The organism is Brasilonema sennae CENA114, from assembly GCF_006968745.1.
Taxonomy (GTDB): domain Bacteria; phylum Cyanobacteriota; class Cyanobacteriia; order Cyanobacteriales; family Nostocaceae; genus Brasilonema; species Brasilonema sennae.
In genome coordinates this window covers 6,619,654-6,734,996 of the sequence record NZ_CP030118.1, presented here as the reverse complement: position 1 = coordinate 6,734,996, position 115,343 = coordinate 6,619,654, and the positions used below count along the sequence as shown (strand labels likewise).

The following is a 115,343-nucleotide window of genomic DNA, read 5'->3' as shown; positions in this document are numbered from 1 at the left end:
CGCCTTGTATCAACTCCAGCTTTAGCAAACACTTGTTTAGTTACCTTTGGAGGACTACCCCCAGAAATCCAAATACTTAAAGTGGGGTGTTTTTGTGCAAAATTTGCTGTAAACTTTTCTCTCTCTAATTTAGATGTGGAACCACCTAAGACTAAAATTGCTTGAGGCTGCATAAATTGGCTTTGAACTTCCTTGTAACCCCACAACATCATCAGTGGTAGTGCTAGGAGCATAAACCGAGAAGAAATACCTTTAGATTGTTGCTTGTTCAAGGACTTAGCACCTCGGTTGCTGAAACAGAATTTATTGCAAGAATCATAACGTAGATTATCAAAGCGCCAAAAAATCAACTCAAATTTGTGTTTCAATCATATTTCTGTTCCACAAGTTTTGTACACCAAATGTAGTGTAAATATCTTCCTTTTGTATAGTCCATATCAGGATATTTTTTGACAAACCACGACTCGCAATTATCAGTCTTTCATTGAAGTTATAGACCCAGATGTGGTGTTATCTGTGCCTAAAAATAAGAGACATCTCTAGATTCAATGGATGATTATAACCTCCATCTAAGCAAATCCAAAGATTTCCCAAGTAGTTTATCAAATGTATTAGAGGACGGGACTGGCCAGATTCGAACCGGCGACCTAGCGCTTCAGATTTGTGTGAGTTTCCCCACTCTCTGGACTATACCTTCACCGTAGGCTTTAAGCCCTTAGGTGGTAGCTTTCTAGTCTCTACACCTTCCTGAGCCGAACTTTATCAAAAATCACAAGTTTTAGCTCAGGCTTGGCTCGGTATTCCCATGAAGTGTCAGCATTGTGGTCGAAAGACAACCAATTTTACTTTTTCGTTTCTTTTTAGGGTTCACCGAATTTAACTACATTCACTCATAGAGTTTCCTCTATAGTGCCCGATAGTTCAGGAGGCGCTCGCTCTATCCTGCTGAGCTACAGCCCCTAACAGACATCATTCAACATGATACCATTTTTAGCGAGACTGCCAAGAATTATCCCAAGATCGGCCGCCTATTTCTAATCCACACAAGAAACTACGTGCTTTCAGGATAGTTTTTCTTTTTCCAATACCGAATTCTCGCAGCTCTAAATTTAACTCTCCCTTCATAGTGTCACTACAGCAAAATCTCAAACCATTTGCTGTTGGCGCACGTAAAGGAGTTCCAGGTAAATTGGTCGTTCCTGTGATTTCAACTTCATACTGGAAATTCCGTGCTTGCATTTGCCATCTACCCCAAGGCTGAATATCCCACTGTACTTGTGAATTCCAGGGTACGAATTCATAAAACTTGCCTTGATGGTGTATGCCAATCATAGCTACAGATTCCATCCACCATAAAACACCGCGTCGTCCACCGCCAGCAGTCAGAGCAAGGTCGGGTTCATCTTCAAAGCTATTGCAGTTGAGCCAAAACCATTTTTCGGGAAAAGCGCCTCCCCAATTTTTCTCACCGTAAGCTGGGGCGTTGGTAAATTCGTAGCGTTTACCATTCCAGTCAATCCAACCGGAAGCTAAGCCATGCGCCATGAGAATTTGCCATCCGGGTTCAAAAATCTGCAAGAATGACAACCAACCAGCGGTTGATTGTTGAATACTTCCTTTATCACCCCATCCATAAATGGGTTGAATTTCATACTCCCAACGACAATAGTTACCAGTAGCAGGATCGTGAATTGCTCCTTGGTTCAGGGTGGCGGTTGCTTGGTAGCCTTCTTGAATATGGTGTTCAAACTCAGGTGGAAGGAGGTACACAGGTTTTGTATGTAGGAGGTTTGTTTTGCCCCAATGACCTAAGCCCAAAACGTCACGGCTTGCCCAAAATTTGCTCACATCCGGAAACGTACGCCATAAATACTCGTCATTGGGACCTAGGATTTGTGCTGCACCACCAGTGTGGTGTTTACCGCCGATTGGGTCTTCAATAGAATACATAAAGGCAAAAGTTTCACCTTCTGCTGGTAAGGTGACGCGGTAATACCAACCTTCAAAAAAGCGACGAGTAGTACCGTCCCAGTGATAACCGCTGTGGGGTGTTTGGATTAAATGATGAGAATTTGTCGAAATAGTTAACATAGATTTACCATGCTGCCTATTTTCCAGTATGAGCGATCGCCTTAACATAAATGATGCCTACTCTATCCTCGAACTCAAACCCGGTGCATCACCAACACAAGTCAAGCAAGCCTATCGTAAGCTAGTTAAGATTTGGCATCCTGATCGGTTTTCTCACCCGCACCAAAAACAGGAAGCAGAAGAAAAAATTAAACAAATCAACGAAGCTTACGACAAGCTTAAATCTCATCTGCCAAGTTCTGCTGACCCCCCCACTCAGACAACACACACAACACAGACAAACATTTATACAAGTCGCTCCAATGCCGAACTTTTCTACAACTGGGGAGCAGAGAATGCAAAACAAGGAAGATACCAGGAAGCACTTGCGGACTTTACTCATGCAATTCGCCTCAATCCCAACTACATCGATGCTTACAAATACCGTGGGTTTATTTGCTCCCAACTTGGATATGAGTATCGAGCCAGTTCTGATTTAAATAAAGCCGCACAAATCGAAGCGAGGTTGAAAAATAAACAGACTCATTCTGCATCCCCATCATCAAGATCCTCCAAAACCTCTCGAAGAAAATCAAAGCTCAAATCCCTTCTAGAAAGGTTTTTACACTGGATCAAGCGTTTGGCTGGGTTTTAAGAGGTCACCCGGATGCATTTGTGTTTGTCATGTCTTGTTGACATGAGTACTTCTGGGCATCGATTCTTTGAAATTTATTAGAAGAAGATGAGGATAGGGTAGTGAAACCGCGTTACGCGCTCAAGTTATTTTCTGATTTAGGCACCAACCACAGCACTCACCTGAATTATGACCAAACTCCACTGGTTAGAAGTTAGCGAATACGCCTCCGTCTCTTTTTCTGCACTGGGATTAGTCACAGCCGCACTCACGCAACAGATGATTTATGTAGCTGCTCCTTTGACTGTAACAGTATGCTTGAACGTTGCTAATCGAGAAAGGTTAAAGTATTTGATCCAGCAGCATCAACAAACAACAATTGCCAAACAGGATCTACTCATAGATCCACTGCGACAACGACTGACAAACTTTGATACTTTCACTCAAAAACTCAGCGCAACAACTGAACAGCAGCTTGAGGAGTTACGAAAGAACCAGCAGCAAGAGGTCAATGTTTTCACCCAACGTCTTGAAGAATTTGATGCCTCTTTCCAGCAAGTCAGTACAAACATTCAACAACAGATACAGGCATTACTGCAAAATAACCAACAACAAAATACCGATGATCTCAGACAGCGCTTAACTCAACTTGACACCTTAACGCAAGAGTTAAATACAAACACTCACAAACAGATAGACCCTATTTATCAGCGCCTTGCACAACTTGATGCATTGACACAACAGTTAAGTACAACGACACAACAGCAGATACAGACATTACTGCAAAGCCAGCAGGAACAAAATATTGATGTTGTGAGTCAACGACTCACTCAACTCGACACCCTTGTACAACAGTTGAGTACAACGACACAACAGCAAATTAATCCGCTTTCTGTGCGCCTTTCTCAACTGGACTCTTTTGCACAGCAATTAAATCGATACACTCAGCACCAGGTACAAGCATTACAGCAAACCCAGAAGGAACAAAATGTGAATGATCTTAGACAACACCTGATTGAACTTGATACCCTGACACAACATTTCAGTGCAAATACTCAAAAACAGTTTCAAGAAATTCAGTATGCCATCGCCATAATACAAACTGAACTACAGGAATTGTCTTTGGGAAAGCAGCAATATCAAAACCTGGTCGAAAAAAAACAAAAACCAGAAGGTTTCAAGCCACCTCAAGTAACGACTGAATCACCCGCACCACCACCACCCCTCCAGGTAAAGAAGCAACAGACAACAAATTTTTCTCCAAATCTATCTCCAGTGACGGTGACACAAAGCCCGAGTCCTCCGGTCAATCATAAAACACCGGAAGTTTCTACACCTGTTGTCACCATAACAACATCACCCCCAAAACCGGAAGTTTCTACACCTGTTGTCAGCACAACAACATCACCTCCAACACCGGAAGTTTCTACACCTGTTGTCAGCACAACAACATCACCTCCAACACCAGAAATTTCTACACCTGTTGTCAGTGCACCAACATCACCCACAACACCAGAAGTTTCTACACCTGTTGTCAGCACAACAACATCACCTCCAACACCAGAAGGTTTGACAACAGAAAGTCCTGTTTCATATAAAGTGACGTCCGTCGCATTTAGTCCGAATGGACAAACATTAGTTAGTGGTTGTGATGACAAAACTATAAAAATTTGGCATTTTCCTGATAAGGAACCTCGCATGCTTAGGGAAACCGGAGGATTTTCCTGTTCTGGCGCAGTGAATTCTGTAGCATTGAGTCCTGATGGAAAACTTTTGGCAAGTGGAAATGATGACAAAACAATTCAGTTGTGGGATATTTCCACTGGAAAGGAAATCTCCACCTTCAAAGGGCATAAAGATAAGGTTTATACTGTAGCATTTAGCCCAGATGGAAAAACTTTAGCTAGTGGTAGTAAAGATAAGAGTATCAAGCTTTGGTCTATAGATACAAATAAAGAAACATCTACACTCCACGGGCATTGTGACGAGATTTTCTGCATTGCTTTCAGCCCAGATGGAAATATTTTAGCTAGTGGTGGTGGTAAAAAGGATAAAACTATCAAAGTGTGGTATTTGGCTGAAAATAAATTTTTGACTCTTAAAGGTCATTCCGAAGAACTGGGAGGAATTTATTCTGTTGCTTTTAGTCCAGATGGAAATACTCTTGCAAGTGGCGGTACAGACAAGACAATTAAAATTTGGCAACTCTCAAATGGTCTAGAACTCCGCACTCTTGGAGAACATTCTGATGATATTTGTTCTGTAACATTCAGTCCAGATGGTAAGCAGATCGCAAGCAGTAGTAAAGACAAGACGGTAAGGCTTTGGCAAGTGGAGACAGGGAAGGAACTGCGTGCTTTCACTCTTGGTGAAGATCCAATTTATTGTGTTGTCTTTAGTCCAGATGGTAAGACTTTGGCAGCGGGTGGCTATCGTGATAACACTGTCATGCTATTGCCTTGTGATTAAGCGTTGCAAAGCACTTCCAGACTGCAAATGAAATCAGTATCTCAAGAAATGCAAATCAACTTTTCCGCTAAGACAGTAAAAAAAGACTATGTTTATAACAAATTTTATAAAATGTTAAGACGGATGAATCGTTATAAAATTTGGTAAATATATAAACCTTTCTCAGTAGGGGATGCTAACTTAAGAGTAGGCGCATGGAAGTTAGAAATTTATCCAAATCTTCACTTGTTAGAGCCTGTGCCTCCTGCTCTAATATATTCGCGACCATTTCTCAGTTGTTGTGTTTTGTTGTGATGTGTTTTCGCCTAAGGTTTAGTAAAGTCGTTTTGGAGGTTTTTTAACTGACAGCAAAAATGCCTGCTTATCTGGATCGAGAACACACAATGGCAAAGATATTGGTTGTGAACCTTGTCCACCTTAGTTGAGTGACTTTCTTCTAATTTTTTACTCTTCTCAATCATTTACACCTAACAAACCGCCGCAAGCTGCTGATACGCATCCATCGTAGCTTTCGGCGGTTCATACGTTATCAGTTCATTAAAGTTATCACAGTCACTTCTGGTGGGCAAAACAAACGTCCTGGTGGATAAGTGCCTAACCCACGATTAACGTAAAGTTGATTTGTTCCTACTTTGTGAAAACCCTGCGCCCATTCCCAGTGTTTCATCACTGTGGAACAATCTCCTCGCAAAAATGGCACCGCTCGCCGTAGTTTTCTGGGAAGTTTCCGAACAAATGGCTTATAGTAAATCACAGCAGGACCTAGTCCTGGAATTACAATTTGACTGCCGTGGGTATGACCAGACAGCTGCAAATCGACTCGCCATTTTTGTAATTTTTCAGCACTATCTGGATTGTGGGATAGTACAATGCAAGGTTTAGTACTGTCTAGCTGATTCATCACAACTTCAGGCTTAAATTCTCGTGACCAATAATCAGCTAACCCAACCAGAGGTAGTTCTTTGCCAAAAGGATATGCAATTTCATTCCAAAGAACTTTAATATCTATACTTTCAAATGCCGCTGTTACTTCTGCTTTGGAATGAGTGTAATATATATCATGGTTACCAAGTACGGCATACACCCCAGCGCTACTTTGCAGATGTTTGAGTCGTAACACTAACCTGTGAATTGGTGACGGATCGTCAGTGACATAATCACCTGTTAAAACAACTAAATCGGGTTCAGCTTCGTTGCTAACAGCGATCGCTTGTTCCAACATTTTTTCCGATAGCCGTTTCCCGTCATAATGCAGGTCTGACATATGAACCAGCTTCGTACCTTGTAACGATGCTGGCAACCCTGCAATATTAACCGTTAACTTCTCGACGCTTAGAGGTCCAGATAACAACCAGTGCATTGCGCTGACATGGCTCCGCTTACCAGCGCTTACAGCTTAACAAATCATTGCCGAGCGAGTATAGAGTTTGGAACAACTTTTTGAAAAATTTATCAAAGTTCTTGTGGATGTTAAACTAGATTTCGTCTTCACAACAAAGTGAGTCAAAAGTTACGCCAAATTATGGAAAAAGAAACCGGCTAAATGCTGCGTGACTGCAGGGCATAGGTCATCCCCGCAGGGCTTCGGTGCAGGGTAGGACACCAAGGACACCAATAAATAAGACTTTAAAATAGTTCTTGCGTAAATCCTATTATTAACAAAGTTATTTCAGCTACTATCAGCTTACAGTATCGAGAAATCGAATCTATGGAGCCTGCTTATATAAAGAACTATAGCCACTTTGAACAGCACGTAGCGACACTTCTCCATAGGGCGGGTTGGACCGTGATAGGTGCCAAATCAGACCAATCTGGTTATGATTTTGTTGTCAGAAAAGGAAACTTAGTAGGTGCTGTTTGCATCAAGTGGCTGAGAAATAATGTAGCAGCACCGCAGCTTTTAAAATTTGCGAATTTTTTAGATTCTGATGAAGGCGATAAGTTTAATTTTGGCTTATTCATAACAACAAGAGGTTTCAGCGGGCCAGCACTGGCTCTAATCAGATCCTGGGGGAAAGATGCTAAAATCCGCTGTGGAATTGCTCAGGAAAAGAAGCTGGTTGGGATTGATGGTGCTGAATATGAAGATAGAATTTATGACGATTCCACAACCTCAGAAAAGATTTATTTTGGCATTTTTACTTGTAAAGGGGGGGTTGGAAAAACAACTATAGCAGCGCATTTAGCAGGAGCATTTGCACTACAAGGATTCAATGTGGCGCTTGTAGATTTAGATCCAGAACAAAATTTGCAAAAGCTAGTAGGAGATGGGGTTTTTGTTCCTAATTCTAGAGGTAGGGGTACGACGATAGAAGTATTTGATGGCAGGGATTGGCATGAAGATTCCGCCCGTGATTGTAGAATAGTTATTTGCGATTGCTCTCCTGCACTTGAGCGGAACCCCACAAACTTACTCGAAAAATTGCACTATTGCATTATACCAACCACCTTAAATCCACTCGGCTTAAATAAGCATGGTCAAGTGATTCGAGATACTGTAACAGAAATACGTCAGATCAACAAAAAAGCTCACTTATTTGTCTTAGTTAATAATTTCAAAAATCCTGGTGCTCAAAAATTAAGTCTTCTCAGAAAAGTTTATTTCGAGACATATAAAGATATTCTCACAACAGATGATAAGTTTCATTGTATAGACCCAGAAGAAGTTTGTATTCGAGCCAGTGAACAACTTTATTACTGGGGAATACATATTCTAGAAAATCCAGAAAACCCATCTAGCAAATTGGCATTTGACTTGATTGGAGGAAGGTGCTATCCACGTGATGACTTTATCAGCTTGGCAGATTATATAGAGACAAAAGCGGGTGTTGGAATTCTACGAGGTGAGTAAGTAGATTTGAAGAACCCTACCCTGCGAAAGGTGGGCTTAGGCTTTCCTCGTTGCAAGACTAAGGTGTACATAGAAGTCATTGAACTAACCAAAGGAAACCTCACCCTGCCCTATCGGGCATCCCTCTCCTTATAAAGGAGAGGGAAAGGTTTTAGCTACCATAGAAGTCATCTAACTGCCAAAACTCGCTGGAAACCTCACCCTGCCCTATCGGGCATCCCTCTCCTTATAAAGGAGAGGGAAAGGTTTTAGCTACGAAGGGTTAAAGATTCAAGTATTTTATTTAACAAATTCTATATATAGGACTCCTATTTGATTTTTGAAAAAAACTCCGTACACCTTTATTGTTTCTTCCCTGTTCCCTGTTAAGCGTTCCCTGTTCCCTGCCCTAACGAGTTAGTTCAGAAGTCAAACCGGATTCCTATATACTGAAAATACTACTATAACGGTTGTGCAAACCCAACAAACATAAATATCACCCTGTGAGAGCGCAACGATAGTATAGAAATAGGATGCCTTAAATTTTATTTTTATTATGAAAACACTTATATCTTATTACAAAGAAATACAAGAAAAGCTAAAGTCTCAATTAGAACGAACAGAAACAACTGAGCAAGTCGTCAAGATAGTTCAAGACGAGATTAACAAGCTTGCAGACTTGAGTGGTGATTACATTAGAGGATTAACCCCACCACAGGCACGCCTTGCTACAGCCATGTTAAAGGCGCTTAATCAATACACGAGCATTTTGATATTAGTCAAACTGCAAGATTCAATCCTAAACACTCCGGAAAAATCTCACAGTAGTGCTAACTCACAATCCGAAAACCAGCTAGGCTTGACTGAGTTAACCTCTAACACTTTAGCGCCATTTAACACAATGATTCAGATAGAAAAAAATCTGAAATCATTGACATCGCTTGACTATTACAAGCAGGGATTATCACAACAAGTACAACAAAACCGCGAGGTTATGAGTAGCTTACTTGCTGGCGGTATAACGGGAACCTTGGCAGGGGGTTATATATGGGGGTTAATAGGAGCAATTACCGGAGGAGTGATTGGAAAAATAGTTCAGCAAACGCAGTCGTCTGAAAACACAGGTGTTGTCTCGCAGCCAGAACCACCTAAAAACACGTTGAAAACAAGTACTGTAAAAATAGATATTGATAAATTACTTGACCATCTCTATCAAGCTTTTCAATCAATTGATCTAACTGTTGCTGCGTACGCGGGAAGCGAAGAGAAATCACCCAAACCTGGTCTGGAAAATCATCTAGACTTGTTAGAGTACCTACAAGATTTGATGGCAGACGGACTCGATGAACAAACTCAACTGCCAACTACGGTGCGTAGGCGCATTGAACAAGCTGCGACGATTTTGAGACGCTACGGAATTGAGACACGAGTTTATCAATCAATAGAGGAACAGGACTCGGGAATGGAAGCTTGGTCGATGTTTTACTTTGAGCCAAGTCTCGATCCACAAATTACAGATTACATCACCTTGAAACAAGCCTTGGTTAAAGATAACCAAGTACTCTTACCAGGTAGCGTAATTGAGCCTGCATCACCAGTATAGTAAGGTGGGCAATATTCATTATTTTACTCTCGTTCCCATGCTCTGCGTGAGAACGAATCAATAGTATTAATTGTATGGAGCAAACAGAATTACTCATGCGCGATTATCATAATATCAAAATCATTGGATTTGATTTAGGGCATGGAGAAACGGCTCTTAGCTGGGTACGAGCAGATAATGCAGAAACGACTCCTCAAAGTTTACTCATTAATAATAGGAAAAGCCAAATCACTGCCATTGCCCATCATCCAAAAAAAGGAATTGTCATTGGTGAAATGGCATGTCAAATGCCCGATGCCACCATCTTTGAAATCGCCTTTAAATCTAGGCGTTTTAATGAAACGGCATATCAAAAAAACATTAAAGAATTTGTGAATGCTATCTATCAGCATTTGATTGATACCCAACAAATTCAGTCCGGAGATAACAACTACTTTTTCATCGGTTGTCCATCAGGATGGTGGCAAGAAGAAATTGAGACTTACAAACAACTCCTCTCTAAAGATTGCTTGCCAAATGCAACCGTAGTCAAAGAGTCACGCGCTGCTTTGATGCACGCCAAAGAAAGTGGCATATTCACCATAGAAGAATTACAAAAGTCGGTGCTGGTTATCGACATTGGTTCTTCCACCACAGATTACACCCTTGTCAAGGGTATGTCTGACACTCCGATAGATTTTGGACACGACTTGGGTGCATCCTTAATTGAAAAAGAAATTCTTAAGAAAACCCTGGAATGTCAAACACAATATAGGGAGGGACGCGAAGAAATTTTACGACTTGGAGAAATTCTTAAAGATGAAGAAATTTTGCAACTAGAAGAAATTTCACAGCTTGAAAAAATTTTTGAGCAAAACCCAATATACAAAAATCGCTGTGAACTTCGATGCCGTAAAGCAAAAGAAGAGTATTTTAATTATCAAGATTCTTACGAAGAAACTATTGTTAATGTAGGTATTGAAGATATTCAAAGAAAATTTAAGTTTTTGCCTCTTGTCAATGGCAAAATAATCAACACAATTCTCAGTCAACCTTTACGAGAACTTGACAACAAAAGTTGGCGTGATGCTTTCCGTGACCAGTTGCAAGGAGTCAAAGAAAAGTTGCAACACATAGGCATTCAACCAAGTGCCATTCTCCTCACAGGTAGTGCTTCCAAGATGTCGTTTGTTCAGGAAATTTGCCAAGAAGTCTTTGCCGATTTGCCTTGCAAGCGAGATGGAGAACCCGAACTTAGTATTGCCAGAGGACTGGCACGTTGGGGACGTGTGTACATTCGCACAGGGGGATTTCTGGAAGAAATTAATCAATTTCTTGACCGAGAACTGACAGGTATTGTAGGAAATTATATACCCGTGTTCTTGGAAAAATTAGCCGAAGAACTGGCAAATGGTTTGGTAGACGACGTGATAAAACCAAGCGTGCAATCTTGGCGGAACAGAAAGATCATAACGCTCTCATCTCTTGAATCGGAAATAGAGCAGAAAGCCAAAGCTTGGCTAACAGGAAGTGATGCCAATAATAAAGTGACGACCTGTTTAGTTGAGTGGTTGTCAAAAGTTCAAAACGAGGTGAGGGAAAAAACAGATTCAATCTGTAGAAAATATAATTTACCACTGGAAACATTTAGCAGCAAAACAATTGACTTGGGGGATCACACAGACAAAGTTCCTACATCTATATCTTTGGATGATTTAACCGGGCTTTCTATATTTGTTGGGCACCTTGTTGCTTTAATCGTAGGCGTTGTCCTAGCAGGATTATTCCATATTCTACTTTTTACGGGAATCATTGCACCGATTGTTGGAATAATAGCTTACTTTATAGGTGAGTCCTTAGTTAAGGAAACAGATATACCCGGCTGGATACGCAAATTAGTGCCTGATCAGAAAATTGACGAACTAGCGTTTCAGAAGAAACCAGAGTTGCAGCAAAAAATTCAACAGACTTTAATCCAAGATCCAACAATAGGTGTCAAATTGGGTAAATCTATCAGTGAGTGGCTCAAGGAAAGTGTGCAGGAGCAAGCGGATAAGGCTAGGTTGTTGATTGCTTAAGGGAGTACGTCAGTTTTGCAAATATACGCCCACACCCTAGAAGGGCTAGGCTAAACAAACAAAGCCCGCCTATGCGCTTCGCTAACGCGGGCTTGATTTTTGTTTAGGTGTACTTCAGAATTTGGGCTACCTTTAAAATATTGAATAATAGCTCAGTAGATTGCTGATGACTCAGGAAGAATTGCTGCGGGTAATTGAGATGGCGGCGAGTGAGGGAGCGATGGAACTCGATCTCTCTGGCAAGGATTTGACAGTTTTACCGCCTGAGATTGGCAAGTTGACTCATCTCAAAAAACTGATTCTCGGCAAATATGAGTATGATGACGAAAGCGGTATCGTTGATACTATCGGGAATAACCTGAGTGCTTTACCTCCAGAAATCGGACAGCTTGATCATCTTGAAGAACTTCAGGTTGTTGGTAATCGCTTAAGCAGTTTGCCTGCGGAAATTGGAAAAATCACCAACCTGCAAACGCTCCACCTCAGCAGCAATCAACTCAGCGTACTGCCAGCGGAAATTGGAAAAATCACCAACCTGCAAACGCTCCACCTCAGCAGCAATCAACTCAGCGTACTGCCAGCGGAAATTGGAAAACTCACCAACCTGCAAACGCTCGACCTCAGCTTCAATCAACTCAGCACACTGCCAGCGGAAATTGGACAACTCACCAACCTGCAAACGTTCAACCCCAGCAGTAATCAACTCAGCGCACTGCCAGCGGAAATTGGAAAACTCACCAACCTGCAAACGCTCAAACTCAACAACAATCAACTGAGCGCACTGCCAGCGGAAATTGGACAACTCACTAACTTGCAATTGCTCCACCTCATGAGCAATAAACTGAGCGCACTGCCAGCGGAAATTGTCCAACTCACCAACCTGGAATCGCTCTACCTCTGCTGGAATCAACTGAGCGCACTGCCAGCGGAAATTGTCCAACTCACTAACCTGCAATTGCTCGACCTCCGCTTCAATCAACTGAGCGCACTGCCAGCGGAAATTGTCCAACTCACCAACCTGCAATCGCTCTCCTTCAGCGAGAATCGACTCAGCGCACTGCCAGCAGAAATTTTCCAACTCACCAACCTGCAAAGGCTCGACCTCAGCGAGAATCGACTCAGCGCACTGCCAGCGGAAATTATCCAACTCACCAACCTGCAAACGCTCTCCCTCTGCGACAATCGACTCAGCACACTGCCAGCGGAAATTGTCCAACTTACCAACCTGCAATCGCTCTACCTCCACAGCAATCAACTCAGCACACTGCCAGCAAAATTTGGACAACTCACCAACCTGCAAACGCTCGACCTCAGATGGAATCAACTCAGCGCACTGCCAGCGGAAATTGGAAAACTCACCAACCTCCTAACGCTCAAGCTGAGCAGTAATCAACTCAGCGCACTGCCAGCGGAAATTGGAAAACTCACCAACCTGCAAACGCTCGAGCTGAGCAGTAATCAACTCAGCGCACTGCCAGCGGAAATTGGAAAACTCACCAACCTGCAATCGCTCCACCTCGACAGGAATCAATTCAGTACACTGCCAGCGGAATTTGGACAACTCACCAACCTGCAATCGCTCTACCTCAGCAGCAATCAATTCAGTACACTGCCAGCGGAATTTGGACAACTCACCAACCTGCAAACGCTCTACCTCGACAGGAATCAACTCAGCAACAATCAACTCAGCGCACTGGCAGCGGAATTTGGACAACTCACCAACCTGCAAACGCTCTACCTCAGCGACAATCAACTCAGCGCACTGCCACAGGAAATTGTCCAACTCACCAACCTGCAATCGCTCTACCTCTGGAACAATCAACTCAGTACACTGCCAGCGGAAATTGGACAACTCACCAACCTCCAATCGCTCTCCCTGGGCAGGAATCAACTCAGCGCACTGCCAGCGGAATTTGGACAACTCACTAAGCTGCAAATGCTCGATCTCCGCTACAATCAACTCAGCGCACTGCCAGCGGAATTTGGACAACTCACCAACCTGCAAACGCTCTCCCTCAACAGGAATCAACTCAGCGCACTGCCACAGGAATTTCGACAACTGACAAAACTTGAACTATTGGATCTTCGTGGAAATCCAGTCCCCATTCTACCTGAGATTTTGGGATCGAAAGACTTGTCAAAAAATCCAGGTGATGTGAATGAAATTCTCGATTTCTATTTCCGCGTACAAGACCCAAATGAAACCGAACCCCTTTATGAAGCGAAATTCTTGATTGTTGGCGAAGGGGGGGCGGGGAAAACTTCCTTAGCCAAGAAAATTGCAGACGAAACTTACAAACTCCAGTCAGATGAAGAATCCACCCAAGGCATTGATGTCATTCAGTGGAACTTCACACAACCCAATGGACAACTTTTTCGCGTCAATATTTGGGACTTTGGCGGACAGGTAATCTATCATCAAACTCACCAATTTTTCCTGACAAAGCGTTCTCTTTATGTATTAGTTGCCGATACTCGTAAGGAAAACACAGATTTTGACTGGTGGCTCAAGGTTGTTGAACTTTTAAGCGACAATAGCCCAGTTCTGATCATCAAAAATGAAAAACAAGACCGTCAGTGCGAAGTCAATGAGCGCCGATTGCGAGGAGAGTTTACCAACTTAAAAGAAATTCTCGCAACCAACTTAGCCACCAATCGCGGTTTACCGGAAATTAAAAACGCCATTGAGAATTACATCAGCAGGCTTCCCCACGTCGGCACACCTTTGCCAAAACTCTGGGTGAGAGTCCGTTCAGCCTTAGAAAACTATTCCCGCAACTACATCAGCCTTGAAGAATACTGCACCCTTTGCCGAGAGAATAAACTAACTGACGATAAAGATATGTTGCGCCTTATCCACTATCTGCATGACCTAGGTGTTTGCCTTCACTTCCAAGACGACTCTACACTCAAACACTATGTCATTCTCAAACCGGAATGGGGCACCACTGCTGTCTACAAAGTGTTGGACAATGATACCGTCAAGAAAAAGCTCGGATGTTTTACCCAGGACAATCTTGCCGATATTTGGAAAGATGGCGAATATGCGCAGATGCGAGATGAACTGCTGCAGTTGATGATGCGGTTCAAACTGTGCTACCAAATACCAAGTCGTCCTGGCACTTATATTGCACCTCAACTGCTTTCGGTTAACCAACCCGATTACACTTGGGACGACAGCAATAATCTAATTTTGCGCTACGAGTATGATTTCATGCCCAAAGGTATCCTCACCCGCTTCATCGTTGAGACACACTTTTGGATTGAACAACAAAAACTTGTCTGGAGAAGTGGGGTTGTTCTTGATAAAGACCAAACGCGTGCTGAAGTTATTGAAAACTATAATCAAAAGCAAATTAAAATCCGTGTTGCCGGAAACCGCAAGAAAGAACTACTAGCAGTTGTCACCCACGAACTCGAAAAAATTCATAAGTCTTTCGAGCGTTTGCAGTATCAAACTCTTGTTCCCTGCAATTGCTCTAGCTGTCAAGGAAGTCAGACGCCTTATTCCTACCTTTTGGACGTGCTGCACAGGTTCCTAGATGCTCGTCAGAACCAAATCCAATGTCAGAAAAGCTTTCAAATGGTTGATGTCCGAAAATTGATTGACGATGTTATGCAGCAAACCTCGGGAGCAGAGTTGCAACGGGAATTAGAACAGAAGAAAAATGAATCTCAGCAATCATTTATGCCAGAACCCATAATCAGAAATCAAGTCTTCATAAGCTATAGCCATCAAGACCAACAATGGTTTACCATACTCCAGAAACACCTAAAACCCATAATTCGCAACAAAAAGCTAACTGTGTGGGATGATACCAAAATCCAAGCCGGTGCTGAGTGGCGACAAGAAATCGAAGAAGCGATCGCAGCAGCAAAAGTAGCTGTGTTGATGGTTAGTCCTGACTTTTTAGCATCAGATTTCATTGCTGATAATGAGTTACCTCCACTCCTAAATACAGCTCAAGCCAAAGGACTTACGATTATTTGGATACCGTTGCGTTTTAGCAGTTACAAAGAAACAGCAATTGAAAAGTATCAAGCAGCGCACGATCCCAAGAATCCTCTAAGTAGGTTGAGTGAGGCAGAGCAAGATGGAGCTTGGGTGGACATCTGTAGTAAAATCAAAGAAGCAGCATTCAAGATTAATCAAGTGTAACAAAAGTGATATTTACTACAAAAATTTAGTTACTCCTATCACTATTAAATAATTTATCGAATCAGCCCTTCATTTGCTATAAAGATTAGGCAATTTTGTCCAGGTAGATAGAATACATTACGCCATGATTGAAAATCAGAGGTTTGCAAGCTGAGATTGTTGCTCATTAAAAAATTAGAAACCCGGTTTTTTAAAAAACCGGGTTTCTATATTTTTAAGGAAATTTAAATTCCCCCTTTTCGGGGGATTGACAAATTTTATAAAGTCTGGATTAAAGAGGCGTAATACTGGCAATCTTGCCATTTTGGCGTTGAACCCTTTGAAAGTAATCTGATAGCTGTTCGTAGGGGATAACGACTGCTTGGTTGACGCGGCGAACCTTGGGATATCCTGGTTTGGAAATACTTGCCACTTCAACTCGATAGAGTCGTCCTGTGCCAAAAGCTTGTGAGCCTCCAAATGTGCTGCTGGGAGTTTCTCCTCTTAGGGGAGGACGATAGGCAAAGCCATTATTGCTAGGGGCAGGAGCAACTACGGTTGATGCACTATTTTTCGCCAGTTCACTAGCTAGACGAGGAGAATTGCCTGGGATTTGGGAGCGATCGCTCGTCGCATACCCACGATACAGCTGAAAAATCCGGGTAAAGCCCACGGTTTTCTGTCCCGGTTGAGTCGTAAATCCCCGATAGTAGGGTACGATATTTTCCCCAAAGTTAACTTCGTACTCGGTTGAGTCAATATAGGAATCAATGTCAGCGTCGTATCCTTTGGTTTGGTACAAATCCAGGTGATAGGCTATCTCAGATTCATCATAAGGAGCACGACCCAAAAAATGTTTGTAGTTCAATTCCGTGAAACGGCTGTGGAAGCTACTGGAGAAAAACTTAGCTTTATACAGTTGGGATTTTGCCACCTGACGGACAAATTCTCGCACGCTGATCGAGCCATTCAACAGCAGAGATTCTGCGCCAGTCAGGCGTTCGGATTTTAATAAATAATCATTGCCTAAGACTTGACGATAAACAGCCGCGATCACAGCAGAAATATCTGTCTGGCTGGCTTTAGACCATAATTCAATAGGTGCAGCATTACTAAAAGCAGAGGTTCCGAGTCGAGAGGCGGCTGTTGTAATAGCCATCTAAAAGAGTCTCCTTGATTAAAAACTTTTATGAAAGAGTGATGCTAATAATCTTGCGTCCTTGGCGATTGAGTTGTTGCAATCGATCCGACAACTGCTCAAAAGGGACAACCACTTCACTAATACTTTGGCGGATAACTGTAGAGTTAGGAGAAGCCGCCTGCGTGAGGCGAATTCGATAAGTGTTACCACCGCGACGACCTGTTGAAGTGCCAGTTAAGGTGCCAGCAGAAGCTGGGTAGATAGGGGATACCAGGTTTTTTGCTAGATCCCAAGTTAATTGTCCTTTGGGTTTATTTTGAGCGCGATCGCTATTCGCATAGCCTCGATACAACTGGAAAAAATGCGGAAATCCGACTGTTTTTTGTCCTACGACAGTTTGGAAGCCCCGATAGTAAGGCACAATGGAATCCCCAAAGCTTTGTTGATACTCAACAGAATCAATGTAGGAATTAATATCAGCTTCGTAACCTTGAGAATTGTAGAGATCGACGTGGTAGGCAATTTCTGACTCGTCGTAAGGAGCACGACCCAAAAGATGTTTATAATTCAATTCAATGAAGCGAACTTGAGAGTTGGAATAGAAGAACTTTTGTCGATACAGTTTCGATTGAGCGATCGCACGCACAAAATCCCGTAGTGTAATCTGTCCCTGACGCAAGAGTGATTCTGCACTCAAAAGACGCTCACTTTGCATCAGATGTTCATTGCCCAAAACTTGTCTATAGGTCGCCCAAATAACCGCTTGGACATCAGCTTCTGTCCTCACAGGACGCAGTTCAACCTTTTCAGCATCTGCAAATGGACGAATCCCTAATCGGCTTGCTTCTCCTAACGCTGGCATAATTCCACCTCTTAAATCTCGATTACACAACTGCGAATCTGGTTAAAAAGACATTTAAAAAAAGCCTTTGCGTAGTCATTGAAAAGCTAGAAAACTCCAACAGCATAAGTATCTCAGTCAGTTTGAATTGAGAGAACAGATAATGATGCCAGTGTTTGAAGCCTTTCAGGCTGACTACACAAAGGCTCGACGCATTTGCAAACTTGAGGTCAGTTTTGTGGAACTATGAAACGAAGTTTGGTGAAAATAATCTCGTAATAACATTACTTTGCATGGACAATTACCAAATTATTTTCTTGCTGCATCACACAAAACTGAAAGACTTCCGCTAGGTCAAAGAATTGATCACATAATCAATGTAGGAGTTCGCTTCAACAGCGGGGTCACCTGATAAACCATGATTCGCCTTAATGTGTTTGAGGGCTTCGATGTACCAGCTTGGAGATAACTCAAAGGTGCGGTTGATTTCAGCTAAGCCAGCAATCAAATAATCGTCGATTGGACCTGTGCCACCTACAACCAAAGCGTAAGTAATAATCCTGAGATAGTAGCCGACATCGCGTACACATTTTGCCTTGCCAGTAGAACTAGAAGCGTAGTTAGGTCCATCCAACTGGGTGGTATAAGGAAACTTTTGATACACCGCGTTTGCAGCGGCTTCAGCCAGACTTGACGCTTTTTTAGATAACGTCTTTGCCGCTTCTAAGCTGACAGCTGCCTGGCGGTAACGACCGAATGCAACCTGGATTTCAGTGCTACTCAAAAAGCGACCTTGGGAATCCGCAGAAACAATAGCTTCCGTTAAAGGCGTCTTACTCATTGACTTAATATCTCCAAGTTTGTTCTATAAAGGATTGATTTGATGTAGTTGTGATGACTTAGGCAACAGCCGCCGCCGCGCGATCAAAATAGGTTGCAACTTCCGCAATCAGCGCGCTGCAATCACCACGGGTAATATTGTTGGGGTCATTGGCAATGGCGATCGAGGCATCCTTCAGCTTCTGAATACCAACAGCAACAGAAGCCCCAGGGGTGCCTAGTGCCAGATAGGTTTCCCGCAAACCATTGAGGGCACGATCATCCAGGACACTGGCATCTCCCGCAAAAATCGCATAAGTCACATAGCGTAGGATGATTTCCAAATCCCGTACACAAGCAGCAGCACGACGGCTTGTGTAAGCATTTCCACCAGGCGCAATCAGCTGAGGTTGTTCAGCGAACAACTGTCGAACTGCATTGGCAACAATAATAGACGCATTGCTAGAAATTCGGTTGATGACATCAACGCGCTTGTTACCGTCTCTAACTAAACCGAGTAGAGCATCCAGCTGAGAGTCGTTGAGGTATTCTCCTCGTGAGTCAGCTTGAGCAACAACTTTAGAAAAAGCATCCTGCACCATAGTTGAAATCTCCTAAATTTTGATGAGTTGAGAATGAATGATGTGATTTTAAAACAGGAAGTGAAGGATTAAGCTTTGCACTTCTTCTCAGACGGATAATTGCACAAGAACTTGAAGCCAAGATTATAAAAATCTTAACCATTTGCTTTCTTATAGCAAGAACATCCTCTTCCAAAAGACTAAATTATCTTTTAGTATCTGAGAAAAATTCACAATCGTGAGAAAAGCAATGAACCTCAATAAAACAGAAGCTTCACTACTTTCTTTCGCCTATTCACTCGTAATTTCTTTTATACAATAATTGCCATCCACATTTTTGTTACAAAACATTTCGTGTTGTTCAGAAAGGCATAGCATCAATGAGCAAGTCTGTTATTTGCAGTAGTTATTACAAATTACATTCAATTAAATCTAGTATTTAAGTTAAAAATGAAGTCTGTAACCTTTGTCTGGAATAATTTTCGGAAAAAAAATGATTTTAAGCATAAATTATTTATCTTTAGTAATATCTATTTTTTCTCGTATATTTAAGATGTCTTTATGATATTTTTCACAATAAACAGTCATTGATAACTAAGAAAATAGTAATTATTTTTACTAAATTTTTGTAGCTTTAATTACAATAATTAATAAAGTGTAACAAAAGTGATATTGACTACAAAAATTTAGTTACTCCTATCACTATTAAATAATTTATCGAATCAGCCCTTCATTTGCTATAAAGATTAGGCAATTTTGTCCAGGTAGATAGAAGACATTACCCCCAAGGTTCGCAAACGAAAGAGGAAGCTGTTTGATGAATTTAAGAAAGTCGCTTCAAATTGTGTCCAGCCTTCAGGAGTCATGGGTTGTGCTGGATTATTATCTGCAATGCACAGACACTAATCATTTTCAGACTATTTTGCAAAAAATTCGCTATATATTTCCATAAAGAAATGCGCGGGGGACTTGATAAGGACGCTAGTACCGCAAGGCGGAAGTCAAAAGTCAAAAGTATTATGGAATGGGCTTTTTAGCTCTTTCAAATGGTCTGTTTATTTCCGCCACGTTATACAAGAGCAAATTTACTAACTTTTTACATAGATTTTACAAAAAATTCACTTTATTAGCTGGCAATATATGTGTATTCTTTTACTGTTAAGTTTAAAAAAAGAATTAATTTTGATCAAACGTAAATAAACAAAAATATGGTGAGTCAAAATTTTGGATTCAATGGCTTTTCATTTTAATTGAAACAAAGAAAAATTAATTTGGAGGGCTAATTGGCTCCAAGATACGAATTTGAGCGAAAAACAGGGAATTTGCTTATCTATTGTCATTTTTATTTTTGGCTATTTAACCTAATTGTTGCCTTCATTTAGATTGATTTTAGAAATAGATTTTTAGATTTTCATTTATAACGCTTATCAGTGTGCTTTCTGGAGTTTTGGTTGTCAAAATAGCTTTTTACTCTTGAAAAACGACTTTTGCAACCAAATTAGACGTAAACTCTCATAAAAGAAAACCTTTGAGAAAAAGTTTGCGATTTACTAAATCTTTTTGCAGAACGATGCCATTACTCTTCGTAACAGATAGTAGTAGAGTTTATCGTCTGCTTAGTGACACTGCTAGAACTATGTCATAAGTTTATGGACGAGCTAAACCTCTACCTGCAATCGCTTATTCAAGAAGCTTGCAGTCACCCACCAACCAGCCCACAGCGTAGTAAAGCCATCAACTCTTTGCTCCGAGTTCTCCTGAAATCAAGGCGTACTGGGAGTGAAGGGAATGATCTCTACGAAGAAGCTCTATATAAAACCATGTTTAATTTGAGCAAAACACTTTGCGACAAATATGATCCAAGTCGAGGTTCATTTTTGGCTTGGTTTAACACCTGTCTTCGCAATCAGTACAGGGATGAAATTCGCGCGGCTAAACGCGATCGCTCTCACAGACAATCTGTATGGCAAAGTGATGAGGTTGAACTCGACCCCTTAGATCTAGTTCCTTCTGGGATAGATGCTAACTTACTGCTTGATACTTGGGAATCATTTGTCCAATGGATCAAAGACGATCCTGAGAATCTTCTTCAGGCTTGCCACATAGCAACTAACCCAAAAGCAAACTGTCAATTGCTTGCCCATTTGAGACTCGTCGTTGGTAAAGAATGGCAGGAAATTGCTGCGGAAGTTGGCTCGACACGTGGTGTAATCTCTTCTCATTGGTGCAGAAAATGTGAACCCTTACTCCAAGAGTGGTTAGATATAAATCAGAGGCTGTTTGGAGAAGATAATTATGAGCGATAAGCTAAATGTCTTACGAGAACTAGCCATTCCCTTCCCAGTGACTGCATCGTTTCGCCGACAAGCCAGAGCTTATGCGTCGCAGTATTTCACGCAAGATGCCCAAGAAAGAGTCTATTTTAAGACTCTAGCTGTACTCGTTGCTGATGCGTATTTTCGTTTGCTCGGTTTTGAGACTAATATTATTCAACCAGAAAGATGGAATGCAGCGCGTCGTTTATGGAGTGAAGTAAGCGATCTAGAACTTCCTGGATTAGGCAATTTGGAGTGTTGTGTACTTGCTACAGGACAGGATACTGTGATTCTACCACCGGCAAGTTTGAGCAATCACATCGGCTATTTATTTGTAGAAATTGCTAGTTCAGAAAAAGAAGCGACACTATTTGGGTTTTTACCTGCTTTTCATCCAGAAACCACAGATACAGAAGTGGCGATGGCGCAGAGCGCCCGCTTCGCGATTGCTGATTTACAGTCTATGGATGATCTAATCGATTACTTGGCGCAACAAGAAACATCTTCATTTACTGATTCACTGACTGAAATAGTCAAGACAAATGACCTGACGCGAGAATTTGCAGAAAAAAAAATTACTTACTTAAGAAACTGGTTGAATAACATTTATGAGGCGGACTGGGAACCCTCAATGCGCGATCTCAGGAGTGCAACCTGCAAGAAAAAGCTCCAGTTGGCAGGGCAAGTATTTGAAATGCAACTTTCTGTTTCCCAGAACAACGACAAATTGATTTTTGTCAGAGTTAATGTCCAATGTAAAAATGGTTCTCTGCCTAGAGGAATGCAGGTCAGTGTGCCAGACGAATCTGATATTTATACCGAAACAGTCAATGAGGCGGCTGATTTGATTTCTATCCCTCTGGAATTATCTTCAGGTGAGGAGTTCTGGGTAGAGTTGCGGATAGGAGAAATTTTCATGAGAGAATACTTTATCGCCTAAAAAAGAGTTGCAATGGCATTTAAAATCTCCTTTAAAATTGGCGGACGAGTACAACTTAACCATTCTGAAGTTCTGCCTGTCACCCTTGCCATCTACGATCAAGAAGGACAAATTGAAGAACTCGTTTCCTTTCTCTCTCCTTTACCAAAACCTCTCGAAGATAAGTTCAAAGAATGGCAGTATTATATTGGTCTTCAAGGTAATCGTAAGGTAGCAAAAAATCGTGACAAGCTGATTTCAGGAGTAGTCAATCTCACAGAACTAGCAAATTCCTTGAAAACCGAATTAAACAAATGGTTGGGTAGGGATGGCTGGATCGATGAGAATGGACAATCAGATCAGCGTGTCAGTCGGGTTTTAGAAAAATTTAGGAAGAAAATTACACAAAAGGATGAAATCCAAATTATTGTACAGACAGAAGACCGACAACTGCGGGGACTGCCTTGGCAAGAGTGGGATACCTTGGCAGCGTATACTAGCAGAGGTGTAGAAGTGGCAATTAGTGCCACAAATTTTAAGCGGCTGACTCAGAAGCAAACACCACAACTGAAAGCAACTGCACGCATACTTGTAGTGTTTGGTGACGAAAAGCTTGGTTTTGCAGAAGAAGAGGATTTTATCAAAAGCCTGAGACAGCATGGTGGAGAACCTCATATCCTCAGACAACCTACGCGCCAAGAGTTAGAACAAAAGTTAAAAGACTCTCAAGGCTGGCAGATTTTCTTTTTTGCCGGACATAGTGAAAGCGATCGCGACGGACGAATTGGGCGCATTCAAATTAACTCAGCCGATGGCGCACAAGGAATTATCGAAATCACTGAACTAACAGACTTGCTCCAAGATGCGATCCAGAAAAAATTGCAACTGGCAATCTTTAATTCTTGTGATGGTTTAGGACTGGCAAACCAATTAACCGAGCTATCTCTACCCTACTGTATTGTGATGCGCGAAATGGTTGAGTCCTCTGTCGCTAGAGAATTATTGAGGCATTTTCTGGAAGCTTTTGTCAAAGATCGCTCTTTATTTGCATCGATGAATGCAGCACGACAGCAGTTACAAAAGAAATTTGAACCGGGCAAAAGTTGGCTTCCTGTAATTGTTGCTAATCCTCTGGCGAAAGAACTGACATGGAACCGTTTGTTTTCCGAGAGGAGGTTATCTTGGCGCTGGGAGATGGTATTGGGCATGATTGCGATCGCTGTGCTAGTTTGCCTACCCATAGGGATATTCAGCGAGTTTCAGGGTTGGGAAACCTTGACACTTTACGCAGGACTCTACCCTCACCTGGTAGTCTATCCTTCCCTATTTCTCTGGATGCCTCTGTTTGCGGCTTACAGAGCACATTGCATGATTCGCGTCAAGACACGCCCGTTTGTATTTTTGACACTCTTAACTATTTTTCTCGTATCGGGGGGGCTGTTCTTTGAGCTTACTGGCGATCGCATCATGTTAATGGAGTTCAAATCCGATGCGACGACGACAATTTATGCACAGCAACTTCCCCAACTCTACTTAAAGTGGCAAACTTCAGCAGCAGATATTCAGAACATTCCCCAAGAAATTTTTAATACCCGTCAGATTTTCGATGTTGACGGGAATTTGACACTGAAAAAATCAGAGTTAGAGCCAGTCATTAAACGTCTTCATACATTCGATAACATCGCAGGATTTCAAGGACTTTTGCGGATTGCTACCGCTTATGATGTTTGGCGACAAAATACTCAACCCTTTTCAATTAGTCGATGGTTTTACGCCTTCACCTTTATTGCCATTATTTCTTGTGGTGTCCAGATTTTGGCGCTTGTGGCGACGATTTGGTTTGTACCAGATTCCATATTTAATAAGAATAAATACTTGACATATGTCATCATCTGTGAACTAGGTATTCTGTTGTGGGTGCCCTTTCAAAGCTACAGCATAGAGCATACCAAAAGCCTGTTATTTTCACCTGAGTTGAAAGGTACTTTAGCTGGACTCAATGTTCTTCTTTATGCAATTATTGCCATCATATTTTCAGCAACTGTTAGCAGCATCTACAGAAGTGCCACCAAAAAATATCAGCCTATTTTATTGTCATTCTTGTTAGGTAGTTTCATTTTGACGCTTCTAGGTAGCTGGTTTGGAGTTTATCTCATTGATCACCTATTTGGAATGAATAGTACCAATCCGCTGACTCCTTGGTTTGCAAGTAGCCTTTTCTTTGCTGTTTTATTTTTCTTCCTGTTCGTGCGGTTGATTGATCATGGCGTTGGAGACGAGTGAATATGGAAGGTAAATTAGTCAGCAAAGAACAGCAGAAAGTAATGCTGATTGTAGGCTTGGCATACATTTTGCCGATTATACTGATTGATTTGGGATTAGTTCCTTTTCGGGCGCGATTTTATGTCCTCATCTTGGCTGCTATAGCTATTTTTGCGATCGCGCAACTGTACCGATTCTCTGCTTTAGAACTGGGATTTACGAAACGACACCTGGGAAGTTCTCTCAAAGCGATCGCCCTACCAACATTGGCTTCTGCTTTGCTCATGTTCATTTACTATATTATGCAAGGGCCACGCATCGACAACTCTGCATACAAATGGACTTTCTATCTTTTCTTTGTTGGTGTATCTTCTCCTGTACAAGAGTTTTTATATCGCGGCTTTTTATTCGGGATTTTTTCTAGAGCAAAGTTGGCGATTTGGGTACAGATTCTGCTCTCGACATTACTCTACAGTTTTGTTCATCTCATCTATCGAGATGTACCTACGCTGCTGTCCACATTTATCCTTGGTCTGTTCTGGGGCTGTCACTACGCAAAGTATCGCAATTTATATAGTATTATCGTCAGTCACTCAGTACTGGGTGCGATCGCTATCCTGGTTGGATTGGTGTAATTCTTGCCGATAGCAGCCCTCTCATCTCCTTAATGCAGTGCTACAGGATGTTCAAGAAATAGACTAATTACAGTTCAGATAATTTACAGTTAGTCTGGTAAAATAAAGCTCATGCAAAATTGGTTGAGTGTTTTGCAGTACAGGGTGACTATAGTACGTATCTAGATTAAGCCAGTAGTGCGTTAAGCGAAGCTCTGCCGTTTGCGCAGCGCCCCTTTTAGGGGCTAGGCAATCGCCGAAGGCGAGGCGAAAGCCCATCGCTATTTTAGTGAGTCTGGTATCAGGCTCAAGCAAAATTTTTTAAGTGTTGTGCAGCACGGGGTGACTATCGTCGTACGTATCTAGATTGAAGCTGTAGTGCGTTAAGCGAAGCTCTGCCGAAGGCGGGACGAAAGCCCATCGTCATTTTAGTGAGTCTGGTATCAGGCTCAAGCAAAGTTTTTTGAGTATTGTGCAGCACGGGGTGACTATCGTACGTATCTAGATTGAAGCTGTAGTGCGATCCTCCTTGGCGTTGGCGTTCGCGGAGCGTCTCGAAGAGAAGCCATTGCTATTTTAGTTGTTCTGGTATAAAGCTCAAGCAGAATTTTTTGAGTATTGTGCAGCACGGGGTGACTATCGTACGTATCTATATTGCGAGGGATACGAAATTGCAAAGGTAAGTCAGAATGCCTGCTGCTGTAAGCTTCCATTCTGGAATTCTATCTACAAACATCGATTATCTCAGTTACCAAAAGCTACCACTATAAAGAATACAGTCCTATGAAATTCATTGTTGGATTATCAAGTCTTGCTTTATTTTCACTCTCTAGCATTTCTCCGTGTTTAGCCGCAAGTCAATCGATCAATCCCTCAACAGATCAATCCCTATCGAGTCAATCTTTACCCAATGTAGCAAAAACAATCCAGGTGGCTCAGACCTTCCGCTCTATCACCCAAGAAATCAATACAGTAGACCGCGAGATACGCAACACACAAAGAGCTAGGCAAAGACAGGAACGTTTAAATTTTTATAGACAACGAAAACAAGAACGTGCAGCAGCAGCAGCAGCTAGACGTGAGCAAGAACGAAGATACTTTGAAAGTCTTACTCCAGAACAACAAAAGCAATATATTGCTCAAAAACGCGCTAGACAGGAACAACAAGCGAAACAGATGTTACTAATGCTTGGAGTATTGGGGGCAGCAATGGGGGGAAACTCAGGAGCGTCATCACAACAAACACAAGAATATTACTATATACAAAACCCCTCAACACCAAGCTATAACTCCGCTCCCCCATCTACTGCACCAATTGGGCCCATATACGGATCTGGTCCTGGAGGATCATTCTATGGCAATTAGACCAGAACAATAATTAGAACGGCGCTATGGGAGTGAGACTAATAACTTTTCCATCTCACTCTTTCCCTATACCTGATATTTCTCCAGCGCAACATGAGTATCTTTAAACAAAAAAGGATTATGAACTTAAATAGAATCGGCTTAGTTTTAGCTCCGATTTTAGTGACCTCTGCCACTTTTTTTCCTTCTCAGGTAAGAGCAAAATCGCGAATTACTTCAGTCGGTGATGCTGCTCTTAATGCGGCTGATCATTGTCAGAAGAATGCTCCAGCATTTGTGCGCAATAATCCCACATATATTAAGATTGTGGGTATTCGCTGCTCAGAAATTGTTCACAAAGTTGTTGCAGCTCTTAGGGCAGCTAAATATAGTCCGACAGGTTTAAATTTACAATCAGATAGAGATCTGACGGTTTTCATCAACAGAACTTCTCCTATTCTTGTAAGGGATGCTTCTGTTACTCAAAGTATTAGAAGTGCGCGAGTGGTATTTAGCGATGATGTGATAGAGACAATTCTCTTGGGATCAATTGGTGCGTATGCGTATCTGGATTTTGGCATTGACATTACTCACAATTCGCGTAATCGAACAATTGGAGGATGGCAAGCAGCAATTGGCGGTAACTCAAGAGCGTCATCAAGATCCAACTCCTCACCAGTGGCTTTACCTTCTCCTAATTCGCCTCCTCCTTATTTACCTTCTCCGAATTTGTCTCCTATGAATGCACAAAAAAAGATTTCGGAGCCGCGAGTTTTAGCCCAAATTTCCAATAGCGTTTGCAAAAAGTACGTTACAGTTAAACCAAAAAATGATAATTGTAACCGATTAACAGTTAACGGAATGTTGACTTTAAACGGCTCTAAACTTGATACCACTGGAGTGGATTTCGAAAATGACTCACAACGTGAAGCTTATATCGACAGAGGGGTAAGTGTGTTGCTGGAAGACACATCCTTTATGAATCTTCTGATATCTCCTTCGAGTCATTTGACTAGAGAGGAACAAGTAAATATTTTACGTAACGTCACTGTTATTTATGGAATGCTAAAAAAAGCAGGATACTAAAAATATCATAATCTAGTTCTTAGTAAGGAATTTCTTTCTGCTTTTAGGACTAAAGTTTTTACTACTAATCTTTAACTATTTACCCTGAGGATAATCTTTTCTATAATTTTTTAAATTTTTCAATGCTGAAATTTATGTCTGAGCTACCAAAGAAGCTAACAAATCTTTCCTTTGTAGGTGGTGCGATGCTCCAGCAGGGAGCCAAGCCCTTGCGGGCGATCGCACTGTTACTTCTTTCAACCACCCCTTCCTATGCTACAAGCCTCAATAGTATTTTCTTCATTACCAAGAGCGACAACGGTAACCAGGTGCATTATGGTGTGCAGACTAATGCAGACTGCTCTCTGAAAACTTCTAAACCTGTGTACCCCTATTGGAAGCTCGAAAGTGGTCGGTTAGAGCGTTTGCTTGCTATGGAAGTTCCAGCTTTTGGTATTGCTAGCCAATCAGTCTCAGGTAACGAAATAGTCATGGAAGTGAACGGCTTCAAAGCACGAGGAATTTCCAAACCCATTACAATTCGGTCTACCCGATTAAAAAGTCAAGAGTGTCAAATATCGGCTTTTACAAAAATCAACGGCGAAGCTACTCAGCTACTCCAAGTCCATATTGATTTGACTAGACAGGGTTTATTTGGGCTTGGTGGTACCGTTCACAGCATCACATTTTACGGTGCTGGTCAAAAGCAGGAAGAGATTGTCTGTAGATCTAATTGCAGTTTCTAAGGAGTCGGGTTGAGCAATGCGAAACCCAATCTACACTTAATGCACTATTTTATTAGAGAAGATGGTGATTTGAAGATTTATGATAATATTTTTTATCTTAACAAAAGAATCAATACGAATTATCATATCCTTGCCAAAGAGCGACTTGTTGCCTCAGTTCCAACATATCTAAATGATTGCTGGCAAACGCTTTTCGTAAAAGTGGATAAGGAATAAACTCATCATACTTTTGAATTTGTGGAGCATCCATTTCACTCACTAAATCCTGATTATTTATTCTTTGCTCACATAAGGAAACAATTTCAGAATAAAGAGATTCGATTTTTTTATGAGCTAATTTAAGTGTCAAAAAATAAGGATTGTCGCCACTTATACTGCTAATTTCCAACGACTCGCGGCAAAAACAGTTCAGCAATTTTTCCAAAGTACGGTAAGCGACAGTACCCATCCAAGGAAAAATACAACACTTTCCCTTTTCTAACTGCAAAATATTGTGTTTATCTAGTCCCGCATCTCTTGCTAATTCACGAGCTGAATGCAAACGTTTCAAAGCATTCTCTTGTAAGTAGCTGTACTCGATATCCTCAAACAACACTTGTCGCATTCGTTGCAAAATTCTTGTATGAATCGTACCACTACCACCCCGCCAAAAAATACTAGCTTTACCATCTACCTGCTTAACTAAAATAATCTTTCTTTTAAAATCAACATCTGTAACTTCCCAAGTTTTCCCTGCCAAAGCAAATAGATGTCCAACCGGAGACGGCATTGTGATACTACCAATTTCTGTTGTTCCTTGCTTAACCACATATTCTTGATTATCAGGAAAAACAGCGTAAAACTGAAACTTTCCTACCACCTTCTCCCCAGCTAAACCAACGATGAGTTTACCTTGTTCAGTTAAGTGAAGATGGTCAATATCAATGAGATAGCGCAATAATAACTTAAAATCTTCTTGAGAAATAGCAGCAAAACTTGGTAGACTTAAAACCTCTTTAGCAAGAGCAGCAGGAGAAACTTCTCCCATTGCTACTAAAACACTCATTGTCTGATGGTATAACAAACTCAACGGATATCTAAGAGGCTTAATTGGTTCAATCCACCGTTCCTCTAAATAAAGTTGAATAATTGCAATACATTGCAAAATTTGCCAAGGAACTTGTTCCGGTAAAGATGCTTCTGCATGTACTTTCTCCTCAGCACAAACAAACCGCATATCAGCAGCTTCACCTCTTCTTCCAGTACGTCCCAACCGCTGTAAAAAACTAGCAACAGAAAGAGGCGATTCCAACTGAATAACTCTCTCCAAATAACCAATATCAATACCCAACTCTAAAGTCAACGTCGCAGCAGTCACCGCAGGATAATTTGGTTCACGCATAGCAGCTTCAGCCGCTTGACGCAAACTCGCAGAAATACTACCATGATGCACATGATAAATATCTGGATACCCATCTTCAGCAGCAATTTGACGCAAAGATGAAATCACAGATTCCGTTTGAGATTTGTTATTAGCAAAAATCAGACACTTCCGAGACTTACTCAAATTAAAAAGATATCTATCATATACACTTACGTCTTCTTCTCTCTTCTCTTTTCTTCTCTCTGCGTCCTTGGCGACTTGGCGGTTCGTTTCAGACAGAACAAAATGCTCAACAGCAAGTTTAATTTGACGCTTTCCTCCCTCAATCTTCGGAGTAACCACCAACTTATCAGTCCCAGAACATAACCACTCCTCAGCCATCGAGTAATCACCCAAAGTCGCCGACAAACCAATTCTTCGAGGTTCTCTTTGCGTCAATCTTGCCAACCGTGCCAATTGACAAAGAATCTGACAACCGCGTTCTGAACCCATAAATGCATGAATTTCATCAATGATCACAAACCGCAAATCACCAAACAAACGCGTCAACTCATGATATTTATTAATTAATAAACTTTCTAAAGATTCTGGCGTAATTTGCAGAATACCTTTAGGATTCTTAAGAAGTTTAGTTTTATGACTTTGACTAACATCACCATGCCAATACCAAACGGGGATATCCGCCTCTTTCAACAAATCATTTAAACGTTCAAATTGATCATTAATTAAAGCCTTAATAGGACCAATATACAGTGCACCAATTGTAGCAGAAGGGTTTTCATATAATAAAGTCAAAACAGGTAAAAATGCCGCTTCTGTTTTCCCCGAAGCAGTACCAGCAGCAACGAGCAAATGAGCATCAGTGTTAAAGATAACTTTACAAGCTTCAATTTGAACTGGTCTTAATTCAGTCCAGTTATGACTGTAAATATATTCTTGGATAAAAGGGGCGAGTCGGGAAAATATAGCATCGCTCATTTTGTACTTACACCTTAACAGGATTGCTATACTCAGATCTTGTACCTCAGGCTGAGTACGCCCAGAACTTAAGTTCTGGGCTAATAAACCAAGTCCGTTAAAACGGACTGAGTAAGTTTTTCAGTCCGTTTTAACGGACTTGGACTTTGAGCCAAGAAATTTATTTCTTGGCGGACGAAAAGTATGGTACAAGATATGAGTATACGCATCCTGTCACTCTACTTTATATCTTGTGTTTTACAGTTACTTTTACAAACTAAATTCTGCTGCATTATCATCCAAATCTGCATCTTTACCCTTAACAGTCGGTTTAAAGTTAGCACCATGAATGAGTTGAGCAAAAGAAAGATTTGAATTTTGATAAAGAAGATTCAATACACTCAGGAAATCCCGTACAATTTCCCCTGGTGTCAGCAAAGCTTCTGCACCCAAACGCTTAACAATTTCTTGTACAAAATCCTTCAAATCACTATTTTTGAAATTCTTCTCATAACCAAAGTTGATAGCATGGATTTCTGTTAATCTTTGCAAAAGCGTCAGGATTTCTGCTTCTGTTAGCGGGTTAAGCCGCATGACTGGTCCCATATATTCCTGGACACCGGCTTGAGTGACAAAACGGCTTTCTTTTGTCCGTCTTCGCCAAGCAGCATCTGCAAAAAGACCTCGATTTGGGTCTTCTAAAAATCTTGTCGTACCACCAATAAAAATGCCAAGATGTTCTGCTTTACACTGCATAATATCATTAAACATCCCTAGCAATCTGTTATAGTTTTTTTCCCGTGTTACTGTCGGAGATATCTGGTATAAAAGTGCAGCTTCATCCAGCAGAATTAAAAGGCCTTTATAGCCAATCTCCGCAACAAATTTAGCAATGAGTTTAATGTAATCATACCAACTTTCATCGTCAATAATAACACGTACTCCCAAGGCGGCTTTTGCTTCAGTTTTGGTGGAAAATTCTCCCCGCAACCATCGCAGTGCTGCATTTTTCAAATCATCATCATCCAAGCGATAGCCGCGCCAGTAAGCAACAATAACACTACCAAAATCAAATCCGTGAACTAAGTCTTCTATATATTGAACGACTTCCCTGATTTTTGCTTCAACTTGGTCATCAAAACCTTCATCATTGGGACGCATCCCAGTTTCTTTGGCAACTTCTTGTTGAATTTTATTAATCCATCCTTCTAAAATGGAAACCAATGCACCACCATCAGGACGAGTTTTTGTTGTAAGATGCCTCATTAGTTCTCGATACGTTGCCAACCCTTCGTTGTTGCTTCCTGCTAATCGGCGTTCCCAGCATAAGTCAGCATCAGCTACGACAAAACCTTGCTCCATACCACGGTTGCGAAGCAATTGTAGCATGAAGCTTTTGCCGGAACCGTAATTACCAATGACGAAGCGAAATGCTGCTACCCCTTCTGCTATGTCATCAAGATTTTGTGATAGGGTTTTAAATTCTTGTTCCCGCCCTACTGCTATGTGTTCTAATCCGACTCTAGGTACGACTCCCGCACCTAGAGAATTTATCAACGCAGTGGATACTTTTTTTGAGATTTTGAGCTTTGTCATGTAAATTAATGCACCTCACTTTTCTTGTTCCTAGGAAGCAGGTGGAAAAGCATTGAGTGGGCGTCTCCTCTGTTGCAATTTACCAAATATGTAACCTAGGTGAAAGTCTTTATAGCTGAAATATGGAAGAATATTGTACTGAATTTTAGTTGAGTGAGGTTTCTTCAGTCATTTTATATTCATACATGGCAAGTATGTTTTTGACGTTTGTTTTATATTCCTCATAAATTTCTGGCGTTTCTGAACTCGAATCTATTATCAATTCACCAATAGTATCATTAGCAAGTTCATTTATTGAATCAATTAGTAGATTTGGCATTGTAATATTTTCTTCAGCTATCTTTTTAATGACAGGATAAGGGTTGTCTTGCTCTAGGATAGCTTTTAATACCCGAATTTCATAACCCTGTAGCTGTTCGCTAAATTTCCTCCATTCTTCGGGAACATTTTCTGATACAGTGGTAGTATTTTTTGGCTCTAAGGATTCTAGTAATTCAGAAAAAGGAAATAAATCTTCGTCCTCTTCCTGTTCGTTTTCATTAAATTTTTCTTGAGTTGTCAGGGTTTCAATTTGGTGGAGAAGTTCCCAAACTTGGCTTTGCAATTGGTCACGTTCTTCCTGCAACAATGTAACTTGCCCGAGTAAGTGTTGTAGTTGAGTTTGTTGTTCTGTTAATTCGGTTTGCAAAGCATTCAGGCTTACTTCTATATGTTCTTTCTCAGTTTTTCTCTCTAACATGAGTTGCTTTTGCTGGTTTTCTTGGATTTCAACCTCTTGTATTTGGACTCGCAACTCGTATAATTTTTCTTCTAGTTGAGGCTTAAGCCGATTCAGCAGAATTAAGCTGTTTTCTGATTCTTGCTTTTGCTGCTGAAGTTCGCTGATTTGAGCTTGCAGTTGAATAATTTCAGAACGTGAAATATTAGAGTTTAATTCTAAACGCCGTTTTTCAGCGGTTAATGTCGAAAAGGTATTATTAAGTTCTACTTTTGATTCCTCAATTGCGCTAAGTTCATTTTGTAAATAGTTTATTTTTGCTTGTAACTGTTTTTTTTCTATTATATAAACGCCTATATCTCTATTAAGAGTATCTCTCTGGTTACGTCGTTCTATAACTTGATTTTGTAAATTGCTTGACTCTGCATGCAGTAAAGCGTTATGCGCTTCAAGTTGGTTAACTTCTGTGACAATGCGAGACTTTAGTCCCTCAAGATCTCTAATTCGCCTCTGTAGAGAATCTAAAATCAGCATTTCATAATTTCTTTTGCGCTTGTCTACAAATAAAGCTGATAGATACGTAGCAGGTACAGTCACTAGACCTGTGAGAAAGGCTTTATTAAAATCCCAGCTAAGGACGAGACTCAGACCAAAACTAACGCCAAAGGCAACTATACCTATAATAAGTCGATTACTCACGATCGCTGATTGCATATTGCTTGTTTTTAACATAGCCAAATCATTCTAAATATTTTTTCAGTTAAGGAGTCTCACATTGTCGCCTTTCAAGCTATAGGTGTTATTATTTTTAACATTAGAGTCGAGAAAACGGAAAAATTAAAAACGAAATGTCTTTCTTTTATGATTCTGTGTTTGCTGCATGATGGGTTGAACTAGACACAGTCAAATCTGCTTTTAAGAAATCAACAAATTGTCTTGCTGTTCTTCCAGAACGACCATTATGCCGAGTTGCCCATTGTAAAGCTTGATGTTCCAAATCTTCTTGACTCATATCAATTTCAGCTTGTGCCGCAAGATGCCGGATAATTTGTAAGTAAGTTTTCTGATCAGCACCTTCAAAGGTCAAGGTTAAACCAAAGCGATCGCTAAAAGATAGCTTCTCTTGCATGGTATCCCATGCATGAACTTCGTCGTTGTCTCTGGGAGATGGTCTATCTGCAAAAAACTCTCGAATTAAGTGGCGGCGGTTAGATGTTGCATAGACTACAATGTTTTGAGAACGTGCGGTTAAATTGCCTTCCAAAACCACTTTGAGTGCTTTGAAAGCATCATCGTCTTCTTCAAAAGACAGGTCATCAACAAAGATGATAAACTTTTGTGGCACACTTCGTAACTGTTCCACAATTTTTGGTAAGTCTTTCAAGTCAGATTTGGCTACTTCCAGTAAGCGTAAATTGGAATTGCCATACTCATTCAGTAAAGCTTTCACCAAAGAAGATTTTCCCGAACCGCGACTACCGTAAAGCAAGACGTGCAGCGCCACCTGTCCAGATAATAAAAACTCTGTGTTTTTCAACAATGCTTCTTTTTGCGACTCGTAACCCACAAGTTGATTTAACTCAATTGGATCACAATAGCGTATTGGGATAAACTCCCCACCTTGCCAACGCGCAGCTTTATACTCTGCAAATAAACCTGTACCAAACTGGCGATAATACGCTGCCAATTCTTTCACAGCATCAGCCCAATTTTCCAGCTGTTGTAACTTCTCTATAAGTGGAAATTCGTGAACTCTTGCGACTCGATTTTGCTCTACATACCATACGACTGGTGAAACGCTTAAATGAGCTACTTCTTGCACCCACTGACTCAAAATAGCGCTGCCACACTCATCAAGACTTTGCAACGCTCGTAAATCATGCTCAGCTGCTGCGACTAAAGCTGGAGGGAGATTTTCAAATTCTTGTTGTTGAGCAAGTTGAGTAAAAGGATTATCTGCTCTGAGAATTTGAGTAATCAGATATTCCTCCCAGTTTTGATGTTTAGCAGCCAAGCACCTGAAGTAATTGCCGTATGCTTGGAGACAACCTTGTCCATCGGCATCAGTGTAGCGTATTGCTTGCAATAGGTCAAGATATGCCCTCCCGACTTCACTTTGGAGGACCGATTGGTAGAGTAAGAGGGATGCAGCTTCGCGCTGGAGGAATTGAACTTTTGTGTTCGCTTGATTATCCATTTATCAAAAGAGTGATATAGCTTAATAGCTATGGTAAATTGTCTGCTGATGGTTGCAGCAAAATCAAAATCTACATAGGTTTTTAATAATGACTTTAGGTATTGTTACAGCTCTTGCCTACGGCGTTGTGGCTCTGGTTGGTGGCATCATCGGCTACCGTAAAGCGAATAGCAAAGTTTCTCTTATCAGTGGTGGTATCAGTGGCTTACTACTGATTATTGCTGCTTTTGTCCAGTTCCAAGGACAAACTTGGGGTTTGACGTTAGCAGCTGCGATCACCGCTGTTTTAGTCATAACTTTTGGAATTAGACTAGTGAAAACACGCAAGTTTATGCCTGCGGGAGTCATGGCTATTTTGGGTTTGGTAGCATTAGCGATGATGGTCAATCAGATGGTAGCGTAAGCGTCTAAGTTATAACCAGTATTGGTTTTTGACGTTGTGCACTATATTTCTAGATCAAAAAAGAGCGATATCGCTATTCAGGCAGGGGAGCATTTTTAGGATGCTCTCCTGCATAGTAAACAACTACTTTCTGCTGTTGAGCGTCAGGGACATAAAATCCCCTATCTCCCTTGGTGACTTCGTATTCCCATGCACCCTTATAGCGTTTGCCTTTCAATGGAAAAACGCGCCCAGGTTTCCTAGTCATAGGGGCGGTAGATAAATCCTCATAACAACGAGTAGCATTTTCCGGCGCACGCGACAGTAATAATTCCCAGTCTCGATTCACCCGTCGATTCTTTGCCACCACTAGCCAGTGTGGCACTGTTGCTATTTCAGCGGCTTTAGACGGCTCTGCATGTGGGTTTTCTTCAATTTCTTTAGCAGATGTAGATGTAGATATATCTGTTTGCGGTTTGGAGAGTGGTTCTTCTGGCGGCACTACATTAGAAGAAAAAGTAGTAAATGTCACACATAGTTGGGTCATCTGGCTCACTACCCAATCACGCTAGTAGTCGGTGGAGTCAATGACACCTCGTCGTCATCGTCACTGAAAGCTTTCTCCAGTTCTGGACTACTAATTGCAATAGCACTTTCGTGCCACTCATGTATCACGATATCGAGCGAGTTCCAATTACCAGTATCAGAACCTACACTACATGCATTAATTATCTCTGCGACCAGTTCATTTAACTCTTCGGCCTCAAACGCTTTCATCCATCTATATTCGTGGTCGGAAGCAATCTCTTTTCCCTGGCTCAATTGATAAGCAATATTAAGAATCTTAACTACAGTTTTGGTCATAGCGGCTGCTTTAATATACCCCGCCATTTCATCTCGCCGCAGCAGTGCAAAGGCATGCTCGTTGCGAGTGATAGTCACTGGATGCTTTAAAGCTATATCCAAAACGCGACCAGGCTGGCGATTCAACTCAGTCGCACTAATCAACTCATCACTGTAAATACCATCTTTACCGCTGATAACCATAGAATAAGGACTTGCTTTGCAAACTCGGAGCTATACGTAATATTATACGTACTAAGTTTTATAAATCAGCCCAAGTGCTTGGCTTTCTTCCGAAAGAAAATTTTCGGAAACTTAGGTTGACCAAGCTGTTTGCGCCATTCTTCCATGTCGGTGTAGAACACAGGAGTCAAGTAGAGAGTCAAAATCTGAGAGAACACCAATCCGCCAACAATTGCAATCTCCGGGACGTTGGCAAGTTTGCTTTCTGGTGGATGATGAATGCAAGTGGTTGCTGTTTTTGTGATAAGAGTGATGAGCGTTCTTTGTTTTTTAACCGAAAGTCTCAGTTGTATATATTGGGAGTTTCGTGAGGGGTTGAGGACGGGGAAGGTGGCTATTACGCCTTTGGGTGAAAAGGAAGATTATATTTGTCTGGACTTGTGTGCGACTCGTCATAGCATCAATACGAAAGACCAGATTTGTTGTGAGGGGAAGAAGAAGACGAAGGCGCGGTTGAAGCGGAGTCCGGATGCGGAGGCGGTTGTGATTGCTTTGGAGAATTTGATGCAGTTAAGTGCTGTGTGTTCTCATGTTGTTGGTGCGGATGGGTTGGAGTCGCAAGGTGTTGGTGAGGTGGCTTTGTTGCATCAGCTGTTTGATGGGGGTTGAGGTTGAGAAGCGGGTGAAATATTCTTGTGCTAAATAATTACTATATATTGAGTAGAAGATAGTATTGACAAATTCACGTATCAAGTTATTCATAGTTGCTTTATAAACACGTTCTAAAGTGCTAGTTTTTATGAAGATTTTGTGTGGTGCTAGCCACACAAATTTCTCCAGCAAAAATTTAAGGTAATAATGTATGTACCTTATAGAAATCTAAGATTTTCTAGTTCTCAGAGTTTACAGAAAACAATTCAATAAAACAATTCAATCTAGAAAGAAGAAATCTATAAGCATAAAAACTCAAGTGTATTGACAGTAAAGAAATGTTGCGAGTAAACGTGAAAGTTCTGCAACTTTTCTGATTTAGGTTTTACTTGAGTTCAGCTTATTAACTGAGTTCTACTTGTGAATGAGTAGGACTATCTTTTGAACACTGGTATGTGCATTTTAAATGTAGGTGTGTCCCATGGTGTACTCTATTGTGTTTTGTCAAACGACTTGGTTGAAAATTATCAATATTAAAGTTATAAGTCTGGCTTTAAACGTAGTTCAAAGGGTTAATAGATAACTCTTCCTAAAAATTTGTACATTCTATCTATAAGTAGTACCAACGTACGAACTAAGTGTTTTCTAGTTTAAGACCTAAAAGCCGTAGATGATTATGGAGAGTGTGGCAATGGTTAAAGGATAGAAGATAGAAGTGCCTTTTATCTTACTTAGCTTTGTTGAGTTATAGACAGCTAGAATTAGGCGCTTTTCCAGAAATGATTTTGGAATTTTGCCCAAAAATCTCTTTTTTGAAGTTGCGTTGTAGACAGAAAAGGTCACAAAAAATTAATCCTTGTTTTTGATTCCAAATTACTTAACTTTCGGTGATACGAGCTTTTCTGTTGAGCCTGATAGTTGTAGTAAGTGGATTAAATTTTCAAAAATTTTCAATCTTTATTTCATTTGGCTACCCGATGATTGGAAGGAGCAAGCGACAATGTTACAGAAGACAAATATTGAAATAACATCTCGCAGTTGTTCAATTCGTGGTGGGATAGCAGAGCCTTTTAAGATGGCTTATACCGCAGCCACCGTATTGGTAACGATTGCAAGTACCATATCCTGGTTCACTAGAGAAGCTGTTGCGAGTGACTTCATAGGAACTATGCAACAGACTCAGCAAACTCTCTGTACTGCTGCATCTGTTAACAAAGTTGCTAACTCTTTGACTGAGAGTGTTTTAGGTGTAATTGAAGGCACACCTCCTAAAGCCACTACCGCTGCTCCGTTTATTACTTGGATAAAAGAGGCAGGTGGTGAGTTTTTGATCGATTGGGCGTTGGCTAAGGCTCTGAAAAAATATCCTGATATAAGCGGTGTACCTAGACCACAAGGACCTTTTCGGTTGCTATCAAAAGCAGAGTATGCTAAAGCTAGAAGCTTAGCAAACACAACTAATCGAAATATACGTAAAGACATACGCAGAATTAACCCGTCGTCACTTGATAAAAAAGTAATGGGGACGAAGATGGAAATTCATGAGATTCACCCAATTAAGTTTGGTGGAAGTCCTACTGATCTGAATAATAAAATAATAATACCAGAGAAAGTGCATACTGAATTAACTAATTGGTGGAATGAGGTTCAAAATTTGGTAGAAAAATCTTGTATTTAAAAAGGGATTGTGTTTTTGCTGTTATAAGCGATTTTCTGATACATTTTGTTGGCGTTGCTGAATTTTGTCATGAATTATAAATGTAACTTTTTTGTAACATGTAAAAAAACTGTAGAGACGTTACATATAAAGTCTCTACACATAGATTCATATTTTGGTTCAGCAACGCCAATGTGTTTATACCACAGGGTTTGAGCTATATCTGTGGTCTGCTACAAATTTACGTGTTACGTTTACTCTTGCAAGATTGATTGCAACCTTGTTCAGTACATTATTTTCTCCGGGCACATTTCTCAATCGCGTACTTGCTATAATCTTTTGCTCGGTTTTCAGCATTAACTCGACCTTCCTAAGAAGAAGAAGGGGGATACATAGCAAAGTATAAGTCAATTACAGCGGTTAAATTGGTTTTTCATTAACTCAAGCAGACAATAAAACCCTTTGTTTATTCAGGAGAAAATCATTACATTTCGTCATTCTGAGCCTCCTAATTTTAGAAACTTATAGCTTCAAAATCTCTGATAAATTTTGTAGGGCGCTCACGCTAGTGTAAACGTCAATGTAAAGTTTTTTCATTATTTACGTAAATTCTGCGTCCAACCTCAGATTAATCTATAAATGTTCAAATTAGGAGCTTAACTTTCAGGTAGTTGCAATCAAATTGATCCTGCATACTCAAGTCGTCATGGCTGTATTAAGTAATACTTTGCGTCAATAAATAAGCTACAAGAATAGAGTAGGTAATTTATGCCTCGGATTCGCTTTGTTATCTTTGCCATCATCAGCTTCATTGTTGCCCTAGTAGCTTCTTTCTTCACTCCAAGCACGTTGTTATCCGCTCGTGTGGTGGCGACAACTCCGTCCGCTATACAAATTGAAGCTGGTTATGATGACACACACAAGGCACTTGACTTTCTGTCTCAAAAACTTTCAAAGCCATCCATCCTAGACAGCACTCTTTCTGTTTCCAATTCAACCTACTTAACTCAAAATCCCAATGAATCTAATTTTGATCCGTGTAAATCTGAATCATACAAACGATTATTGCAATTGAGCAGACCTAATGGTCTTCCTCGCGAAGTACAAACTGCTCTTACAGGTGCAAAAGCTGAGCTACAGCCAATCGCCGACGGTTCAGGGGAATATATTTATGACGAGTATAAAATCACATTCAATAGGATGCCCCAAGGAGTGACGCCGGAAAGTTTTCTTGGCGAAATGCTAAGAGATCTTAATGGAACAGTCAGTAACCCACGCTTCGACGAGATTAATGAGTTTAAACGCCGACGCAGTGAGGCTCCCAAGCTTGGAGATATCATAGATATCGACATTTATGGACCAGATAACGGCAGCGTCGTACTAAGCGACCGTAGTGACTCAAATTTCGTGTTTAGCACTATTAAAACACCTAAAACTGGTTCCCATCCAGAATATGGTTCGCGCGAGTTTGGATTTGAACGAAATCCTGATGAAAGTGTCACTTTTTACACTAGAGGAGCATCAAGACCACAAGATCGGCTGAGTCGCAAGGTAGGAGATCCCTTGCAAGAAGATAGCTGGACGAGTTTGATGTCCGGAATTAGTACTGCTATCTATAAAAGAGGTGGTAAAACCCGTAGAGAATCATTTAGAAAATTTATAAAAACCCAGCAAAACCCACCTAATTGTGACAAGACACCAAATCAATCAAATAGACCCAATGGACAATTGAAACAAGGGAAGAGTTATGGTGATCCTCACTTGATAACCTTTGATGGATTAAGCTACAGCTTTCAGACAGTTGGAGAATTCATCGTTGTTAAATCTAACGATGGTAAATTTGAAGTTCAAGTACGTCATGCGCCTGTCAATTCATCACTCTCACTGAATAGTGCTGTAGCCATGAAAGTGGGTAGTGACCGTGTGGCATTTTATTCAAAAGAGTTTCCTGACTCTAATACCAGCACTCCTCTAAGAATTAATGGCAAACCAACTGTCATTCAAGGTGATTCTCTATCACTACCAGGTGGTAACACTATAGCTAAAAGTGGTGATACCTATGTAGTCAATTTCTCTACAGGTGAGAAAGTTGTAGTAGACACAGCCCAAGTTGGAGGTAATTTCTATTTCAACGTCTCACCTTTCGTGTTGGATTCACAACCTGAGCGCTATAGTGGTTTACTCGGTAATGTCAATGGTAATCCCAAGGATGACCAAAAAATTCGTGGTGGGGGTGTTTTATCTTCAAAATCAACTTATGGGGATGTAAAGCAGGTGTTAAACCTAGTCGGAGTTGGGCAACTTCCTGTTTCCTTAAATGCAGCCGAAAAACTTTATTTTGACCAACTTTACAAGGATTTTGCCAATAGTTGGCGCATTAGTCAAAAAGAGTCACTGTTTGATTATTTGCCTAATAAGACCACAGAGAATTATACAGATCGCAAATTCCCAGACAAATATCTCAAACTAGAAATGTTGTCTTCAGAACAGGTAAAAAAAGCGCGTTCTGCATGTGAAGCGGCGAAGGTTACTCAAGATATGATGGAGGGGTGTATTTTTGATGTTGGATTCACAGGATTTTCTGAGTTTGCTCGCGCTACAGCGGAAATCAATAGCTACGTAGAAACCCTTAACACACTTTTCCCTGGTTTAAACATTCCTACATCCCAACGAGTCATTGATAACACAATAGAGCGGGTTAAACCTAAAGTTTGCGCACCTATTGTAGGTTGCTTATAAAGACCTTTCGGAGCGATCTTCCTAGTGTATCTTCTGCTCAGATGCTATGCGTATATCTACGGCACACTCTGCGTTTACGCGTAGTGTGTGCATAATTACGCTCAGCAATTCTAAATCTACAGTGATTGGTGAGTCCCTGAGTCCTTACGGACACGTGTTCGTCGCATTGCCAATCGCATCATATTTCCATCTTTCGCTTTTGTACACTCTGCCGTCAATAGTATTTTGATTCATCCGTCTTGCTTTGGTCAACTCAATGTTGCTTCCCAGATGTTTTACCCGTTGCATCACCAACCGTATTCCTTTATGAGCAAAGCCTGGGCTGAAATTTTAGCCCAAGTGCTTAACTTTCTTGCGAGAAAAAAATCTCGGAAACTTAGGTTGACCAAGCTTTTTCCGCCATTCTTCCATGTAAGTGTAGAACACTGGAGTCAAGTAAAGCGTCAAAATCTGAGAGAACACTAATCCCCCGACGATCGCAATCCCCAAAGGACGACGCGCTTCAGAACCGGAACCCGTCCCCAACGCAATTGGTATTGTCCCCATCAAAGCTGCCATTGTTGTCATCATAATCGGACGGAAGCGAACCAAGCAGGCTTCGTAGATGGCATCAAAGGAATTTTTCCCTTCTCGTCGCTGGGCTTCAATCGCGAAGTCTACCAACATAATGCCGTTTTTCTTAACGATACCTACTAGCAAAATGATTCCGATAAAGGAGTAGAGATTTAACTCGACATCGAAAATCAACAGTGTTAACAAAGCACCACAGCCAGCCGAAGGCAAACCAGAAAGAATGGTTATGGGGTGAATGAAATCCTCATAGAGGATACCCAGAATCAGATAAATCACCACAATCGACACAAGCAACAGCCAGCCTAAATCATTGAAAGACTGTTGAAAGACTTGTGCCGAACCCTGAAAGTTGGTAGTAATGCTTTGAGGCAGAATCTGACTAGCGAGTTGCTTGATGGTATCTGTCGCTTGACTCAGAGACATTCCTGGTGTTACATCGAAAGAGATAGTAGCAGAAGGGAGTTGAGCAACGTGTTTGACGGTGAGGGGACTGACTCCTTGGGTGATGCGGGCGATCGCCGTTAAAGGAACCAGTTGTCCATTACTCGATTGGACATAAAGTAGCGATAGAGAGTTCGGATCGTGCTGATACTGCGGCTCTAGTTCCAGAATCACATAAAACTGATCGTCTGGGGTATAGATTTTTGAAATTTGGCTAGAACCATAAGCAGCGCCGAGTGTTTGTTCGACTTGTTCTGCCGTAATACCAAGCGTTGCTGCTTTTTTGTGGTCAATCTCGACTTGTAACTGCGGAGTACTTAGTTCTAAATCACTGTCAACATCGCGGAATCCTGGTAGTGCTTTAATTTTATCTTTCAGTATAGGAACGTATTGGCGAAGTTGTTGCAGGTCAAGACTTTGCAATGTAAACTGGTATGATGAATTAGTTTGTTGACCACCAATAGGAATAGCTGGTGGAGAGCGTAAAAACACTTGGATGCCCGGTATACGCGTTAACTTAGGGCGCATTTCTTGAATGATTTGGTCGGAATTGAGACGGCGTTGGGAACGCGGCTTCAACAGAATCGTAATTCGACCGGAGTTGACAGCAGCATTGGGTCCACTCGCACCCACAATAGAGTCAACTGCTTCTACATTGGGGTCTCGACGAATGATGTCAACGACTTTCTGCTGGTGAGTTAGCATAGCATCAAAGGATATGTCTTGTGCTGCTCGCGTGTTTCCCATGATTTGCCCAGTATCCTCTGTGGGGATGAATCCCTTAGGAACAAGGACAAATAAGTAGACTGTCAACGCTAAGAGAATAACTGAACCGATGAGTGTTGTCAGGCGGTATCTAAAAAATGGCTTGAGACTCCACTCATACCCCCGCAACAGTAAATCAAAGACACGCTCCGAAGCACGATACAGACGGCTTTGATGCTGATGACTTGGTGGACGGATGAATCGACTGCACAGCATTGGGGTGAGGCTGAGGGAAACGAATCCCGACACCAAAATCGCAACGGCAATTGTGACGGCAAATTCATGAAACAACCGACCAATTAATCCACCCATGAATATCAGGGGGATGAACACCGCCACCAGCGATAACGTCATCGACACAATTGTGAAGCTGATTTCTCGCGAGCCATTGAACGCCGCTTCCAGTGGAGATTCACCCATTTCGCGGTGACGAACGATGTTTTCCAACACAACGACTGCATCATCAACAACAAAGCCGACTGAGAGCGTTAATGCCATCAGTGAGATATTATCCAGAGAATAGCCCGACAGATACATTACGGCAAATGTGCCGATGAGTGCCACAGGGAGTGCGAGACTGGGAATGAGTGTGGCAGAGAGATCACGTAAAAATAGGAAGATGACTACGACAACCAAACAAACTGATAGAAATAAGGTGAATTTTACGTCATCAACGGAAGCGCGGATTGATTCAGAGCGATCGTACATGATGCCCATCTCAAGTGATTTGGGAACCTGTTCGCGCAGAGTGGGTAGGAGTTCCTTGATGGTATCGACAATTTCCACTGTGTTGGCATCTGGTTGAGGCTGTACAGCTAGAACAATCGAATGAATGCCGTTGTAGAGATTCAAAACTTTATCATTTTGTACGCTGTCAATCACCTGCCCCACGTCTTGGAGTCTTACAGGTGCGCCGTTTTTATAGCTGATAATGAGTGAACGATAGGCAGCTGCATTCGTGAGTTGACCGTTTGCTTGGATTGTGTAAGTTTTGTTACGGTCAGAAAGACTGCCAGTTGGTAGGTTTACATTTGATTGGGCGATCGCATTCCTAACCTGATTTAGCCCAATTCCCCGCGTTGTCAATTTTTGTGGATCAACTTGGACGCGAACAGCATATTGCTGCTGACCGTATACTTGTACTTGAGCAACGCCATCAATCATAGAGATTGGCTGACCGACTGTAATCTCTGCGTATTCGTCCACTGTGGAGATAGGGAGTGTTTCGGAATACATGTAGAGGTAGAGAATAGGTGCAACCGACGGGTTGACTTTGCGGTAGGTAGGTGGTTTGGGCATACCTGGTGGCAATTGTCCTGCTGCTGCTGAGATTGCTGCTTGGACATCTTTGGCAACATCATTCACGCTGCGGCTGAAGTCGAATTGCAGGGAGATGTTGGTACTGCCTGTTGAACTGGTGGAGTTGAAGGAATTGAGTCCGGCTATGCTGGAAAATTGTCTTTCTAGGGGTGAAGCAACGGAAGATGCCATTGTTTCGGGTGTCGCACCGGGTAAACTGGCGGAGACGGAAATGAAGGGATATTCTACATGAGGCAAGGCGCTAATTGGTAAGAGTGCATAACTCATGAGACCGAAGATGACGATACCTATCATGACTAGGGTTGTCATGACGGGACGGCGGATAAAGAGTTCTGAAAGGTTCATGAGTTTTGATCTCGCAGATTTTTTCTTTTAAAGTTTGGCGTGGATGATGTTGCCAAATATGAAGTTAAAATATAAAATTTAGGACTTACAAAAAATGATGAAAAACGAACCGCCAAGGCGCCAAGGACGCCAAGAAAAGAAAGAGAAGAGGAGGAAGGTGTTTACATCCTATTCAGGAAGGCTGTTTAACTTTTGGTCAATCTCATTAACAAAATTTTCTATTCTACAGATAACCTCATAAACAAATTTCTCGTTGATAACAATATGTTCCCCTTTTTTGGTTTTTCCATTTCGATGCACTAAATCATGTCTATTTACTATGTCTTTCTGAACTTTGGAAAAGTCTGGGAATGATATATCAAGTATGGCTTTGTACAGACTGCTAATTTTAGGCAGATTATGATAAATTAAATTCAACATTGCTTTTTTGGCGATTTCTTCCGCATTTTGAGCATAATTAAACAGTTCATTCAGGCTAATTTTTTGTTCCTTAAAATCCTTGAATGAATAAAAGAAAGATTTAATATACTTATCATTCGATAAGACTGTATTGATCAATGCATCAGATAAGTAAGTTTCAAGGCAAGTTATCGCAGCAATATAAATCTGCTTTTTAAGAGTTATTCGTAATTTTTCCTCAGCTATGTTAAGGCTGTTTAAAACTTTTAGATTAGAATTTTCTTCAGAAAAGGTTTTATAAAACTCAGTGTTTGATAATATTGCATCTAATTGATTTTCATCTATATCACCATCTATATCACCAGAGTCATCCGGGTCTAGCCATATCAACACGTCTCCTTCATAACTCATTAGTCGCTCACTGATTAGATCGTTAACGTCATATCCTATCTTGTAATATTCATAGAGGTTAGGGTGGTGAGCTTTTGCTGATTCTTCGTCAAGTAACCAGTAGTCAATATGCCCACCTGAAGCCACAGATAACTCTTCTAGCCATTCCTCCCAAGTCATTTCTTGCTCGCTCATTTTAAGCTTTACTATAGTTAAAGTGTTGCTTGACTTACATCATTACACATCGCTTTTAACCTGAAAGTGTGGAGTTATTTCTTATAAAGGTCTGTTTCATTCTTACCGACTTCCTGTAAACGAAGAAACCCGACGAAACTTCACCTGTCTAAGTTTTTTCCGCCAAGCTTCCATGTATGTAAAAAAGACTGGTGTTAAATACAGCGTCAATATCTGAGAAAACACTAATCCACCAACAACGGCAATTCCCAGAGGACGCCGAGATTCAGAACCTGCACCATAACCTAGGGCGATTGGTAATGTTCCCATTAAAGCTGCCATTGTCGTCATCATGATCGGACGGAACCGAATCAAACAAGCTTCATAGATGGCATCAAACGGACTTTTGCCTTCGTTTCGCTGCGCTTCTATGGCGAAGTCCACCATCATAATCCCGTTTTTCTTAACGATACCTACCAAGAGGATGATGCCGATGAATGAATAAACGTTCAACTCGACGTGAAAAATTAATAATGTTAATAACGCACCAAATCCAGCGGAAGGCAAACCAGAAAGAATTGTTAAAGGATGTATAAAATCTTCGTAGAGGATACCGAGAATTAGATAAATGACCAAAATAGCGACGGCTAGCAACAATCCTAAACTCGGCAGTGAAGATTGGAATACCTCACTTGCTCCCTGGAAGCTTGTTGTGATGCTAGCGGGAATCACTTTATGCACGAGTTCTTCTATGGTTTGAGTGGCTCCTCCCAGGGATGCTTCTGGTGCTAAGTTAAAGGAAATCGTCGCAGCATTCATCCGACCAAAGTGATTGACCATTAGTGGTCCAACACCTTGGGATATTGTGGCAAATGTACTCAGAGGAACTGCTTGACTACTGGTAGAATTTGTGTTGTTGCTAGTAGCGGTGTTCGTAGTGGTGCTAGTACTGGTGTTCGTAGTAGAGTTTGTGCTAGTACTGGTGTTAACGTAGAGCTTCATTAAAGCGTTTGGATCTTGTTGGTACTCCGGTTCTAGTTCTAATATGACTTCGTACTGGTCACTAGCGGCGTAAATGGTTGACACTTGATAAGCGCCATAGGCGTTTTTTAAAGTGTTTTCGATTTGTTCGGCGGTAATGCCAAGAGCTGACGCTTTATCACGGTCGATATTAATTTTAATTTGGGGCGCAATTTGCAAGTCGCTGTTGACATCCAGGAGTTCTGGGAGATTTTGCATCTGGGCGACTAGTTGCGGAACGTATTTTTCTAAGGATTGGACCTCAGTACTCTGGAGCGCAAGCTGATATAGTCCTGTTGTCTGTTGTGTTCCGATGGGAATGGCAGGGGGATTTTGTAAGAAGACTTTAATCCCTGGGACACTTGCTAGCTGGCTTCGCAGTTCTTGGACGATTTGATCTGCGCTTTTGTGGCGATGCGATCGCTCCTTCAGGCGAATCAACAAGTTCCCAGAGTTCCCTGGAACTGCTCCCCCGCTACCGCTCGCACTGGAACCAGGACCAATGTTAGAATTAACCGCATCGACATTCGGGTTTTGCCGAATCAGATTCACCACTTCTTGCTGGTGACGGACTAAGTTATCAAAAGAAGCATCCTGTGCTGCCTGTGTTGTTGCGATAATTTGTCCTGTATCTTCACTAGGAATAAATCCTTTCGGAACAGCAATAAACAGATAAATAGTGACAAGAAAAAGCACACCAGACAAAATCATTGTGGTCAGGTGAAACTTTAAAGCTATTTTTAAGGTCCAATCGTAAACAGCTAAGAAGCGGTCAAACACATACTCTGAAGCACGATACAGACGGCTTTGATTTTCGTGATTGGGTGCGCCTACAAAGCGACTACATAGCATCGGAGTCAGGGAGAGGGAAACAAACCCAGACACCAAAATTGCGACGGCGATCGTTACCGCGAATTCGTGGAACAGTCGTCCCAACACTCCACCCATGAACAGCATTGGAATAAAAACCGCCACCAGTGAAATTGTCATCGACAAGATGGTAAAACTGATTTCTCTAGAACCGTTTAAGGCAGCTTCTAGACGAGATTCACCCATTTCCATGTGGCGAACGATGTTTTCCAACATGACGATCGCATCATCAACAACAAAACCCACCGAAAGCGTCAACGCCATCATTGATAAGTTATCCAGCGAGTAACCCAACATGTACATCGCTGCAAAAGTCGCAATCAGCGATACAGGTAATGCCAAACTGGGAATCACCGTCGCTGAGAGATTCCGCAGAAATAGGAATATTACCAAAATCACCAGACCAATTGTCAAAACCAGAGTAAATCTGACATCATCTACTGACTCTCGAATTGACTGGGATGCATCATAGAAAATCCCTATTTCAACTGATTTCGGAATTTGCTCACTCAACTTTGGCAACGATTCCTTGATTGTGTCTACAACTTGTACCGTATTTGTACCTGGTTGCCGTTGAATGGTCAAAATGATAGCGCGGGTATTATTATACCAGCTTGCCACCTTGTCATTTTGGACACTGTCAATAATTCGACCGAGTTGTTCAAGGTAAATTGGCGCACCATTGCGGTAGGCGACAATCAGAGAGCGATAAGCAGCCGCATCTTGTAGTTGACCGTTTGCTTGGACTGTAAAATTTTTGTTCTTGCCCGAAATACTACCTGTCGGTAAATTTACGTTTCCTTGTTGTATTACAGTTTCTACTTGATCAAGTCCAATCTGCTGACTTGCTAATTTCTCAGGATCAAGTTGAATACGAGCTGCATACTTTTGGGAACCGTAAACCTGTACCTGAGCCACCCCGTTGATTGTAGAGAGCTTTTGTGCTAAATACGTTTGAGCATAGTTATCTACCTTAGAAAGCGGCAAAGTTGGTGAGGTTATATATAAGTAAAGAATCGGCTGATCAGCGGGGTTGACCTTGCTGTAAGATGGGGGGTTAGGTAAATCGTTAGGAATTTGTCCAGACGCTGCTGATATCGCCGCTTGCACATCCTGAGCCGCATCGTCGATGTTTCGACTGAGGTTGAACTGGAGCGTAATTTGGGTGCTACCTAACGTGCTGGTTGAGTTGAGAGAATCAAGTCCAGCAATACTAGAAAACTGCTTTTCTAAAGGACGGGCAACAGAAGATGCCATTGTTTCCGGGCTAGCTCCTGGTCGCGCCGCTGACACCTGAATGGTAGGATAATCAACGCTGGGTAAGTCGCTGATTGGCAGCAAGCGATAACTCATCAAACCGAAGATGAGAATAGCCGCCATAACCAAAGTCGTCATGATGGGGCGACGGATGAATAGTTGCGAGAGGTTCATGAAGCGCCTCCTGCTTGTTTGGAGGCGGATTTGACTCGTACCTTACTACCAGAAATAAGATTCGCCTGACCGTCAGTTACAACTGTTTGACCTGGTTGCAGCCCTTTCTCGATAACGTTTAGACCGTTCATCATACTGCTAACAGTCACGGGGACATTTTCTACCGTATTATCAGGCTTGACAACGAAGACAAACTGACCATTGGGTCCATTCTGAACTGCTTGCGAAGGAACAACGATCGCATTCGGTTGTGTCCTCAGCGTTAGTGTTGTGTTCACATATTGACCAGGCCATAGTTGCCCTTGAGCATTATCAAACTGGCCTATAAGTTTAATGGTTCCAGTGCTGTTATCGACTGTATTATTGATAAATGCCAAAAGACCCCGTATCTGACGATTGGTGTTGGGGATAGTAACATCCACTGCCAGCTTGTTATTGCTCGCGTACTTTTGAATTTCCGGTAGTTGCGTTTCTGGAACTGAAAAAGAAACCTGAATTGGGCGAATCTGGGAGATTGTCAAAAGGGGACTCGTACTATTGGCTGCAACTACATTGCCTTGAGTTACCAAAATATCTCCAGCTTGACCGGAGATTGGGGCGTATATTTTGGCGTAAGAAAGTTGCACTTGGGTGTTTTTTAATGCTCCTTGATCGGAAGCGACAACTGCCTGTGCATTCTGGATTGCTGCTTGATCGCCCTTGACGACTTCTTGAGCATTCTTGATTGCGACTTGATCGCTTTTGACGACTTCTTGAGCGTTCTTGATTGCGACTTGATCGCTCTTGACGACTTCTTGAGCGTTGGCGATCGCCTCTCTATCTGCCCGAAGCGTTGCCACATTAACCTGACTACTAGTAGAGTATTGCTGAGCTTGATCCTGACTAACAGCACCCTGCTTGTACAAGTTCGTGTAACGATTACTTTGTGCTTGTGCGTATTGTGCTTGCGCTTGATCCTTTGCCAAAGTCGCCTCAGCTTGTCGCACCAGTGCTTGGTCTTTGGCTGACGTCACTCTTGCTTGCTGTACCAGCCCTTGATCTTTGGCTAACGTAGCTCTGGCTTGCTCTACCAGCCCTTGATCTTTGGCTAAGTTTGCTCTGGCTTGCTGTACCAGTGCCAAGTCCTTGGCGACAGTTCCTTGAGCTTGTTGGATGGCTGCCCTTTGTGTTTGATCATCCAGTGTGAACAGGAGTTGCCCTTTTTTCACCTCCTGACCTTTTTTGAAAAACACTCCGGTAATTTTTCCACCAATCTGGGGTGTCACCGATACGGTAGACTCCGCTTGAACATTACCAATTGCCTGCAATTGCACCGGAACTGTTTTTTGGCCGACTTTGGCGACGGTTACAGGAGTGATCATAGATCGTCCTTTACGTCCAGACCTTTGGGACTTTTCAGATGTTTCAGTTTTATTGGGCTTGGCAAAAAACGTACGGTAACCAAGAAAGCCCAGGGTAGCGAGCAACACCAAACCGATGAGGAAAACTAAACCAGTCCGCTTCTTAGATGGAGGATCTTGCTTGAATTCTAAGTGATGTTCTACTGAGTGACTTTCCGCTGAGTGATTTTGGGCTAAACTCTCCTTGGGAATGTTATCGAGCACCAGAGCCTCCAATTGGTTTAAGTTTATGGTTGATGGCGAAATCTCCGCATTCACTATGTCAATTTTAGAAATTGACATGAATGTTTACATGAAGCAGGATTCCTAAGCTGATCAGTCATAAATTACTAAAACTGATATGACTTTTTTCCTAGTCCAGAAAGAGAATTAGTAGAAAAAACTCTATCGATACTGGTAACAATTTTGTAAGAGTTGAAGAGAATAGACTTCTTGCAAAAGTATGATTAATGGATATTTAGAACCAAGGATAGATACAGATAAATAACTAGCAATTTTGTAGGGTGGGCACTGCCTAGGGTTCGCTCAAAACCTTATTTTTAGGTTATTGGCAGTGCCCACCCTACGGTTACTACGGTTACTGTGGTTTTATGTTCACTCCTGTTGACTTTTGCAAAAAGTTTAAGGTTTCCAACGTTCTTTGTTGGCGCAGTACTTTTCTTAAAATCAGGATAATACCAGTAGTGCTCTTTGTTTGGTTGTTGGTTTTAGACAGTCCTATGGTTCGCCCAAGCTACCAATCGTTTCGTCTGTTGCTTTATCTGGAATGGCTGTTGTTAGGCACATCAGTGTTTATGGAAGTGATGTTTCCGTTCCAGTTGTCTTGGCAGTTGCTGCTGCGAGTTCTGATCATCGCTGCTTTCGGTTTGATGGGCTTAAAACTGCCAACTAAGAAATTGGGAGTAAAATTGGTTTACACTGCTTTAGAATTCGGCTTAATTGTGTTAGCTGCAACTAAAGAAGGCTTATCAACTCGCTCTGTTTTCCTATTGTGTCTAGTGCTGGTGATGCGGAGTTGTTTGGTGTTTAGGCAAAAGGGACAGTTGGTTGTGTTGATTTTAGCTTTCCTGTGCAATGCAACACTGCTTCTTTCAAAACCCATCATTCCTGAGAAATATAAAGTCGCTGTATGGGATTGGCGATTGAGTTCTGTGTTGTTGTATAGCTTGACGCTGGTATTTGCTTTATTATTGATTAATGCCTTGCTGGCAGAGCGACAAAGTCGAGAGCAATTGGAAATCGTCCACAAGGAATTAGAAACGACGCATGAGCAATTGCGACAGTATGCGTTGCGAATTGAAGATCAGGCAACTTTGCAAGAACGTAACCGCATTGCTCGCGAAATTCACGATGGACTTGGACACACCCTAGCTGCTCAAACCATTCAGATGAATAATGCGCTGCTGTTCTGGCAATCCAATAATGCAAAGGCATTAACGTTTCTCAAACAAGCGAAGCAACTAGGGGCTGACGCGTTGGTGGAAATCCGGCGCTCAGTTTCAGTGTTGCGCTCAAACCCGCTACAAGGACTATTACTTGAATCAGCAATTGAAAAACTGCTGAAGGATTTTCAGCACTCCACAGGAATTGAACTGTCTAGCAAAATTTCTTTACCATTATCCTTACCAACAGAAACAAATACAACGGTTTACCGCATTGTGCAAGAATCGCTCACAAATATTTACAAGCATGCACAGGCAACGGCTGTGAATATTCAGTTACAGCATCAAGCTGGGATACTTGATCTTTCCATTGAGGACAATGGTAAAGGGTTTAACCCAACTCAAAATACAACTGGGTTTGGACTACAGGGGATGCGAGAACGAGCAGTGGCGTTAGGCGCTGAGTTTCTTCTCCAGAGCCAACCAGGAAAAGGTTGCCGTGTCTGTGTTTCTATTCCATTATCAAACGTCTTGCTATGATTCGGATCTTGTTAGTCGATGATCAACTTCTCATCCGTCAGGGACTTAAAAGTCTCTTAGAGTGTAATAGTGATATGCAAGTTGTCGGTGAGGCGGAAAATGGACAACGAGCGCTGGAACAAATCTCTATTCTAAAACCGGATATTGTACTAATGGATATCCGGATGCCCGTGATGGATGGAGTTGCGGCGACTGGGGCGATCGCTCAACAATATCCCAACACAAAAGTACTAGTATTAACAACTTTCGATGATGATGGGTACGTCTCGCAAGCGATGCGGGTAGGCGCTAAGGGCTACTTGCTCAAGGACACTGAACCAGATGAACTCGCATTAGCTATTCGTGCAGTCTGCAAAGGACATACTCAACTTGGTCCTGGATTGTTTGAAAAAGCACTCATGTCGGTTCCAGAATCAGCCCCGTCGGTTACACAACCGCCAGAATTGGCGCAACTTACACGCCGAGAGTTGGATGTGTTGCGTTTAATGGCTTCTGGATCGAATAACCGTGAAATTGCGCAGTCGCTTTTCCTCTCAGAGAACACTGTCAAGAACTATGTGACTAATATTCTGAGTCGGTTAAATTTGCGCGATCGCACTCAAGCAGCACTGCTCGCCCATTCTCTGTTTAAGGAGTGATCATGAACTGCGTACACCAAGACAGATGAAAATTTCTCGTTTCTTCTCTGTTTTGAGTTCTGTATTGTGTGTTCTGAGTTCTGTGTTCTATTTTCAAGTCAGCTAGTACTGGCGATAATAATAGCGCGAATTATTCTACAACGTCGTTTAAAAGAATTGACTGAGCATTGAGCAAAATTTAAAGCAATAGTCATAATAGTACTGCCATTTTGGCAGGTTTATTTTTGATAAATCGGATATTAGTAGATTGTGCTAATCGTTATTGATATTTGCACGAGTCATAAATATCTACTGAAGACCACTGAAGTAAAGCTAATACTGAAATAGTGGTTTCAGGAACAATTTTACGCTTTAGGAAATAAGACATGGTACTTTCACTGTCTTCTCATAATGTTATTCATTATCTGCATCAAGCAGGTCTGTGTAGCTCAGAAGAAGGTACAAATTCCTATTCTGAACTCCCGCAAACGAGTCAAAAAAATTTAAATTTACTAGTTACTCTGCCTGGAAATCAGAAGCTACTGGTTAAGCAAGAACGATGTGTTGATAATAACGAAAATCCACATGAGTTTTGGAATGAGTGGTTGTTTCATCAACTACTTCAGCAGTTTCCAGTGTTAGGAAATATTTCTGCTGCGGCATCTTTGGTAGTGCATTTTGAGCAAGAAGAATCTATTCTTGTTCGTCACTACCTCAAGGAGTATTTTGAACTCGCAAGTTTTTATCAAAAAAATTTGCATTTTCCAAAAGCGATCGCAAGCGCTATTGGTACTAGTTTAGGATCACTACATCGTGCCACTTTCAACCGCCCGGAGTATCGTGATTTTATGGCAACTGCTCCTGAAGGACAGTTTCGCTATCAATTTTATAATCCAGCGCAAGGGATAGGGTCAATTGAACCGGAAATTTTTGGCAATGTTCCTACAGAGGCGCTGGAATTCTACACTCTTTATCAACGTTATGAGAGTCTAGAAGCAGCAATTGCAGAATTGGCGTATGAATGGAATCCTTGCTGCTTAACTCATAATGATCTGAAATTGGAAAATGTTTTAGTGCATTCAAGATGGGAGAAGTTAGACAACTGTCTTATACGACTCATTGATTGGGAAGCTTGTTCCTGGGGAGATCCAGCTTTTGATTTGGGAACTTTAGTGGCAAGCTACTTAACGCTTTGGTTAGAAAGCCTAGTCGTAGATCCTACTCTTGAGTTAGAAGAGTCATTACTTCTGGCAGCGATTCCATTGGAAGTTATCCAACCTTCACTACTAACTCTTATTATAGCTTATCTTGATACTTTTCCAGTGATTCTTGAGTATCGTTGTGAATTTGTTCAACGAGTTATCCAATTTGCGGGTTTAGTTCTACTTCATCGAATCAAGGAAAAAATAAACTTTCACAAATACTTTGATAACTCCAGTCTTTGTATGTTCAAATTTGCTCAAAGCTTACTCAGTAGACCACAAGAGTCTGTATTGACTGTTTTTGGGATCACAGAGTCAGAAATCCTAAAGCTGTTTGCAAAATTTGTTCAACTTCATTATCCAAAAAAACAGAAGAATTTGCTTCGTCTTTATTATAACAAAACTCGTCTGCGCGGTTGTTAAAACAGTGAACAGCGAAATCAGTGAACAGTGAACAGTAAACAGAAGAAACATATCCGTATTTCCTGTTGTAACTGATAACTGGTAACTGGTAACTGGTAACTGATAACTGATAACTGGTAACTGATAACTGATAACTGGTAACTGATAATGCTAGAGTCTTCTACCAAACCACTGCTAAATTGTCTATTGGATATTGCTACCAATATCGAAATTCAATCCAACTTTTGCATTCGCCATCCAAAATATCAACCCTTTGCCCTACCATCTAAAATAGCAGAGCGATTTCGACAAAATTCGCCAGCATTACAACACAAGTATCTTGCTCTACTATTGCGGAATTTTGTTCACGGTATTTATTACAATGGTTCTCTGCAAACCACGTTGTCACTCAGTAGTGATGTCGCTCATGATTTGCCACATAAAAACTTAGAAAGCCATTCTATCTTAGAGATGGATTGGCAATTTTACGAGTTACTACATACCAGTAATCATGGAATAGGCTACTTTGATCCTGATTGGCAATTGTTGCGACGGGAACCAGATGGTAGTATTGCAGTGAGCAAAGGTGGTTTGACGTTGTATGTTGAGTACAATCACAATCTAGAACCATCAACGCCAACTGCCAAGGTAGGAGATTTGATAAATATATGGATGCCTAAAAATCGACTACAAAACGGCTTTTACATAGCGCTTAGCAATGTCGGACAGGATTTGCAGACTAACCCGGATACTGATTTGGGGGCAGGGCGAATTTACTTTAATGTTACTCCAATGGGTGCCTTAGCCCTTATGGATAGCCTGACACAACAATTGAACGCTGCTGCAATTCCTTTTTGTTTTCAGGTGTTACACAATCGGGCTGCTTATGGGCGCTATGATTCAGGAGTGCTATCCTTTGAACGTGAAGACTATCCAGCAGTGCGAAAAGTCCTAAGAAGTGTCTATGCAGAACATCAATCTCATTTCCACACAGAAATCCCCTTGTTTACCAAGTTTTTAGCACCTGGGTTGAGTTTAGCTGAAGAACTTAGTCAAAAATTTGCTGCACAGGAAAGTTTTGGGATGAACCGCTGTCAAATCGTAGCGAATGCTTTGTTGGAAGTTTGGCAACAAGATAACGATTCAACTGATCAGCGGATGAAGGCAATTGACTCACATTTTACTCGGCTTGGTATTGATTTACAGCGTCCTTACCTCAATCCTTGCTCTGAGGATATTTATTACCCCTTGAACTGATATAGCAGGGAACAGGGAACACAACGACCACGCTCAGTGCATCGCAGGAAACAGGGAACAGGAAAAGGGGAATAGGCTTCATAATCTCGTGGTGTCCGTATTTTCTCGTTAGTTTATGTCCTAATCTACCTGGCAAATGCTATAAAACAGATGATTGCGGTGTAAAATTGTTTACTGTAGCAGGCTATTTGTTTGCTATATTTTTTTGAACTTTGGTTTGAACTTTGGCTTGAATTATGGCCTTTATATATAACCGCACCATTCGCTTTCAAGACACTGATGCTGCTGGGGTAGTTTACTTTGCTAATCTCTTGAGTATTTGTCATGAGGCTTATGAAGAGTCTCTAGTTATCTCTGGCATTAATCTCAAAGATTTTTTCACGAATCCTTCTGTAGCTTTTCCAATTGTTCATGCTAATGTGGACTTTTTTCGTCCACTATATTGTGGAGACAATTTGGTTATTAGGTTAATGCCTCAACAGCTTAGTGTTGACAAATTTGAAGTGGCTTCTGAGGTGATAGTTGGTGAGGTGATCGCTGGTAAGGCAGTGACTAGGCACGTTTGTATTGAGACAAGTAGCAGAACGAAAACAGAGTTACCAGAAAATATGAAGGAATGGTTGGAGATGAACAAGAGAGGCGCAGAGAGCGCAGAGAGAAGAAAGTCAAGAGAGGTTATTTAAAAAGTCAACACTCAAAAGTTAAAAGAGATTTTGATTTTCCAATTTTTCTGGTAGCATCCCAAATGTTGTACAATGACTAGCGACCTTTCCGGCTCGCACTACTTTCACACGCATTGGGATGCTGCAATTTATCTGTTTAATCAGCGAGGCTAGTTTGAAGAAATTTTGTGGCTATTTGCTGTAGCTCTTGGCGATTGATTTTACCTTGGGAGTTACGAGGTAAGGTTTGTACAGGAATCCAATTTTTAGGAATTTTAAATTTACTGAGTTTATCTTTGAGCAAATTTCTGATTTCTATATCAGAGGTATTTGAGTCTTTGGGAATGTAAATTGCTGTGACTGCTTGTCCCCAGAGTTTATCTGGTATGCCTATGACACAAATATCTACTACCATTTCTGTAGCTCTAATGGTAGATTCAACTTCTATTGGATAGACATTTTCACCGCCTGTAATAATTTTGTCGCTGTTACGTCCGACGATATGTAAATAACCTTTGTTATCTAAGAAACCCAAATCATCCACTTGTAAATAAGCCTGATTCTCCCAAGTGTTAGGATAGTATCCTAGGGCGAGAGCTTGAGAATAGATTGTGATGTTTCCGATTTGATTTGAATTCAATTCCTCGCCTTGCTGATTGCGAATTTTAATAGAGGCATGGGGGAGAATTTGAGTACAGTTCTCTTTACCATTAAGAAATTCATCTGGTTTGAGGGTGGCAATTTGGGAGGCAGTTTCCGTCATACCATAGGTGGGAGATAAGCGAATGTTGTAATATCTTGCTTTTTCAAAAAGTTCATTCCATGCTGCTCCACCTCCCAATAGTACAGTTTGAAATTGAGATAACCACTGAGTTAATTCTGGTTTTTGTAGCAGACGCTGTAACTGTGTTGGTACTAAAGAAATAAAAAAAATGGATGATTCTATACTGTTTACTTGAGGGTATTCGACTTCTTTAAATGACCGAATAACGAGTTTTCCACCAGTCGTAAGGGAGCGCATAAATTGCATTAACCCGCTGACGTGATAGAGCGGTAAGACACAAAAAGAATTAACCTGATTAATCAAAAAATGTTCTGTAAATCCTCGTACGGATGCGATTAAAGTCTGCCAGGTGTGAATGGCAAACTTAATCTTTCCTGATGATCCACCTGTGGGAATCATGATCAGTCCTGAATCAGGAGATGGAATGATAGGATTTTTTAATTTGGAATAGTCTTGTCCCCAATTCCTAGTCCCTAATCCCCAAATTAAATCTGGGTTTACTAAATCAAAAACTTGTTGCCATTCTTGTTTTGTCCAGTCGGGGTTACAAAGAAAAACTGGACAACGAGCGGCACTTGCCGCGAGAAAACCTGCTAAAAACCGCACTGGATCACGTTCAGCTAAAAGAATTTTGATTGGTGTGCCTCGATAGTATGAAAACTGGGTTAATTCTAAATAAAGTTGTTGGGTTAATTGAGCAAATAAATGGCTATCATCACAAATGAGCCAGTCATTGGAGAGAGGCTGACGAGATGCATCTTGCACAAAATTTTCTAAAGTTTTTTCCATAATTCTTCCGGCGTTGTCTCTTGTTGACTAAACCAATGGTTGACACCAAAACCGACTGCTTTATTCTGCTGAGATAATTCGGCTGCGATCTGGAGTGCGGCTTGTCTACCAATTGCAGTTTCAAACACGGATGAAAACACAGCATCGATTTTATGCTGTTGACAAAACTGACGCAGACGGGAAGGCGAACCGACTATCCCAGGCTTAATCACAAAAATTTCTCGCCAACCTTGTTGGAAGCATGTGGTGAGTTGGTTGAGTGTGGCGACAGATTCATCTAAGGCGATCGCCGTCTGGTAACAATGACTCAACTCCAACATCGCCGCAAATTGATCCACAGATAAAGGCTGCTCAATAAATTCAATTCTTTGGAAAATTTCTTCATTTGCCTTGATATTATCGCAATTTCCGAGCCATAACTGAGCTTGTTCATAGCTAAGTCCGCCGTTGGCATCTAATCGTAGTTTTGCAGAAGCTGGTAAAGTTTGACAGAGTAATTTAAAAATTTCTAGTTCCTGACCAATGGCATAGACACCAATTTTCCATTTAAAAGTACGATATCCCTCCTTCCACAGCTTTTGCCAAGCCTCTAGCGCCGCTTCCCCAGCTGGTAGTAAAGCGCTATAGCTTAATGTCTCAATTTTTCTGTGATCTTGTACCAGCCCCAACAACCGCCTGGGGTTTAAAACCTCAGGCTCATAATCCAAGTCATCTAAAGACGACTGGAAAAAGTTTGTTGTCCATTTTAATGGACTTGGGCTATTAGTCCGCAAATTAATTTCCGGGCGGGCGAGGGTGTTAATCGTTTCCCAAGCAGACTCAAATCCAAATTGACACGCGCTTAACTCATCAGAGATAGAGAAAATCGTCTCTTGTGTGATTTCCTCTGGAAGCTGACGGCAAAATTCTAAAGCAAGTTCATGAGTTTCTGAACCAAACCAACTGATGGGTGCAATTTCCCCCCAGCCGATTTTTCCTGTTTGATCGGTGAGACGAAGAATAATTCCTTCGCGGATATCCCAACTACCATGACTTGTCATGAGCGGAGTTGCAAATTTTTGCTGATAAGGACGAAACTCAAATCGATACGCCATTAGAAGCTAGTGCAGGTAAAAAGGTAACTGTTTTGTGTTACTTGTAAAAATACGACCACGAAATATCATTCTTTTGGAAGTTAACTTAAAAAAAATTTACTCTTTCTAGATCCATGACAGTTTCTTCATGTAATGCTGACTTTTTTGTTTATAATAAGGAACTATACCGTTTTCTTTTAGCTGTTCAACAAAACTGTATTAAGAATAATTACACGCAAATTGCAAGTTTGGCGCTAGATATTGACTGGGTTGACCCTTTGGTTGTACTTGATAAATTAGCACAGCCAAATCAAGTTAGTTTTTATTGGGAAAAGAAAGGACAAAAGGAAGCTCTGGCTGCTGTTGATGCTGTCGCGAAAATAGAACTTGCAGGGAAAGACCGTTTTGCAAAATCGGAAGAGTTCATCAAAGAATGTGTTCAAAATATAACTAGCTTTTCTAGAACGAATCAAGCTTTTTTGGGAACTCGATTTTTATGTAGTTTTAGTTTTTTTGATCAAAATACCCAACCAGATTATCCATTTTCTGCTGCTACCGTTTTTCTTCCACGTTGGCAAGTAGCTGTGAAAAATGAGCGCTGCGTGTTGGTTTTTAATACAATTATCAATACTGACACAAATATTCCAAGAATATTGCAAAGTTTATCGCAAAAACTAGAAATTATCAATTCTTTAGAATCCAACTCGCAAACTCTTGATTACTCTTTGCCGAAATTTAGTAATCAATCTATTGCAAATCCTCAAAATTTCAAGTCTTCAGTTTTGTCAGCTTTGGAAAAAATCGAGTCTAAGGATTTAACTAAAGTTGTCTTGGCGGATATCCTAGATGTTAGATCAAATGGTCATTTGAACGTCATAAAATCTCTAAATAATCTGAGACAGTTGCATCCTAACTGTTATGTCTTTTCTCATAGTAATGGCAAAGGACAGAATTTTATCGGGGCAAGTCCGGAACGTTTAATTAACATCCAGGAACAACACCTAATGACTGATGCTTTGGCTGGATCTGCGCCACGGGGTAAAACACCTGGTGAAGATGCTGCTCATGCGAGTCGTTTGCTTAATAGTTATAAAGAAAGACACGAACATTCGTTAGTGATTGATTTTATCACTCAACGTCTTTCTCGACTGGGTTTGCTACCTCAAGTTTTAGCACCCCGCTTGCGACAATTATCTAATATTCAGCACTTGTGGACACCTATCAGCGCGTTAGTTCCAGCTGATGTTCATCCTTTAAAGATAGTTGCTCAATTGCATCCTACACCAGCAGTTGGAGGTACTTCCCAAGAAGTTGCTTATCGTGAAATCCGTCGTTTTGAGCGCTTTGAAAGAGGTTTGTATGCTGCGCCGCTTGGATGGGTAGACTTGGAGGGAAACTGTGAGTTTATTGTTGGAATTCGTTCAGCACTTATAGATGGCGATCGCGCCAGACTCTACGCCGGTGTTGGTATCGTTGCTGGTTCCGATCCCGACAGAGAACTTGCAGAAGTTCAACTCAAACTACAAGCTTTGCTAAAAGCATTAGTTTAAGATTTGGTGCAATGCTTGTAACAATTGTTTTACATTGTAAGGCTTAGACAAAAATATTTCAACATCAAGGTTCTCTATCAATTTATTATTGTCTGTAAGTCCACTTGCAGCCATAATTTTGATGCATGGATTTATTCTTAGTAAAGCACGAATGGTGGTTAAACCATCCATATCTGGCATCATCATATCTACAAATACGACTTTAATGTTTTCTGGATTTTGAGCATATAATGCAAGTGCTTCAATGCCATCACAAGCGGTTAAAATTTTATAGTTGTAGTTCTCCAGCGTGATTTTGGTAATCTCTCGAATTTCAGCTTCATCATCAACTACCAAAATCAATTCTCCATTTCCCATAGGCAATTCAAAAGACTCTTCTGAGAACGTTTGGTTTTCTAAAACTGCTTTTAAGAAGACTTTAAATTGTGTTCCTTTACCAATTTTGCTAGAAACACTGATAAAACCGTTATGGCTTTTTATAATACCAAGTACTGTTGAAAGACCTAATCCTGAACCTTTTCCAACCTCTTTAGTTGTAAAGAAAGGCTCAAAAATTCTATCCAAGACTTCTGGAAGCATACCCATTCCAGTATCCTTAACGGTAATGACAATGTGAGGTCCAACAGTTGCATCAAGATTCATGCGGGCATAGTTTTCGTCAACAAAGAAATTTTCGCCATAAATACTCAAAACTCCACCTTTTGGCATCGCATCGCGAGCGTTAATAACTAGATTCATCAGTACCTGATGCAGTTGTGTTGCATCTCCAGAAATAGTCCAAAGATTTGGTGCGATATCAGTACAAAATTCTATAGATTTAGGAAATGTCTGCTTAGCAAACTGCTCAATTTCCGATATCAAATGCTTGATTTGTAAAATTGTGCGCTTACCTTCGACACCGCGTGCAAACGATAGCACTTGCTTAACCATAGCTGCACCACGTTGAGCGTTCGTTTCTAATGTCTGGAGGAGCTGCTGGTTCCGCTCATCGGAAATTCTCATGCGCAAAAGCTGAGCGGACATCAGCATGGGAGCTAGTGTATTATTAAGATCGTGAGCAATACCGCTCGCAAGCGTACCGAGACTTTCCAGTCGTTGAGCACGAAGAAACTGTGTCTGAAGTCTTTTCTTTTCTGTAATGTCAGTTTTTACGCTCAAAATTGATTTTGGGTTTCCGTGTTCATCACGCACGAGTGTCCAGCGAGTTTCAACAATGAGTTCCTTGCCATCTTTTCGGATCTGGCTCAATTCACCATACCACTCGCCTGTCAAGTTAACTTGAGACAAAGCCTCTTTTAGTTGGGACGAAATTTTTTTATACAAAATATCATTAGCATTTTTACCCAAAACATCTTTTGCTTTCCAACCGTAAAGTCGTTCAGCACTTTTGTTCCAAAAGACTATTTTGTTTTCTAAATTTCTGACTATAATGGCATCTGTCGCAACATCAAGCCAAGCCGCTTGTTCGCGGATTTTGTGTTCCGCTTCTTTACGCTGAGTGATGTCTATTCCTACACCAACCATACGTACTGGTTTCCCAGTTTGATCATAGTAGACTTGCCCTTTATCTCCTATCCAACGCAACGCACGATCAAGTGATACGAATCGAAATTCAACTTCATGCTCTTTCTTATTTTCAATAGCATCTGTTATGGCAGCAACGACGCGATCGCGATCTTCAAAATAAACAGCATCGAGAAAAGCTTCAAATGTATGCTCATTTAAACCTAACGAAAGACCACACAGGGGTAGCATTGAGTTATCATACACAATATTATTGGTCAAAATGTTCCAGTCCCAAATCACCATGTGAGCTGCGTCTAGAGTTAACCTCAATCGTGCTTCGCTGTCTTGCAATGCTTCAAGCATCTGCTTTTGCTCTGTGATATCGATGCTGGAACCAATGTAACCAGCAAAACTACCGTCTGAATGAAACCTTGGGGTACCTGTATTTAAGAACCAACGATACTCACCATCAAAACGCCTGAAGCGATGTTCCATAGTGAAGCTTCGGCGAGCATCAAATGCGGTTGTGTAAATCTCTAAGCAAAGTTGTAAATCGTCGGGATGGAGAAGTTCTGCCCAACCGTAACCTAGTTCTTGTTCCAGTGTGCGTCCAGTAAATTCCAACCAAACCCTATTAAAATAATTACAAAGCTTGTCAGTGCCAACCATCCATATCATCACAGGGGCTATGTCTGCCATCGTGCGAAATCGTTCTTCGCTTTCTTGAAGCGCTATAATCGCCTTTTTAGGTTCGCTCAGTTCGGTTTGTAGCTGTAATAAGAGGGTGGATTGGTGAATGGCGATCGCCAATTGATCAGCCACAGCACAAGTTAATTCCACTTCTTCCTGCTGCCAAGATAAAGAGTGATTATTTCTGATTAGGCTAACACTACCCCAAATAGTAGAGCCAAAGTGCACCGGTACCAGCAACCATGCTCCCCGATAAGTTTCGGCCAAGCTGCGGTTGACTTGATCTGAACAAGTACTGGCATCCTCAATTATAACAACTTCTAATCGCTTGAGTTGGGCGGCAACTTCATTATCAGCATCGGGAATTTCCACCCCCAAAGCACTTGGTAAATCTGGAGTTCGACGATAATCACCAACATTCAGCCATAGTTGCTGTTCAGGTATGTATTGCACAATTTCAACTCGATCAGCGCTCACAAGCTGAGTAATCTCATAAGCCGCTGTGGAAAAAATTCTTTCTAACTCCAGAGAATTACGAATACTTTGAATCACTCGATTCAGAGCTTGCTCTTTTTGAACTTGGCGTCGAGAACATTCGCGTTGTTGTTGCAGCTCTTCTTGAGCCTGCTGTTGTTGAACTGCTACTTGTTCTAATTGAGAAAGCTTTTGGCGCAGTGCACTTAACTCTTCAATCAACTCCTCTATTGTCTTTTCCTCGTCTTTCATTGGCTTGAGTACAACAAGCTTTGCTTAAACCAGTGGATAATAATATTTTGTAATATATTTTATGGTTTGTCAGTTTTTATCAAAAAGAACTCAGAACTCAGAACTCAGGAATCAGAATAACAAAGAAAGACAAGCGCATAAATTGTAGAGTTCACCGAACGGAAGTCTTTGGGTTTAAAACCCCACCGTCTATACGGGAGCCAGTACTGCGGGCTGTGCACTGAGCGTGGTCGAAGTGAGGGCTTTAATGAGCTTTGTCGAAGGGTAACCCTGGTGCAGGATAAGAGCGTTGTATTCAATTGGTTGGGTGCTGCACCGATCCAATCATATTGCTGGGTTCTGCGTTCTGACCTATGTGTTCTTCTTCAACGCTGACAAGTTTTTAATCAAACAGAATTCAGGAGTCAGGAGCCAGAATTTTATTTTATAAAAAGTAATTCTTATGCTCAACTTGGCAAAAATGATTCTGTCTGACAAATCAAAGTATTTTCACTCTCATCCATCAAATCTTCTATATTTTTAATTAACGTCTGACAAATATCATCTAAGGGCAAATCATATAAATCGAACCCGAAAGGATCTTCTAATTGATTACCTATCTCTTCGATTCCAAGTAAAGTAAAACTTATTAACGCTACACTCGGCACAGTCCACCACTCTAAAGTACTAACTAAATGCAAAGGTAATACAAGAAAGTACATCAATAATAATCGCTTCAAATAAATAGCATAAATTAAGGGCATTGGTGTTTTTAAAATACGCTCACTCCCTATTAATGACTCTACCATGTTGTTCAATAAACTATTCATAAACACCAATTCTTCCATGCTCAAGCAATCGTTAATTTGTTGCTGTTTGAGATATTCTCCAATCCAAACAGCAATCTTCAAGGGAGGATTTTGCACATCCTTTAATTGTAAATCTTGCGATTCTGTCAGAAAAAGTTTCAGTTCCTTTCTTTCTGGTAACTGGCGTAAATGCAATTTAGTCGCAATTGCAAAAGCACTTAATAACCGTAGACAGGCAACTTTTTTCTCTTTGTCTATAAGTTCCTTTTCTAAAATTGATAGCTGAATATTCCTGGCTAAATTTAGAGAATTAACGACTATCCCACCCCAAGTTTTTCGACCTTCCCAATAACGTTCGTAGGCAGTGTTAGTACGAAAAACTAGCAATAACCCTAACACAAGATTAAAAGCGACATTGGTTGTAATATCTCCAACTTGCTCTGGTAGAGAAAACGCGTAAGAGTGGATTATGGATATAACCACTCCAAATCCACTAAATAAAAGAATGCGAGGTAATATAACAGGAAAGACTGAGCCTCGCACTCGTAAAGCAATTTGAAACCAATGTAATTTTTCCCAAACCATGTGTATTCGCTAGTCAGTTTCACACAAAACACTCAGAGAACAGTGCATTTTAGTGTCTACAGAGCATTTCTTCATACCAAATCTTTAAAAGTAAAGGGCTTGGCATTTGCACCTGTGTAAGTAGCCACAATATGACCATTGCCAATCATCTGATATTTGTATGTTACCAAACCTTCTAAACCAACAGGACCACGAGGAGGCATTTGTTGAGTACTAATCCCGACTTCTGCACCGAAACCATAGCGGAAGCCATCAGCAAATCGGGTAGAACAGTTGTGGTAAACTCCGGCTGCATTCACCAGTGCCAAGAAAGTTTGGGCAGCCTCTGCATCTTCAGTCACAATAGCATCAGTGTGCTTGGAACCATAGTTGTTAATGTGGGCGATCGCATCCTCCAACGAATCCACAACTTGAATCGACAAAATCAAATCAGAGTATTCTGTCTCCCAGTCTTCTTCTGTTGCGGTTGCAATCTTTGGCACAATTTCGCGAGTACGTTCATCCCCTCTCAATTCCACATTGAGTTTTCCCAAAACCTCAGCAATTTTTGGTAAAAACTTTGCAGCAATACTCGCATGAACTAGCAAAGTTTCAATCGCATTACAAGCTGCAGGATAGTTTGTTTTGGCATCAACTGTAATTGCGATCGCTTTTTCTAAATCTGCAGCTTTATCTATATATAGATGACAAATTCCGTCAGCATGACCTAATACAGGTATACGAGTATTTTCCTGCACAAATCTCACAAAAGAATTAGAACCTCTAGGAATAATTAAATCCACATATTTATCTAATTTTAGAAGTTCCAAAATTTCTTCTCTTGTTGTTAACAACTGCACGGCATCTGGATGAACAGCAGTTTGAGAAAGTCCTTGTTTAATCGCCTTGACAATTGCTTCACAAGAACGAGTCGCTTCTTTCCCACCTTTAAGAATCACACCATTTCCCGACTTGATAGCAAGAGTCACGATTTGAATTGCTGCTTCCGGACGTGCTTCAAAAATGACACCCAACACACCCAAAGGACAAGTGACTCGCTTCAAGATTAAGCCTTGATCCAGTTCACGGTGAATCTGCACTTCCCCAACTGGATCATTGAGTTTGCCAACATCTCTTACACCAGCGATCGCATCTCTTAACTTATACTCATCTAACTGCAAACGCTTATAAAGAGGCTTAGCAATTCCATCTGTAGTCGCTCTTTCACAATCAGCAACATTTGCTTGTAAAATTTCATCTTTGGCAGATTCTAAAGCTTGAGCGATCGCCTCAATAGCTTGATTTCTCGCCTCAGTTGAGAGAACAGCTAGCTTGAGTGCAGCAAGTCTTGTTTTTTTAGCCGCTGCAATGATATTTGATGAATTCTCAACAGAAATAGTCATACTAAAAAACAACGTTGAAATTATCTGTATTTCTCTATATTTATCTGCGGTTCCAAATACGCTGAAACCAGATTTTTACTCTTCCTGCGCAAGTTGGACTTTCGCCTTTTGCCACAACGTTTCTAATTCCTCTAAACTATAATCAGTAAGAGGACGCTCAGCAAACACCTCCATTTTTTGCAAACGCTGAATAAACCGCTGATTTGTTCCCTGCAAAGCAGCTTCCGGATCAAGATTACACCAACGAGCAACCTGCAGAAGAGAAAACATCAAATCACCCAACTCAGCTTGTTGTCGTTCTGGTGTTTCCTCAGCTAACGCCTGCTTAAATTCCGTCAATTCCTCATTAAACTTGTCCCACACCCCATCAATATTTTCCCATTCAAATCCAACAGCAGCCGCCTTTTGCGAAATCTTCATCGTCGCCATCAACGGCGGAAGCTTTTTTGTATAACGACTGAGTTTATAACTCAGTTTTTGAGTATCAGCAAAAGCTTCTCCTTTCTCCGCAGCTTTAATTTCTTCCCAATTTCGCCGCACATCATCAACACTTTCCACCGACACATCACCAAAAACATGAGGATGACGGCGAATCAACTTTTGTGAAATCCCTTCGGCGACTTCCTTCAAAGAAAATTGTTCATATTCGCTGGCGATTTGTGCTTGCAGCACAACTTGTAAGAGTAAATCACCTAATTCTTCCGCGATCGCATCTTGATCCCCACTCTTAATCGCATCTACAACTTCGTAAGCTTCTTCTATCACGTATGGTGTCAGCGTTTGAGGAGTTTGCTCCAAATCCCACGGACAACCCCCATCAGGAGAACGTAACTTTGCCACCACATCAATTAATTTTTGCAACGCCACCAAAGTCTCAGCGTTCGTCTCGGTTTGATTAGTTTCCATAATTAATAAAAGCTCTGCGTCCTCTGCGTCCTCTGCGGTTGTAAATCTTATTCTTTTTTATACTTTTCGCCCACGTTGATTTAACCCCTCCCCTTAATCCCCTCCCCTTACCAAGGGGAGGGGAGGTTTTGGCGTCAGACAAAACCGGGGTGGGGTAAAGTGAAAATTGTGGGCAAGCATAAAAACATGATGTAACGTAATGACAAGGTTTTCAGCTTAAGTTGACACGTAGGCTCCGACATTTACCGTTCCACAATTTATTTATGACTTTGTGCGGCGGCTATTTTTTGGTTTGACTTTACTCCTATTACCACGACTCGTCACTTTACGTTTCTTCATTTTCGCACGCGGCAGCAATCCGCGAACTCCCTGCTTTTGAAAACGCTTATAAGCTGAACCTCCCCAGTCACTAAGATAATGGCTCATCGCACCAACTTCCAGCCCGACAAATAAAGCAAGAAATTCCATACTGTAGTGAGCGAGCGTGAATTTTACAGTTTCCCCTGTCATCTGCCAATTGAACTGCATATTCCACAGCTTTTCGACAATCAACAAAGTGAAAATTGCCACTATTGCTCCCAAACAGCCCAGATAAACGACACGCAGCGTTGTACCGATAATTGGTCCGTGAGATAACAAAGAACGATGGCGTAAACTTTTTTGATAAGGTAACCAAATAAAGCGTAAAAAACCCCAGCGTTGGAACTGGCGAGAGTAAATATCCAAGTCAGGACCGAACATCAGCCCTCCGAACAGAAACCCGCCAGTAACCAACAAAGTCAAGTTACCGCTGTTGGTTAGCCAAAAAGCAACACCAGTCACAAACGGCAAAGCCCAGAGAGTAATGCGATCATGAGTCCGACCAGAGGGCATAAACAATTCAAAGTTCAAAATTCAAAAATCAAAAAGATCCAAGCCATTGCTAACCAGTATCTTGCTGTCCGAGTCGCAATTCAATCCAACAGATGCAGAATAAGGTAAAAATTTTTTTAGAAGACTATCGCTTTTTCAAAATGTGTGTGTTAATATAGTTTTTGTGTGCAACAGCGGGCAGTTAGCTCAGTTGGTAGAGCGCCTGCCTTACAAGCAGGATGTCACTGGTTCGAGTCCAGTACCGCCCATTTTTAAAAGTTAAGTAAGGTCAGTAGATTTCTGTGCTGTCTAATTTGTAGTTACCAATTGCTCATTTGGGGCGATGCCTGCGGCTGGGTACCCAATGTATTCATCAACAATTAAAGAATAATCTTCAAAGCTTCAGCAGCTACATTTTCTTGTTGAAAATGTATTCATCAACACTTAAAGAATAATCTTCAAAGCTTCAGCAGCTACATTTTCTTGTTGAATGTAGATGTAGGGTGATGATACCTGGTTGTTGGGAACGCATCACCTGTTATGAAAATTTATACTTCAGAAGAAGAATATATAAATTTATTAGAGCAAGTGCTGGAAGTAACAGCAGATAGTAGAGGTAACCCGCAGGTAGTTTACCCCTTGCTGGAAAATAATAGAGACAAACTCGACGATGTGTTAGAAAAAACATTGCGTCGTTGGGCGACGAATAGACTGAGGGAAGCCCAAGCAGATGTGGCGAAATCCATCGCTGGAGATATAGTAAATTTTAGCAATCTAATTCAGCAATTCCCTTTGGGTGACAAAGCCAGCAACATGGAAATTGCCATCACTGGCTATGAAGTCGCGCTGACAGTCCACACCCAGCAAGCTTTCCCCGAAGATTGGGCAACGACGCAAAATAATCTTGGTCTTGCTTACAGTAACAGAATAAGAGGGGAGCGGGCACAGAATTTAGAGCAGGCGATCGCAGCTTACCAAGATGCTCTGTCAGTTTATACTTTTGAGGCTTTTCCCTATGAATGGGCAAGGACGCAAAATAATCTCGCTAATGCTTATAGTCAAAGAATAAGAGGGGAGCAGGCACAGAATTTAGAGCAGGCGATCACAGCTTACCAACAATCTCTAAATGTTTATACTTTTGACGCTTTTCCCTATGAATGGGCAACGACGCAAAATAATCTCGCTATTGCTTACAGTTACACAATTATAGGTGAGGGGGCACAGAATTTAGAACAGGCGATCACAGCTTACCAAGATGCTCTAAAAGTTTATACTTTTGACGCTTTTCCCCAAAACCATGCAGGATCTTTGTTCGGACTGGGAATTGCTTACCAAAACACAAACGATTTTACCTTAGCTTACAATACCTTTAAATCTGCCATTGCCACAGTAGAATCTTTACGGGAGGAAATCGTTTCTTCTGAGGAAAGTAAACGCAAGCAAGCAGAAGAATGGAACAAACTTTATAGCCGCATGGTAGAAGTTTGCTTGGAATTAGATAAGATTACCGAAGCAATTGAATATGTTGAGCGTAGCAAAACCCGCTATTTAGTTGAACAGATTCTCATCCGTGACCGGAAAACAATCTTTCCCGCAGATGTTGTTACTCAACTAGAAAGATACAGGGATGAAATAGCTACAGGACAAGATCAAATCCAAAATGGCAAAGCTGAAAATCCAAAAGTCCTAGCACAACGTCTCCAACAGTTGCGACAGCAGCGTAATGAATTGCAAAACCGCTACTTACCCGTTGGTTATGGTTTCAAATTTGACTCATTCCAGGCTCGTTTCGATGAGTGTACAGCCATGATCGAGTGGTTTATTCTCGATGAAAAAATTCTAGCGTTTATTATCAAACCTACAGGAGAGGTGACTGTTTGGCAATCCCAACCAGAAGACCTGCAAGCCTTGATTGATTGGGTAAATCAATATTTGCAGAACTACGGGCAAAAAGACCAGTGGCAGAATAGCTTAGGGGAAGAACTCAAAAAATTAGCTTCCATTCTGCACATTGATGGAATATTAACCCAGATACCAAACCACTGCGATAAACTCATCCTAATTCCCCATAGATTCTTGCATTTATTCCCCCTTCATGCACTCCCTGTAAATCAACATTCTGAAAATTCACGTTGTCTTGTGGATTTATTTCCTCGTGGTGTAAGTTATGCACCTAGTTGTCAAATACTGCAACAGGTACAAAAGCGCGATCGCCCCAATTTTCAATCCCTGTTTGCGATTCAAAACCCAACGGAAGACCTGAATTACACCGATTTAGAAGTACAAGTTATTCAAAGCTACTTTAATACTTCCAACGTTCTGAAAAAAACAGCAGCGACACTCACAGCAATTAATAATTCTGACTTAAATACTTACCACTGCGCCCACTTTAGCTGTCACGGGTATTTTAACTTAACAAATCCCGGTAAATCAGCCCTAATTTTGGCAAATGCATCCGTCGCTGACGCACTTCCCAAACTGAATGCAGAAAGTTATCTGAGTTTAGGATTGGGTAAAACTTATGATTTAGAGGAATGCCTTACCTTAGATAAAATCTTCGGTCTCAAATTAGAAAAATGTCGCCTCGTCACCCTTTCCGCGTGCGAAACTGGATTGATTGATTTTAACAATATCAGTGACGAGTACATTGGTTTACCTAGCGGTTTTCTGTTAGCAGGTAGTCCTAGTGTTGTCAGTTCTCTGTGGAAAGTGAATGACCTTTCTACCAGCTTTTTAATGATTAAATTCTATGAAAACTTATTCAAACTTGATAACCTGGAAGCAGGAAATGTTGCCATAGCCCTTAAGCAAGCTCAAACATGGCTGCGAAATCTGACTATTGAGGAATTAAAGAGATTTAAAGAGGAACACAAACCTGAAATTAAAAAAGTCCTTGCTCAACTAAGAAAAGGACAACGAAAAATAGTTAAGGAATCTTGGAAACGAATCAAGGAACGTCAACCCCTACCTTTTGCAAATCCCTACTACTGGGCTGGTTTTACAGCTTCTGGACGTTAAGCACCAGATCCCGGTACATTACAAAACCTTTTCGCACCCAGTTTAAACACGCATATACTAAGTGCAGTCGCAGTACCGAGAGGAATGCCTGCACTAGCTGCCAATGGTTCTATTACTGGAGCAATTAATCCAGATTCCAAAAATTGTCTGACTTCCTCTTGACAGATGAATTGGCGGCATTTTTCCAGCAAATCATTTAACGATCTATCTGCTTCCTGTGCAGTTTCCCGCATAACCAGCAGTGGAACGGCATCGTCTAAATAGCCTTCACACTCTTCTATGGTATCCAAAGCTACTAAAGCCTGGGGATTATCCGCCAATTGGCTGCGAAACTGACTAATTTCTTCTGGTGTAACGGTAATCATTTAATAGTTTTAACCAGTAAATAAATATCCGAACTCTTCAGCAATTATAGATCTAATGCTTAATCTAGAAATGTGGCGATGGCGATGCGGAAGCCGCCACCTCCGGTGATCGCACTCATACCAAATCCGGATCTAATACCCCCTTTATTATTTAGTCCGCGTAGGCGGTGAGACAGCGCTGCAGGAGGGTTTCCCTCCGTAGGCGACTGCGAACCCGAAGGGACTTTGTTTGTGTAGCCGCGATTTCTAATCGCTTGGGTTAAAAGGGGGTTATAAAAGCCGATTTAGTATCACACGACATCAACAGTAGGAATAAGTAGTCGAACAGAATTAATTACACAATGTCATTGCGAGTGGAACGAAGTGGAGCGAAGCAATCACAAAGTCTCTGCGATTGCTTCACTTCGTTCGCAATGACAACTAACCAGGCGGACATGATATTAACCTTCCTCCAACAACCGTTGCAACGCCACCCTCATTTCTTCAGGAGTTGTCGTTGTGGTGCCAAACCGTCGCACCACAATACTAGCTGCCAAATTACCTAAAACTGCAGCTTCCCAAGCCGACGCCCCAACGGTTAAACCTAAAGTTAACGCCGCCACTACAGTATCTCCAGCACCAGTGACATCAAACACCTTCGTCCGATTAAAAGCTGGAATGTGAAATGCGCTACCCTCGCGGTTAAACATACTCATCCCTTGCTCACCACGGGTAATCAGTATATGTTGCGCCTGCGTCAACGCCAGCAAATCTTGTCCTGCTTGAGTCAAAGTTGGTTCATCAGTAATTGCATAACCAACAGCAAATTCTGCCTCCGGCAAATTTGGAGTAAACAATGTACCTCTACGATACCGTTCCAGATGTTTTTGAGCATCCACAATAGTTCGAGAAGCAGACAGCGCTGCTGAAATCACAGGCTGAGTTAGAGTTCCATCCCCGTAGTCAGAACAGACAACAGCATCTACGGAATTAATTTGTTCTTTAATATATTGAGATATCTGAACTTGTAAATCTAAGTCTGGCAAATCATCCGACTTTCGGTCTAAGCGAACAATCTGCTGTGTCACCGATTGACGAGAATGACCAGAAATCCGCGTTTTGGTTACTGTTGGGCGACTGGAGTCAACAAAAACGCCATCAGTATTGATTCCCGCAGCTTCCAGAAGACTACGTAGCGCCTTTCCTTGTTCATCTTTGCCCAATAGCCCTACTGCCAAAACTTTTGCTCCCAGTTGGGCAAAATTATAAATCGCATTTGCCCCACCTCCTGGCACTTGCTTGGTGGTTTCATGGCGCAGGATCAACACTGGTGCTTCCCGAGAAATTCTTTCCACTTGACCTGTGAGAAACTCGTCTAAAGTCAAATCTCCGATAACCAGCACCCGTGCAGAAGCGAATTTTTCCAATAAAAAGAACAAGCGGTCAGCCGAAGCACGCAGTAAGATGGCAAAATCAGGGTCTAAAGACATAAAGCACAAGAATATTCAACACACAAGCCAATGATTCTACAACTCAAACCGGGAAATGGCGAGATGAGAAGTGATATCATGTCTGGCTATACTCTTGACGACCACGGGTGCGATTAACGTTCCCGCAAAATATGAAACAAGCACATTTTTCTGAGATTTCTCAAATAAAAACAGAAAAATCACAAATATTTTTTGTGGCTACTAGACAAAAAGGAGTAGTAATTAGATCTATGTTTCAATATAAGGGATATACAGGTGAACTTGAAATTGATATAGAAAGTGGAATGCTTTCTGGACGAGTGATTGATATTAAAGACGTTGTGTCTTTTAAAGGAAAAACTGTGGAAGAAACTCGTCAAGCATTTGAGGAATCTGTAGATGATTACTTAGAATTTTGCGCGGAATTAGGAGAAGAACCAGATAAGCCTTTCTCAGGTAAACTTCCTTTTCGCACATCTCCTGAGCATCACAGAAAAATTTTTATAGCTTCTAGAAAGGTTGGAAAGAGTATTAATGCATGGATGGATGAAACATTAGTCAAAGCGGCCGAAGAAATCATTCACGCTTGAGATAAAAGGTGAAAACAGTGTAGGAGTGTGGGAAAAGAGTGATTTCGCATTAACTTTTCCCTCCCTTTCTCCCTTTTTCCCTCCCTTTCTCCCTTTTTCCCTCCTCCCTTCTCCCAACTCCGGTGTCCCCTGCTCCCTTCCCCCTGCTCCCTGCTCTCTACTCCCGCCACTGCACTTGAACAAAATACGCCTGTCGTCCCCAAAGGTCACGCGTACGTGTGATATTTTCAATTTTGAGGTTAAAGGGAATGGAAGTTGTCAGGTAACGCTGTGCTAAAGCACCAATGTCAGGAGCGAGTTCAGCCGCTGTTGTCGTCGCGACTCCCAAACCTATCAGTTGCTCAATTAGTCCTCGCGGTAGCAGCAGATGCATCCCCACTGCTAGTCCTGCTGTCAACAGCATTTCTACTGATACATTTGTTCCACAACGGGGATGTACAGCCAAGTCCCATTCTCCGTTGGTGAGGCGATGTAGGGCGAGTGTGACTGCACGTCGCAAATCGCTGATATTAACTTCACCATAAAGATAGAATCCCCGCTCCGTGGACAAACCACCCAAGAGTTCGTTGTCAACTTGGAAATTGCTTGGTCTTGGTCTTCCTTTGGAAGCTTGGACATTTTTTGATGCACTCAGAAGCCAAACTGTAGCATGTTCTAGAGCATGAACCTGACGCAGCATTAAAATTTCTTTTAATCCAGGCAAAAACGACAGCTGTCTGAGTAAATCAGCATCTTGTGTGGGCTGAGGTACTGTAAAATCAGAATTGAAAAAGTTATAGAAAGACAAGCTACCAATAGCCGAAGCGGAAGTATTCATTGCTACACTGCTTCCTAAGCTAATAAACCAACAGAGATTTCTTTTTAATGTAGCGTTTTAGCCTGGAGATAGTTGCTAAATTTTGTTTACTATTTGGTTTTCTTTGATTGACTAAAGGCAAAATCTTAATAAGGACACATAGCAACGGCAAGGTTCTTCCACTTAAAAGCCAAGAAAGCTTGGTTTCTCTGCTCTGGTGGACAAACTTAAAAAAGAGCAAAGTTGCGCTTTCTGCCGCGCTTTTCGTGTCCTAATGTGTACAGTTGGAATAATCTGAGGAAATACAACCTCTACCCAAGACAACATAGTCGAGTACTCTGTGGTGCTTGATTTTGAGAGGTTTACACTTATACGTTAAGTTGTGAGGAGAACAATAAGTAACCAGTCAAAATGAGCTTGGCAGTATACTAGCAGTTTATCTATTCTTTTTGCTCAGGCCGAGGTAAAGTACAGCAATTAACATCATTCAGGCAGACTTTGCCCCATTGCAAAGCCCAGCGGACAAGAGCCACTCGGTTGTCGGTACCTGTTTTGGTGAGAATATTGCTGATATGATTGTCAACTGTACGCTTGCTTATTTCTAATTTACCTGCAATCTCTTGGTTAGTTAAGCCAGCGGCCACTAAATCGATAATTTGCAGTTCTCTGTCTGACAGACTAACGGGGGTCTGAGACTCGCCACCAGCCATAGAGTTACTTTCTCCTCCTTGGTATATGTACTCAATCGCTCTATCCCATTCTAGAAGATTCTTTTGTAGGTAGATGTTTCAAGTGTAGGCATAAATACTATTTTTCTTTGAGAGTTGGGTTTACAGTATCGGAGCAGAAGATAGAAAAAGATCAAGGTTGAAAATCCGAAATTATCAGGACGCTATCCCTGCTCCCCCCACACCATTACACTTCACCTCATCCCAAATCAGTTATTTATAAGTAATATTTATAAAATTTCAATTTAAAATAATAGAAATAATACTGATGGCAAATAAGCAGTGTTCACCATCGTTAATAGCTAAATTGATTCATAGAAATTGCTATTTCATTGTATGAACGATTGCCGACATAGTGACACAAATCATTGTAGATTTTATACTGGCAAATCCTAATCCAAAATCTGAAATTCAATGAGTAATCCCCGTGTTTTGTGCCTGGGTGAAGTTTTATTCGATTGTTTAGCTGATCAACTGGGGCGAAAGCTAGAAGAAGTTGAGTCATGGACTGCCTACCCTGGAGGAGCACCAGCTAACGTCGCCTGTGCTTTAGTGAAGTTGGGGACACCAGTGGCATTTATTGGTTGTGTTGGTGAGGACGCACCAGGTAATGAATTGGTAGAATTGTTAGAAGAAGTAGGTGTAGCTACAACTGGAGTACAGCGTCATTCTACAGCACCAACGCGGCAAGTAAATGTTGTGCGTTCTCTTGAGGGCGATCGCACTTTTGCTGGATTTAAAGATTATGAAACTACAGAATTTGCTGATACGCGCCTCAAAGCCGATCAAATACCGAAGGAGTTATTTCAAGGAGCAGATTTTCTGATTTTAGGTACTCTGGGACTAGCATATCCTGAAAGTGCGCAAGCAATTCACCGCGCACTTCAAATGGCAGAGCAATATGATGTCAAAATTTTGCTCGATGTCAACTGGCGTCCGGTATTTTGGACAAATCCTGACATTGCTCCACAAAAAATTCAAGAATTATTTAAGTATATAGACTTTATCAAACTTTCAAAAGAAGAAGCAGAATGGCTATTTGATACCGCCGATCCAGGGGTAATCACTTACCGACTTGGCACCGTTGACGGTGTGCTGGTAACTGATGGAGAACATGGCTGCGCCTACTGCCTTGGGGAAAACGAAGGTAAATTACCTGCTTTTTCTCCCTCCGTCGTTGATACAACAGGTGCAGGGGATAGCTTTGTTGCTGGTTTCATGCACCAGCTGCTGAGTCATGGTATTCAAAGCTTAAACGATTCAGAAACCGCCAGAAAAATCGTGAAATATGCAAGTGCAACGGGGGCATTAACGACGATGAAAGCGGGGGCGATCGCCTCTCAACCCACAGCAGATGAAGTGGAAGCTTTTCTGGCTTCGCATCAAGTTTAGGGGATACAGCAATCCTAGATAAGTCGTGAACAAAAAAAACGTAGACGCGGAGCGGTGAGACAGCGCTGCAGGAGGGTTTCCAACGCCAGATACCTGGCTGTCGGGAAACCCTCCCGCAGTACTGGCTCCTCCGTAGGCGACTGCGTAAGCGCAAGCGCACGAATCGAGCGTTCGCGCAGCGTCTCCGTAGGAGATACGCGTAAGCGTGTCCCTTTGGGACTTACAAAGTAGCGTCTCCGCAGGAGATACCCGAAGGGCTTCGGTGCAGGGTACCGCAAAGGCGCATAGACACGTAAGCGCAAGCGCACGCCCAGAGGGCGAACGCGCAGCGTGTCCCCTTGGGACTCAGTGGCTTCCCGCTGTCTTTGGACGCAAAGAAAAGAAACAGAAGAAGAGGATGATGTTCATATCCTATTTAGGAAGGCTGTAGCACAGGTAGCTGCGATCCTAGGACAGCAATAAGGCGGGAAGAATCTTCTCTGCCTTTTGCGTTCACAGTCTGCTCGTACTATTCGTTGGATTTGCGAGGAATCCTCAAAGGTAGCGTGTCTTCTGGACTCAAAATCTCAATTTTTCGTTGAGGCTGAAATCCTAAGCGTCAAGAACGCACGCTACGCTAAAAACATGACAAAAACTATACTTTGAAAACATCCTCTTAAAAGAACTACTTTATGACTATAAAAATCCAGACCGAAAAAGACTTTCTTACGCCAAGCACTAGTATCAAGACTAATAAAGAAACAGAAAACGAAAAAGTTCTATGTCCTCATTGTCGGCGCACCGCTACGAACGGTATTAAATGTAAAGGGATGTGTGTGGCTGACAATGACTATTAACGCAATGATTGACAAAAAGCACTTTTTCTGAAAATTTCAATGTCCACAAAGTCAACCGTTACGAACTTTTCTTCAATTTTTTTCTAGAAATGACCTCTAAAGAATGAATTTTTCAGAAGAGTCTCAAGCTAAGCTGAGGGTGACATAATGCAATCAAAAAATTAGGCTGGAAACTGTCTGGCGAAGCACCCAATTGGGGGATTCAGGCTAAAAAACTGTTTTTAATAAATAGTGACAGATTAGCCGAAATCGAACAGCAATCAGCCACTAGGAGGAGGGTTTTATGATCGTTGTCCATCATCTCAACAACTCGCGATCGCAGCGCGTACTATGGCTGCTCGAAGAATTAGGTATCGAATACGAAATCAAGTACTATGAACGCGATGCTCAGACGATGCTGGCACCAGCATCGCTGTACCAAATCCATCCCCTCGGCAAGTCACCCGTGATCACAGATGCAGATCTGACGATCGCTGAGTCGGGTGCCATTATCGAATACATAGTGGATCGCTACGGCAATGGTCGGTTAATCCCAGCATTGGGTACGCCGGAGCGTCTGCGCTACACGTATTGGCTGCATTACGGCGAAGGTTCTGCAATGCCACCGCTGGTGATGAAGGTAGTTTTCAAACATTTTGGGAAAGGGGACAGCGGCGCTCAAGATGCGTTCATCGCCCCCCAGATCAAGCTTCATTATGACTACGTAGAAGGCGAGCTTCGTAAGAGTACATGGTTTGTAGGCGAAGAATTCACTGCCGCCGATATCCAAATGAGTTTTCCGCTGGAAATGCTCGTCCAGCTTCCCGAACAGGTCGAGAACCGACCAAAGATCAAGGAATTTGTCGAACGCATCCATGCGCGACCTGCTTATAAACGCGCCCTTGAACGTGGAGGTGCATACGACTTAACCAAATTCTAATAGTTGATTAGCGATGCAGTGACTCTAACCGAAACAATTTTAGATTGGGGAGCCAATACTGTTCGCGCAGCGTGGCACTTTGTGCCATAGGAGGGTTTCCCGACAGAGGTACTTGGCGTTGACTTTCGGTACAAGCCCCGTCCTTGACGGACGGAATTAATCCAAAATCGTAAATCTAAAAATTTAGAGATGAGTTCTGTTTCGCTCCAAGCAGAGCACTTTTAGGGTGGAGTTAATCCAAAATCTAAAATCCTAAATCCAAAATTGATTGACGCATTTGCAGGTGCTTTTTCATCAATTCAAAGTAGGGTAGAAACATAGCCCGTTACTACCTTACTTTCAACTGTAGCTACTAGTAGTTATAACCTAGTAGCACAGATGGCAGCACCAATGAGTCCTACTTGTTGATTTAGGACAACATAAACGGGTATATCTTCAAGCAGAGGACGCATCCTACCTTTTTGAGTGAAATTGCGGATGAACCTGTCTTGTTGGATTAAAGGCAGTATTTTCGGAGCAATTCCACCAGCAACGTACAAACCACCATAAGGTAGAAGTTTAAGTGCAATATTACCTGCTTCTGCAGCGTAGGCTTCTACAAATAACTGCATGGTTTGTTCACAAAGGCGATCGCTTTTCTCTAATGCAGCGTTACCAATGACAGCACCCGGATCAACGCTTTTTTCTTGCCCTCCCACTTCTTGTTCGCACTTTCTTATGATTTGGGCAATTTCTGGTGATTCAGTAGCAATTTTGCGATCTCGTAGAAATTGGTAAATTGCTAGAATTCCCATCCCAGAAACGACTCGTTCTACAGAAACCCGTTGGATATCATGCTTCGAGAGCAGGTATTTCAAAAGTTGAAACTCTAATTCGGTACGGGGGGCAAAGTCAACGTGTCCACCTTCAGAAGCAAAAACTTGATAGTTCTGTCCCTGCTTAATCAAAAATCCTTGTCCCAAACCAGTACCAGCACCAATAATAGCAATAGGGGCTTCGGGGTTGGGTTTGCCAGCCTGTAAAGTTAGCAGATCTTGGTTGTCTAAACCTAAAACACCATAGCCAACAGCTGCAAAGTCGTTGATGAGAGAAACATGGGATATACCGAGTTCTTGTTGTAAACGTTCGCTATCAAGGAACCAAACTAAATTAGTCAACTTAGCGGTATTTTGCACCACCGGTCCTGCAATGGCAAAACACGCTTTTTCTGGAGTTTGTGTGTTAGCCTTAAGCAAGAACTTTTGTACCATCGGCACCAAATCGGGAAAGTCTCCACTGGGGTACCGTTCCTCACAGATAGTGTGTAATGAAGCTTTTTGTGATGCTTCAACCAATCGTAAGATGGTTTTCGTGCCGCCGATGTCTCCTGCCAATAGTAATGTCATGTGAGTTGTTCTTAGTTAAAGCGAATGACTTCTTCTACCTGAGTTAAATGCGAGGTATCTCCCTTTAGTTCTAGCAACCACTCTGGGTGTTGACGCACAACTTTTACTAAAGAACATAGAGAAGCCTTCACTTCCGTTCTGGCAATTTCACCTACTAAACCTATTGCCGCCCCCAATACGGACGCACCATGTCCCACTAAAAGAATATTTTCTGGAGAGAATTCTGTCGTTAGGCATCTAGCAGTTTGTCCCGAACGTTCCTGCATTTTTTCGTAAGTTTCTGGGTAATTTACTGCAATGCGCGGAGTGTAGCTGATGTCTATTCTGGGGAATAATTCTGCTAATGCTCGGGTTAAGAGTCGCAGTGGTTCTTCTTTCATCCAGACGGGATTCAGCCATTCGCTTAAGCCTGTTTCTAGTTTTATCGGCAAATCAAGAACTTCTGCCACGGCGTTTGCTGTTTGTACTGTCCGCAGGAAGGGGGAAGCAAAAATATGAGTAATATGTTCTCGCTTGAGCCGATTGGCTAATTGCTGCGCTTGCACCATACCATCTTCAGAAAGTGGTGGATCGTAGCGTCGTTCTGCTGTGAGAAACCAATCAGGGTTAACAAAGTCGAGACGGTTGGCGTGTCTTGCGATCCAAACAATTTGACTCATGGTATGATTAAACATTTTTTTAAAGCAAAGCCTATGCTCTACGCATGCAGCCCGTTAGCATGGGCTATCAGTTAAAATAATATGACATAATGTGTAACTATTTGTAATAGAATAATTTATAGGGCTTTTCCGCAAAGCATGAGGTACACGGGTAGGGGCACGGGTAGCCTCATTGGTGTCAACTTAACGTTCAACCCTCTATTCCACGTTGGTTTGACCTCACTCCCCTTCGGGTATCTCCTGCAAAGACGCTACACGAACACCAGTCGCCGTGAGAGCGGAAACCCTCACAACGACCGCGCTCAGTGCACAGCCTGCAGCGCTGGATTCACCGTTAAGCGTAGCTTAACGTCCCCTTACTCCAACCAAAGTTGATTTTTAGCTTGTTCCGCTTCATTTTCCATGAGCCTTGGATGGACAACCCTATACAATGTCTACTCGTAAAACCCAAAATCTGGGTGTATTTTTGCGGTGAATCCAGGGCCGTGCGGTGAATCCAGCGCTGCAGGAGGGTTTCCCGACAGAGGCGACTGGTTCTCCCGTTGGGGGGTTCCCCCCCGTTGAGGCGACTGGTTCTCCCGTTGGGCCCTACCCAAGAATTTGGGTAAAACTAGTTGACTGGAGGCCGCAAAAATACAAGGGTTGTCCATCCTTGTCGTTAGCGTAGCGAGCCGTAGGCTGGGTTTGCCCAACCCCGATGACTGAATCGGTGTTCTAGTTTCCTCGTGCTGGACTTTATAAGATATAGGCACAGTTCCAGCACTACGGCTTGTGATTACTCTCTCCTTTGTTGTGCGGGTTGCTGCTCGTGAAACCCTTTAAACTATAAGTTCTTTCTTTTGACAGATTTTCAAAATTTGCTTGCGCTCTGTCTTGACTCTCCAGTCTGCTGGAGACTGCAAACTAAAAATAGTTCATCGCAAAAGGATTAGAATCATGAACTTACAACTCAACGTTCCCAACATGGCATGTTCAGCTTGTGGTGAAACCATCACAAAAGCTCTCAAAGCAGTTGATCCAACCGCAACAGTGCAAGCTGATCCCAAAACTAAGTTGGTCAGCATTGAGACTCAAGCTTCACAAACGGTTGTGAAACAAGCAATTACCGACGCGGGTTACTCCGTTACTTAGTTGCCGAATTCCGAAGACCGAATACTAGTGCGTGTCAAGGAGTCACTCAATGGAAAACACAAATCTGAAACTGCGGGGCATGAGTTGTGCCTCTTGCGCTAAAATCATTGAAGATGCGATTAGCTCCGTCAGGGGTGTGAATGAGTGTAGCGTAAACTTTGGGGCAGAGCAAGCTACTGTCACTTATGACCCCAAAAAAACTAACCCAGAAGCAATTTGCCAGGCAGTGAATGCGGTGGGATACTCTGCTCAACCTATGCAAGACGATGATTTATTTGCCGCAGACGATGATGCAGAGCAGAAGGTACGCCAAGCCGAAAATCGAGCGTTAGTCAGAAAAGTTTGGGTTGGCGGCATTGTCAGCGCTATTCTGGTCATTGGTTCGCTACCGATGATGACGGGATTATCCATTCCCTTTATTCCCATGTGGATGCATAATCCTTGGTTACAGCTTGTGCTGGCGACTCCAGTCTTGTTCTGGTGTGGTTCATCCTTCTTTATCAATGCCTGGAAAGCCCTGAAACGTCACGCAGCAACAATGGATACCTTGGTGGCGATTGGTACTCTTGCCGCTTATCTTTATTCCCTCTTCCCCACCTTCTTGCCTGGGTTTTTCACTCAACAAAGATTACCAGCTGATGTGTACTACGAAGCAGCTGTAGTTATCATCACTCTGATTTTGCTGGGACGACTGCTTGAAAATCGTGCCAAAGGACAAACTTCTGAAGCAATTCGTAAGTTGATGGGCTTGCAAGCAAAGACTGCTCGTGTGATTCGTGATGGCAAAGAGGTTGACATTCCCATTGCCCAAGTGATTAAAGGTGATGTGATTCTCGTACGTCCGGGTGAAAAGATTCCAGTGGATGGCGAGATTATTGATGGTTCCTCAACTATTGATGAGGCAATGGTGACAGGTGAAAGTCTTCCTGTGAAGAAGCAACCAGGTGATGAAGTTATCGGAGCCACGATTAACAAAACTGGCAGCTTCAAATTCCGAGCGACCCGAGTGGGTAAAGATACATTCTTGGCGCAGATTGTCAAGCTAGTCCAACAAGCCCAAGGTTCAAAAGCACCGATTCAGCGATTAGCTGACCAAGTGACTGGATGGTTTGTACCAGCTGTGATTGCCATTGCGATCGCCACTTTCATTATCTGGTACAACATCATGGGCAATGTGACGATGGCACTGATTACCACTGTAGGTGTGTTAATTATTGCTTGCCCATGCGCTCTTGGCTTGGCAACGCCGACTTCTATCATGGTGGGAACAGGTAAGGGTGCAGAAAATGGTATCCTCATCAAAGGGGCAGAAAGTCTGGAACTCGCGCACAAGCTTCAGACTGTCGTTCTCGACAAAACAGGTACAATTACGCAGGGTAAGCCCACTGTCACCGATTTTGTAAGCGTCAAGGGTACAGCCAATGGCAACGAGCTAAATCTTCTGCGCCTTGCAGCATCTGTTGAACGCAATTCAGAACATCCTCTTGCGGAGGCAGTTGTAAATTATGCGAAATCTCAAGGTGTGGAATTGACCGATGCACAGGAGTTTGAAGCCATTGCGGGTAGTGGTGTGCAAGGATATGTATCAAATCAATGGATACAAATTGGCACCCACCGTTGGATGAACGAGTTAGGCATCGATACAAGTGCATTGCAGGAACATTGGGATCGTTTGGAGTATCTTGGTAAAACGGTTATCTGGATTGCGGTAAATAGCAAAATCCAAGGGATTATGGGCATTGCCGATGCGGTGAAATCATCTTCTGTAAACGCAATTCGCACATTGCAGAAAATGGGATTGGAAGTCGTAATGTTGACCGGAGACAATCACCGTACAGCCGAAGTGATTGCCCGTGAAGTGGGTATCAAGCGAGTCTTAGCTGAAGTTCGCCCGGAACAGAAAGCCGAGACTGTTGAGAAACTTCAGTCGGAAGGTAAGATTGTAGCAATGGTGGGGGATGGTATCAATGATGCACCGGCGCTGGCTCAAGCCGATGTCGGGATGGCAATTGGAACAGGAACAGATGTGGCGATCGCAGCGAGTGACATCACCCTGATCTCTGGCGATTTACAAGGTATTGTCACCGCCATTCAACTCTCTCGTGCCACGATTGGCAACATTCGTCAGAATCTCTTCTTTGCCTTTATCTATAACGTTGCTGGTATTCCAATTGCAGCAGGAATTCTTTTCCCCTTCTTCGGTTGGCTGCTTAGTCCCATCATTGCAGGTGCAGCAATGGCGTTTAGTTCTGTCTCTGTAGTCACGAATGCGCTGCGTTTGCGTAATTTCCAACCTAAAACAATTGGTTGAATAAATCACAAGGAGTATGAACGATGCTTAAAAATGTAACATTTTTCGCAACCTTGGCAGGATTTGGATTTTTACTCGGAGCTATTTCCGGCGCATTAGCATAGCTTGCAATGTAGTTACATTCGCGCTACGGAGATGTTTAAATCATGAACAAAATAGCAATAGCAATCATTGGCAGTGTTGTGAGTTTGGGATTGGTGTTTGGAATTGCTTCTAACAAAGCAGTTGCACAAATGTCCCACGAACAAATGCAACCATCTCAAACAAAGCAAACAAGTCAGTTCCGTCGCATCGAACAACCCCTATGGGCAAAAGGTATCGTTACTGCTGGCGGATTAGGATTGATCGCACTGGAGTTATGGTGGTTTCTGTTGAGTAAACCAAAGTCGCAAAAAGCACAATCAAAGCAGGACATTCAGGAGGTAACAATTACTGTTGATGGTGGGTATGAACCAAGCCAAGTGGTAGTTAATGCTCTTCAAAGAGTGCGACTCAACTTCTACCGCAAAGATCCCAGCAGTTGCCTTGAAGAAATCCGATTTCCTGATTTCCACATAGCCCAAGAGTTACCCCTGAACCAAGTTACTCCTATTGAGTTTACTCCTAACGAACCAGGAACTTACACCTTTACCTGTGGCATGAATATGTTTCGGGGCGAAGTTAAAGTCGAAACTGGGCAAGTTTAATCTCCAAAAGAGCATGAAATCATCCCAGATACTCAACCGACAATAACAACACCTGTAAACCAGAACAAGACTGGAAAAGGGGTTGTACACGCCATTGTAGAACAGGGAGTTCAGAAAATTATTGTTCAGGTTGATAAAGACTACACACCCGAGCATATTGTAGTCCAAGCAGGGCAAAGAGTCCAACTTAACTTTCAACCGTCAAGATCCTAGTGGTTGTCTTACTCAAGTACTGATTCCTGATTTTGGCATTGCTGCCGATCTACCCTTGAATGAAATAACTACAATCGAGTTCACACCTGAAAAAGCTGGAGAATACGCCTTTACCTGTGGCATGAATATGTTTCGCGGTGTGATTGAAGTAGAGCCATCGAATGCTCTTCGCACAGAGCAGTTTTCTACGCAGATTTCAGCATGAAAACCGGGAGCATCTGCGCCCAGCGTGAGCTTGATAACTAGCAACCAATACCTTTGTCTAGACTACCTTCCCAAACGCACTGGGCACACTTTCTTGTACAAATTTCTCATAAAAATGAGAGAGATACATAGTTAACTATACGGTTTCCTTTGTTGTACGTCTTACTAATAAGTAGGAGTTAATTATGTTAGTCCAAGAAACACTGAAGCAAATTGGTTTAGTTGCTAAAGAAAGTGGTATTTCCATCAAAACAATTCGTTACTACGAAGAACTGGGCTTGCTCAAGGCTTCGGACCGAACTGAGGGTGGATTTCGATTATTTAACTCAAATGTTTTTACCCGCCTAAGCTTTATCAAGCGTGCCCAGAGCCTTGGATTGAGCTTGTTAGAGATTAAAGAGTTTTTGGATGTGCATGACCAAGGGGATTTACCCTGCGACCACATCAAAGCAAAACTGAATGATAAAGTTACAGCAATCGAATACCAAATTGAACAGCTACAGGTCTTGAAATTAGAGTTAGAACGACTACTTTCAGGCTGGCAAGCTGTTTATGAAATACCTGAAAGTACTATCTGTCCAATTATTGAACAAGCGATCACTGACACACATAGTGATGAAAAATCTAGCTTAGACTTAACCTTTTTGAGACACGAAAACTAACTTTTTTTCTCTGAGTATCTTTATTTACTGTCTATGGCGCGAACGGTGACACCAAACATTCAAAAATTTTTTCTATCCCCCTTGACTCTCCAGTTAAATAGAGGATTTCAGGTGATTTTAGATGAGGTGGAGTTATTCAATCACACATCTAACTCCACGATAAATTATCTCAAAAAAGGTTATTTACAGCTATGACACTACAACTTAAAGTCCCTAAACTGGTTTGCTCTGCTTGCGCCAAAACTATCACTGAGGCAATTAAAAAGGTTGATGCTAACGCTATTGTTCAAGCTGACCCAAAAACGAAATTAATTAACGTAGAAACTCAAGCATCCAGAACAGCGATTGAGACAGCGATCGCGTCGGTAGGCTATCCATCAGCGGCTTAATTTGTAATTGATTATATTACCATCAGCTATTAGTTTGTACTCTGCTGATAGCTGATCTACAGAAATTCGCACTATCTTCCAGGTAATGTTTCATGAAAATATTGATGACTGTGCTCGCGACCACTGCAACTCTATTATTTGCACAAAGTTGCTCGACATCACCTAATGCTCAAGAATCATCAACGGCAGTTTTAGCTCAACAACACAACGATCAGCATTCAACACAAGCAGAAAATCACACAGGACATTCGATGAATGATTCAAGTGACACAAAAACAAATGCAGCAATTCAAGCAAAACTTACGGTTCCAGAAACGGTCGCAGTTAATGCTCCTGTCCCATTAATAATTAACGTTCAAGATGCAACAGCGAAACCTATCGACAAGTTTGATGTTTCCCACGAAAAACTCATGCATTTAATCGTCGTCAGTGATGATCTTCGGTTTTTCGATCATCTGCATCCACGTTATGAAGGCAACGGGCGTTTTACCGTCGAGGCTCAATTACCCCAATCTGGAGGGTATACACTCTTTAGTGATTACAAACCTAGTGGACAGACTCAGCAAGTCTCGACACTCAAAACCCAAGTTCCAGGCAACAGTTCATCTTCCCCGGATATAAACTTCAAGCGTAGTCAAACATTTACCAACACCAAGGTCAATTTAGAGCTATCTACCGAAACAGTGAAAGCGGGTGAGGAAGTTGCTGTAACGTTCAATCTCAAAGGCGCTAATAATCAACCTGTCACCGATTTACAGCCTTACATGGGTGAACGGGGACACTTGGTGATTCTGCGTCAATCTACCTCGCTCACTTCCGCTGATTATATCCATGCTCACGCAGTAAAAGATACAACTCCCGGACGAGTTCAGTTTGTGACCAGCTTTCCCAAACCTGGACTATACAAGCTTTGGGGACAGTTCAATCGCAATGGTAAAATTGTCACAGCTGATTTTTGGGTAAAGGCGAACTAACAAAGAACTGGTACTACAGTTCTGATGCATTCTGATTTCTCTAGGTTTTACATCGCTTTAATTGTTGGTGAGTTATGGAATCTTCTGAGTCTCGACCTTCAAATAGTAACCGTCAGTTCGCCCCAAAGTTACCACTGAGCTTCTGGACAATGTTAGCCTTGCTGCTAGTTAGTGGCAGTGTTGGATTTTGGTGGTTTTTGGCTCCGGGTAAGGAATCACCTCCAACGGCAGCTAGCCAACCCCCGGCAACAAAGGTACAAGTTGCGACGGTGCAAACTGCCACTATAGAAGAAAGTGCAGAGTTTATTGCAAGTCTTCAGTCTCGTCGTTCTGTCACTCTGCGACCGAGAATTCAGGGTCAAGTCTCTCAGATATTTGTTCGACCAGGAGAGCGGGTTAAAAAAGGTACTCCGATTTTGAAGGTTGATGCAAAACAGCAACAAGCTTCTGTTGACAGTAGAATTGCAGCTTATGAGTCCACTCAAGCTGATTTAGAAACAGCCCAAGCAGAAGCTAAAAGCGCCCAAGCCGAAGCTAAAAATGCAACAGCGGTACTCAGGTAGAGCAGTATCCAGACATTAGCCCCGTTCAAATTAGCGTCACAGCTAACTATGTTGGAGCCAGTGCCCAAATCGTCGAAGAAACCGTGACATCGGTTTTAGAGCGACAGATTAATGGGGTCGAAGGCATGAGATATATGAATTCGACCAGCAGCAATGACGGTAATAGCACAATTACCATCACTTTTGAGCCGGATTATGACATTACAGCGGTTTTCAATTGAGTAGACTACAATTTTGATAAGCTATAAGAAGAGTAAAAATACTTATGCTTATGCCTGCCCCCTATTCAACCGATCTACGCCAACGTGTGATCAATGCTTATGAAGCGAATGAAGGGTCACAACGACAACTAGCCAAACGCTTTAAGGTTAGCTTATCGTTTGTTCAACGCTTAATTCGTCTGTATGAGAATACAGGACAAGTGAGTCCAAAACATCACGGGGGTGGAGCGATCGCTAAAATTCAAGTCGAAGATTTACCACTAGTGCAGCAGTTAGTGAGCGAACAACCAGATGCCTTATTGGTAGAATTATGTGAGCGTTTGGCACTGCGACGCGGGTTACAAGTCAGTGTGCCAACAATGCACCGTACAGTTCAAAAACTGGGTTTGACCACAAAAAAAAACAGCCGTTAGCCAGCGAACAAGATAGTCCACGAATCGAACGGATGCGTTTTGAATATCGGGATTGGGTACTAGGCGTGGACCCCCACAATTTGGTGTTTGTGGATCAGTCCGGTATAAATTTGGGAATGACCCGACTCAATGGTCGTGCAATATGTGGCGAGCGGTTGTACGATTCTTGCTCCAAAAATCGAGGACAAAACATATCATTAATTGGCGGACTGAGTTTAGACGGACTCATAGCCACTATGAGCATTTCAGGTAGTGTCAACACCGATGTATTTCTGACCTATGTTCAGGAGATTTTAGCACCTCAATTGTGGGTGGGAGCAGTTGTAGTCATGGATAATTTGTCAGTGCATCATGCACAGGTTATTCAAGACGTAATTGAATCTGTGGGTGCAAAAGTTGTATTTTTGCCTCCTTATTCACCTGATTTGTCCCCCATCGAATTATGCTGGTCAAAACTGAAGCAGTGTTTGCGTACCGCAAAAGCTCGAACCCACCAAGCTCTTAACCAAATTTATCCCTTGATTGTTACTAAGCAAATCTCATCTGATGATGCTTGGGGCTGGTTTGCTCATTGTGGTCTATTCATATGAAAACCGCTGTAATACTCTAGATTATTCATAATCTCACTATGTCTGTGATTAACTCACCCCTGCTGGGTCTTTTTGCATGTCTTAGTCTAAACTCCAGAAACAAGTAACTTCCCATCTTCATTTACAACACCTTCGGTCACTCAACAAGCAATCAGACAATAAAGCAAAGCGCACGTATCACCTCGAACCAATCATCTGTCTCGAAGATAACTGATTGTTCGCCTTGTAGTTTTGCTCCTGGATAAAAGGAATTTTCGTAAGCATCGGGTGGATGCTTGTATTGCACTTCAAGCTTAAAATTCTCAGGCAAGGGTTTCACCTCAATTTGATGTTGATGCTGCAATGCACTTTCTACACCTGCTTGAATTTGCTTAACAGCTTCCTCAGGATGAATCGTCCATACTGACTCACCAATTCCCTTCTTAGTACTAACTGTTTCAATATTTGTGTCATAAACTTTCACAGCTTGACACAAAGCAGAATCTCCAGACACAAATACGACAGGAACTTTTTCATACGCTGCAGTCATGGCTACTAAATGGAACTCGGCTATGGGTTGATCATTGAGCAGAATACAGTTTAAGTCTTCACTCAAAGTATGCGCCAGAGGATTCTTCGCAGATCCAGCCCGTGAGTGGTAGCCAATCAAAATTAATGCAGTAAAACTGCTATTTAATTCTTGAACCATGCTGTAGGGATGACCACTCCATCCTCTAATAAGTTGTGCTGGTAATGGTAATCGATAGGGATCAAGATTTCTGCCTGTGTCATGGGCATCTTTAACAATAATCTCAGTTGCACCAGCAGCTATTGCTCCTTCGCATGCTGCAATGACTTCACGAGTCATTTGCTCTTGAAAGATATCGTATTGTTGTTTACCCAGCGTCGCTTCATCCCAGTGACTGATTCCAGCTATTCCTTCGATATCTGCGCTGATATAGATTTTCATAGAGTATCTTAATTGCCATCTTAATTGATTGTTGTGGGCACTGCTTCTTATCTTCCTCGGTTATGTAGCACGCAGTGCCCACCCTACACCCTACTACACCCCTACTCCCTTACACCCTTACACCCTTACACCCTTACACTCTTACACCCTCTACTCAGCAATCCGGGCAGGTGAACCCACCCAAGAGGTACTAGCAGGTAGGGATTCGCCTTTCATCAGCATGGACAGATTGCCCAGGTTGGAATCGGGTTCCATGACAGTATCGTAGAGAACGATCGCACCACTGCCTACCGAACAGCGATCGCCAATAGTCACGGTTGATATCTTCATTACACGGTCTTCAAACAGGTGGGTTTGCAAACCACAATTACTATTGAGTGCGACATCATTCCCAACCTCTATTGTGTCAAATTCGGTGATATCGGTGGTATCGGTGTAAACCTGTTTACCAATTTTGCAGCCCATTAAGCGCAAATACCAGTTAATAAAGGGAGTGCCTCGCAGCATATCCACCAGTAAGGGAACTGCCAGGGTTTCATGGATACAAGTAACTAGTTCCGAGCGAAACACGAAATTCGACCATAAAGGACGTTCTGTCGATTTATACCGACCGATAATTAGCCATTTAGCAATGATAGTGATCGCCGTGGCTACTAGTCCAAAACCGAGATAGAGGAACGGCAACATGAGTATCAATGCTGATTCATCCCAATCATCGTTCAGCGTAATCATTGTATCAATAAGTACTGAACTTAGAACGACGATCCAACTAAGAGGGAACAGCACTCGAACTGCCTCAAAGCTCATGCGTTGCAGCACCAAACTCATCGGTGGCTTGTAGGTCGATTCCACTGAAAAACCCTGGACAACTTGCCGTTGTGGTAGGTTAATGGCTGGGGAACCGAACCAGGAGGTATCGGGTTTAGCAACTAAGCTTTTATCAGCGGGAGTAACAGACATACAGCCAATGAGGGTGTCATCGCCAATGATCACGCCTGCTGGTAGTAAAGCACTGTTACCAATGAAGGCACGCTTACCAATCTTTGTTGATTGCAAATGTATGCGTCCACACTCAACTCTGGGTACACCCATAATCACACCATCTGCAATAAAGCTTTCATCGCCGATTGTCACTAAATCCGGAACCAAAGAGGATGGTGTAGAGATTTCTGCCCGCCATCCTAGCTTTGCTCCCAGCAGGCGATACCAAGGTAGCAGATACAGGGTGGCGTAAAGCGGACGAATAATATCGAGGCTCAATGCCATCAGCTTATCAACATACCACAATCTTACGTAACGATGACTGTCTAAGCGATATGAGCCAGGTTTGACGCGTCCAACGATTAACCACTTGAGTGCGGCAATTTGTAATGCCATCAAGATGACAAACGATAAGGCTATCAAAGGTGACAAAAGCAGCCAATGTTTCTGATCACTAATGGAGTACATTTGCTCGACTCCAGGAAGAATTGGCAGAAGTTCTAAAATTGGTAGCGTCAGCAATAAAATTGCCTGGAGAGTGCCAAAATAAATTCGTCGCAGTCGCGCAGGACGGGATATCATTTTGCTTTCGTTGATTCCCACTTTAGCAGCAGGAGAACCAGCCCAAACTTCCCTTGCTGGAATCCGTTGCAGCGGTGGCAGCATTGATAAATCTTCCAGACTGGCATTTTCTTCGATGATTGTGTTTTGGCTTAGTACAGCACTAGCACCGACAAAGCAACGATTGCCAATCTTAATCGAACCAATTTCCAGCCAACCGTGTTCCAGTGTAGCATTTAGCAATCGTGCTTCGTAGCCAAGGCTACTATCTGCACCAATACTTACCAAGTCAGGAACATCGATATTAACCGAATTCAGGTAAACATTGGTTCCGATTTTAGCTCCTAGCAGTCGGTAGTAGACATTGAGCAACGGAGTACCACTCAAGAAGTGCAATGGTGTAATCGATAGCAAGTTCTTGACAAACCACCAGCGCAAGTAAAAACTGCCCCAAAGCGGATACTTTCCTGGCTTCACTTGTCCTAGAAGCAGCCACTTCGCAACAATGGAGAACCCAAGCATTAAGGGAATAATTCCTGCCAAAGTAGCGATGGACAAGAAAGCGGACTGAAGATTGCTGGCGTCGTTCTCCTGCATCCAAGTGTAGGTTAGATAAGGTAGCAACCACTGTAAGGCAAAGCAAAATAGAATGACTATTAGTCCTAATGCCTGAACGGTTACGCTCCTCAGGTAGCGTTTGCGACTCGTACGATGGAAGGGAAGAGGGGCAGTTGGAACATTTGGCAAAGCTGTTTGTTGCGTCAACCGGGTTGCTAATCCAGCAATGGTAGGGCATTGATAGACATCAAGCATGGAGACGTGACTAAACTCAGGTTGCTCTCGCAATTGAGACACCAAGCTGGCAGCCAAAAGTGAGTGTCCTCCCAAGTCGAGGAAGAAGTCATCCTTTATAGAAATTTGGGCGTGGGGAAAAAGCTTTTGCCAGATGTTGGCAATCGCCGACTCCTGCTTTGATAAGGTGACGGGCAGCGTCTGATCACTACGATGCTGACGTTGCATCCTTTGGGTTGGCGCAGGCAACTTTGAGCGGTCTGCCTTACCGTTGGGTAGCGTCGGAATGGTATCCAAAATTTCGATGAAAGCTGGCACCATGTAACTGGGTAAGCGGTGCCTTAATACTGTATGCAAACGATTTTTCAGTTCTTCAGAATCGGCAACAGGAACACGCAGTGTGATGTAGGCGACCAATTCCTCAACAGTTGTGCTAATAGACACCAAAGAGACAATAGCATTTTCAACGTCTGGGGTTTCTAACAAAACTGTCTCAATTTCCGTCAACTCAATGCGGTAACCCCTGATTTTGACTTGAGTGTCAATGCGTCCTAAATATTCAATTTCATCGTTGGGTGTTACTCGCCCCAGATCACCCGTCCGGTACAACCTTGCTTGAGGATCGTTCTGCTCAAATGGATCGCAGACAAACTTGGCGGCGGTTTGTTCCGGCAAGTTGACATAACCTTGTGCAACACCAATACCGCCAATGCAGATTTCCCCCGCTTCCCCGGAAGGAACTGGATGCAACTGCTCATCCAGAATATAGACGCTATAAGTGGGTAAAGGTTTGCCGATTGTCACCGGCTGATCAGGAAATAGTTCCGTCCAGAGTGCAGTGACTGTTGTCTCAGTCGGTCCGTAGGTGTTGAGCATCCGTCGTTCTGGTCGGCTCCAGCGTTCTACCAGATATTGGGGACAAGCTTCACCGCCAACTATTAAAGTCCGCAGTAAAGGCAGATCACGATCAATAGTTGCCAACAGTGTGGGTACACAGTACATCACCGTTATCGCGTGCTCAATCAGAAAATCGGTGAGTTCAGAACCAAGTCGTCGGTGATTGGTTGGACCAGCCACTAGCGTTGCACCGACGATAAAGGTGGGCCAAATTTCCTCAATCGAGAAATCGAAGGCAAGAATCATACCTTGATAGACGCGATCGCCACAAGTCACACCATAAATTGGTGTACATACCGTAAGAAAATTACAGATGCTGGAATGATTAACTGCAACACCTTTGGGACGACCTGTTGAGCCTGAGGTGTAAATGATGTAGCAAAGTTCGTCAACAGAGTCTGCAATTGCAATACGGTTTGCTGGTTGAATTGCTATCGCTCCGGCTACAGCATCAAGCAACAAGACTTGGCAGCACACTCCGGCAGTTATGTCAACAAACTGACTAGTTGTTACCAACAGATTCAGGGACGCATTTTCAGCAATGAAGGCAATTCTGTCTTGCGGGAAGGACGGGTCAAGCGGTACAAACGCAGCACCACACTTTAGTATCGCCAGCAATGTCACATAAGTGTTAACCGAGCGTTCGAGCAAAATACCAACCCTGCTCCCTGAACGGATACCTCTACGCAAAAGGTAATTAGCTAACTGATTAGCTCGTGCGTCCAGCTCAGCGTAACTCAGACGTTCTGTATCGCAGATAAGAGCAGTAATGTCGGGGTTGGCATCACATTGTGTTTCAAAAAAGTAGTGAAGACGTTGTGGTGGTTTTCCTAGCTTATAAAATTGAGTATTTATAGAATCATTTGTTTTGGAATACTGTTGCGTGTTGAATTTAGAATATTTATTTTCCATTAGACACCTGATATGACAAGTATTTGAATTGAGTGCGACGCCTACTATGCCACTTGTAAAGAGCTAAAGCGACAATAAATAACAATACGATTTCAATTTTTTGACACACGAATTTCCTTGATTTTCAAGCTAGTAAAAAAGGCGTTCAGAACGGCTTCTTGTTTTAAATTAGAAAGACATTTGTGAAGAAAGATAGTGTAGGGATAATTGAACTTCTCTACACAACCAAGAAGTTTAATCGGTTTGTATGGCGCGAGAATGTCAAGAAAATGGCAATATTGTGACAAGAGGAACATAGTACCAATACTCATTGGTACTTGTTATGGAAATCCATCAGTAGGATTTTCTACGAATGAAAGAAATACTTTTTCCCTTACTGAGATCTTGCACCTCAGCGATAGTATGCCTTGAACTCAAGTTCAAGGCTAATAACCCAAGTCCGTTAAAACGGACTCAAAAACTAACAAGAGTCCGTTTTAACGGACTTACAGCCGTTTTCTGTAAGGTGGGCATTGCTCACTAAGATCTCAAATGTCTATTACATAGGCTTTTCTGAGCAATGCCCACCCTACGATTTGTGGTCTATTCATATGAAAACTGCTGTAAACTTTGAGCCAAGAAATTTATTTCTTGGCGGACGAAAGTTATAGCAGTTGCCAGGTAGATTAGGACATCAACTATTAAAGCTGCTCCCTGCTCCCTGCTATATGATGCAAGATCTGAGCTTACAACGCCAGATGCCTCAAGTCGGGGAACCCTTTCGGCAGTTCCTCATGGGGGAAACCCCCAAGACCAGACTGCCTCACCCCGGCACTGGCTCCCCTTACACCCCTGTGTTTCCTAACACATGTGGTGTTAAGAACGATCGCAAGCACAGCATCTGGATCAATTGGTTTGGCAATGTGATGTAGAAATCCTGCTGCGATCGCTCGCTCTTGATCAACTTCTGCAGCATAAGCTGTCAAGGCGATCGCCGGAACCTGTCCACCTTGCTCAACCGGAAGGGCACGAATTTGACGCATCATCATGTAGCCATCCATCTCTGGCATTCCAATATCGCTGACGATGATATCGGGAATTGATTGGGAAAAAGCTTGGAGTGCATCAATCCCAGATCCAACGCTTGTAACAATCGCATTTGCTTGCTCTAAAATAAAAGCGACGAACTGCCGCGAATCTGCCTCATCATCTACCACTAAGATGCGAATGCCGCTCAAGTCGCCTGTATGAGATGATGATTGCTGTGGAGTAGGTAGTTCATTTGACTGGCAAGCAAGCGGAATTTGAACAGTAAAGGTGGCTCCTTGCCCTTCACCAGGACTATCTACTGTGACAGTTCCACCGTGCATTTCAACTATTTGCCGGACGATCACCAGCCCTAACCCCAGCCCGCCAAACTTGCGTGTTGTTGCTCCATCTTCTTGGCGGAAATGCTCAAACACGTACGGCAAAAAGTCAGAACCAATTCCTTTTCCTGTGTCTTTGACTTGGATTTGGGCGTTACTTCCTACTTGGGTTAATTCAACAGCTATTTGTCCGCCTGCAGGAGTAAATTTCACTGCATTGGTTAGGAGATTCCATACCACTTGTTGTAATCGTCCGGCATCACCGTTAACTGTGCCGACTGCTTCCGGGATGGTTGTTTGAATCTGTAGCGATTTTGCTTCTGCGGCTAATCGAACTGTTTCGAGGGCGGCACAAATTACCGTGCTAAGATTAACAGGTGTTATCGTCAAGCTCAACTTGCCGCGCAGAATTCGGGAGACGTCGAGGAGATCGTCAATCAGCTGCACCTGCAATTTGGCGTTGCGATTAATTGTAGCAAGGGCGTTAGCCGTTTTTGCAGCATCGAGTTTACCCTGTTGCAGAAGTTTTGACCATCCCAGAATTGGATTAAGCGGTGTGCGTAATTCGTGGGAGAGGACTGCTAAAAATTCGTCTTTGATACGGTTTGCTCGTTCAGCTTCTGCCCTTGCTTGTTGTTCTTGAGCAAGGATACGATCTCGTTCTATGTCAAATTGAATGCGATCAGTTATGTCCCGTGAAATGGACAGCAGTCGTTCTGCCTCTCCTGTGGAATCTAAAATCGGCGAAATCATCACTTCCCACCATTTTGGAATTCCATCGGCGGTGGGACAGTAACCTTGAAATCGACCTACACCACCTGATAACGCCGCTCTGATCGCAGCTTGTGCTGCTTGTCGGTCCTCACCTTGCCAAAATTGTATCCAATCGCTGTTGAGATAACAGCCCAAGTCACAAATATTTAGTAAACGCTGCCCACCTGAATTGATGTAGAGTATTTTTCCATCTAAGTCCAATACCTTGATACAGTCGTAGCTGCTCTCCAAAATTTGGTGATTTAATTCTTCGCTTTCGCGCAGTGACGCTTGTGCTTGTTTACGTTCGGTAAAATCAACCACCACTCCTAGCAATCGGGACGGAATGTTGTCCGCGTCTCGGTAAACACTACCCTTCGCCCAAATCCAACGAAGTTGTCCATCCGAGCTGATAATTCTGCATTCAAAATCCCAATCTGCCCAAGTTGAGAGCGTGTGCTGGAACTTTTGAGCAACAGAAGCTCGATCATCAGGGTGAACGTATGTTAAGAAGATTTCGTAACTCCATTCTGGCAGCAGTGAGTCATAACCAAAAATTTGGTCGTGTCTGAGTGATCGCCTCGCGCTATAAGGTTGAGTCGTCAAATCTAAATCCCACTCACCAATCTGGCAAGAGTCGAGCACAAACTGTAATCGCGCTTCGCTTTCTCGCAGAGTAGCTTCAGCTTGTTTGCGAGCAGTGATGTCCATTGACATACCCATCATACGCTCAGGATTGCCTGCTCTGTCATAAATCGGACAACCTCGCACCAGCGCCCAGTGAATACTAGCATCGTCCCAAACGGTGCGGTACTCCACATCGTAATCAGTGCGATTAACGATTGAGTCTTGTATCGCTGCTTGCACCCAAGCCCGATCATCTGGATGGATCCGTTGCATCAAAATCTGGTGCGAAAACTCAGATGAAAGTGGAACACCAAAGTTCATTTTGCATTGGTTAGAGACAGATAAAACGTTTGTCTTGAGATCAAGTTGCCAGGAGCCAAGCTTACTGGTTTCAAGTGCAAGTTTAAGCTGTTGATCGCGTTCTCCTAAGGCTGCTTCAACGCGCTTGCGTTCAGTAATATCAATTAGCCAGCCATCCCATGCAATTCCATCTAAGGTTTCCTCTGCACTGGATCGACCTTGAATCCACTTGAGTCGCCCTGAAGGGGTGATCACACGTCCCACCCAGTCCCACGGCAGAAAATGCTCAATCGCATAAGCAACCGACACTTGAAACGAGGCTAAGTCTTCTGGGTGGATTAAGTCCCAAATGGAATTGGCATCTTGAAGTGCAGTTTCTGGTTCTATTTCAAACAAGTCGTAGCAGCCATAATTAACGAAAACAAAGCGACTTGAACCATCTACACCAGGAACATACCTGTACACCATCCCTGGCATATTGGCAAGCAGGTTTTGAACTCGGTGTTGACTGTCGTACAGCAATGTCTCTGCTAGCTGTCGTTCTAATTCTGTAGCAATCCGTACAGCAAAGATTGTTAGGAGTGATTCGGTTAATGCAATCGCCTCTAAAGGTTTGTCGTCCATCACACCCAGCAAACCGAGTGCAGCACCTGTCGAGTCGTAGAAGGGAATTGCGGCATAACTTTCCACCTGAAATGGAGCCAACAGGGGGGCGTCTGGAAACTGCTGCTGCACGTTGTGGGGATAGCAGCACAGCTTGCGTTGCTGGATGACTTCTTGGCAAGGGGTGTCGCGCAGCAAATACTCGAAGTTGTCTACGATGCGTCCATCTGCACAGACTGCGATCGCTTCAATCACTTCTGGTTCATGCTTTGCTAACAACCCAATGTAAGCATACTTCACGCCTAACGCCTTACTCAAATGTTGCACGAGCGAGTAAAGAAACGTTTCTCCTACGCTTGTTGCAACACCAGCAGATACAGCAGTCAATGCTATATTCGTTTGAGCCACTTTCCGAGCAGACAGCCGTAGTTCTAGTTGCGTCATCACTTGACGACTTAAAATGCGTAAGCCATTGATTTGCTTTTCACTCATCTGACGTGGAACAAAATCCAGCACACACAGCGTTCCAACAACATAGCCGTCTGACGTGGTCAGGGGAACTCCTGTATAGAAACGTAGACCGTTATCAGACACTGCTAAATTTGTGGCAAACTCTGGATTTGCTTGCGTATCTGGAATGATTAACGAGTCTCCCGTTTGAACAATAGCAGGACAAAACCCTATATCCAATGGTAATTCCGTCATTTGCACTCCAAAGCTCGACTTAAACCACTGGCGATCAGCATCCACAAAAGTAATAAGCGCGACTGGAGTTTGGCAAATCTGAGCTGCTAATTGCGTCAGATCATCAAATGCAGCATCCGGCGGAGTATCCAGGATATCGTACCGATGGAGTACTGCCAACCGGTTTGTGTCAGTGATTGGGAGAGGTAGTTTCGGTAAGGAGTGTTCAGGCAACATTTAGTTCTAGGGGAACTGGTGAAAAAATTAGGATTTGAAAACTGAGATCTTGCACCAGCTTTTGGGCCCGCCAAGAAATAAATTTCTTGGCTCAAAGTTCAAGTAAGCTAAAGCTTACTGAATATACATACCAGTCCGTTTTAACGGACTTTGGTTATAAGCCTTGAACTTGAGTTCAAGGCGTACTCAGGGGAAGGTGCAAGATCTGAGAAAATCAACAACTGACTGGTGTGAGCGATGATCACGAAAGCTTTCTATATATAATTTTAAGGACACAGGGTTGCTGTTGTATGTTGCAACTGGTCTAAATGCTCAAATAACTTTTTCCTTTTCACTAAAGTCATTAAACAGCGACAAGTCATCCCATGTATTTTCTATCAAAAAACGTAGGCACTCGTTGAATCAACTATCTTTTGGTATATTTTTTTGACTGCACGGCTTCATCAACCCAAATAAGCTTTTTTCACTCGCTCATCAGTAATTAATTGTGATGCTGCACCTGATAATGTAATGCAACCTGCTTCTAATACATAACCACGGTCTGCAATTTGTAGGGCAAGATTGGCGTTTTGTTCAACTAGAAGGATAGTAACGCCTGTTGCACGCAGATTCTGAATAATACTGAAAATTTCACGAACAATTGTTGGTGCTAAACCTAAGCTAGGCTCATCTAAAAGCAAAAGTTTAGGTTTACTCATCAAAGCACGAGCTATTGCTAACATTTGTTGTTCACCACCACTGAGAGTTCCTGCAAGTTGATGACGCCTTTGTGCTAAACGCGGGAACATCTCAAATTGGTACTGAATATCATTTCTCACCTCTGTTTGATTAGAGCGAATATAAGCACCCAAAAGTAAATTATCTAAAACTGTTTGCCGAGCTAATACTCTTCTTCCTTCAGGACAGTGGGCAATCCCCAATTGTACAACTTCATGAGGTTGGCGACGCGTAATATTGCGTCCGCTGTACATAATTGTGCCGTGGCGAGGATTAATTATTTTGGAAATAGCGCGGAGAGTCGTCGTTTTGCCAGCACCATTAGCACCTATGAGGGTAACAACCTCACCATTGTTCACGAATAAGTTAATTTTTTGTAGAGCTTCAATTCCCCCATAATTAACATAAAGGTCTTTGATTTCTAATATTGGAAAATCTTGTTGATTATTTAAAACATCTGTATTCATTTGTCTACATTCGTGATTAAAATTTATCAGTAAACAGTTATCAAATAAATGTTTACTGTTTACTGTTAACCCTTCGGGTTCGCCCTTCGGGTATCTCCTGCGGAGACGCTACGCGAACGCAGTCGCCTACGGAGGGAGACCCTCCTGCAGCGCTGTCTCACCAGATGCCTCTGTCGGGAAACCCTCTCCGTTTGCGTAGCGCCCCCTTCGGGGCTAGTTGCCACAACGCGGGGAACCCGCGCAAGGCACTTCTCTCTGCAGCACTGGACTCACTGTTCACTGATTTCATATCCTTAATCGTTACCTAAATACGCTTCAATAACAGCTTGGTTACTTCTAACAACAGATGGTTCCCCCAAAGCAATCAACTGACCAAAATCTAAGACAGCAATACGGTCACACAAACCCATAACCAAGGGGACATGATGCTCAATAAGAATTATCGTCAAGTGGAATTTGTCCCGTAGATTACGGATAAATTTACTTAGTTGTTGCTTTTCATTAGGGTTCATGCCTGCTGCTGGTTCGTCTAACAGTAAAATTTGCGGTTCTAAGGCAAGGGCACGGGCAATTTCTAGTCGTCTTTGGTCGCCATAGGAAAAATTTTTAGCCTTTTCGTCAAGACGCTCACCTAAACCAACAAGCTCTAGTAATTCTAAAGCTTTTTGCTTACTTTTTTGTTCTTCCCTAGGAGCCGGTGGCAATCCGAAAATACCTTTAAACGTATTAGTTTTGATACGGCAATCACGCGCAATTCTCACATTTTCTAATGCTGATAGTTCAGCAAATAAGCGAATATTTTGGAATGTTCGTCCAATACCTAAACTTGCAATTTGGTGAGGATGTAATTGAGAAAAATCGGCACCATGATAAAGTAATTGTCCACTAGAAGGTGTGATAAAGCCTGTCATCAAATTAAACAAAGTTGTCTTACCAGCCCCGTTGGGACCAATGAGTCCAAATATTTCAAACTGAGTTATTGTGAAAGAGACGTCATTAACCGCTACTAATCCCCCAAAACGGCGAGTGAGATTTTTCACCTCTAATATTGGTAATCCCAACTGACTTGTAGTGAAACTTTCTTGATTCATTGTATTTATTTAAATAGATTTATTTAAAAATACTATTACTGCGCTTTCTCCATTTTTTCAAGAAATCTGGAGTGACAAGACCTTGGGGGAAAAATATTGTACCAATCACTATAAGTAATCCAAAGAGAATTAATCTACCATCTCGTAGAAATTGCGCAAACCAAGAAGGTAAACCGCTTGTATCTGCTATTGATCTCAATACTTCTGGCAAAGCTGTAAATACCATACCTCCAACAACTGGACCTAAGAAAGTTCTGGAACCACCAATTAACACAAAAGTTAAGTAGATAATACTAGCATCAAAGGTTCCTTGACGTGCATTCCAGGTGTTGAGAAAATGGGCGCTAACTGCACCAACCATTCCAGCCAGAATACATCCTGAGGTGAATGCCAAAACTTTATAGTAAGTTGCATTAACTCCCATCGCACCAGCAGCCAATTCATCTTCACGGATAGCGATAAATGCTCTTCCGACTCGGATGCGTTCTAAACGGTAAATGAATGCAATGCTAATGAACAGCAATGGTAGGACAATCCATAAATATTCAATTGGTGTTTCAAAAGGTTGAGGGATACCAAAAATGCCGACAGCACCACCTGTAATATCCAAATTTAGGGATATGACTCGCAGAACTTCTACAAAAGCAATGGTGGCGATCGCCAAATAAATCCCCCGCAACCGCAACGCCGGAATTCCCACCGCCACCCCCACTAAACCAGAAATAACTGCAGCAATCAACATCTCCACTAAGAGTAGTGGAATGGGGAATGAGTTACTCTTGGAAGCAAAAACAGTTGTAGAGAGAATCGCAGCAGTGTAACCACCCAAAGCATAAAAACCAGGGCTTGCCATAGATAACTGTCCTGCCATAAGTGGCAAGTATAACGATAGCCCCAGCAAGGCCCCTATTACCATAGAGACGATAAGAGAACCGTAAGTAGCGAAAAATTCAGCCATCTTAATATAGTTTTGACCAAAAGTTTTGACCAAGAGTTTTGACTAACCTTTAGTAAGGTGTTCCATCTTTGTGGATAAATCCGCTGAACTTCCCATCAGGATCAGCTTGTGTCATCAAATCATGATCAGGATAAGTCGCTTCGTCATAGAGAGTGCGGTCGCCTACCTCCAGATAAACTGCAACCACCGATGAGCGATTAACTAAATGATGTCCATTTGCCTCATTGGCTGGAAATCCTGCCGCCATTCCCGGTTTGAGAATTTCGGCACCTGCATCTGTGATTAAAGTCAACTCACCTTCCAAGACATATATGAATTCATCTTGATGTGAATGCCAATGTCGCAAAGCAGAACAGCTTCCAGGTTCTAATTTCACCAAATTCACCCCAAAGTTTTTTAGTCCTGCAAAATTGCCTAACCGTTGTCGAATTCGTCCTGCAACCATTGGCTTGAACTCATCGGGGTAATTCGAGCGTTTTTCAGTAGGGACTTTTTCTGGGTCGATAATCATGAGAATGACCAAAGACTAAACTTTCTGGACAAACCGACGCCCAAGTAAACCTTGAGGTCGAACTAACAACATAATAAACAGGATGCCAAAAGCAACAGCATCTTTGTAGCCTGAAAATTCACCTGGGACAAACGCCTCAACCAATCCAATAACCAAACCTCCCAGTACCGCACCGGGAATACTGCCCAAACCACCTAATACAATGATCGATAAACCCCTCAACCCAAAACTAAGACCAAAATATGGTCCAGCAATACTAACACTAGAAGCAACTAAAGTTCCCGCTACTCCTGCTAGAAAACTGCTGATAAAAAATGTCAGCACAATATAGCGATCGCTATTGATTCCTAACAAACTTGCTGTTGTTGGATCTTCTGCGATCGCCTGCATGGCTTTACCATGCTTTGTATAATTAATAAAGCAAGTCAGCATTGCGACAACCACGACTGATATCGCAAAAATCACTATTTGAACAGTGCGAATCGGAATGGGATTTCCAGAAGTTCCAAAGTTAATAGATGGTGGCAAATTACCGTAAGTATTTGCTGGAAATGTGTAACTTTCGGCTCCTACTAGATACTGGATTAAGTTAACAATAACGACTCCCACGCCCAAACTAGAGACAACGGTTAGCAAGGAGTCAGAATTTCGTTTTCGCAAAGGTAGAAAGGCAATACGTTCAATTATCACCCCAACTAACCCCGCTATGCTACTTCCCAAAATCAAGGCAACAGCAAATGGTAATTCTATAGGTAGCGATGCATTAGCTAGCACACCATTAAATCCAAAGGCACCGCCCATGAGTGTATATGTAAAATATGCACCAAGAGTAAAAACCGCACCATGAGCCAAATTAATGATGCCCAAAATAGAATAAACAAGGGTATATCCTAAGGCAAATATAGCGTAAATACTGCCAATAGATAACCCATTCAAACATTGTTGCGTAAATATAGATATATTCATATTGCAACTATTTTAAAATGGAAAAAGTAGCTTTTTTAGTATCTTTATCTACCTTAATTTGGGCAACATAAAATTCTTTTTGAATGATATCGCCTACAGGTGTAAAAGCAATCTCACCTAGAGGAGTCTCATACTTTCCTCCTAAAAGCTGCTTGTTCAATTCTGTACGTAATTTAGTAATAGACATTGTACTAATTTTCGACTTTTTATCTAAAGCTTTTAAAGCTTCTACATACACTTGCACAGCAGTAAAAGCTTGACCACTAAACTGAGGCGGTTCTTCCTTAAATTGCTTTACATATGCAGCGCGGAATTGCTTATTGACTTCTGCTGGTTGCTGTGGACTGTAGGCTTGTGCAATAATCACTCCATCGCACGCTTGCTGACAAACTGCGAAAACTTTTGCTGTGTTCAAACCATTTCCCGCAACAATTAAGCCTTTGTAACCAAGTTCTCGCAGTTGTCGCACTAAGTTTCCGCCATCAGCAGCTAAGCCAGAAATGACTATCAAATCTGGTTTTAAATTCAGAGCATTCGTGGCTTGAGACTGAAAGTCAGTGTCACTTGTTTGGAACTTTTGCACTGTGACTATTTCTAGTCCCTGATCCTTAATTGTCTTCTGAAAAATTTCTGTTTCTGACTTACTAAAGACATCATTTTGAGCAAAAAAAACTGCAACTTTTTTCAGCTGAGGATTTTGCTTGAGTGCAGCTTTTATTGAAAGAGGTGCAACGGTAGAAACGGGTGCAGAAACACGCGCGATGTAATCTCCGATTTCTGGAACTCCTTTAGCGGTATTGGATGCACCAATAACAGGAACTTTTGCTCTTTCAGCAATGGGATCAGCGCTAAAAGCTTGCTGTGATAAAGTAGGACCAACAATACCAACAACTTTATCTTTATTAATTAAAGTTTGAAAAGCGTTAATTGCTCCTGCTTCATCACCACCCGCGTCTTGAAGCACTAATTTAATCGGAGTGCCATTCACACCACCCTTATCATTAAAATACTTTTCAGCAATCTTTGCCCCGGCGACTCCTTCTTGACCGAGTAACGCCACGTTGCTGGTTTGTGCGAAAGCAATACCCACGGGAATAGAACCAGATGTAGTTGTTGCGGCGGCGTCAGTTGAGGAATTTGGGGTGGAATTCGTTCCAGTATTTGGACTACTGTTAGTGCCACCGCCGCAGGCTGTCAACAGGATAGCACAAGTAGCAAATATTGCAGTTGTAATCGTCGTAGGTTGTTTCATGGTCAAGGAATGCTAAATTTAGTATTAGTCTTGACAAAAAGTAGACTGTTTATAGTTCAAGACTGTTTCTGTAGAATCACCATACTCATTAAAAGTATTTTGGCAAGAATCGTATTAAATCATTTTTATCTCCGGACTGCAAAGTTAAATCTTCCAAATCGTTTTCACAAAACTTCTTGGTTAACAACAATTTACAGATACTATGCCATTTTTAGGCTTTCATCTCAAGTTAAGAAAAATGGGCAAAAGTTTAAATTATGCAATGGTCTAGTTTTCTAAAAAACTAGACCTGTTATATATAGCACAATACGGTTCAGTTAAGGCTAGGCTGTACTGAGGATGCAGAAAACAGGAGCATCAATTCGTTGTCCAGTACCTCTGTGTTTTGGTTTTTTGGAACGAAATTTTGATACAGGTTTTTTCACAACCCTGGGATTACATCGATTGCGTACTCAATGACTCGTAGCGGTATTGGCAGATGGTTCTTCCACTAAAAATTTTTGGACTTAAATGGCCCGATAACATCATTCCAATTTTTCAGCCTGCCAACAGTCAGTCGCTTAACCCTATTGAACGCTTATGGGAACACATTAAGTACGAACTGTCCTGGGAACATTGCACAAATTTAGATGAGTTGCGGCGGAAGCTAAAACATGTTCACAGATTCCATTTCTCCGGAAGCGATTGCCGTAGGCAATCGCTTTATACAATTTAAAAGCGTAACAGCTTAGATCAATTATTGTCGGCATGTTCAAACTTATAAATGTAGAAGAGGCGACTGAACTTTTTGAGCAAGTATCCTACAGTTGCAAATAGGATTGTGCCGCCAAGCGCCAACCAGAATCCTGTAGGGGGAACAACAGTAAAAAGGGATGTAGCCGTTTGCCCACCACTCGTTAGCGCAACCCTTATCGCTACAGCCCGTGCATCCACAATTACACCTATACATAAGCACACAACAGCTGCTATATAAGCCAGCATAGTGAGACGATTAATGTTTTTCAGGGCATTCTGGCAATAGCTGCAATTTTGAGTATGAGTTGTCCACACATCAAAGAGTTTTTCCTTGTCTAACTTTTCTAGAGGGAGATGAGGATTACATCCTGAGTCCCAAGGGATACCACCACCGGCTCTGTTGGATAGCCAGTGACGAAATGCGATCGTCATCTTGTCTTGGGGATTGGGTGTATAAACTGTCTCTAGCCATTTGCCTTTTCCCCGTTGAGCTATAATTTTGTGCTGGTAATGAAGGAAGACCGAATCTTGGTGGAGAAACACGGACGCCAATACATGACCTAACCAAGTTGGCATTGGTAGCCCAAAGAATCCTAAACCTTTCGGCAACTTGCCAGCCTCATTCTTCACTAACACTTGGCATCCGATATGACGACACCATCCAGGACGGGTGGGGGTAGCATATAAAGCGAGGATGAGCTGCCCGCCATCTTTAAAAGTTGAGACAATTTTCATCTGAGAGGGTGGTTGAAAGTCATGAACCGCTTGCTTGAGATTTGGAGCAACTGGTGTTATTTCAAAGGAGAATCCTTCCTGGGTAGACATCTGCCGAACTCGAATCATGTCGTAGTACTTGGCATCCTTATATCGGTTTCCGACAATTCCGTGGTGGGAAACAGGTACATGGGCTGGATCTGCCACATTCTCCATGAAAAAGTCCCATCCATAAGGAAGATCACGTATGTTCCAAAAAAGGTGTACTACCCTGTCCGCATCACTCTCAAGTTCTGGAACAAGTCGCGGTGTCCTCAATTGACTTTCGCTCTGTGCCTGGGGACCAGACTCTGACCACACCCACAATAAACCTTGGCACTCTTGCGTCGGAAAGGCAACAGCACATGACTTGGGGTTTGAGCAGTGCTTTGCCTCTGTCTGCTTGTCTAGTGACTGAGGAATGCTAACGCAGTTCCCTTCAGAATCAAAGCGCCAAGCGTGGTAAGCACATAAAAGTGTGCCATCAGCCTCAACACGACCTTCAGAAAGAGGAGCGAGTCTATGTGGACAAAAATCTTCAAAGCAACGCCATTTACCGGAGCCATCCCGCCATAAGACAATATCTTTTCCCAGTAACTGCATTGCGTGGGGGCGAGATGGGTCTAGGAATTCTACCACAGCTACTGGATACCACTGCTTTGTCCATTGGAATGTGAGTTCCTCTCCTTGTTTCAATTCTGCGATTGGCTTTGCCCCTGCGGTGCTGTTTGAGACGCTTCCCGAACACGCTATTGCGTCACGCATATTCCCTTGCAGAGTAATCTCAGTAGCCATAGTAGGTACTCTTTTGCTCTTGATGATATTTTTAATAAATTTTAACAAAATCGCCGTAATATGATGTCCGGCAAATTAACCATAATTAAGCTGCTAAGTAGGTAGGCGTGAATAAAGGTAACTATGTAAAAATATGTAAAGGAAAATTGTAATGCAGGCGATTGCGCAAAGCGCAGACGCCCTTGGCGTATCGCTAATGGGATGCCGACTGAGAATATTTTTAAATAGAGAGAAAAAACTTACAGTTTTATAAATAAAGTGGGCATTGTTACCCTATACCCTACACTCAATGAAATGACTCTAACAATAAACAAAGAAAACTTGGGATATAATTAAAAGCTATTTGTATTACTGTGAACAACTTAAAATTGCCTTCTTTGCCGGATATGGCAAATATTTGGCAGGAAACTCTCCAATGGACTCCTACTGTCCAACAGCAAGTGCAATTCCAACAACTTTACGAATTCATATTACAGGGTAACAACCAATTCAACCTCACTCGCATTACCGACCCCCAAGAGTTTTGGGAAAAGCATCTTTGGGATTCTCTGCGAGGAATAGCGCCCATTCTCAGAGATGGAGGAGTTGGCGCAGCTGAGGGAGAAAACACCTCCCTATCTTCCCCCACTTCCTCTACTCCCCTATCTGTTATTGACATCGGTACGGGTGCGGGTTTTCCGGGATTTCCAGTTGCTATCGCAGTAGCTAATAGTACTGTGACTTTGCTTGATTCTACCCGAAAAAAGATTGCTTTTCTTGAAGAAACAAGGGCTGCGCTTGATTTTACTAATGTTAAAACTTTTACTGGCAGAGCAGAAGAAGTCGGTCAACAACCCCAGCACCGACAAAATTACGATGTCGCCCTCGTTCGCGCTGTAGGCACTGCTTCTGTGTGCGCTGAATATGCCCTACCATTACTTAAGCAGGGTGGTTTAGCTGTGATCTATCGTGGAAATTGGACAGAAGAAGAAACGAAAGTTCTAGAAAATGCTGTTGACCAATTGGGAGGTGTTATTGAATTAGTTGACAAATTTACAACTCCCTTAAGTGAAAGCATTCGTCACTGTCTTTACTTACGGAAGGTACGAACGACACCAGTTCACTTTCCCCGTCCTGTTGGTGTTCCTACTCAAAAGCCACTATAGGAGGAGATGGGGCTTTTGAGTAGAGTGAGCAAAAATTCTCCTCTGTTCCTATTGTCTCTTCACGCCGCTTTACCCTCTACTAACCGTTTATTGATCTCATCCCAGTTCAGGACGTTCCACCAAGCATTCAAGTAATCAGCGCGGCGATTCTGGTACTTGAGGTAATATGCGTGTTCCCACACGTCATTACCCATAATTGGATAGCTACCATCACTTAAAGGACTGTTCTGATTGGGTGTGGTTGTGACTGCAAGCTTTCCATCTTTGGTGCGGACTAGCCAAACCCATCCACTTCCAAAACGAGCTGCACCATCTTCGTTAAACTTATTTTTGAAGGCTGCAAAATTGCCGAAGTTTTGTTTGATGGCGTCTGCAATCGGTCCTCTAGGTTCTCCACCACCATTCGGCTTCATGATTCTCCAAAACATTGAGTGGTTCACATGACCACCACCATTATTGCGTACCGTTTTACGAATATCTTCTGGCACGCTGTTAAGGTTAAGCAGCATCTGTTCAACAGTTCTATTCTTGAGTTCTGGATGTTTGTCTAGTGCTGCGTTTAAGTTTTTTACGTAAGTTGCATGGTGTTTATCATGGTGAAACCGCATTGTGGCGGCGTCTATGTGTGGTTCTAGCGCCTCGTAAGCATAGGGTAACGGTGGTAATTGGATAGCCCCTGTCTTGCTTGGACTTGGATTGTTTGTATTTGGACTTATTTTGTTTTGGCTTTGCAGATTCTGGGCTGAAGCACAAGAATCTAAAGCAAATGCACCAGCACTAGCCCCGAGTAAAACTAAGAAATGACGACGAGCAATAGCCATAATAGTGACTGTGGTAGAAAAGTGTTATCTTCAGTTGTTGTTTATTGAAAATTTAGACTAAAAACTATATCGATTTTCAATTCTAACCATAAGTAGACCCAAACACGTGTCAATTCTTAATACTTGTTTTTTAAGTATTAAAAAATGCATAAAATATTATAAATACTTATATTTGTGTCCAAAAGTACTTTTGTTCTGTTTAACTTTGCGATAACCGCTGCACTGCTTCACCTGCCAACATCTGATGTGCTTGTGCAAGAAGGCGAGGAATTTTGTCAGCATGAGGACTGCGACTGAGACATTGCTGCAAGTTGAGTGTATGTACCTGGTCTGCTTTGTTACCAGGAAACCAATGACTCGCATTGCCAAGCAGGTTGTAACGCATTTGGGCATACTCCAGTAAGTCGTAGGCGATCGCCAAATTTCTTAACCATAAAATCACTGGAATATTCACCTGTAATGGTGTTTCCTCAAAAGTGGGTAAATTGACGTGCCAAGTTTTCACCCAGTCTTCACCCAAGGTAGCAATAGCTTCTTCCTCTAGGCGTGCCAAAATTGGTGACAAAATTTCAGATGCATTCTCCAACAAATCTAAAGTTTTTAGATGTTCATCAAAATCTTGTGGTTTTGCAGCCCCCAGACTCAAAGTATGTACTTGAGGGTGACTTAAACAAAACAAATCATTAAAAACCATCGGACTCAAAGGAGTGCAAAGATTGATTAATTTTTGTGGTGGTTTATACAGCATTCCTCCTTTATCAGATGGACTAATAATAAATACACCCATATCGTGACTATTTGCTGCTTCAATAGCAGCCCAATTCACTTGATTGATATAATACCAATGCAAATTGACATAATCAAATTGATTAGTCTGAATGGTTTGAATAATAGTATCTGTTGAACCATGTGTGGAAAAGCCGATAAACCTGACTTTGCCTTGTGCTTGAAGTTTTTTTGCTACATCCAAACAGCCACCAGGACGAATGCTATTGTTTAATGACTCAGGATGATTGATGCCATGTATTCCTAGCAAGTCAACATAATCTAACCGAAGATTTCGTAGTGAGTTTTCAAAGTTACGCTGAAATTCTTTGGGATCTACCGCAGGATTAACTTTGGTTTGAACAATTAACTGCTCACGGGGAAACGTTGGTAAAATTTTCCCTAACTGCATTTCCGAACTACCATAACCACGGGCAGTTTCAATGTGATTAATTCCTAATTCCACTCCCCGTCGAATCGTTGCTTCTAGATTTTTCTGGTTATCACGGGGTATTTGCGACTGCGGGACATCCTCCCATTTATACTGGTATCTCATACCACCGCAGGAAAAAACAGGCATTTTTAATTCTGTGCGTCCAAATCGTCTATATAACATCAGTGGATTCATGAGCGAAATCAAAAAACAATTTACATACCGAAGATCTGAACGCGATATTCAGGTTTAAACCTACTTTAACCTAAGCCCACGGTTTGGGTTGCAACGGTTATGCTGGTTAAAGTGGCGGCTAACACAACACTTGTTTGAGTGTTAGGTTTCTTCCAAGCGGAATTTTCCACGAGTGTAAAGCGTTGTACTCTCCCTAAAATGTGAGGATATAACACCATCAGAAGATCAGCGCACAAAAGAGGTTAAAAGAAGGTATTGAAGTGAATATACTTTTGGTTATCGCCATTGGTTTCTTACCGTCCCTATTATCTCTGTGGTTGATGCGTAAAAGCCAGGCTAGAACACGTTCACGGTTTAGACGAGCCGCTTCTACAATTTATCCTGTAGGGCGAGTGCAACAAAATAGGATCAGCGATGATAACTATTGCACAGAACGCAGTACCCTCAGAGGCGATCGCTATTATCTTGAAGGAGTCGGTTACCTTGTTGGGGATATCAGCTGCCGATTTAATGCTCGTTCTGGTTACCTGCGCTGTGCTGTCAACCCGAGTGGACCATGTGAAGGTTGTCGCTTATATCAAGCAAAAGAAACCGTTTCTGTAGAAAAAAGTTCATCTGACTTCTAGCTTGATGTAGTAAGTGGTGAAGTACCAAAGACGGGTTTTCCCCGCCTTGATAGACTTCACCCTTGCATCAGTGCATTCAACAACTTATCAACACCAAATCGTATTGGATCTGTACAGGGTATTCCAGTTTCTGTTTCAGTTTGAGCGACAGCATCCAATGCTTGTGATTCATCTAAATCCTTGGTGTTCAAAGATATACCAACAACAGGTACAGGTGCAAATGCACCACCTGCACGGGCAACAGTTTCATAAAGTTTTACGACTTCTGATAAAGGCGGAATCGGTACACCATTAATCACCTCAGTTTGTCCGGCACGATGAACGAGTATCATCTGTGTTGGTTGCGATCCTCTCATTAAGGGTAGCGTTGCAGTCGAACCAGGGTGCAGTAGAGAACCTTGTCCTTCAATATGCAAAATGTCGTAGTTTTTACCATACCGCATAACTACCTGTTCCACAGCACCAGCGGCAAAGTCTACCCTGACTGCATCCAATGGCACACCATCCCCTTCTAACATCAAACCAGTTTGACCTGTGGCAATAAATTTAGAACGCAAACCCCGCCGGCGTGATGCCCAATGTAACTCCAGACTAGTTGACATTTTGCCGACTGACATATCAGTACCCACAGTCAAGACTCGCTGACATGAGAGATTACGTGCCAAACCGCTAGCAACATCTAAGTTAGATGGTTCTTTACGTACATCCCAAATAACTTGCCCTGGTTTGAGCAATGCTTTTAAGTCTGGCATACTTGCCAATGGCGTGTGCAAACCGTTGACTATTGACATACCCGCTGATAAAGCGTTCTTAAGTTCATGCCAATAATCATCTGGCAAAACACCTCCTTTAGGGGCAATACCAATAACCAAAACCTGAGGCTGATATTCTAGCGCTGCTGCAACTGATGCGACTATTGGCACATCACGCTTGATACCCGTTAACTCAGTTAAAGATTTGCCTGCATATTCGCGGTCAATCACTGCGACAATTGGGGCTTCACTGTAGCGTAAAATTGACAGCCCAGTTTTGCCATGACGTCCCAGAAGTTGCTCATGTAGTAGGACAGCTACTCGTTGATTAAGCGCCAGACGCACTATTTTGTACCCCCAACCCTGGTAAATCGTTTGGTAATATTCTCCCCTCCTGCATGTATGCACCTGTAAAAGGGTCATCTGTTAAATTTAAGTGACTATCCAAGTCGAGATAGTCAGCTAATGGGGCAAGTTGTGCTGCTGCTGTATTCGCTAGCGTACTGTCAGAATAGCAACCGAACATCACTTGCAACCCATATGCCCGTGCTGTATGTACCATTCGCATTGCCTCAGTTAAACCCCCTGATTTCATAAGTTTGATATTAATCCCATCTATACAGCTTGCCAATTTGGGAATATCAGAGCTATTGAAGCAACTTTCATCAACAAAAATAGGTAAAGGAATTAGCCTCTTGAGTTGGGCTAAATGTTCTTCCTGCCCTTTTGGTAGTGGCTGCTCTACATACTTTACACCGATATCAGCAAGCCAATTGCACATAGATACTGCATCTTCCAAACTCCAACCCCCGTTTGCATCAACGTATAACTCTAGCTCTGGTGCTTCTTCTCGCACTGCTATTAACATTTTTCGGTCTGCGTCAATACCATCCGGACTACCTAACTTTACCTTGAAAACACGGACATTCGTGAACGCGAGCCAATCTCGCGCCCTAGCCCTTGCGCCTTCTGGCGAATTGATACCAATTGTGACTGAAGTCGGCACTATGGCATCGCGATTGAGTCCCCAAATTTGCCACAGGGGTAGCCCCACCCGCTTTCCCAACCAGTCATGCATTGCGATATCCAGCGCTGCGACAGCAGATGAAGGGACTAAAGCTTTTCTTAATATTTGTTCGATTTCTTGTCTTTGCATTGGACTGAATGCTTGCAAAGAGCGTGCTACTTGTAGCAAAGCATCTTTTATGACCTCAGTTGATTGCGGATGAGTACCTACACTGAACGGCGATGCTTCCCCCCAGCCTTCGATACCATCGTGCAAAATCCTCACCCATACATTAGTCGTTTGTGCCGTTGTACCACGACTAATGGTCAAAGGAAAACGTTTATTGACAGTAAATATTTTTACTTTGATTTGCATAATTACGCATAATATGGCGGTAAAACCGCTTACTTTTAACAAATCAAAGCTTATACTACAGCGTTTGTGCCGTTGTGGCACGACTCATCCTTAAAGGAAAGCCCTACTCATGTTCCGTTTTCTGTAAAGAAATATTTCAATTATTAAAACAAACATAAAGGATTAGCTAGACTTTAATCATTCTTTAGATTCTCTTAACAAATTTTCTCCGCACTTCTAATTAAATTTGTTGCGGGTATAACTACCCGCAATACTTCTCTTAATGGAAACGCCAAATCGATATAGCCCTAAAAAAATAGTTTTTTGATTTGCTTTAATATCTCTAATTTTTCACAAAGCTGCTATGAATATCGTTCCAGGTACAGTTGTTAAACTCCCCAACGGTCGTAACGGTCTGGTTATTCCTTCACCCTGGTGGAAACCCGGTAGTGTGTTAGTGAAGTTACCGCGTGGCAAAAAGCGATGGTTCAAGGTAGATGAGTGTATTCCCAACCCATAAGCTGGTCTGACTTTTCACGGTATCTGGAAAACCTCTCTCCATTCCTCTCTCCTACGAGGAGAGAGGCTTTGAATTTTCTCCCCCTTTCCTCTCTTCGAGACGCTGCGCGAACGTAGGAAAGGGGGTTAGGAAGGTTAGGTCACTCGGTTTTTCCACATGAGGTGAAAAGTCAGATAACCTGGTGAGTTGCGATCATTCAAATTCACGCATTGTTTCGGAACATCAACTGTAATTCACTTGTGTTACCTGTGAAGTCCCAACGTTGATAAAAAGGAATCATTTCTGGTAGACAATAAAGAGTAATTTGCTCAACTGAAACTAACTTAGGATGATTTATAACTGCATCTATTAACTGAGTACCAAGACCCATTTTTCTATGAGTTGGTTTAATGATGACATCATAAACAGTTGCTCTGTACACAAAATCGGTGAGAACACGAGTAAAACCAATTAATTGTTCATTCTCATCTACCAATCCGACGATAATGTCTGATGCTGCAAGCATTTTTACAATATCTTCACGTTGACGTTTGTAGCTCCAAAATTCGTTTTTGTATAAATCCAGCAAATTAGAAACCTGGTTTTCGGTCAGATTGGCAACAATTTGATACATCGTAATTGCACCTGGTATTTATATCATGTCCGGATGAACAAGCATTTATAAAAAATAATAATTCTTTATCACCTGTTCTATAAAATTTTGCCAAATCTCATTGGGAACCCAAATTTTATGTAAGTCTTTGTTTGCATCTTCCTCACTCATTTGTTCATGTAGACGACAATAAAGATAGATAAATGCCGAAACTCTCTTATTGGCAACACAATGAACAAACACTTTTTTATCCGTGTTTGCTTCCATGACGCTAAAAAATTCGTTCAGGTTTTCAATAGTGGGTTTTTCCCAAACAACAGGAATGTGAACATACTGCATACCTTGAGATTCAACAATTTGTTTTTCCTCAGGTAAAGCGTTAGTAGATTCTGGTAGTGCCAAATTTACAACAATTTGATATCCTGCTTGTTGAATTGCTGAAAATTCTTTGATTGTTGGTTGTCCGGAAGTTGCAATAAAATCTGATATTTTTATATAGTTATAAATGTTTTCAATTTTATTATCCATAGTATTTACCGATAAAATGTCCCTTACAGATAGTTTTCAACCAGAGAGATTTTCTGAACAGCAACTTTCTGAAAAAATAAAAAAGCTAACCGAGGGAATTTTGTGGTCTAGCGAATCAGACTATCCATTAGAAGTAGTCTTTTGGGAAACTAGCACAATTAGTCCTGAAAAACTATTGGAATTAACAAACCAACTCCCTGATACTGTAGTCGCAGTTCAACAAGGGGATAAGTTTTTTGCCAAGTTATTCAGACAATATAAGCATTACATTTCTGAATCGAGTGATGAGGAAAGTGAAAAAGAATACAAAAGCTGCCTAGTAAAATGTCAAAAATTGGCTGACTTGCTCAAAGCCAATCTGACTGATATTCAATACTTTGATGTTGGTGGAAATCAACCTAAGATATATTTATATCTCATTGGAAAGTCTCCATCGAGCAACATCTTGGGATTGTCAACCATTGGAATTTATACGTAACTAAATCATCAGTAACGTACTCATCGTTATCAAGCATGAAGATTGGCTTGTTCTTGCAACCAGGGGTCAACAGGTTGTCCATCTTTACGACGCAATTCAACTTCAACAACCATGACTGATTTGGAACCAGGAGGTGCTGGTTTTTGATGAAAAATAATATCGTAATCCGCAGGATTATGATGACGTTCTTTTA

88 protein-coding genes, 1 tRNA gene and 2 pseudogenes (2 of these 91 only partly in view) are annotated in these 115,343 nt (G+C 42.2%); 43 read left to right on the top strand and 48 right to left on the bottom strand.

What is annotated here, in order from left to right:
- Positions 1-233 carry the 5' end (the start) of a YdcF family protein gene (locus DP114_RS28050; RefSeq protein WP_169266093.1) on the bottom strand. It extends 322 nt beyond the left edge of the window, so only the first 233 of its 555 coding nucleotides appear in the window; it begins with the start codon at positions 231-233; its stop codon lies beyond the left edge, outside the window.
- Positions 234-990: 757 nt separating this feature from the next.
- The gene (locus tag DP114_RS28045; RefSeq protein ID WP_171977685.1) at positions 991-2,091 is read right to left on the bottom strand and encodes a tocopherol cyclase family protein; all 1,101 of its coding nucleotides are present in this window, start codon (positions 2,089-2,091) and stop codon (positions 991-993) included.
- Positions 2,092-2,119: 28 nt separating this feature from the next.
- Here DP114_RS28045 and DP114_RS28040 point away from each other — a divergent pair, with 28 nt between their 5' ends.
- Together DP114_RS28040 and DP114_RS28035 are read left to right on the top strand one after the other, a co-directional pair.
- On the top strand, positions 2,120-2,725 hold the full coding sequence (locus DP114_RS28040; protein WP_171977684.1) for a J domain-containing protein: 606 nt from the start codon (positions 2,120-2,122) through the stop codon (positions 2,723-2,725).
- 168 nt (positions 2,726-2,893) lie between these two features.
- Positions 2,894-5,173, top strand: coding sequence for a WD40 domain-containing protein (locus DP114_RS28035; RefSeq protein WP_171977683.1), 2,280 nt, complete (start codon positions 2,894-2,896; stop codon positions 5,171-5,173).
- 529 nt (positions 5,174-5,702) lie between these two features.
- On the opposite strand, the gene DP114_RS28030 is transcribed toward DP114_RS28035, so the two are convergent.
- Entirely contained in the window at positions 5,703-6,533 is an 831-nt protein-coding gene (locus DP114_RS28030; protein WP_171977682.1) for a metallophosphoesterase, read from the bottom strand.
- Between the two features lie 348 nt (positions 6,534-6,881).
- Between DP114_RS28030 and DP114_RS28025 the strand changes: the two genes are divergently transcribed.
- The 4 genes from DP114_RS28025 (at position 6,882) to DP114_RS28010 (ending at position 15,822) form a co-directional block, all read left to right on the top strand.
- Positions 6,882-8,024: a nucleotide-binding protein gene (locus DP114_RS28025; protein ID WP_171977681.1), complete on the top strand. Its 1,143-nt coding sequence runs from the start codon at positions 6,882-6,884 to the stop codon at positions 8,022-8,024.
- A gap of 535 nt (positions 8,025-8,559) precedes the next feature.
- On the top strand, positions 8,560-9,606 hold the full coding sequence (locus DP114_RS28020) for a hypothetical protein (RefSeq protein ID WP_171977680.1): 1,047 nt from the start codon (positions 8,560-8,562) through the stop codon (positions 9,604-9,606).
- A gap of 74 nt (positions 9,607-9,680) precedes the next feature.
- Positions 9,681-11,663: an Hsp70 family protein gene (locus DP114_RS28015; RefSeq protein WP_246162842.1), complete on the top strand. Its 1,983-nt coding sequence runs from the start codon at positions 9,681-9,683 to the stop codon at positions 11,661-11,663.
- Between the two features lie 166 nt (positions 11,664-11,829).
- Positions 11,830-15,822, top strand: a complete 3,993-nt coding sequence (locus tag DP114_RS28010) for a leucine-rich repeat domain-containing protein (RefSeq protein WP_172195319.1) — start codon at positions 11,830-11,832, stop codon at positions 15,820-15,822.
- A 271-nt stretch (positions 15,823-16,093) separates the two neighbouring features.
- Here DP114_RS28010 and DP114_RS28005 read toward each other — a convergent pair whose 3' ends face one another.
- From DP114_RS28005 to DP114_RS27990, 4 genes are all read right to left on the bottom strand, one after another.
- Positions 16,094-16,960, bottom strand: coding sequence for a phycobilisome linker polypeptide (locus DP114_RS28005; RefSeq protein WP_172195317.1), 867 nt, complete (start codon positions 16,958-16,960; stop codon positions 16,094-16,096).
- Positions 16,961-16,988: 28 nt separating this feature from the next.
- A complete protein-coding gene (locus DP114_RS28000) occupies positions 16,989-17,804 on the bottom strand; it encodes a phycobilisome linker polypeptide (protein ID WP_172195315.1) in 816 nt (271 codons plus the stop codon).
- Between the two features lie 328 nt (positions 17,805-18,132).
- Entirely contained in the window at positions 18,133-18,624 is a 492-nt protein-coding gene (gene cpcA / locus DP114_RS27995) for a phycocyanin subunit alpha (RefSeq protein ID WP_172195313.1), read from the bottom strand.
- 58 nt (positions 18,625-18,682) lie between these two features.
- Positions 18,683-19,204: a phycocyanin subunit beta gene (locus tag DP114_RS27990; protein WP_172195311.1), complete on the bottom strand. Its 522-nt coding sequence runs from the start codon at positions 19,202-19,204 to the stop codon at positions 18,683-18,685.
- 1,628 nt (positions 19,205-20,832) lie between these two features.
- On the opposite strand from DP114_RS27990, the gene DP114_RS27985 reads away from it, so the two are divergent.
- From DP114_RS27985 to DP114_RS27955, 7 genes are all read left to right on the top strand, one after another.
- On the top strand, positions 20,833-21,489 hold the full coding sequence (locus tag DP114_RS27985; protein ID WP_171977677.1) for a sigma-70 family RNA polymerase sigma factor: 657 nt from the start codon (positions 20,833-20,835) through the stop codon (positions 21,487-21,489).
- Complete coding sequence (locus tag DP114_RS27980) at positions 21,479-22,438, top strand: DUF1822 family protein (protein WP_171977676.1); 960 nt, start codon at positions 21,479-21,481, stop codon at positions 22,436-22,438. The genes DP114_RS27985 and DP114_RS27980 overlap by 11 nt, the downstream gene beginning before the upstream one ends.
- A 12-nt stretch (positions 22,439-22,450) precedes the next feature.
- The gene (locus DP114_RS27975) at positions 22,451-24,700 is read left to right on the top strand and encodes a CHAT domain-containing protein (RefSeq protein ID WP_171977675.1); all 2,250 of its coding nucleotides are present in this window, start codon (positions 22,451-22,453) and stop codon (positions 24,698-24,700) included.
- A 2-nt stretch (positions 24,701-24,702) separates the two neighbouring features.
- On the top strand, positions 24,703-25,314 hold the full coding sequence (locus DP114_RS27970) for a CPBP family intramembrane glutamic endopeptidase (protein ID WP_171977674.1): 612 nt from the start codon (positions 24,703-24,705) through the stop codon (positions 25,312-25,314).
- A gap of 762 nt (positions 25,315-26,076) precedes the next feature.
- Positions 26,077-26,658 carry a hypothetical protein gene (locus DP114_RS27965; RefSeq protein WP_169268401.1) on the top strand — a complete coding sequence of 194 codons (582 nt, stop codon included), beginning with the start codon at positions 26,077-26,079 and terminating at the stop codon, positions 26,656-26,658.
- A gap of 93 nt (positions 26,659-26,751) precedes the next feature.
- Positions 26,752-27,723 (top strand): hypothetical protein, encoded by a 972-nt coding sequence (locus DP114_RS27960; RefSeq protein WP_171977673.1) that lies wholly within the window; start codon positions 26,752-26,754, stop codon positions 27,721-27,723.
- 134 nt (positions 27,724-27,857) lie between these two features.
- On the top strand, positions 27,858-28,448 hold the full coding sequence (locus DP114_RS27955) for a DUF4833 domain-containing protein (protein ID WP_171977672.1): 591 nt from the start codon (positions 27,858-27,860) through the stop codon (positions 28,446-28,448).
- Positions 28,449-28,557: 109 nt separating this feature from the next.
- On the opposite strand, the gene DP114_RS27950 is transcribed toward DP114_RS27955, so the two are convergent.
- The 4 genes from DP114_RS27950 to DP114_RS27935 form a co-directional block, all read right to left on the bottom strand.
- Positions 28,558-30,789, bottom strand: coding sequence for a DEAD/DEAH box helicase (locus tag DP114_RS27950; protein ID WP_171977671.1), 2,232 nt, complete (start codon positions 30,787-30,789; stop codon positions 28,558-28,560).
- 249 nt (positions 30,790-31,038) lie between these two features.
- Positions 31,039-32,364 carry an ATP-binding protein gene (locus DP114_RS27945; RefSeq protein ID WP_171977670.1) on the bottom strand — a complete coding sequence of 442 codons (1,326 nt, stop codon included), beginning with the start codon at positions 32,362-32,364 and terminating at the stop codon, positions 31,039-31,041.
- Between the two features lie 145 nt (positions 32,365-32,509).
- Positions 32,510-33,796, bottom strand: coding sequence for a tellurite resistance TerB C-terminal domain-containing protein (locus tag DP114_RS27940; protein ID WP_171977669.1), 1,287 nt, complete (start codon positions 33,794-33,796; stop codon positions 32,510-32,512).
- A 145-nt stretch (positions 33,797-33,941) separates the two neighbouring features.
- Positions 33,942-35,279 (bottom strand): ATP-binding protein, encoded by a 1,338-nt coding sequence (locus tag DP114_RS27935; protein ID WP_171977668.1) that lies wholly within the window; start codon positions 35,277-35,279, stop codon positions 33,942-33,944.
- Positions 35,280-35,367: 88 nt separating this feature from the next.
- Here DP114_RS27935 and DP114_RS27930 point away from each other — a divergent pair, with 88 nt between their 5' ends.
- Complete coding sequence (locus DP114_RS27930) at positions 35,368-35,682, top strand: TMEM14 family protein (protein ID WP_169266700.1); 315 nt, start codon at positions 35,368-35,370, stop codon at positions 35,680-35,682.
- A gap of 73 nt (positions 35,683-35,755) precedes the next feature.
- Here the strand turns inward: DP114_RS27930 and DP114_RS35430 are convergent, their stop codons facing one another.
- Both DP114_RS35430 and DP114_RS27920 read right to left on the bottom strand, forming a co-directional pair.
- Entirely contained in the window at positions 35,756-36,208 is a 453-nt protein-coding gene (locus tag DP114_RS35430; protein WP_169266701.1) for a hypothetical protein, read from the bottom strand.
- 8 nt (positions 36,209-36,216) lie between these two features.
- Positions 36,217-36,708, bottom strand: a complete 492-nt coding sequence (locus DP114_RS27920) for a hypothetical protein (protein WP_169266702.1) — start codon at positions 36,706-36,708, stop codon at positions 36,217-36,219.
- Between the two features lie 369 nt (positions 36,709-37,077).
- Between DP114_RS27920 and DP114_RS27915 the strand changes: the two genes are divergently transcribed.
- The 3 genes from DP114_RS27915 to DP114_RS27905 all read left to right on the top strand — a co-directional run bounded on the left by DP114_RS27915 (position 37,078) and on the right by DP114_RS27905 (position 41,734).
- Positions 37,078-37,356, top strand: a complete 279-nt coding sequence (locus DP114_RS27915; RefSeq protein WP_169266703.1) for a hypothetical protein — start codon at positions 37,078-37,080, stop codon at positions 37,354-37,356.
- 838 nt (positions 37,357-38,194) lie between these two features.
- A complete protein-coding gene (locus tag DP114_RS27910; RefSeq protein ID WP_172195309.1) occupies positions 38,195-39,016 on the top strand; it encodes a hypothetical protein in 822 nt (273 codons plus the stop codon).
- Between the two features lie 747 nt (positions 39,017-39,763).
- A complete protein-coding gene (locus DP114_RS27905; protein WP_169266705.1) occupies positions 39,764-41,734 on the top strand; it encodes a VWD domain-containing protein in 1,971 nt (656 codons plus the stop codon).
- 144 nt (positions 41,735-41,878) lie between these two features.
- Here the strand turns inward: DP114_RS27905 and DP114_RS27900 are convergent, their stop codons facing one another.
- The 5 genes from DP114_RS27900 to DP114_RS27880 all read right to left on the bottom strand — a co-directional run bounded on the left by DP114_RS27900 (position 41,879) and on the right by DP114_RS27880 (position 51,144).
- On the bottom strand, positions 41,879-42,022 hold the full coding sequence (locus DP114_RS27900) for a hypothetical protein (protein ID WP_169266706.1): 144 nt from the start codon (positions 42,020-42,022) through the stop codon (positions 41,879-41,881).
- 42 nt (positions 42,023-42,064) lie between these two features.
- Entirely contained in the window at positions 42,065-45,178 is a 3,114-nt protein-coding gene (locus tag DP114_RS27895; RefSeq protein WP_171977667.1) for an efflux RND transporter permease subunit, read from the bottom strand.
- Between the two features lie 168 nt (positions 45,179-45,346).
- Positions 45,347-46,162: a hypothetical protein gene (locus DP114_RS27890; protein ID WP_169266708.1), complete on the bottom strand. Its 816-nt coding sequence runs from the start codon at positions 46,160-46,162 to the stop codon at positions 45,347-45,349.
- A 102-nt stretch (positions 46,163-46,264) separates the two neighbouring features.
- On the bottom strand, positions 46,265-49,462 hold the full coding sequence (locus tag DP114_RS27885) for an efflux RND transporter permease subunit (RefSeq protein WP_171977666.1): 3,198 nt from the start codon (positions 49,460-49,462) through the stop codon (positions 46,265-46,267).
- On the bottom strand, positions 49,459-51,144 hold the full coding sequence (locus DP114_RS27880) for an efflux RND transporter periplasmic adaptor subunit (protein WP_171977665.1): 1,686 nt from the start codon (positions 51,142-51,144) through the stop codon (positions 49,459-49,461). Before DP114_RS27880 ends, DP114_RS27885 begins: the two co-directional genes overlap by 4 nt.
- A gap of 401 nt (positions 51,145-51,545) precedes the next feature.
- On the opposite strand from DP114_RS27880, the gene DP114_RS27875 reads away from it, so the two are divergent.
- The 5 genes from DP114_RS27875 to DP114_RS27855 all read left to right on the top strand — a co-directional run bounded on the left by DP114_RS27875 (position 51,546) and on the right by DP114_RS27855 (position 56,945).
- Positions 51,546-52,784 carry a sensor histidine kinase gene (locus DP114_RS27875; protein ID WP_246162839.1) on the top strand — a complete coding sequence of 413 codons (1,239 nt, stop codon included), beginning with the start codon at positions 51,546-51,548 and terminating at the stop codon, positions 52,782-52,784.
- Positions 52,781-53,422, top strand: a complete 642-nt coding sequence (locus DP114_RS27870; RefSeq protein WP_171977664.1) for a response regulator transcription factor — start codon at positions 52,781-52,783, stop codon at positions 53,420-53,422. Before DP114_RS27875 ends, DP114_RS27870 begins: the two co-directional genes overlap by 4 nt.
- Before the next feature lie 365 nt (positions 53,423-53,787).
- The gene (locus DP114_RS27865; RefSeq protein WP_169266713.1) at positions 53,788-55,026 is read left to right on the top strand and encodes a phosphotransferase family protein; all 1,239 of its coding nucleotides are present in this window, start codon (positions 53,788-53,790) and stop codon (positions 55,024-55,026) included.
- Between the two features lie 147 nt (positions 55,027-55,173).
- Positions 55,174-56,262: a T3SS effector HopA1 family protein gene (locus tag DP114_RS27860; RefSeq protein ID WP_169266714.1), complete on the top strand. Its 1,089-nt coding sequence runs from the start codon at positions 55,174-55,176 to the stop codon at positions 56,260-56,262.
- 236 nt (positions 56,263-56,498) lie between these two features.
- Complete coding sequence (locus DP114_RS27855) at positions 56,499-56,945, top strand: acyl-CoA thioesterase (protein WP_169266715.1); 447 nt, start codon at positions 56,499-56,501, stop codon at positions 56,943-56,945.
- A gap of 136 nt (positions 56,946-57,081) precedes the next feature.
- Here the strand turns inward: DP114_RS27855 and DP114_RS27850 are convergent, their stop codons facing one another.
- Both DP114_RS27850 and DP114_RS27845 read right to left on the bottom strand, forming a co-directional pair.
- Positions 57,082-58,497 (bottom strand): 2-succinylbenzoate--CoA ligase, encoded by a 1,416-nt coding sequence (locus DP114_RS27850; RefSeq protein ID WP_171977663.1) that lies wholly within the window; start codon positions 58,495-58,497, stop codon positions 57,082-57,084.
- Positions 58,482-59,591, bottom strand: a complete 1,110-nt coding sequence (locus tag DP114_RS27845) for an o-succinylbenzoate synthase (protein ID WP_171977662.1) — start codon at positions 59,589-59,591, stop codon at positions 58,482-58,484. The genes DP114_RS27850 and DP114_RS27845 overlap by 16 nt, the downstream gene beginning before the upstream one ends.
- Before the next feature lie 113 nt (positions 59,592-59,704).
- On the opposite strand from DP114_RS27845, the gene DP114_RS27840 reads away from it, so the two are divergent.
- Positions 59,705-61,120, top strand: a complete 1,416-nt coding sequence (locus tag DP114_RS27840) for an isochorismate synthase (RefSeq protein WP_169266717.1) — start codon at positions 59,705-59,707, stop codon at positions 61,118-61,120.
- Here the strand turns inward: DP114_RS27840 and DP114_RS27835 are convergent.
- The 5 genes from DP114_RS27835 to DP114_RS27815 form a co-directional block, all read right to left on the bottom strand.
- Positions 61,112-64,042 carry a hybrid sensor histidine kinase/response regulator gene (locus DP114_RS27835; protein ID WP_171977661.1) on the bottom strand — a complete coding sequence of 977 codons (2,931 nt, stop codon included), beginning with the start codon at positions 64,040-64,042 and terminating at the stop codon, positions 61,112-61,114. The two genes, DP114_RS27840 and DP114_RS27835, sit on opposite strands and share 9 nt — an antisense overlap.
- Positions 64,043-64,488: 446 nt before the next feature.
- Positions 64,489-65,415 carry a bestrophin family protein gene (locus DP114_RS27830; protein ID WP_169268654.1) on the bottom strand — a complete coding sequence of 309 codons (927 nt, stop codon included), beginning with the start codon at positions 65,413-65,415 and terminating at the stop codon, positions 64,489-64,491.
- A gap of 71 nt (positions 65,416-65,486) precedes the next feature.
- On the bottom strand, positions 65,487-66,797 hold the full coding sequence (locus DP114_RS27825; protein ID WP_171977660.1) for a glutamate-5-semialdehyde dehydrogenase: 1,311 nt from the start codon (positions 66,795-66,797) through the stop codon (positions 65,487-65,489).
- Positions 66,798-66,872: 75 nt separating this feature from the next.
- The gene (gene mazG / locus DP114_RS27820; RefSeq protein WP_171977659.1) at positions 66,873-67,703 is read right to left on the bottom strand and encodes a nucleoside triphosphate pyrophosphohydrolase; all 831 of its coding nucleotides are present in this window, start codon (positions 67,701-67,703) and stop codon (positions 66,873-66,875) included.
- Positions 67,704-67,964: 261 nt separating this feature from the next.
- Positions 67,965-68,576 (bottom strand): metal-binding protein, encoded by a 612-nt coding sequence (locus DP114_RS27815; protein ID WP_171978321.1) that lies wholly within the window; start codon positions 68,574-68,576, stop codon positions 67,965-67,967.
- 175 nt (positions 68,577-68,751) lie between these two features.
- On the opposite strand from DP114_RS27815, the gene DP114_RS27810 reads away from it, so the two are divergent.
- Together DP114_RS27810 and DP114_RS27805 are read left to right on the top strand one after the other, a co-directional pair.
- A tRNA-Val gene (locus DP114_RS27810) sits at positions 68,752-68,824 on the top strand.
- Positions 68,825-69,095: 271 nt separating this feature from the next.
- Positions 69,096-71,573 carry a CHAT domain-containing protein gene (locus DP114_RS27805; protein ID WP_172195306.1) on the top strand — a complete coding sequence of 826 codons (2,478 nt, stop codon included), beginning with the start codon at positions 69,096-69,098 and terminating at the stop codon, positions 71,571-71,573.
- On the opposite strand, the gene DP114_RS27800 is transcribed toward DP114_RS27805, so the two are convergent.
- Together DP114_RS27800 and rfaE1 are read right to left on the bottom strand one after the other, a co-directional pair.
- The gene (locus DP114_RS27800; RefSeq protein WP_169268650.1) at positions 71,570-71,938 is read right to left on the bottom strand and encodes a hypothetical protein; all 369 of its coding nucleotides are present in this window, start codon (positions 71,936-71,938) and stop codon (positions 71,570-71,572) included. The genes DP114_RS27805 and DP114_RS27800 overlap by 4 nt on opposite strands.
- 440 nt (positions 71,939-72,378) lie before the next feature.
- Positions 72,379-73,407 (bottom strand): D-glycero-beta-D-manno-heptose-7-phosphate kinase, encoded by a 1,029-nt coding sequence (rfaE1, locus tag DP114_RS27795; protein WP_171977657.1) that lies wholly within the window; start codon positions 73,405-73,407, stop codon positions 72,379-72,381.
- A gap of 230 nt (positions 73,408-73,637) precedes the next feature.
- On the opposite strand from rfaE1, the gene DP114_RS27790 reads away from it, so the two are divergent.
- The gene (locus DP114_RS27790) at positions 73,638-73,976 is read left to right on the top strand and encodes a type II toxin-antitoxin system HicB family antitoxin (protein ID WP_169155534.1); all 339 of its coding nucleotides are present in this window, start codon (positions 73,638-73,640) and stop codon (positions 73,974-73,976) included.
- 157 nt (positions 73,977-74,133) lie between these two features.
- On the opposite strand, the gene DP114_RS27785 is transcribed toward DP114_RS27790, so the two are convergent.
- Both DP114_RS27785 and pedR read right to left on the bottom strand, forming a co-directional pair.
- Positions 74,134-74,793: a DUF6391 domain-containing protein gene (locus DP114_RS27785; protein ID WP_169267726.1), complete on the bottom strand. Its 660-nt coding sequence runs from the start codon at positions 74,791-74,793 to the stop codon at positions 74,134-74,136.
- A 419-nt stretch (positions 74,794-75,212) separates the two neighbouring features.
- Positions 75,213-75,482 carry a photosynthetic electron transport-dependent transcriptional regulator PedR gene (gene pedR, locus DP114_RS27780; protein ID WP_169267727.1) on the bottom strand — a complete coding sequence of 90 codons (270 nt, stop codon included), beginning with the start codon at positions 75,480-75,482 and terminating at the stop codon, positions 75,213-75,215.
- Between the two features lie 432 nt (positions 75,483-75,914).
- Here pedR and DP114_RS27775 point away from each other — a divergent pair, with 432 nt between their 5' ends.
- Together DP114_RS27775 and DP114_RS27770 are read left to right on the top strand one after the other, a co-directional pair.
- Positions 75,915-76,892 carry a carbohydrate kinase family protein gene (locus DP114_RS27775; RefSeq protein WP_171977656.1) on the top strand — a complete coding sequence of 326 codons (978 nt, stop codon included), beginning with the start codon at positions 75,915-75,917 and terminating at the stop codon, positions 76,890-76,892.
- A gap of 1,119 nt (positions 76,893-78,011) precedes the next feature.
- Positions 78,012-78,647, top strand: coding sequence for a glutathione S-transferase family protein (locus DP114_RS27770; RefSeq protein WP_171977655.1), 636 nt, complete (start codon positions 78,012-78,014; stop codon positions 78,645-78,647).
- A 359-nt stretch (positions 78,648-79,006) separates the two neighbouring features.
- Here the strand turns inward: DP114_RS27770 and DP114_RS27765 are convergent, their stop codons facing one another.
- Positions 79,007-80,032 (bottom strand): glucokinase, encoded by a 1,026-nt coding sequence (locus DP114_RS27765; RefSeq protein ID WP_169262852.1) that lies wholly within the window; start codon positions 80,030-80,032, stop codon positions 79,007-79,009.
- A gap of 11 nt (positions 80,033-80,043) precedes the next feature.
- Positions 80,044-80,691, bottom strand: coding sequence for a histidine phosphatase family protein (locus tag DP114_RS27760; RefSeq protein ID WP_169262926.1), 648 nt, complete (start codon positions 80,689-80,691; stop codon positions 80,044-80,046).
- A gap of 936 nt (positions 80,692-81,627) precedes the next feature.
- On the opposite strand from DP114_RS27760, the gene DP114_RS27755 reads away from it, so the two are divergent.
- The 11 genes and pseudogenes from DP114_RS27755 (at position 81,628) to DP114_RS27705 (ending at position 89,048) form a co-directional block, all read left to right on the top strand.
- Positions 81,628-81,822, top strand: a complete 195-nt coding sequence (locus DP114_RS27755) for a heavy-metal-associated domain-containing protein (RefSeq protein ID WP_169264183.1) — start codon at positions 81,628-81,630, stop codon at positions 81,820-81,822.
- A 49-nt stretch (positions 81,823-81,871) separates the two neighbouring features.
- A complete protein-coding gene (locus DP114_RS27750) occupies positions 81,872-84,133 on the top strand; it encodes a heavy metal translocating P-type ATPase (protein WP_171977654.1) in 2,262 nt (753 codons plus the stop codon).
- A gap of 146 nt (positions 84,134-84,279) precedes the next feature.
- Positions 84,280-84,819: a cupredoxin domain-containing protein gene (locus DP114_RS27745; protein ID WP_171977653.1), complete on the top strand. Its 540-nt coding sequence runs from the start codon at positions 84,280-84,282 to the stop codon at positions 84,817-84,819.
- Between the two features lie 226 nt (positions 84,820-85,045).
- A pseudogene (locus tag DP114_RS35425) lies at positions 85,046-85,237 on the top strand (cupredoxin domain-containing protein); the annotation flags it as partial.
- Positions 85,238-85,421: 184 nt separating this feature from the next.
- Positions 85,422-85,898, top strand: a complete 477-nt coding sequence (locus DP114_RS27735; protein WP_171977652.1) for a heavy metal-responsive transcriptional regulator — start codon at positions 85,422-85,424, stop codon at positions 85,896-85,898.
- 191 nt (positions 85,899-86,089) lie between these two features.
- Positions 86,090-86,287 carry a heavy-metal-associated domain-containing protein gene (locus DP114_RS27730; RefSeq protein WP_171977651.1) on the top strand — a complete coding sequence of 66 codons (198 nt, stop codon included), beginning with the start codon at positions 86,090-86,092 and terminating at the stop codon, positions 86,285-86,287.
- Positions 86,288-86,391: 104 nt separating this feature from the next.
- Positions 86,392-87,261 (top strand): hypothetical protein, encoded by an 870-nt coding sequence (locus DP114_RS27725; RefSeq protein WP_169268231.1) that lies wholly within the window; start codon positions 86,392-86,394, stop codon positions 87,259-87,261.
- Between the two features lie 74 nt (positions 87,262-87,335).
- Complete coding sequence (locus tag DP114_RS27720) at positions 87,336-87,824, top strand: efflux RND transporter periplasmic adaptor subunit (protein WP_246162838.1); 489 nt, start codon at positions 87,336-87,338, stop codon at positions 87,822-87,824.
- A pseudogene (locus tag DP114_RS27715) lies at positions 87,821-88,027 on the top strand (efflux RND transporter permease subunit); the annotation flags it as partial. The gene DP114_RS27720 and the pseudogene DP114_RS27715, both read left to right, overlap by 4 nt.
- A gap of 62 nt (positions 88,028-88,089) precedes the next feature.
- The gene (locus tag DP114_RS27710) at positions 88,090-88,458 is read left to right on the top strand and encodes a helix-turn-helix domain-containing protein (protein ID WP_246162836.1); all 369 of its coding nucleotides are present in this window, start codon (positions 88,090-88,092) and stop codon (positions 88,456-88,458) included.
- Positions 88,459-88,481: 23 nt separating this feature from the next.
- Positions 88,482-89,048: an IS630 family transposase gene (locus DP114_RS27705; RefSeq protein ID WP_246163437.1), complete on the top strand. Its 567-nt coding sequence runs from the start codon at positions 88,482-88,484 to the stop codon at positions 89,046-89,048.
- A gap of 151 nt (positions 89,049-89,199) precedes the next feature.
- Here DP114_RS27705 and DP114_RS27700 read toward each other — a convergent pair whose 3' ends face one another.
- The 10 genes from DP114_RS27700 to DP114_RS27655 all read right to left on the bottom strand — a co-directional run bounded on the left by DP114_RS27700 (position 89,200) and on the right by DP114_RS27655 (position 106,935).
- The gene (locus DP114_RS27700; RefSeq protein WP_169268230.1) at positions 89,200-89,997 is read right to left on the bottom strand and encodes a M55 family metallopeptidase; all 798 of its coding nucleotides are present in this window, start codon (positions 89,995-89,997) and stop codon (positions 89,200-89,202) included.
- A gap of 150 nt (positions 89,998-90,147) precedes the next feature.
- Positions 90,148-94,140: a Pls/PosA family non-ribosomal peptide synthetase gene (locus DP114_RS27695; protein WP_171977650.1), complete on the bottom strand. Its 3,993-nt coding sequence runs from the start codon at positions 94,138-94,140 to the stop codon at positions 90,148-90,150.
- Between the two features lie 725 nt (positions 94,141-94,865).
- Positions 94,866-98,690, bottom strand: coding sequence for a PAS domain-containing protein (locus tag DP114_RS27690; protein WP_171977649.1), 3,825 nt, complete (start codon positions 98,688-98,690; stop codon positions 94,866-94,868).
- A gap of 443 nt (positions 98,691-99,133) precedes the next feature.
- Positions 99,134-99,874 (bottom strand): ABC transporter ATP-binding protein, encoded by a 741-nt coding sequence (locus DP114_RS27685; RefSeq protein ID WP_169268227.1) that lies wholly within the window; start codon positions 99,872-99,874, stop codon positions 99,134-99,136.
- 293 nt (positions 99,875-100,167) lie between these two features.
- On the bottom strand, positions 100,168-100,965 hold the full coding sequence (locus DP114_RS27680; RefSeq protein WP_169268076.1) for an ABC transporter ATP-binding protein: 798 nt from the start codon (positions 100,963-100,965) through the stop codon (positions 100,168-100,170).
- A gap of 19 nt (positions 100,966-100,984) precedes the next feature.
- Positions 100,985-101,923, bottom strand: coding sequence for a branched-chain amino acid ABC transporter permease (locus tag DP114_RS27675; RefSeq protein WP_171977648.1), 939 nt, complete (start codon positions 101,921-101,923; stop codon positions 100,985-100,987).
- Positions 101,924-101,972: 49 nt separating this feature from the next.
- Positions 101,973-102,434, bottom strand: coding sequence for a cupin domain-containing protein (locus DP114_RS27670; RefSeq protein ID WP_171977647.1), 462 nt, complete (start codon positions 102,432-102,434; stop codon positions 101,973-101,975).
- Positions 102,435-102,449: 15 nt separating this feature from the next.
- The gene (locus tag DP114_RS27665; protein ID WP_169268079.1) at positions 102,450-103,400 is read right to left on the bottom strand and encodes a branched-chain amino acid ABC transporter permease; all 951 of its coding nucleotides are present in this window, start codon (positions 103,398-103,400) and stop codon (positions 102,450-102,452) included.
- Between the two features lie 7 nt (positions 103,401-103,407).
- The gene (locus tag DP114_RS27660) at positions 103,408-104,652 is read right to left on the bottom strand and encodes an ABC transporter substrate-binding protein (RefSeq protein WP_171977646.1); all 1,245 of its coding nucleotides are present in this window, start codon (positions 104,650-104,652) and stop codon (positions 103,408-103,410) included.
- Positions 104,653-105,384: 732 nt separating this feature from the next.
- A complete protein-coding gene (locus DP114_RS27655; RefSeq protein ID WP_169268081.1) occupies positions 105,385-106,935 on the bottom strand; it encodes an aromatic ring-hydroxylating dioxygenase subunit alpha in 1,551 nt (516 codons plus the stop codon).
- Positions 106,936-107,288: 353 nt separating this feature from the next.
- Between DP114_RS27655 and rsmG the strand changes: the two genes are divergently transcribed.
- Entirely contained in the window at positions 107,289-108,080 is a 792-nt protein-coding gene (gene rsmG / locus DP114_RS27650; protein WP_169268082.1) for a 16S rRNA (guanine(527)-N(7))-methyltransferase RsmG, read from the top strand.
- Between the two features lie 59 nt (positions 108,081-108,139).
- Here the strand turns inward: rsmG and DP114_RS27645 are convergent, their stop codons facing one another.
- Positions 108,140-108,901, bottom strand: coding sequence for a superoxide dismutase (locus DP114_RS27645; RefSeq protein WP_169268083.1), 762 nt, complete (start codon positions 108,899-108,901; stop codon positions 108,140-108,142).
- 199 nt (positions 108,902-109,100) lie between these two features.
- Positions 109,101-110,282 (bottom strand): aldo/keto reductase, encoded by a 1,182-nt coding sequence (locus DP114_RS27640; RefSeq protein WP_171978319.1) that lies wholly within the window; start codon positions 110,280-110,282, stop codon positions 109,101-109,103.
- Positions 110,283-110,614: 332 nt separating this feature from the next.
- Here DP114_RS27640 and DP114_RS27635 point away from each other — a divergent pair, with 332 nt between their 5' ends.
- The gene (locus DP114_RS27635) at positions 110,615-110,920 is read left to right on the top strand and encodes a DUF6464 family protein (RefSeq protein ID WP_246163434.1); all 306 of its coding nucleotides are present in this window, start codon (positions 110,615-110,617) and stop codon (positions 110,918-110,920) included.
- A gap of 56 nt (positions 110,921-110,976) precedes the next feature.
- On the opposite strand, the gene DP114_RS27630 is transcribed toward DP114_RS27635, so the two are convergent.
- Positions 110,977-112,017: a DUF1611 domain-containing protein gene (locus DP114_RS27630; protein WP_171977644.1), complete on the bottom strand. Its 1,041-nt coding sequence runs from the start codon at positions 112,015-112,017 to the stop codon at positions 110,977-110,979.
- Entirely contained in the window at positions 112,001-113,053 is a 1,053-nt protein-coding gene (locus DP114_RS27625; RefSeq protein ID WP_169268086.1) for a dipeptide epimerase, read from the bottom strand. The genes DP114_RS27630 and DP114_RS27625 overlap by 17 nt, the downstream gene beginning before the upstream one ends.
- A gap of 343 nt (positions 113,054-113,396) precedes the next feature.
- Here DP114_RS27625 and DP114_RS27620 point away from each other — a divergent pair, with 343 nt between their 5' ends.
- Positions 113,397-113,552: a hypothetical protein gene (locus DP114_RS27620; RefSeq protein WP_169268087.1), complete on the top strand. Its 156-nt coding sequence runs from the start codon at positions 113,397-113,399 to the stop codon at positions 113,550-113,552.
- A gap of 202 nt (positions 113,553-113,754) precedes the next feature.
- Here the strand turns inward: DP114_RS27620 and DP114_RS27615 are convergent, their stop codons facing one another.
- On the bottom strand, positions 113,755-114,165 hold the full coding sequence (locus DP114_RS27615; RefSeq protein ID WP_169268088.1) for a GNAT family N-acetyltransferase: 411 nt from the start codon (positions 114,163-114,165) through the stop codon (positions 113,755-113,757).
- Positions 114,166-114,210: 45 nt separating this feature from the next.
- The gene (locus tag DP114_RS27610) at positions 114,211-114,672 is read right to left on the bottom strand and encodes a protein tyrosine phosphatase family protein (protein WP_171977643.1); all 462 of its coding nucleotides are present in this window, start codon (positions 114,670-114,672) and stop codon (positions 114,211-114,213) included.
- 16 nt (positions 114,673-114,688) lie between these two features.
- Between DP114_RS27610 and DP114_RS27605 the strand changes: the two genes are divergently transcribed.
- Positions 114,689-115,150, top strand: coding sequence for a nuclease A inhibitor family protein (locus tag DP114_RS27605; protein ID WP_171977642.1), 462 nt, complete (start codon positions 114,689-114,691; stop codon positions 115,148-115,150).
- A gap of 29 nt (positions 115,151-115,179) precedes the next feature.
- Here DP114_RS27605 and DP114_RS27600 read toward each other — a convergent pair whose 3' ends face one another.
- Positions 115,180-115,343, bottom strand: the 3' portion of a protein-coding gene (locus DP114_RS27600; protein ID WP_169268090.1) for a hypothetical protein. Its footprint extends 97 nt past the window's final position; the window shows 164 of its 261 coding nt (coding positions 98-261); its start codon lies beyond the right edge, outside the window; it ends in the stop codon at positions 115,180-115,182.

What these genes read in the sequence shown, in the direction of transcription:
- DP114_RS28045 (WP_171977685.1), bottom strand. Translation starts at nt 2,091, where the DNA reads ATGTTAACTATTTCGACAAATTCTCATCATTTAATCCAAACACCCCAC.
- DP114_RS28040 (WP_171977684.1), top strand. Translation starts at nt 2,120, where the DNA reads ATGAGCGATCGCCTTAACATAAATGATGCCTACTCTATCCTCGAACTC.
- DP114_RS28035 (WP_171977683.1), top strand. Translation starts at nt 2,894, where the DNA reads ATGACCAAACTCCACTGGTTAGAAGTTAGCGAATACGCCTCCGTCTCT.
- DP114_RS28030 (WP_171977682.1), bottom strand. Translation starts at nt 6,533, where the DNA reads ATGCACTGGTTGTTATCTGGACCTCTAAGCGTCGAGAAGTTAACGGTT.
- DP114_RS28025 (WP_171977681.1), top strand. Translation starts at nt 6,882, where the DNA reads ATGGAGCCTGCTTATATAAAGAACTATAGCCACTTTGAACAGCACGTA.
- DP114_RS28020 (WP_171977680.1), top strand. Translation starts at nt 8,560, where the DNA reads ATGAAAACACTTATATCTTATTACAAAGAAATACAAGAAAAGCTAAAG.
- DP114_RS28015 (WP_246162842.1), top strand. Translation starts at nt 9,681, where the DNA reads ATGGAGCAAACAGAATTACTCATGCGCGATTATCATAATATCAAAATC.
- DP114_RS28010 (WP_172195319.1), top strand. Translation starts at nt 11,830, where the DNA reads ATGACTCAGGAAGAATTGCTGCGGGTAATTGAGATGGCGGCGAGTGAG.
- DP114_RS28005 (WP_172195317.1), bottom strand. Translation starts at nt 16,960, where the DNA reads ATGGCTATTACAACAGCCGCCTCTCGACTCGGAACCTCTGCTTTTAGT.
- DP114_RS28000 (WP_172195315.1), bottom strand. Translation starts at nt 17,804, where the DNA reads ATGCCAGCGTTAGGAGAAGCAAGCCGATTAGGGATTCGTCCATTTGCA.
- cpcA (WP_172195313.1), bottom strand. Translation starts at nt 18,624, where the DNA reads ATGAGTAAGACGCCTTTAACGGAAGCTATTGTTTCTGCGGATTCCCAA.
- DP114_RS27990 (WP_172195311.1), bottom strand. Translation starts at nt 19,204, where the DNA reads ATGGTGCAGGATGCTTTTTCTAAAGTTGTTGCTCAAGCTGACTCACGA.
- DP114_RS27985 (WP_171977677.1), top strand. Translation starts at nt 20,833, where the DNA reads ATGGACGAGCTAAACCTCTACCTGCAATCGCTTATTCAAGAAGCTTGC.
- DP114_RS27980 (WP_171977676.1), top strand. Translation starts at nt 21,479, where the DNA reads ATGAGCGATAAGCTAAATGTCTTACGAGAACTAGCCATTCCCTTCCCA.
- DP114_RS27975 (WP_171977675.1), top strand. Translation starts at nt 22,451, where the DNA reads ATGGCATTTAAAATCTCCTTTAAAATTGGCGGACGAGTACAACTTAAC.
- DP114_RS27970 (WP_171977674.1), top strand. Translation starts at nt 24,703, where the DNA reads ATGGAAGGTAAATTAGTCAGCAAAGAACAGCAGAAAGTAATGCTGATT.
- DP114_RS27965 (WP_169268401.1), top strand. Translation starts at nt 26,077, where the DNA reads ATGAAATTCATTGTTGGATTATCAAGTCTTGCTTTATTTTCACTCTCT.
- DP114_RS27960 (WP_171977673.1), top strand. Translation starts at nt 26,752, where the DNA reads ATGAGTATCTTTAAACAAAAAAGGATTATGAACTTAAATAGAATCGGC.
- DP114_RS27955 (WP_171977672.1), top strand. Translation starts at nt 27,858, where the DNA reads ATGTCTGAGCTACCAAAGAAGCTAACAAATCTTTCCTTTGTAGGTGGT.
- DP114_RS27950 (WP_171977671.1), bottom strand. Translation starts at nt 30,789, where the DNA reads ATGAGCGATGCTATATTTTCCCGACTCGCCCCTTTTATCCAAGAATAT.
- DP114_RS27945 (WP_171977670.1), bottom strand. Translation starts at nt 32,364, where the DNA reads ATGACAAAGCTCAAAATCTCAAAAAAAGTATCCACTGCGTTGATAAAT.
- DP114_RS27940 (WP_171977669.1), bottom strand. Translation starts at nt 33,796, where the DNA reads ATGCAATCAGCGATCGTGAGTAATCGACTTATTATAGGTATAGTTGCC.
- DP114_RS27935 (WP_171977668.1), bottom strand. Translation starts at nt 35,279, where the DNA reads ATGGATAATCAAGCGAACACAAAAGTTCAATTCCTCCAGCGCGAAGCT.
- DP114_RS27930 (WP_169266700.1), top strand. Translation starts at nt 35,368, where the DNA reads ATGACTTTAGGTATTGTTACAGCTCTTGCCTACGGCGTTGTGGCTCTG.
- DP114_RS35430 (WP_169266701.1), bottom strand. Translation starts at nt 36,208, where the DNA reads ATGACCCAACTATGTGTGACATTTACTACTTTTTCTTCTAATGTAGTG.
- DP114_RS27920 (WP_169266702.1), bottom strand. Translation starts at nt 36,708, where the DNA reads ATGGTTATCAGCGGTAAAGATGGTATTTACAGTGATGAGTTGATTAGT.
- DP114_RS27905 (WP_169266705.1), top strand. Translation starts at nt 39,764, where the DNA reads ATGCCTCGGATTCGCTTTGTTATCTTTGCCATCATCAGCTTCATTGTT.
- DP114_RS27900 (WP_169266706.1), bottom strand. Translation starts at nt 42,022, where the DNA reads ATGCAACGGGTAAAACATCTGGGAAGCAACATTGAGTTGACCAAAGCA.
- DP114_RS27895 (WP_171977667.1), bottom strand. Translation starts at nt 45,178, where the DNA reads ATGAACCTTTCAGAACTCTTTATCCGCCGTCCCGTCATGACAACCCTA.
- DP114_RS27890 (WP_169266708.1), bottom strand. Translation starts at nt 46,162, where the DNA reads ATGAGCGAGCAAGAAATGACTTGGGAGGAATGGCTAGAAGAGTTATCT.
- DP114_RS27885 (WP_171977666.1), bottom strand. Translation starts at nt 49,462, where the DNA reads ATGAACCTCTCGCAACTATTCATCCGTCGCCCCATCATGACGACTTTG.
- DP114_RS27880 (WP_171977665.1), bottom strand. Translation starts at nt 51,144, where the DNA reads ATGTCAATTTCTAAAATTGACATAGTGAATGCGGAGATTTCGCCATCA.
- DP114_RS27870 (WP_171977664.1), top strand. Translation starts at nt 52,781, where the DNA reads ATGATTCGGATCTTGTTAGTCGATGATCAACTTCTCATCCGTCAGGGA.
- DP114_RS27865 (WP_169266713.1), top strand. Translation starts at nt 53,788, where the DNA reads ATGGTACTTTCACTGTCTTCTCATAATGTTATTCATTATCTGCATCAA.
- DP114_RS27860 (WP_169266714.1), top strand. Translation starts at nt 55,174, where the DNA reads ATGCTAGAGTCTTCTACCAAACCACTGCTAAATTGTCTATTGGATATT.
- DP114_RS27855 (WP_169266715.1), top strand. Translation starts at nt 56,499, where the DNA reads ATGGCCTTTATATATAACCGCACCATTCGCTTTCAAGACACTGATGCT.
- DP114_RS27850 (WP_171977663.1), bottom strand. Translation starts at nt 58,497, where the DNA reads ATGGAAAAAACTTTAGAAAATTTTGTGCAAGATGCATCTCGTCAGCCT.
- DP114_RS27845 (WP_171977662.1), bottom strand. Translation starts at nt 59,591, where the DNA reads ATGGCGTATCGATTTGAGTTTCGTCCTTATCAGCAAAAATTTGCAACT.
- DP114_RS27840 (WP_169266717.1), top strand. Translation starts at nt 59,705, where the DNA reads ATGACAGTTTCTTCATGTAATGCTGACTTTTTTGTTTATAATAAGGAA.
- DP114_RS27835 (WP_171977661.1), bottom strand. Translation starts at nt 64,042, where the DNA reads ATGAAAGACGAGGAAAAGACAATAGAGGAGTTGATTGAAGAGTTAAGT.
- DP114_RS27830 (WP_169268654.1), bottom strand. Translation starts at nt 65,415, where the DNA reads ATGGTTTGGGAAAAATTACATTGGTTTCAAATTGCTTTACGAGTGCGA.
- DP114_RS27825 (WP_171977660.1), bottom strand. Translation starts at nt 66,797, where the DNA reads ATGACTATTTCTGTTGAGAATTCATCAAATATCATTGCAGCGGCTAAA.
- mazG (WP_171977659.1), bottom strand. Translation starts at nt 67,703, where the DNA reads ATGGAAACTAATCAAACCGAGACGAACGCTGAGACTTTGGTGGCGTTG.
- DP114_RS27815 (WP_171978321.1), bottom strand. Translation starts at nt 68,576, where the DNA reads ATGCCCTCTGGTCGGACTCATGATCGCATTACTCTCTGGGCTTTGCCG.
- DP114_RS27805 (WP_172195306.1), top strand. Translation starts at nt 69,096, where the DNA reads ATGAAAATTTATACTTCAGAAGAAGAATATATAAATTTATTAGAGCAA.
- DP114_RS27800 (WP_169268650.1), bottom strand. Translation starts at nt 71,938, where the DNA reads ATGATTACCGTTACACCAGAAGAAATTAGTCAGTTTCGCAGCCAATTG.
- rfaE1 (WP_171977657.1), bottom strand. Translation starts at nt 73,407, where the DNA reads ATGTCTTTAGACCCTGATTTTGCCATCTTACTGCGTGCTTCGGCTGAC.
- DP114_RS27790 (WP_169155534.1), top strand. Translation starts at nt 73,638, where the DNA reads ATGTTTCAATATAAGGGATATACAGGTGAACTTGAAATTGATATAGAA.
- DP114_RS27785 (WP_169267726.1), bottom strand. Translation starts at nt 74,793, where the DNA reads ATGAATACTTCCGCTTCGGCTATTGGTAGCTTGTCTTTCTATAACTTT.
- pedR (WP_169267727.1), bottom strand. Translation starts at nt 75,482, where the DNA reads ATGGCTGGTGGCGAGTCTCAGACCCCCGTTAGTCTGTCAGACAGAGAA.
- DP114_RS27775 (WP_171977656.1), top strand. Translation starts at nt 75,915, where the DNA reads ATGAGTAATCCCCGTGTTTTGTGCCTGGGTGAAGTTTTATTCGATTGT.
- DP114_RS27770 (WP_171977655.1), top strand. Translation starts at nt 78,012, where the DNA reads ATGATCGTTGTCCATCATCTCAACAACTCGCGATCGCAGCGCGTACTA.
- DP114_RS27765 (WP_169262852.1), bottom strand. Translation starts at nt 80,032, where the DNA reads ATGACATTACTATTGGCAGGAGACATCGGCGGCACGAAAACCATCTTA.
- DP114_RS27760 (WP_169262926.1), bottom strand. Translation starts at nt 80,691, where the DNA reads ATGAGTCAAATTGTTTGGATCGCAAGACACGCCAACCGTCTCGACTTT.
- DP114_RS27755 (WP_169264183.1), top strand. Translation starts at nt 81,628, where the DNA reads ATGAACTTACAACTCAACGTTCCCAACATGGCATGTTCAGCTTGTGGT.
- DP114_RS27750 (WP_171977654.1), top strand. Translation starts at nt 81,872, where the DNA reads ATGGAAAACACAAATCTGAAACTGCGGGGCATGAGTTGTGCCTCTTGC.
- DP114_RS27745 (WP_171977653.1), top strand. Translation starts at nt 84,280, where the DNA reads ATGAACAAAATAGCAATAGCAATCATTGGCAGTGTTGTGAGTTTGGGA.
- DP114_RS27735 (WP_171977652.1), top strand. Translation starts at nt 85,422, where the DNA reads ATGTTAGTCCAAGAAACACTGAAGCAAATTGGTTTAGTTGCTAAAGAA.
- DP114_RS27730 (WP_171977651.1), top strand. Translation starts at nt 86,090, where the DNA reads ATGACACTACAACTTAAAGTCCCTAAACTGGTTTGCTCTGCTTGCGCC.
- DP114_RS27725 (WP_169268231.1), top strand. Translation starts at nt 86,392, where the DNA reads ATGACTGTGCTCGCGACCACTGCAACTCTATTATTTGCACAAAGTTGC.
- DP114_RS27720 (WP_246162838.1), top strand. Translation starts at nt 87,336, where the DNA reads ATGGAATCTTCTGAGTCTCGACCTTCAAATAGTAACCGTCAGTTCGCC.
- DP114_RS27710 (WP_246162836.1), top strand. Translation starts at nt 88,090, where the DNA reads ATGCTTATGCCTGCCCCCTATTCAACCGATCTACGCCAACGTGTGATC.
- DP114_RS27700 (WP_169268230.1), bottom strand. Translation starts at nt 89,997, where the DNA reads ATGAAAATCTATATCAGCGCAGATATCGAAGGAATAGCTGGAATCAGT.
- DP114_RS27695 (WP_171977650.1), bottom strand. Translation starts at nt 94,140, where the DNA reads ATGGAAAATAAATATTCTAAATTCAACACGCAACAGTATTCCAAAACA.
- DP114_RS27690 (WP_171977649.1), bottom strand. Translation starts at nt 98,690, where the DNA reads ATGTTGCCTGAACACTCCTTACCGAAACTACCTCTCCCAATCACTGAC.
- DP114_RS27685 (WP_169268227.1), bottom strand. Translation starts at nt 99,874, where the DNA reads ATGAATACAGATGTTTTAAATAATCAACAAGATTTTCCAATATTAGAA.
- DP114_RS27680 (WP_169268076.1), bottom strand. Translation starts at nt 100,965, where the DNA reads ATGAATCAAGAAAGTTTCACTACAAGTCAGTTGGGATTACCAATATTA.
- DP114_RS27675 (WP_171977648.1), bottom strand. Translation starts at nt 101,923, where the DNA reads ATGGCTGAATTTTTCGCTACTTACGGTTCTCTTATCGTCTCTATGGTA.
- DP114_RS27670 (WP_171977647.1), bottom strand. Translation starts at nt 102,434, where the DNA reads ATGATTATCGACCCAGAAAAAGTCCCTACTGAAAAACGCTCGAATTAC.
- DP114_RS27665 (WP_169268079.1), bottom strand. Translation starts at nt 103,400, where the DNA reads ATGAATATATCTATATTTACGCAACAATGTTTGAATGGGTTATCTATT.
- DP114_RS27660 (WP_171977646.1), bottom strand. Translation starts at nt 104,652, where the DNA reads ATGAAACAACCTACGACGATTACAACTGCAATATTTGCTACTTGTGCT.
- DP114_RS27655 (WP_169268081.1), bottom strand. Translation starts at nt 106,935, where the DNA reads ATGGCTACTGAGATTACTCTGCAAGGGAATATGCGTGACGCAATAGCG.
- DP114_RS27645 (WP_169268083.1), bottom strand. Translation starts at nt 108,901, where the DNA reads ATGGCTATTGCTCGTCGTCATTTCTTAGTTTTACTCGGGGCTAGTGCT.
- DP114_RS27640 (WP_171978319.1), bottom strand. Translation starts at nt 110,282, where the DNA reads ATGTTATATAGACGATTTGGACGCACAGAATTAAAAATGCCTGTTTTT.
- DP114_RS27635 (WP_246163434.1), top strand. Translation starts at nt 110,615, where the DNA reads ATGCGTAAAAGCCAGGCTAGAACACGTTCACGGTTTAGACGAGCCGCT.
- DP114_RS27625 (WP_169268086.1), bottom strand. Translation starts at nt 113,053, where the DNA reads ATGCAAATCAAAGTAAAAATATTTACTGTCAATAAACGTTTTCCTTTG.
- DP114_RS27620 (WP_169268087.1), top strand. Translation starts at nt 113,397, where the DNA reads ATGAATATCGTTCCAGGTACAGTTGTTAAACTCCCCAACGGTCGTAAC.
- DP114_RS27615 (WP_169268088.1), bottom strand. Translation starts at nt 114,165, where the DNA reads ATGTATCAAATTGTTGCCAATCTGACCGAAAACCAGGTTTCTAATTTG.
- DP114_RS27610 (WP_171977643.1), bottom strand. Translation starts at nt 114,672, where the DNA reads ATGGATAATAAAATTGAAAACATTTATAACTATATAAAAATATCAGAT.
- DP114_RS27605 (WP_171977642.1), top strand. Translation starts at nt 114,689, where the DNA reads ATGTCCCTTACAGATAGTTTTCAACCAGAGAGATTTTCTGAACAGCAA.